Raw genomic sequence first — 114,199 nt, 5'->3', positions numbered from 1 at the left:
GCCCATCAACGCGTGCTCAGTAGCACTCGTGCGAACCAGTCTGCAGCGACATGTGCAGTCCGCTGAGCTTGAAGGTTCCGGCCGTGGTCGCCCAGGCCGTCTGCTTCACGTCGGTCAGCGTGGCCGAGTCGGCCTGCTGGGCGAACCCGTAGGGGTTGGCCTGCTCGCTGCCGCCCTTCATGCCCGGACCCTTGTCGGCGTCCTTGCCGGCAACACCGATGTCGATGTTGTTGAAGGTGGCGTCGGCGTTGAGGTCGGAGACGTCGATGTAGAGGTTGTCAGCCTCGACCGGCTTGTCGGCGCCCGCCTTCAGGACCAGGCTCACCGAGCCGAACACCGGGATGTCCGGCGTGACGACGGACTGGCACATGTTGTTGATCGTGGCCTTCTTGAAGGCCGAGACCGCAACCGGGTGCGCCGTCTTCTGTCCGCTGAGGGTGTACCCGCTGTCGATCGCGCCGTACTGCTCAAAGCCCTGACCGACCAGCTTGTCCGCCGTCACCTTGAACGACTGACCCGACACACTGAACGACGCGGCGAGAGCGCCCTGCGCGAGGGCGACACCTATGCACGCCGTGGCGGCCACGCTGGGCACCATGACCACAGCGAACCGCTTCCATCTGGTCCCGCCACGCACCTGGGACTCCATATTTCCTCCTTCTCGGACGTACATCTCCTGGCCCGGACTCGCCGCCGTCGGCGGCTCAGCCAGGCAGGGATGGGAGAAGTGCTACGTCCTCGGGAAGGAGAGCGCCCGCGCTCGGTGGCGCGAACCGCGCCCGAATCACCGGCGATCACCCCCGAGCGACAACCACTGGTCGCGCCTGACACGCATCACGCACAACCTTGCTGGACAGGCTTCGCCGGGTGGGCGAAGACCCCCCTGCCCTAGAGCCGGCGCCACTGCCGCCGGCTCTGCTCGGTGGGGACCCAGATTCTCCCGTGACCCAACCGGCTGTCGGGGTACGGGAATGGACCGAGCGTCGCCGATCGTGGTGCATTCTCGGCCCGGACACAAGGGGGTTCGTTACTGGCTAGTAACGGCCGGATAACCGGAGGACGACCGACCGGTCTCGGAGCGCGACGCTGGGTGGCAACCAAGGGCAGAGCAAAGCCGTTGATCTCTGGACGAAACCAGACAGATCAACGGCCTCGACTTACTCCGAGTAACAGATTGTGGGATTACCAAGATTTGGTAAAGCACTGCCACCGTGACGACTCGTCGGCAAACCTTTCACCCCGGCATCACAAGCCGTGGCGTTTAGCGACTGGTCAGAACAGGGCGCGCGCGAGGGCCCTTCGAGCGCCCACCACACGCGGATCCTCGGGTCCCACGACCTCGAACAGTTCGAGCAGCCGGCGCCGCACGGTGTCCCGGTCGTCACCCACCGTACGCTGCACGGTCTCGATCAGCCGACCGAAGGCGTCCTCGACGTGCCCGCCCACGAGGTCCAGATCGGCGGCGGCGATCTGCGCGGCGGCGTCCTTCGGGTTCTCGGCGGCCTCCTGGCGGACCTTCTGCGGGTCGAAGCCCTGCACCCGCTGCAGCAACTCGGCCTGCGCGAGGCCCAGTTTGGCCTCGGGGTGACCAGGGTCGTCGGCCAGCACGTTCTGGTAGGCCCGGACGGCACCGGCCAGGTCGCCCGCGTCCAGCGCGTCGGCGGCGGCGTTCAGCGCCGCGTCGTAGGGCCCCGCATACTCCTGTACGGCCGCACCGCCCGGCTGCGCGTCCGCGTCGACGGTCAGGCCGGTGATGCCGAACCGCTGCTCGGCGACCTGCACCAGCTGGTCCAGGGTCTGCCGGATCTGCTGCTCGCCGGCCGCCCCCTGGAACAGCGGCAGTGCCTGTCCGGCCACGACGGCGAACACGGCCGGGATGCCCTGCACCCCGAACTGCTGCATCAGCATCTGGTTGGCGTCGACGTCGATCTTGGCGAGGAGGATGCGCCCGTCGTACTCGACGGCCAGCCGCTCCAGGACCGGGCTCAGCTGCTTGCAGGGCTGACACCACTCGGCCCAGAAGTCGATGACGACGGGAACTTCGGCGGACCGCTGGAGGACGTCCCTCTCGAAGCCCGCCTCATCGACGTCGATGACGAGATCGGCCGGGGCGACGGCACCCGTACCACCCTGACGGGCGGCCTCGGCGCGCGTCTGCTCGGCCTTGGCCTTGGCCTCCTGGGCCGCCTTCACCGCGGCGAGGTCGACGACGCCGCTCATGGACATGTTCCGTGGCTGCATGCGTCTATCCTCCCCCGTTGCCGCGTCGAAATGAAAAAAGCGGTGTGCGTGGACGCCGGGTCCCCACCCCACGCCCTCGTGATCACCGCTCGTGCACGCCTCGCGAACGTCCATCACGAGCCCGCACGAGCTTTCGCTACGACTCGTAGCGTAATGCCATGCGGACCCCTCGCGACACCACTCGCCGGTGATCTCCCTCACGACCGCACAGATCCCGCCGGTTATGGTCAAGGGATGCAGAGCCGCACTCCCGCCAGCCGTACGGGGCGCCCGCGCAGCGCCGCCGCGGACACCGCGATCCTGGCCGCGACCCGGGAGGCGCTGGTGGAGCTGGGCTGGTCCAAGCTCACGCTCGGAGACGTGGCGACGCGGGCCGGGGTCGCGAAGACGACGCTGTACCGCCGCTGGGCGGGCAAGCCGGAGCTGGTGTGCGACGCGGTGGCGGAACTCTTCGACGAGCTGGAGCTTCCCGACCGCGGCAGCCTCGCCGCCGACATCGAGGGCGTGGTGCTGCAGTTCGCGGCCATCCTGGCCCGCCCCGAGGCCAAGAGTGGCTTGATGGCGGTGGTCGCCGAGTCCACCCGCGACGACGCCCTGCGCGAGCGCATCCGCACCTCCATCGTGGAGCGCCAGATGCGCCTGGTCCTCCAGGGCCGCGCCCGCGCGCAGAGCCGGGGCGAACTCCCCCCGGAACCCGACCCGGAGGAGTCCGCCCGCACGGTGGACCTGATCTTCGACGTGGTCGCGGGCGCGGTCGTCCACCGCACCCTGGTGAGCGGCAAGCCGGCGGACGAGGAGTGGGTGCGCGACTTCACGCGCGTGCTGCTCCTGGGCCTGACCTCGTCCGCCTGAGCCCGCTCAGAAGCCGGCAGGCTCGGTGTACACCCCCCACTCGTCCCGCAGCACCCCGCAGATCTCGCCCAGGGTGGCCTCCGCCCGCACCGCGTCCAGCATCGGCTCGATCATGTTGGACCCGTCCCGGGCCGCGCCCAGCATCGCGTCCAGCGCGGACCGCACCGCGGCCTCGTCCCGCCCGCCCTTCCGCTCGGCGAGCACCCGCACCTGCTCCCGCTCCACCTCGTGGCTGACCCGCAGGATCTCCAGATCACCGGTGACGGACCCGGTGTTGACGTTGACGCCGACGACCTTCTTGTCGCCCTTCTCCAGCGCCTGCTGGTACCGGAAGGCGGACTCGGCGATCTCCCCGGTGAACCAGCCGTCCTCGATCCCGCGCAGGATCCCGGAGGTGATCGGCCCGATCGGGTGACGCCCGTCCGGGTGGGCCCGAAGGCCGCGCTCCTTGATCTGCTCGAAGATCTTCTCCGCGTCGGCCTCGATCCGGTCCGTCAGCTGCTCGACGTACCACGAACCGCCCAGCGGATCGGCCACGTTGGCGACCCCGGTCTCCTCCATCAGTACCTGCTGGGTGCGCAGCGCGATCTCCGCGGCCTGCTCGCTGGGCAGCGCGAGGGTCTCGTCGAGCGCGTTGGTGTGCAGCGAGTTGGTCCCGCCGAGCACCGCCGCCAGCGCCTCCACGGCCGTACGGACGACGTTGTTGTACGGCTGCTGGGCCGTCAGCGACACACCGGCGGTCTGCGTGTGGAACCGCAGCCACTGCGCCTTGTCGCTCTTCGCGCCGTACACGTCCCGCATCCAGCGAGCCCAGATCCGGCGTGCCGCACGGAACTTGGCGATCTCCTCGAAGAAGTCGACGTGCGCGTCGAAGAAGAAGGACAGGCCGGGCGCGAACACGTCCACGTCCAGGCCGCGGCTGAGCCCCAGCTCGACGTACCCGAAGCCGTCCGCCAGGGTGTACGCGAGCTCCTGCGCGGCCGTCGACCCCGCCTCACGGATGTGGTAGCCGGACACGGACAGCGGCTTGTAGGCGGGAATACCGGCCGCGCAGTACTCCATGAGGTCGCCGATCAGGCGCAGATGCGGCTCGGGCTGGAAGAGCCACTCCTTCTGCGCGATGTACTCCTTGAAGATGTCGGTCTGCAGCGTGCCGTTGAGCACCGACGGGTCCACGCCCTGCCGCTCCGCGGCGACCAGGTACATGCAGAAGACGGGCACGGCCGGCCCGCTGATGGTCATCGACGTCGTCACATCGCCCAGCGGGATGTCCTTGAACAGGACCTCCATGTCGGCGGCCGAGTCGATGGCGACCCCGCAGTGCCCGACCTCGCCGAGCGAGCGGGGGTCGTCGGAGTCGCGGCCCATGAGCGTCGGCATGTCGAAGGCCACGGACAGGCCGCCGCCGCCGGCGGCCAGGATCATCTTGTACCGCTCGTTGGTCTGCTCGGCGTTGCCGAACCCGGCGAACTGCCGGATCGTCCAGGTACGCCCGCGGTAGCCGGTCGGATGGAGCCCGCGCGTGAAGGGGTACTCCCCGGGCCAGCCGATCCGCTCGAATCCCTCGTACGTGTCGCCCGGTCGGGGCCCGTACACCGGCTCCACGGGATCGCCGGAGAGCGTGGTGAAGTCTGCGTCGCGCTTGCGTGCGGCGTCGTAGCGGGCCTGCCAGCGTCGGCGGCCCTCCTCGATGGCGTGAGCGTCCATACCATCGAATTTACTTGGACGTCCTAGTAAATGTCGATGGCTGACCGCCGTACGGTGTCCGTACGGCGGTGTGACGCCGGTCGCCCTACGCCTTGGCGACGGCCGGGGCCTGGTCGGCGACCTCGGCCTCCAGCTCGCGGCTGATCCTCCGCTCGACGAAGAAGGCGGCCGTCGGGATCGTCCCCGCGAGCAGTACCCACAGCTGCTTGCCGATCGGCATCTTCGTCTTGGAGCCCAGGTCGAAGGCGACGACCAGGTAGACGACGTACAGCCAGCCGTGGGCGATGGCGACGACCCGGGTGACGTCGGCGGCACCGCTGATGTCCAGCCCGTACTTCGCGATCATGCTCAGGCACAGCAGGACCAGCAGGACACCGGTGGTGTAGGCCATGACGCGGTAGCGGGTCAGCACGCTCTTCTTCATGCCAATGAGCGTAACCACCCGTTCCGGGAGATCTTGTCCGGGGTCACTCGTCCTCGAAGTCGTGCGCCGCGATGCGCAGCGGGCGGAGCATCGCGAAGATCTCCGCGCACTCCTCCGCGTCGTACACGCCGAGCCCGAAGTCCATCGCCATCAGGTCGCGGGTGGCCGCGTCGACCACCTCGCGGCCCTTGTCGGTGATGACGGCGAGGGTGCCGCGGCCGTCGTTGGGATTGGGACGCTTGGCGACCAGCCCGGACTTCACCAGCCGGTCGACGGTGTTCGTCACGGACGTGGGATGCACCATCAGGCGCTCACCGATCTTGGACATGGGCAGCTCGCCGGCCTTGGAGAAGGTGAGCAGCACCAGTGCCTCGTACCGCGCGAACGTCAGGCCGTACGGCTTGACCACCGCGTCCACCTCGGCGAGCAGGATCTGCTGGGCCCGCATGATCGAGGTGATCGCGGCCATGGACGGCACGTTTCCCCACCGCTGCTTCCAGAGCTCGTCGGCGCGGGCGATGGGGTCGAAGGGGAGGCTGAGTGGCTTCGGCACGTCATCAGACCCTACCGGCCGGTCATATTCCGGGCAGCCCTGTCTCGGGTTTCGGTCCCCCGTCGTTCCCGGTCGCCCGCGCCGCCACGGCCAGCGCGCAGCAGCACAGCACACCGGCCACACCGGCACCGGCCACCGCCGTACGCACCCCCGACGTCTGCGCCGCCACGCCGGCCAGCGCCATGCCGACGCCCTGGACGGTCATCAGCCCGGCGTGCAGCACGGTCATGGCCCGCCCGCGCAACTCCTGCGGCACGGCCCGCACGAACCACTGGTCCAGGCCCAGGGTGTAGGCCGACCCGGCCCCGGACAGCAGCAGGAGCACCAGGGAGGCGGCAAGGCCCGGGCGCAGGGCGTAGCCGAGGTACGGCAGCAGGGTCAGACAGAGCAGAGGCAGCGCGACGCGCTCACGGGCCACGGGGCCGAGCCTGGCCCCGGCGAACAGTTCGCCGGCCACCGTGCCGACGGGCAGCGCGCACATCAGCAGGCCGAGGCCCGCGGATCCGCTGCCCAGTTCGTCGGCGTACGGCGCCGCCAGCGCCTCGGGTACGACCGAGAACGCCGCCGGGATCCAGAACATGAGCAGCAGCACGCGCACCCGGCGGTCGGCCCACAGCGGGCGCGGGCCCGGCGCGGTGTCCGTGCTCCGGCGCTTGCGGGCGGGGCGGTGCCGGGTGCCGCAGCGCAGCAGCGCGGCGGAGGCGAGGAAGGTGGCGACGGTGACCAGCAGGGCGTGGCGCGGGCTGACGGCGGTCAGCAGCAGACCGCCGAGGCCGTAGCCGACGAGCAGGGCGCTCTGGGCGACGATCCGCAGCAGGGAGCGGCCGAGGACGAACAGGTCGCCGTCGCCGAGGACGTCGGCCAGGGTGGCCATGCGGGTGCCGGAGAACACCGGCGCAACGACGGCGAGCGCGCAGCGCAGCGCGAGCAGCAGCCCGATGCCGCTGCCCGGGACCGTCATCAGGGCCACGCAGCCCGCGCACACCAGGTCGCAGCCGACCAGCACGCGCCGGGCCGGGAAGCGGTCGGCGAAGGGTGCGAGCAGGGCGCCGCCGACGGCGTACGGCAGGAAGCCCAGCGCGAAGGTGAGCGCGCTCAGCAGGGGCGAGCGCGTGAGGTCGTAGACGAGGACGGAGAGCGCGATCTCGCTGACGATCACGCCGAGCATGGACAGCACGTGCGCGGCGAAGACGGCCCGGAACTCGGGCACGGCGAGGACACGGCCGTAGCCGGCGGACGCCGGGGCGGCCTGGGTGGGTGCGGACATGCCGGGCAGCGTGCCCGGGGACGGGCCGGACGCCGTAGAGTTTCGGCCCCAGCCGAATCTCCGAGGGGGTGCCCATGGCGTCGCGGCTGCACTTCGGCGACGACGACTTCCTGCGCTGCCGGTTCGCGATCTCCCCGCTGTGGGAGACGCAGGAGGCGGTGCGCACCCTGAGGCGGCCCGACCGGCACGCCTATCAGGCGCCCTGGCTGCGGCGGATCAGGCAGGCGGCGGCCGGTCTCGAGCTGGCTCCGCTGTGGCTGCTGATGCCCCGGCGGGGGCACTCGCCGGACTGGCTGGGCGCGCCACCGATCGGCCCGGCCGCCACCTTCGACGAGTCGCGGCCGTACGGGCGTCGGACCCGGAGTCGGCCCGTGAGGACACCGCCCGCTCGCTGGCCTGCACACCGGGCGCGCTCCGTTCACCGCAGGGCCGGGCCTGGCTGGCGGATCCGGTGCGGATGATCCAGGAGCTCGCGGACGCCATGGAGGAGGCCTGGCGGGTGCTGATCGCCCCGGACTGGCCCCGGCTGCAGGCCCTGCTGGAGGCGGACGTGGCCTTCCACTCCCGCCGCCTGGCCGAGGTGGGCCTCGGCACGCTGCTGCCGGAACTGGACAGCCGTCTGGCCTGGGACGGCCGTACGCTCACGCTCGCGGGACACGACGAGTACACCCGCGCCCTGGACGGCCAGGGCCTGATCCTGATGCCGAGCGTCTTCTCCTGGCCCGACGTGATCACCGGCTTCGAGCCGCCGTGGCAGCCGACGCTGGTCTACCCGGCCCGGGGAATCGCGGGATTGTGGACGGAGCCGGGCGGACGGACGCCGGAGGCCTTGGTACGGCTGCTGGGCCGAAACCGTGCCGAGGTGCTGGCCGCGCTGGACGAACCGGCGACGACCACAGCACTGGCCCACCGGCTGCGACTGGCCCCCTCCTCGGTGTCGGCCCACCTGACGGTACTGCGCGACGCCGGTCTGCTGACCTCACGGCGGTACGGACATCAGGTGCTGTACGAGAGGACACCGCTGGGGGTGGCACTGACGAGCTCCGGGGCCCGGCAGGTCACCCGGACTCTCACCCGTACGCCTCGAGCCGGCGCAGCACCCTCGGCGCACGCGCCCGGGTGACCGGCGCCCGCAGGCATCGCCGGGCGGCGGGCGTCCCGGCCAGCGGCGCCTTGAAGACCGCGAGGGAGCCGCCGACGACCAGGAGCAGCGGGCACAGATAGGCGACGGTGTCGGCGAAGGTCCCGAAGAGCCGCAGCAGCGACTCCAGCCCGAGCCCGGTCAGGCACACCGTGAGGACGACCGCACGCACCGCCAGCTCGACGATCCAGTTGACCAGGGCACGCTCGGGAGTGATCCCCCGCTCCAGCCAGAGCCGGAGCCGGTCGAAGGACCACCCCGTCGCCCAGCCGGTCAGCGGCCGCAGCACCAGGCGGTCCGCGACCGCCCCGAACGCGCCCCCGCGGGCGCGGTACTCGTACCCGGTGAGCAGGCGCACGCCGTGCGCGTCGGGCAGGTAACGCCAGTAGGCGCTCGCCTCGGTGACCGGGGAGAGCGGGTGCGAGGAGGAGAAACGCAGGGCGCACACGCGCGTGCCGTCGGGGCGGTCCTTCTCGCCGGCGGCGACGCCGGTGCCGGGCACGGTGAGCAGTGGCAGCACACGCCAGGTGCAGGTGAAGCGGCGCGGCTCGCCGGCCACGGCAGGGAGGGGGGCGATCGACGTGAAACGGAGGTCCCAGCGCAGGCGCGTGACGGGGTCCTGGGTGCGCGCCCACAGCTCGTCGAGGTCGGCGCGTATGTGTGTCTCTCTGTAGAGACGACCCATGGTGTGTTCCCCCAGGCCAGAACGGTGAAGTCGAGCGATCGCTCGGGTGATCAGGAGGGGAACGTACACCTCCGCATGCGACCGCTCAAAAGGGGGCCGACTACTGCGCCAGGTGCCGTTCGACGGTCTCGACCTTGGAGGTGAGTGCGTCGGTCACGCCGGGGCGGATGTCGGCCTTGAGGACGAGCGACACGCGCGGGGCGCGCTCCTGCACGGTGGCGACGGCACGCTTGACGACGTCCATGACCTCGTCCCACGACTCGCCCTCGATGGAGGTGAACATGGCGTCGGTGCGGTTGGGCAGCCCCGACTCGCGGACGACGCGCACGGCGTCGGCGACGTACTCCCCCACGTCCTCGCCGACGCCGAGGGGCGTCACGGAGAAGGCGACGATCATGCGTTCACGATTCCTTCCTTGCGGGCGCGGGCCGCGATGACGGCGTCCTCGGCCTCGCGGCGCAGCTTGCGCTCGGCGAAGAAGCCGCCGGTGGGCAGCACCGAGAGGACGAAGTAGAGGGCCGCGGTCTTCAGCGGCCACTTGGCGCGGTTCCAGGCGTCCGCCCAGAAGACCACGTACAGCACGAACAGGACGCCGTGGACCGCGCCCATGACGGGGACCGCGTTGAAGTCCGTGGTCCGCTTCAGCACCGAGCAGACGAGGAGGATCAGGAAGGACACGGCCTCCGGGGCCGAGACCAGGCGGAGGCGGCGGAGGGCGGTGGCGGTCTTGATGTCCACGGGTCACCTTCGGTGGGAGGGGTCGCGACGGTCTGCGGTTACGGTCCGTCGGCGGCGGGCTGCAGTTTGTGAACGCACGCACAAGCGTCCCCCATTGTGGCAAACGACGGCCCTAGGGGTCCGCTCAGGGTCCGTGTCCACCCGCGGGCTCTGTTCCGTCCACCCGCGTCGCCGCTACTTTCACTGCGTGGCGATGTTCCGACTGCAAGGCAGCAAGGTGCTCGCCGTCGACATGACCGGGGACGCCGTGAAGGCGAAGAACGGCTCGATGGTCGCGTACGACGGGCAGATGAGTTTCAAGAAGCTCACCGGTGGGGGCGAGGGACTGCGCGGGATGGTGACCCGGCGGCTCACCGGCGAGCAGATGACGGTGATGGAGGTGAAAGGGCACGGCACCTGCTGGTTCGCGGACCGGGCGACCGAGATCAACCTGGTGAGCCTCCAGGGCGACAAGCTGTACGTGGAGTCGAGCAACCTGCTCGTGACGGACGCGGGGCTGCGCACGGGCACGACGTTCACCGGGCTGCGCGGCGCCTCGCAGGGCAACGGCCTGTTCACGACGACCGTCGAGGGACACGGGCAGGCGGCGATCATGTCCGACGGGCCGGCGGTGGTGCTCCGGGTCAGTCCGCAGTACCCGCTGATCGTCGATCCGGGTGCCTACATCGCCCACCAGGGCAATGTCCGGCAGTCCTTCCAGTCCGGCGTGACGTTCCGCACGTTCTTCGGGGAGGGCGGCGGCGAGGCCTTCCAGATCCGCTTCGAGGGCGACGGACTGGTGTACGTGCAGCCGAGCGAGCGGAACACGATCGCGGGGGATCTGTAGCCATGGCGTTCCGGGAGATCAACTCCAAGATGGTCGAGGCGAGCGTGCTGCCCGGGCAGCGGCTGTTCAGTCAGCGCGGGGCGATGCTCGCCTACAAGGGGGACGTGTCCTTCACGCCGAACATCCAGGGCGGCCAGGGCGGGCTGATGTCCATGATCGGGCGGCGGGTGACCGGCGAGGCGACCCCGCTGATGACCGTCGAGGGCAGCGGCACGGTCTTCTTCGGGCACGGCGGCCACCACGTCCACGTCATCAACCTCTCCGGCGACACCCTCTACGTCGAGGCCGACCGCCTGCTCGCCTTCGAGGGCACGCTGCGGCAGGGCACGATGTTCATGGGCTCGCAGGGCGGGGTCATGGGCCTGGTCCGCGGCCAGGTCACCGGGCAGGGCCTGTTCACCACCACCCTCCAGGGGCAGGGCTCGGTCGCCGTGATGGCGCACGGCGGCGTCTTCGAGATCCCGATCACCCCCCAGCGCCCGGTCCACGTCGACCCGCAGGCGTACGTCGCCCATCACGGCGAGGTCCGCAACAAGCTGTCGGCCGCGCTGGGCTGGCGCGACATGGTGGGCCGCGGCTCCGGCGAGGCCTTCCAGCTGGAGCTGAGCGGCAACGGCACGGTGTACGTCCAGGCGTCGGAGGAGAAGCTGTGAGCGCGTACGGAGGCACGTACGGCACCCCCGGCGGCCCGGTGGTGCACGACCCGATGACCCTGCCCGCCGACGACAACGTCAACAAGTACACGTTCTGCGTCGAGCTCAAGAGCGGGCAGTGGTTCCTGCAGAAGGGGAAGATGATCGCCTACTACGGGGCGATCGAGTTCAACGGCATCGGGCACGGCCGACTCGACCGAATTGTCCGTACCTCGTTCCATTCGCCACTGCACGCGAGCGACTGGGTCGTGGCGGAGGGTTCGGGCAAGATGCTGCTCGCCGACCGGGCCTTCGACGTCAACTCCTACGACCTGGACGACGGGAACTTGACCATTCGCGCGGGCAACCTGCTCGCTTTTCAGCCAAGTCTCGCGCTCAAGCAATCGATCGTGCCGGGTTTTCTGACCCTTATCGGAACCGGAAAGTTTGTCGCCGCATCTAACGGGCCGGTGGTGTTCGTGGAACCTCCGATCCGGGTCGACCCGCAGGCGCTCGTCGGGTGGGCCGACTGCCCGTCACCGTGTCATCACTACGACCACGGGTATCTGACGGGTGTACTGGGCGGTCTACGTGCGATGACGGGCCTGGGCGGGGTATCCGGGGAGGAGCACCAGTTCGAGTTCGTGGGCGCCGGGACGGTCCTGTTGCAGTCGACGGAGACCCTCATGGAGGAGGCGGCGACGGGGGTCGTTCCGTCCGAACCGGGGGTTCCCGGCGGTGGCGGAGCGGCACCGGGCGGACACGGTCAGCAACCATCGGGTGTACCGCGTCTTCCCGGACAGCTGGGAGACCTCCAGCGCCGCTTCGGGCTGTGAGCGGTAGTCTGCGGAGGGTGACATCGAACGCGTGCGCACTGTCACACCATCCAATGTAGTTCGGAATTCAACTTCTTAGGTAGACTTCATTCATGGAGACCGAGACGGCCACGCGCTGGCTGACCGATGCGGAGCAGTGCGCCTGGCGCACCCACCTGGAGGTCAACAGGCTGTTGACGTACCAGCTGGAGAAGGATCTGCAGCCGTTCGGCCTGACTATGAACGACTACGAGATCCTCGTGAACCTGTCCGAGTCGGAGGACCACCGGATGCGGATGAGCGACCTCGCCTCCGCGACCCTCCAGTCCAAGAGCCGGCTGTCGCACCAGATCACACGCATGGAGAACGCGAACCTGGTGCGCCGTGAGAACTGCGAGTCCGATCGGCGGGGACTGTACGCCGTACTGACCGAGCATGGCATGGACACGATGAAGAAGGTGGCGCCACATCATGTCGCCTCCGTGCGGCGGCATTTCATCGATCTGCTGTCGGCGGAGGCCTTGACGGAACTGGACAAGGCGCTGAAGCCGATCGCCGAGCATCTGAGAGGGCAGCGGGGGCGTCCCTGAGCTCGGCCGACAAGCTCCGGGTGCTGTGGCCGGGCAGGGGTCGGTGCGCCTGCCCGCGCCCCGTAGGGGGCGCGGGGCCGTATCGATCTGCGGCCGCCCAGCGTGGGCGCGATCAGCCCACCACGGCCGGCACCCTGCGACGACGGAACGCCCCCACGGCGGGCAGCACGGCCGCCCCGCCCGCCAGCAGGAAGCACACCCCGAGCGGCACCCGCCCGATCAGCAGTCCCACGGCAAGCGCTCCGCCGGAGCTCCCGGCGTTCACCCCGGTGTTCACCCACGCCCCGGCATGCGTGCGCGAGCCTTCGTCCGCCGTCTCCGCGGCCAGCAGATACGCCGTGGTCAGCGCGGGAGCGACCACCGCTCCGGCGCAGGCCATGGCCGCCGTGAGCGTCCACAGGCCGGGGGCCAGGCCCGCCGCCGCGAGCACCAGGCCGAGAGCCACGGCGAACCGGCGCAGGCGGACCCGGGCCGGCGCCCGCCACCGGACCGCACCGTTGACCAGCCCGCCCACCGCGCTGCCCGCCGAGAGCGCACCCAGCACCCAGGGCACCACGGAGGTGTCGTACGAACGCTGCGCGGCGAAGGCCATCAGCAGCAGGTCCACGCCGCTGAGAGCCAGTCCCACGCCCGTGGCCACGGCGACCGGAGCCAGCAGACCGGAGAGGGCGCCGCGGCCCGGCCCGGGGGCGACGGCGCGGGGGCCGCACATCACCGGGGAGGTGACGAAGACGGACGTGCCGCCCACGATCAGCAGTGCGCTCAGCAGGATCCCGGCAGCCGGCGGGGCGAAGCCGGTCAGCACGCCGACCAAGGCCGGGCCGGAGACGTACAGCAGTTCCTCGGCGATGCCGTCCAGGCCGTAGGCGCGGGCCAGCATGCCCGGTTCCGGTGCCAGTTCCGCCCACAGTGCGCGCATGGTCGGGCCCAGCGGAGGGGCACACGCGCCCGCGAGGGCCGCCGCGGCGCCGACGGCCGGCGGCGGTGCGCCGGGGCGCCAGGTCAGCGCGGCCAGCACGCACAGCAGGGCGCCGTAGAGCACCGCCATGGGCAGCAGGGCCCGGCGGGCGCCATGCCGGTCGATCAAGGCCGCCCTGAACGGCATCAGGAAGACCGACGTGGCGCCGAACAGCGACAGCACGGCGCCGGAGACGGCGTAGGAGCCGGTGGCCCGGGTGACGGACAGCAGCACCGCCAGGGAGACCGTGCCGTAGGACAGGCGGGCGGTGAGGGCGGAGGCGAAGGTGCGGCGCGCGTGCGGGAGGCGCAGCACGGCGGCGTAGGAGGGCCGCGAAGGGGCATGCGTGGACATGCTGATGTTCCTCAGGTGGAGGCGGAAGAGGGGACACCGAGGGAGGCGAGGGCCTTGTCGTCGGCCTCGCGGTCCGGTGTGCGCTCTACGCCAGGAGGAGGAACATGCCCCTCAAACTAGCAGTGCCGCCGCGGAGTTGGCGACCCGTTCACCCCTGCGTCAGGCCCGCCACCAGCTCGTCCGCCGCGCGGTAGGGATCCAGTTCGCCGGCGACGATGCGTTCCGCGAGCGCGCTGAGGCGGCGGTCGCCGTGGAGGTCGCCGATGCGTTCGCGCAGGGCCGTCACCGCGATGGTCTCCACCTCGCGGGCCGCCCTGGCCTTGCGCCGCTCGGCGAGGACACCGCGCTCCTCCATCCACGCGCGGTGCTTCTCCAGGGCCTCCACGACCTCGTCGACGCCCTCGGCGCGGGCGGCGACCGTCTTCACGATCGGCGGGCGCCAGTCGCCGGGGCCGCGGGACTCGCCGAGACCCAGCATGTGGTTCAGCTCGCGGGCGGTGGCATCCGCGCCGTCCCGGTCCGCCTTGTTGACGACGTAGACGTCGCCGATCTCCAGGATGCCCGCCTTGGCCGCCTGGATGCCGTCGCCCATGCCCGGGGCCAGCAGCACCACGCTCGTATCGGCCTGGGAGGCGATCTCGACCTCCGACTGGCCGACGCCCACCGTCTCCACCAGGATCACGTCGCAGCCCGCCGCGTCCAGCACCCGGATCGCCTGCGGGGCGGCCCAGGCCAGGCCGCCCAGGTGACCGCGGGTCGCCATCGAGCGGATGTAGACGCCCGGGTCGGAGGCGTGGTCCGACATGCGGACCCGGTCACCGAGCAGGGCGCCGCCGGAGAACGGCGAGGACGGGTCGACGGCCAGGACGCCGACCCGCCTGCCCTGCTTGCGGTACGCCGTGACCAGCGCGGAGGTGGAGGTCGACTTGCCGACACCCGGGGAGCCCGTCAGACCGACGACATAGGCGTTGCCGGTCAGCGGGGCCAAGGCCGCCATGACCTCCCTGAGCTGCGGGGACGCCCCCTCCACGAGGGAGATCAGCCGGGCCACGGCCCGCGGCCGGCCTTCCCTGGCCAGGGCCACCAGAGAGGAGACGTCCTGCATCAAACAGCTCCGTTCGGTTCACAGACGTACAGATGCGTACAACGGGGATGACTACGCCTTCGGTACCCGCACGATCAGCGCGTCACCCTGGCCGCCGCCACCGCACAGCGCGGCCGCGCCGACACCGCCGCCGCGCCGCTTGAGCTCCAGCGCGAGGTGGAGGACGAGACGGGCGCCGGACATGCCGATCGGGTGGCCCAGGGCGATCGCGCCGCCGTTGACGTTCACCTTTTCCGTGGACACGCCGAGGTCCTTCATTGACTGCACGGCGACGGCGGCGAAGGCCTCGTTGATCTCGATGAGGTCGAGGTCGGAGACCTCCAGGCCCTCCTTCTTCAGGGCGTGCTGGATGGCGTTGGACGGCTGGGACTGCAGGCTGTTGTCCGGTCCGGCCACATTGCCGTGCGCGCCGATCTCGGCGAGCCAGGTCAGGCCCAGCTCCTCCGCCTTGGCCCTGCTCATCACGACCACGGCGGCCGCACCGTCCGAGATCTGGGAGCTCGACCCCGCGGTGATCGTGCCCTCCTTGCTGAAGGCCGGGCGCAGCTTGCCCAGGGACTCCGTGGTGGTGTCGCCACGGATGCCCTCGTCCTTGCTGAACAGGACCGGGTCGCCCTTGCGCTGCGGGATCTCCACCGGGGTGATCTCGGCCTCGAACAGGCCGTTCTTCTGCGCGGCGGCGGCCCGCTGGTGGGACAGGGCGGCGATCTCGTCCTGCTCGGCGCGGCCGATGCCGAGGCGGGTGTTGTGCTTCTCCGTGGACTCGCCCATGGCGACGCCCTCGAAAGAGTCTGTCAGGCCGTCGTAGGCCATGGCGTCGATCATCTGGACCGCGCCGTACTTGAAGCCCTCGCGGGACTTCGGCAGCAGGTGCGGGGCGTTGGTCATGGACTCCTGGCCGCCCGCCACGACGATGTCGAACTCGCCGGCGCGGATCAGCTGGTCGGCCAGCGCGATGGCGTCGAGGCCGGAGAGGCACACCTTGTTGATGGTGAGTGCCGGGACGTTCATCGGGATGCCGGCCTTCACGGCTGCCTGGCGGGCCGGGATCTGGCCGGCGCCGGCCTGGAGCACCTGGCCCATGATCACGTACTGCACCTGGTCGCCACCGATCCCCGCACGGTCGAGGGCGGCCTTGATCGCGAAGCCGCCGAGGTCGGCTCCGGAGAAGGACTTGAGAGAGCCGAGCAGTCGTCCCATGGGGGTGCGCGCACCCGCGACGATCACCGAGCTGGTCGTTCCAGAAGGCATGAGCTGCGATCCCCTTACCGGCTGCACAGCCGAGGAGTGAACGAGGGTTTACTTCGAATGTACTGATGGCACTCCGTGCCGTCATCGGGCCGTCGGTGTGATCGCGCGCACGTTGCGTAACCATGCGCGGCGCGCTGCACTGAATCCATGCTGACGCGAATCGACCACATCGGGATCGCCTGCCACGACCTCGACGCGACCGTCGAGTTCTACAGGACCACGTACGGCTTCGAGGTGTTCCACACCGAGGTCAACGAGGAGCAGGGCGTGCGCGAGGCCATGCTCAAGATCAACGAGACCTCGGACGGCGGCGCCTCCTACCTCCAGCTGCTGGAGCCGACCCGCGAGGACTCCGCGGTCGGCAAGTGGCTCGCGAAGAACGGGGAGGGCGTCCACCACATCGCCTTCGGTACGGCGGACGTGGACGGGGACGCCGCGGACATCCGCGGCAAGGGCGTACGCGTCCTGTACGACGAGCCACGGCGCGGTTCCATGGGGTCGCGGATCACCTTCCTGCACCCCAAGGATTGCCACGGCGTGCTCACAGAACTGGTCACTTCGGCCCCGGTTGAGTCGCCCGAGCACTGACCCCCGTACATAAGGGCCGGTAGGGTTGGGGGCGGTCGTCCCTGAAAGCGGGGGACGGCCGTGCCGGGGTCCGGGTTTCGGGGGACGAGCGTCGGGGCAGCAGCCCGTGCTCCGCCGTTGATCTGACACCATTCCCCGGGGGCCCCGTTCGGCGGATGGACGGAGCTCGTTGGAGAAGCTGACCAGGGGACGGATGGGACCGCGCAGTGCGGGGCTACGAGAGCCAGGAGCGAGAGCCGGCGGCTGACGTCGACCACCTCTCTCGGTTCGAGGCCGAGATGAAGCGGCTGAAGACCGAGCGGGAAAAGGCGATCCAGCACGCCGAGGACCTCGGCTACCAGGTCGAGGTGCTGCGCGCCAAGCTGCACGAGGCGCGCCGCACCCTGATGACCCGGCCCGCCTTCGACGGCGGTGACATCGGCTATCAGGCCGAGCAGTTGCTCCGCAATGCCCAGATGCAGGCCGACCAGCTGCGTCAGGACGCCGAGCGGGAGCTGAGCCAGGCCCGCGCGCAGACCCAGCGGATCCTGCAGGAGCACGCCGAACAGGCCGCCCGGCTCCAGGCGGAGCTGCACCAGGAGGCGGTGACCCGACGCCAGCAGCTCGACCAGGAGCTGGCCGAGCGGCGCGCCACCGTCGAGTCGCACGTCAACGAGAACGTGGCCTGGGCCGAGCAGCTGCGCGCCCGCACCGAACAGCAGGCCCGCCGCCTCCTCGACGAGTCCCGCGCCGAGGCCGAGCAGGCGCTCGCCGCCGCCCGCGCGGAGGCCGAGCGGCTGACCCGGGAGGCCCGCGAGCGGCTCCAGAGCGACGCCGAGACGGCCCGCGCGGAGGCCCAGGAGATCCTGCGCCGCGCCCGCACGGACGCCGAGCGGCTGCTGAACGCCGCCTCCACCCAGGCCCAGGAGGCCACCGACCACGCCGAGCAGCTGCGCACCAGCACCGTCAGCGAGTCGGACGCCGCCCGCCGGCAGGCCGCCGAGCTGACCCGGGCCGCCGAGGAGCGGATGGCGGCGGCCGAGGAGGCGCTGCGCAAGGCGCAGGCGGAGGCCGAGAAGCTGCAGACGGAGGCCGAGCAGGCCGCCACCAAGGCCCTGGCGAGCGCCGAGGCCGCGGGCGAGGCGCGTACGCGCACCGCGAAGGAGCAGGTCGCCCGGCTGGTCGAGGAGGCCACCAAGGAGGCCGAGACCACCAGGTCCGAGGCCGAGCAGCTGGTCGCGGACGCCCGTGCCGAGGCCGAGAAGATCGTCGCCGAGGCCGCCGAGAAGGCCCGCTCGATCACCGCCGAGGAGACGGCGACCCAGCTTTCCAAGGCGGCCAGGACCGCCGAGGACGTGCTGAACAAGGCGTCCGAGGAGGCCAAGCGGACCACCAAGGCCGCCGCCGAGGAGGCCGAGCGGATCCGCACCGAGGCCGAGGCCGAGGCGGACCGGCTGCGCGCCGAGGCGCACGACATCGCCGAGCAGCTCAAGGGCGCGGCGAAGGACGACACCAAGGAGTACCGCGCCAAGACGGTCGAGCTGCAGGAGGAGGCCCGCCGGCTGCGCGGCGAGGCCGAGCAGCTGCGCGCCGACGCGGTCGCCGAGGGCGAGTCGATCCGCGCGGAGGCCCGCCGGGAGGCGGTCGCGCAGATCGAGGAGGCGGCCAAGTCCGCCGAGGAGCTGCTGGCCAAGGCCAAGGCGGACGCCGACGAGCTGCGGCAGAAGGCGACCACCGACAGCGAGAAGGTCCGCACCGAGGCCATCGAGCGGGCCACCAGCCTGCGCCGGCAGGCCGAGGAGACCCTGGACCGGGCCCGCAAGGAGGCCGAACGGCTGCGGGCCGAGGCGGACGAGCAGGCCGAGGCGGTCAAGGCGGACGCCGAGACCGCCGCGCGCGAGCTGCGCGAGGAGACCGAGCGCGCCGTCGAGGCCCGCCGCGCCGAGGCCGCCGAGGAGCTCACGCGGCTGCAGACCGACGCGCAGGACCGGCTGGAGTCGGCCGAGCAGGCGCTCACGGACGCCCGCGGGGAGGCCGCCCGGATCCGCCGCGAGGCCGCCGAGGAGACCGAGCGGCTGCGCGCCGAGGCCGCCGAACGCATCCGCGCCCTCCAGCAGCAGGCCGAGGCCGAGGCCGACCGGCTGCGCAACGAGGCCGCGTCCGACGCGTCCGCCTTCCGCGCCGAGGGCGAGGCCGTCGCCGTACGGCTGCGCTCCGAGGCCGCCGCCGAGGCCGAGCGGCTGAAGGCGGAGGCCCAGGACACCGCGGACCGGGTGCGTGCGGAGGCGCAGGCCGCCGCCGAGCGGCTCGGCACGGAGGCGTCCGAGACGCTGGCCGCCGCCCAGGAGGAGGCCGTCCGGCGGCGCCGCGAGGCCGAGGAGACCCTCGGGTCCGCACGCGAAGAGGCCGACCAGGAGCGGCTTCGGGCCCGTGAGCAGAGCGAGGAGCTGCTGGCCTCGGCGCGCAAGCGGGTCGAGGAGGCGCAGACCGAGGCGGTCCGGCTGGTCGAGGAGGCCGACCGGCGGGCCACCGAGATGGTGTCCGCCGCCGAGCAGCACGCCCAGCAGGTGCGGGACTCCGTCGCCGGGCTGCACGAGCAGGCGCAGGAGGAGATCACCGGGCTGCGCTCGGCCGCGGAGCACGCGGCGGACCGCACCCGGCGGGAGGCCGAGGAGGAGGCGGACCGGGTCCGCGCCGACGCCTACGCCGAGCGGGAGCGGGCGAGCGAGGACGCGAGCCGCGTCCGGCGCGAGGCGAACGAGGAGGCGGAGGCCGCCAGGGCGCTGGCCGAGCGTACGGTCGCGGAGGCGATGGCGGAGGCCGAACGGCAGCGCGCGGACGCCGGCGACTACGCCCAGCGGGTGCGCACCGAGGCCTCGGACGCGCTCGCCGAGGCCGACCAGGCGGCCGCCCGGACCCGTGCGGACGCCCGCGAGGACGCCAACCGGATCCGCTCCGACGCGGCGACCCAGGCGGACACGCTCATCACCGAGGCCCGTAACGAGGCCGAGCGCCTGCAGAACGAGACGGTCGCCGAGGCGGACCGGCTCCAGACGGAGACCGCCGCCGAGGCCGAGCGGGTGCGCACGGAGGCACTCGCCGAGGCGGACCGGGTGCGCGCGGAGGCCCTGGCGGCCGCCGAGCAGCTCATCGGGGACGCCACCGGCGAGGCCGAGCGGCTGCGCGCGGAGGCCGCGGAGACGGTCGGCTCGGCGCAGGCGCACGCCGAGCGGGTGCGGGCGGAGGCCGAGCAGCTCAGGGCGGACGCGGAGGACACGGCCGAACGGCTCGTCAACTCCGCCCGCGAGGAGGCGGAGCGGACCCTGGACGAGGCCCGCAAGGAATCCAACAAGCGGCGTTCGGAGGCGGCCGAGCAGGTCGACACGCTCATCACCGAGACCACGGCCGAGGTCGACAAGCTGCTCAGCGAGGCGCAGGAGCAGGCGCTGAAGACCACCGCGGACGCCGAGTCGCAGGCCGACACGATGGTCGGCGCGGCCCGCAGCGAGGCCGAGCGGATCGTCTCCGAGGCCACGATCGAGGGCAACTCGATGGTGGAGAAGTCGCGCACGGACGCCGACGAGCTGCTGGTCGGGGCCCGCCGGGACGCGACCGCGATCCGGGAGCGCGCGGAGGAGCTGCGCGACCGCATCACCACCGAGATCGAGGAGCTGCACGAGCGGGCCCGCCGCGAGGCCGCCGAGACGATGAAGTCCACGGGCGACCGCTGCGACGCCCTCATCAAGGCCGCCGAGGAGCAGCTGGCCAAGGCGGAGGCGAAGGCCAAGGAACTGGTCTCGGACGCCAACTCCGAGGCGGGCAAGGTGCGCATCGCCGCCGTCAAGAAGGCGGAGGGGCTGCTCAAGGAGGCCGAGCAGAAGAAGGCCAGCCTCATCAAGGAGGCCGAGGAGCTCAAGGCCGAGGCGATCCGCGAGGCCCGGCGTACGGTCGAGGAGGGCAAGCGCGAGCTGGAGATCCTGGTGCGCCGGCGCGAGGACATCAACGCCGAGATCTCCCGGGTCCAGGACGTCCTGGAGGCGCTGGAGTCCTTCGAGACGCCGACGTCCGGCAAGGAGGGCTCGGTCAAGGCCGGCGCGACGGTCGGCGCCCCCCGATCGGGTGGCAAGTCGTCAGACGGCTAATGTGAGCGGTCCGTTCCGGTAACGTCTGGGGGCTTTGCCCGAGTCGTTGGCAAGCCCTCCGGCGGTCAGCCACCCAAAAGAGGTGCCATTCTCCAGATCAAAACCGTATCCGCTCGATGACACACCGCTTCGGCCCCTAGGATTCCCCTTATCACCTCACCGGTCTCATTGACAGGAACCCCATGAGCGACACTTCCCCCTACGGCTTCGAGCTTGTGCGGCGTGGGTACGACCGCGCTCAGGTGGACGAACGTATCTCCAAGCTCGTCTCCGACCGTGACAGTGCTCTCGCCCGCATCACCGCCCTGGAGAAGCGCATCGAGGAGCTCCACCTCGAGACGCAGAACGCCCAGGCCCAGGTCACCGACGCCGAGCCGTCGTACGCGGGTCTCGGTGCCCGGGTCGAGAAGATCCTGCGCCTGGCCGAGGAAGAGGCCAAGGAGCTGCGTGAGGAGGCCCGCCGGGCGGCCGAACAGCACCGCGACCTCGCCGAGTCCGCGGCCCAGCAGGTCCGCAACGACGCGGAGTCCTACGCCGCCGAGCGCAAGGCCAAGGCCGAGGACGAGGGCGTCCGGATCGTCGAGAAGGCGAAGGGCGACGCCGCCCAGCTGCGTACCGAGGCGCAGAAGGACGCGCAGTCCAAGCGCGAGGAGGCGGACGCCCTCTTCGAGGAGACCCGCGCCAAGGCCGCGCAGGCCGCCGCCGACTTCGAGACGAACCTCGCCAAGCGCCGCGAGCAGTCCGAGCGCGACCTGGCCTCGCGTCAGCAGAAGGCCGAGAAGCGGCTGGCGGAGATCGAGCACCGCGCCGAGCAGCTGCGTCTGGAGGCGGAGAAGCTGCGCACCGACGCCGAGCGCCGCGCCCGCCAGACGGTGGAGACGGCCCAGCGCCAGGCCGAGGACATCGTGGCCGACGCCAACGCCAAGGCCGACCGCATCCGCTCGGAATCCGAGCGCGAGCTGGCCGCGCTGACCAACCGCCGCGACTCGATCAACGCCCAGCTGACCAACGTCCGCGAGATGCTGGCGACGCTGACGGGCGCCGCTGTCGCCGCCGCGGGCACGCCGGGCGACGACGAGCCCATCTCCCGTGGGGTGCCGGCGCAGCAGTCCCGGTAACGCTCCGGCGTGCGCCGTCGGCACGCCCAGGTTCACTGAACATGGGGAAGCCCCCTGTCACTTCCGGTGGCAGGGGGCTTCGGCTCGTCCTAGCGTGGCCGCATGATCGAGCTGGAGGGGCTGACCAAGCGGTACGGCGAGAAGGTGGCGGTCGACGGGCTCACCTTCGCCGTGCGGCCCGGGATGGTGACCGGGTTCCTCGGGCCCAACGGGGCCGGGAAGTCCACGACCATGCGGATGGTCCTCGGGCTCGATCACCCCACCGCCGGCGACGTGCGTATCGACGGCCGGCACTACCGGCAGCTGAAGGACCCGCTGACGTACGTCGGCGCGCTGCTGGACGCCAAGGCCGTGCACGGTGGGCGCAGTGCCTACAACCATCTGCTGTGTCTCGCGCAGAGCAACGGGATCCCGCGGGCCCGGGTGGCGCAGGTGCTGGACACCGTCGGGCTCACCGCCGTGGCGCGGAAGAAGGCCAAGGGGTTCTCGTACGGCATGGGGCAGCGGCTGGGGATCGCCGCGGCGCTGCTCGGGGACCCGCGGATCCTGATGTTCGACGAGCCGGTCAACGGGCTGGACCCGGAGGGCATCCACTGGATCCGGAACCTGATGAAATCGCTGGCCGCGCAGGGGCGGACGGTGTTCGTGTCGAGCCACCTGATGAGCGAGATGGCGCTGACCGCCGATCACCTCGTCGTCATCGGGCAGGGACGGCTGCTCGCGGACACGTCCATGGCCGACTTCATCCGGGAGAACTCGCGGTCGTGCGTCCGGATCCGCTCTCCGCAGCGCGAGCGGCTGCTCGATGTGCTCCACGATGACGGGATCACCGTCGTGGAGGCCGGCGGGGGTGCGCTGGAGGTGGCGGGCGGCAAGGCCGAGCGGATCGGTGAGCTCGCGGCGCGCAACGGGATCGTGCTGCACGAGCTGAGCCCCCGGCACGCCTCGCTCGAGGAGGCGTTCATGCAGCTGACGGCCCAGGCGGTGGAGTACCACGCGCACGCCGGGCCGGAGCCCGCCCCGCGGGACTGGGGCGCCGGCTGGAAGGGGGCTTGACGCCCATGGCGGCCGCACAGGTCATCCGGTCGGAATGGACCAAGATCAGGTCGGTGGCGTCCACGGTGTGGACACTGTCGCTGGCCGTGGTGGTCACGATCGCTCTCGGGATGCTCATCTCCGCTCTCTCGCGGAACCAGTTCGACTCGATGCCGGTGCAGGACCGGCTGTCCTTCGATCCGACCTACGTCAGCTTCGCGGGCATGAGCCTGGGCCAGCTCGCCATGATCGTGTTCGGTGTGCTGGTGGTCTCGAACGAGTACAGCACCGGCATGATCCGGGTCTCGCTGGCCGCCGTACCGCAGCGTGCGGCCTTCCTCTTCGGCAAGATCGCGGTGGCCGGCGCGCTCGCGCTCGCGGTCGGCATGGCCACGAGCTTCGCCGCGTTCTTCCTCGGCCAGGCGATGCTCGGCCCGCACGGGGCGCGGATCGGCGACCCCGGTGTGCTGCGCGCGGTGCTCGGCGGCGGGCTCTACATGACGCTGATCGCGATGTTCTCCATGGGCGTCGCCGCGATGCTGCGCTCGCCGATGCTGTCGCTCGGCATCCTGATGCCGTTCTTCTTCCTGATCTCCAACATCCTCGGCAACGTCGACGCCACGAAGAAGCTCGGCCGGTTCCTGCCGGACCAGGCGGGCAGCCGGATCATGCAGGTGGTCCCGAGGGCCGACGGCACGCCGTACGGGCCCTGGGGCGGGCTCGGGATCATGGTGCTCTGGGTGATCGCCGCGCTCGCCGGCGGTTACGCAGTGCTCAAGAACCGGGACGCATAGCTTTACTTCCTCTTGGGCGGAACCGTCAGCGCCCCGATATCCTCCTAACCCTTACGGGGGCGGGTCCCCGCTGTCCTGAACCTTTCGATGGGTGCGGAGCATGATCGAGGCTGTCGGCCTGACCAAGCGCTACGGCGACAAGACCGCCGTGTACAACCTTTCCTTCCAGGTGCGGCCGGGTGCCGTCACCGGCTTCCTCGGGCCGAACGGCTCGGGCAAGTCGACGACGATGCGGATGATCCTCGGGCTGGACAATCCGACGTCCGGGGCGGTGACGATCGGCGGCTACCCGTACCGCAAGCTGCCCAACGCCCCCCGCCAGGTCGGCGCGCTGCTGGACGCCAAGGCGGTGCACGGCGGCCGGACCGCCCGCAACCACCTGCTGAGCCTCGCCCAGCTGTCGGGGATCCCGGCCCGGCGCGTGGACGAGGTGCTCGGCGTCGTCGGCCTTCAGGACGTGGCACGCAAGCGCTCCAAGGGCTTCTCGCTCGGCATGGGCCAGCGTCTCGGCATCGCCGCCGCGCTGCTCGGCGACCCGCAGGTGCTGCTGTTCGACGAGCCGGTCAACGGCCTCGACCCCGAGGGCATCCTCTGGGTCCGCAACCTGATGAGGGCCCTGGCCGCCGAGGGCCGTACGGTCTTCGTCTCCTCGCACCTGATGAGCGAGATGGCGCTGACCGCCGACCACCTGATCGTGATCGGGCGCGGCCAGCTGCTCGCCGACATGAGTGTGAAGGACTTCATCTCGGCCAACTCCGCCGACTTCGCCCGGGTGCGGACCCCGGACACCGAGCCTCAGCTGCGCGAGAAGCTCGGTACCACGCTCGCCGAGGCGGGCGGTCATGTGCTGCCGGAGCCGGACGGCGCGCTGCGCGTGACCGGGCTGCCGCTGCCCCGGATCAGCGACCTCGCGCACGAGGCGGGCGTCCGGCTGTGGGAGCTGTCGCCGCACCAGGCCTCGCTGGAGGAGGCGTACATGCGGATGACGCAGGCCGCGGTCGACTACCGCTCGACCGTCGACCAGAAGGCGGGCCTGCAGCAGCCGCTGCCGCCGGGCGCCCAGCCGCCCATGCCGGTGCCCGGCCAGGGCCAGCCCGGCTGGTACGCCCCACCGCCGCCCCAGCAGGGCGGCCGGCCCTTCGCGATGCCCCAGCCGCCCGCGGGCCCGTACGGCGCCCCGCAGCCGCCCGGCTACGGCACCCCGGCCGCCCCGGGCACCGAGTCCGCCAACCCGTACGCCCAGCAGGCCCAGCAGCCCGGCTCCGCCCAGCCGACACAGCAGCCCGTTTCCGCCCCGCAGGGCGTCCCGGCGCCGCAGACGCTGGCGCTGGGCGCGGCCCCGGCCGCCCCGGCCGCCCCGCAGGCTCCGCAGGCACAGCCGTCGGCTCCCGCCGCCCAGCAGACCCAGACGCCCGGCCCGGCCTCGCAGGGCGTCCCGGCGCCGCAGACGCTGGCGCTGGGCGCGGCCTCGGCCGCCCCGCAGGCCCCTGCCCCTCAGGCACAGCCGCCGGCCCCCGCCGCCCCGCAGGCCGCTCCGGCCCCGCAGGACCAGCCGCCGGTCCCGGTGCCGCCGCAGCAGGCGCCCGCCGCTGCTGCCCCGGCCCCGGCCACCGCCCCCGCCGACCTGACCAAGCCCGAGGACGCCCGATGAGCACCCACCAGCCCCCGATGCCGCAGGCCCCGGCCGCCGCGCCCGACTGGCAGGCGGCGCCCGGCGGGCCGTACCCCGGTTACACCTCGCCGATCCCGGTCGTGCGCACCCACCTCGGGCATGCGCTGGCCTCCGAGTGGACCAAGATCAAGTCGGTGCGGTCGACGATGTGGACGCTCGGCGTGTTCGTGGTCCTCGTCCTCGGTATCGGCCTGCTGTCCGCCTCGCTGGTCAAGTCCAACTCCGGCGCGGAGAGCATGTCGGACCAGAACCCGCTGCAGTTCGGGTTCTTCGGCCTGCTCCTCGGCAGCATGTGCATCATCACGCTGGGCGTGCTGACCACGGCCTCGGAGTACGGCACCGGCATGATCCGTACGACGATGGTCGCGTGCCCGAGCCGGGGCCGGGTGCTCGCCGCCAAGGCGACCGTGTTCTTCGTCGTCGCCTTCGTCGTCACCCTCGCCACGTCCGGCTTCGTGGCCATGATCCACGCGTCGATGCTGAAGGACGTCGGCGGTGCGCGCACCCCCTCCACCGGCGACTGGCTCAAGGCGACCGTCGGCATCAGCCTCTACGTCGCGCTGCTCGGCCTGTTCTCGCTGCTCGTCGGTTCGATCATCCGGCACTCCGCGGGCGCCATCACCATCATGATCGGCGCGGTGCTGGCCCCGCTGGTGATCGCGCTGTTCATGGCCTCGCAGTCCCTGGAGAAGGTGCGGCAGTGGCTGCTGGAGTACTCCATCCCGAGCCAGATGAGCTGCTTCTACGACAACTCCCTGAGCAGGTCCGGCCCCACGGGCTGGGACCCGCTGTGGATCATGCTGGGCCTGTCGGCGGTCGCGTTCGCCGGCGCCTTCGCGCTGCTGCAGAAGCGGGACGTGTGAGGCCGCTGCCGGACGGCCGCTAGAACTTCGGCGCGTTACGGGACCGCTGCACCCGCGTGGTGCGGCGGTCCTTCGCGTTCCAGCACGCCTTGTGCCAGTGGCGGCGGTCGTCCACGCCCGCGTACTCCGGCCAGGCCACCACGTGCGGGACCCCGGCGGCGATCAGCTGGTCGCAGCCCGGGCAGCGGTAGGTCTTGCCCTCCGCGCTCGCCCCGGCGACATGTCGCACGCTCCAGTCCTCGCCCTGCCAGTTCTCGGTCGACTGCCAGCCGCCGTACCGGCCGGTCCGGTCGTCCTCGGCGCTCCGGCCCGACGATCCGGCTGCCTTCGGTCGATTGCGACGCGGGGACACGGGACACCTCTCGGGGCTATACAGGAAGCACGGGCTGTATCCAGCCTACGCGCCGCCGTGTGGGGTACGCGTACGGAACCAAAGCGCACAAGTCCCCCTCCAGGACGACCCATTCTGCAGACAATCCGCAAATCCCTCCGCGAGGCCGTGTCCTGGGCACGTGTCAGACGGTTATGCCGGGTGGGGGAGCTCCGGGTCGGAGCCAAGGAAGCAGGAAATGCGATGTACGTAGGAAGTTTTGTGCTGGGCGCCCAGTTCCCGGGCCAGGGCCCCGGGGAGGCCCTGCACCGGGCGGTCCGCTCGGCGGAGGTCACCGAGGAGGCCGGGCTGGACGCCGTGTGGCTGGCCGAGCACCACTTCGTGCCGTACGGCACATGCCCGTCCGCCGTCACGCTGGCCGCGCTGCTGCTCGGCCGCACCCGCCGCATCCGGGTCAGCACGGCGGTCAGCGTACTGCCCACCGCCCACCCCGTCGCCCTCGGCGAACAGGCCGCGCTGCTGCACCTGACGAGCGGCGGACGGTTCACCCTCGGCGTGGGCCGCGGCGGGCCCTGGGTGGACCTGGAGGTCTTCGGCGCGGGCCTGGAGGCGTACGAACACGGGTTCCCGGAGTCACTCGATCTGCTGCTGCGCTGGCTGCGCGAGCCACGGGTGTCGGCGTCCGGCGAAAGGTTCAGCTTCCGCGAGGTGCCGGTCGTACCCCGCCCGTCGGAGGCGCTCACGGAGACCCCGGGCCCCGAGGTCGTCGTCGCCTGCACCTCGCCGGCGAGCGTACGCCTGGCCGCCGAGCGCGGGCTGCCGATGCTGCTCGGGATGCACGTCGGGGACGAGGAAAAGGCCGAGATGGTGGCCCTCTGGCAGCGCTGTGCCCGCGCGGCCGGCCGGCCGGGCGAGGAGATCGCGGGCGCCGCACATGTCTCGGCCGGGGTGTGCCAGCTCGCCGACCGGCGCACGGACGCGGCGGAGACGCTGCTGAAGGCCATGCCGGGCTGGCTGAAGCAGGGGCTGGAGGCGCATGTGACGGTGGACGGCCGGGCGCGCGCGATGCGCGACCCCTACGCCTACACCGAACTGCTCTGCGGACTGCACCCGGTCGGCACCCCGCGGCTGGCCGCCGACCGGCTCGCGGCCACCTCGGAGCGCACCGGCATCTCCCGCTTCGCCCTCCTGGTGGAGGGCTCGGGCGACCTCGCCGCGACGGAGGAGAACCTGCGGCGGCTGGGCGCCGAGGTGCTGCCCCAGCTGCGCTGACCCGCCGCAACTCACCGGCCGTCATGAGGGCTTGCCGCCCCAGCACTGAATGCACCTCCCCCGGATGGAGCGGCAAGCAAGCGGCTCACAACGTCTGCCGTGCCGGGACCGCCCCGTCAGCAGTCCCGAAGCTCCGGCGACTGGTTCAGCAACTGGCTGCGTACCGATGTGAAGCGGGCCAACGTCTCGTCCACCGAGGCGTCCAGTGGGAACACCGCCACCCGGTGGCAGTTCTGGAAGGCCAGCCGCACACCGAAGTGCCGCTGCAGGGCGCCGCGGATGGCGTCACTCGCGAGCGCACGCAGCAGCTGACCGCGTGCCTGCTCGTCCGGCGGGGGCGTCTGGTTGTCGGCGAACGGTCCGCCGTCGACCTTCAGCTGGGCCACCAGGGAGCTGATCATCTCCCATGCGTAGGGCAGGGAGGTCCGGACGCAGTCGACGAATTCTGCTTCGTCGACCTCGCCTCGCTCGGCCTGTTCGAGTAGGGCCGGTGAGACGTCGAGCGACATGGGTACTCCTCTCGCACCCCCGAAGAGCAGGGGTTGCCGGACAGGTAAGGGAGTTCGCGATTTCGAACACGCTCAGTACACATGCGGCGACCTCCCGTTCACTACGGTAGGCAACCGTCGGTGACCACACCAGCAGAATGCGTATATGGAACGGTCCCGTTACGGGCACAATCGGCCACGGATGAACAAGAGTTTCCAGGGACAATTGGGACGATCGATCGGGAGCGGGGCGGGCGAATCGCGCGCACCGAGGGGCGTCGAGTAGCGTTGCCGACCATGCGTCTCGTCATTGCCCGATGCTCGGTCGACTACGCCGGCCGGCTCACCGCCCACCTGCCCTCGGCGCCCCGCCTGATCCTGGTCAAGGCGGACGGCAGCGTCTCCATCCACGCCGACGACCGGGCCTACAAGCCCCTCAACTGGATGTCGCCGCCCTGCACGCTGAAGGAGGGCGCGGGTGAGGACGAGGGCGTGTGGACCGTCGTCAACAAAGCGGGCGAGAAACTGATCATCACGATGGAGGAGATCCTCCACGACTCCTCGCACGAACTCGGCGTGGATCCGGGTCTGATCAAGGACGGCGTGGAAGCGCACCTGCAGGAGCTGCTCGCCGACCGCATCGAGACGCTCGGCGACGGTTACACCCTCATCCGCCGCGAGTACATGACGGCGATCGGCCCGGTGGACATCCTGTGCCGGGACGCGGACGGCGGGACGGTCGCGGTGGAGATCAAGCGCCGGGGCGAGATCGACGGCGTCGAGCAACTCACCCGTTACCTGGACCTGTTGAACCGCGACCCGCACCTGGCGCCGGTCCGTGGCGTCTTCGCCGCCCAGGAGATCAAACCCCAGGCGCGCGTCCTCGCCACCGACCGCGGCATCGACTGCCGGATCCTCGACTACGACGCCATGCGCGGCATCGAGGACGACAAGCTCCGCCTGTTCTGAGCGGCGATCGTTGATCCGTGTCCCGCCGCGCCGTCCGGCGGCGGGCGGGACGTGACCTAGATCACCGAGCCGGAGGACTGCGAGGCGCTCCCCGAGCTGTCCGGCGTCGTCGGGCCGCTCGCGGTGTTCGTCGTGGCGGGGCTCGTGGCCGTCGGGCTGGTCGGCGGCGGTGAGGTGGGCGAGCTGGACGTCGGCGGGGTCGAGGTCGGTGTGCCCGTGGGTGTCGTCCTCGTCGGCGTCGGTGAACCCGGCCTGGTCGTCCGGGACTTGGACGGCGTCGGCGTAGTGCCTCCGCCGCCCGTGCCCTTGGTGTGGCTCGGGTCGGCCGAAGGCGAGGTGGCCGGCTGGGACGGCGTCGGGTCGTCCGTCGTGCCGTAGGTGCCGTCGGGGCCCGGGTTCGTGGGGCTGCCGGTGGGCCGGTGGGATCCGGTGCCCGCGGGCGGGGTCTGGTTCGGGTCGGCGCCCAGGGTGCCGTCGTCCGTGCCCTGGCTCGCCGAGGGGTTGACGTCGACCTTGCCGGCCGGGTTCTTGTCGGCGTTCTCGTTGGACGTCATGCCCAGCGTGACGACCGTACCCAGCACGGCGGCGAGCAGCGCCCCGGAGCCGACCGCGACGAGGTTGCGGCGGGCCAGCTGCAGGAAGCCCCCGCCCCGTCCCGTGGCGGCCGGGAGCCGGGTCGTGACCAGGGGGTCGCCGAGGGGCACGTACGGCGGCGGCGCCGACTCCTCGTGCCGTACCTCCGGCAGCTCCTCCCCCGCGGTCACGGCGATCCCGGGTACGTCGCCCGCGCGGTCGGCGACCAGTGCGAGCGCCCGGCGCCCGGCGGTCGTGCCCCGCTTGTCGGCGAGCGCCCCGCGCAGCCCGATGGACGCCTCCAACTCGGCGCGCGCCCGGTCGAGCTGGCCGAAGCACAGCGCGAGGACACCCAACTCATGGTGGAAGTAAGCCTGTTCGGACACCTCACCGGCCAGCCGGGAGGCCTCCGCGCCGGAGCGCAGGGCCCGTTCCCAGGCGTTCCAGTGCAGCCCGGCGGCGAACGCGGGCGCGGCCGTACGGGCGAGCCGTACCGCGCAGCTCTCCTCCCCCTCGGCGGACGGAGCCGGGAGCGGGACGATCGCGGCGAGCGCGGCCAGGACCGCGTCCGCCTCCGCGCACACCCGCTCGGGAGTGACCGACGGATGCCCGGCCCACCAGGCGTAGTGCTCGGCGGCGGCCAGCGCCTGGACCGGGGCGTCGTCGGCGTACCCGGCGGCCTCCAGCTGGGTCTGCACACCGGCCGCGAGCCGGAAGCGGCCGCCGACCGGCGAGACCAGTCCGCAGGCGGCCAGCTCACCGAGGGCGGCGTCGGCGTGGGTGTCGCCGATCAGCGCCGGCAGATGCGCCTGGTGCGGCACCTCGCCGCCGAGGGCGACGGCGAAGCGCAGGGCGGCGCGCGCGGAGGCACTGAGCCGGGAGGCGAGCAGCGGGGCGGGCGCGGCGGCCTCGCCGAGGGACGGCAAGGGCACCTCGTCCGCCGTCTCCAGCGACAACTCGGCCGGTTCGCGTACGTCCTCGAAGACGCCGTACTCGTCCACGGCTCCCGTGCTGGCCCGCAGTTCGTCGCGCTGCCGGAGCAGGGCGCCGGCCTGGACGAACCGCAGCGGCAGTCCCTCGGACTCGAACCACAGGTCGCCGGCCCAGTTGGCCTCCTCCTCGGTGAGGACGCGGCCGACGGTCCGCTCCAGGATCTCCACGCCGGCGGCGCGGTCGAGACCGCCGAGGAAGACCTCCTCGACCTCGGAGGTGTCGGAGGGCGCGGGCACGTCGGGAGTGGCGCCGATCAGGAACGCGCACTCGGGGGTGGCGTCGAGGAACTCGTCGAGGGCGGCGCCGCCGAACTCGATGTCGTCCAGGACGACGACCGCGCCGATCTCGCGCACCAGGGCGCGCAGTTCGTCCGGATCGGGACGGTGGCGCGGGGCGTCGTACACGGCATGGCAGAGGTCGTACAGGAGGTCGCTCGCCGTGCGGTGGAAGCCGTTCAGGCGCACCACGCCGTCGGGGGCGAGGTCCAGGCAGTCCTCGGCGACCAGGTCCAGCAGGGAGGTACGTCCGGAGCCGCCGGGCCCGGTGAGCCGTACGGAACGGCCGCGGGCCAGCAGCCGGACCAGGCGCTCGCGCTCGTCCTGGCGTTCCAGCAGGGAGCGTGCCGGCTGGGCGGGGCCGGGCGGCACGGGGGGCCGGGCGGCACGCTCGGCCTCGGCGCGCTCGGCGGCGGTGCGCTTGCGGGGCCGCTCCGGCCGCTCGACCGGCGGGCAGGGTTCTATCTCGCTGCCGTCGACGGGGTTCACGGTCAGCAACAGGTCGCCGGCCACGACGTGCGCCGTACGCGCGAGCGCGGGCGAGCTGTGACCGAAGTCGGAGGTGAGGGACTCCCGGGGTGGACGGCGGCTCGCCGCCTGACCGTGCTCCTCGGGTCCCCGGTTGATCGGGTCCATGGGATCCATGGGTTCCATGGGTTCAAACCCCCCAAAAGCGTCGTGTGCCCGGATTCCGGCCCCTCCCGGCCTCGTCGCACACCGCGCTGTCGCTTCTGGTCCGGGCCCGCTCGGTCGAGGGTTGCGAGGCGGCGGGCGACCGAACCCTAAACCTTCGCTCAGTATCTCCGACAGGGCGGGGTGCCGTGCGGTCCGAGACATCACAGTCCGGTGAGGATTGCCCCGTCGGGCGCTTCGACGGCTGCGCCCGTCTCTCGCCGGCCGCAGGAGTCCCGCCCGGCTCACACCCGTACGTGCCTCACACGCGCACGAACCTCACACGCGTGGCAGCGACTCCACCCCGATGCCGCCCTCGATGGCGAGGATGCGGTGCAGCCGGGTGGCCACCAGCAGGCGCTGCATCTGCGGCGGTACGCCGCGCAGCACCAGACGGCGGCCGCGGCGGCCGGCCCGCCGGTGGGCCCCCATGATCACCCCGAGTCCGGTGGCGTCCCAGGAGTCCAGTTCGGACAGGTCGAGGACGAGGTCGCCGACGCCGTCGTCGACAGCCGAGTGCAGGGCCGTACGGGCGTCCGCCGCGCTGCGGACGTCGAGGCGGCCCCCGACGACCAGCTCGGCATGGTCGCCCCTGATATGCATATGCGCTCCCCGTTGAGTGCGGTTGGCGTACTCCGTGACGTTGCAACGTCTGACTGTGCGAGTGGTGGTGCGGTTGCTGCTTGTAAGCGAACCGATACCGAATTCACCCCGGGGAGTGATACTCCCGGGGGTGAGATCCGGCGAATGTCCGTACAGATGGTGCTCAGTACTTGTAGAAGCCCTGCCCGCTCTTGCGGCCGATGTCACCGGCGTCCACCATCCGGCGCATCAGCTCCGGCGGGGCGAACTTCTCGTCCTGGGACTCGGTGTAGATGTTGCCGGTGGCGTGCAGCAGGATGTCCACGCCGGTGAGGTCGGCCGTGGCGAGCGGGCCCATGGCGTGGCCGAAGCCCAGCTTGCAGGCGAGGTCGATGTCCTCGGCGGTGGCGACGCCGGACTCGTAGAGCTTGGTCGCCTCCACCACGAGGGCGGAGATGAGCCGGGTCGTCACGAAACCCGCGACGTCCCGGTTGACGACGATGCAGGTCTTGCCGACGGACTCGGCGAACTCCCGTGCGGTGGCGAGGGTTTCGTCGCTGGTCTTGTAGCCGCGGACCAGCTCGACGAGCTGCATCATCGGCACCGGCGAGAAGAAGTGGACGCCGACGACCCGCTCGGGGCGCTCGGTGGCCGCCGCGATCTTGGTGATCGGGATGGCGGAGGTGTTGGAGGCCAGCACGGCGTCCTCGCGCACGAGCTTGTCGAGCGCGCGGAAGATCTCGTGCTTGACCTCCAGCTTCTCGAAGACGGCCTCGACCACGATGTCGGCGTCGGCGGCGGCGTCCAGGTCGGTGGTCGGGGTGATGCGGGCCAGGGAGGCTTCGGCGGCCTGCGCCTCCATCTTCCCCTTGCTCACGAACTTGTCGTACGAGGCCTTGATGCCGTCGGTGCCACGCTTCAGTGCCTCGTCGGTGACGTCCCGCAGAACGACGTCCCAGCCCGCCTGCGCGGCGACCTGAGCGATCCCGGACCCCATGAGACCGGCCCCGATGACGGCGAGCTTCCGTGCCACTCCGACTCCCTTGAACGCGCTCCAAGTCTGCTTCTCCGGCGGACCATAGCGCTACGGCGGCGCTGAGTGAGCGGTTAGTAACGCGTGTCACGGTCTCAGACGGTGAGACACCCGTCACGTTCCGGTCGGCCCACTCGGCGATGCTCCCACCGGGTCGTCCGGCGGGATTCCGGGCGCTGTTGCCGATGTGCCAATCCCTTGCGCCCCGGCGCCGGTTGGCGCTTCGGAAAGGGCGCTCAGGCCGCTTCCCGCACGGCGTAGTTCAGAACCCGTTCGCTCAACAGGTCCTCGATGTCGTCGAGGAGGGTGAGCACCTCTCGGGACACTTCGCGTGGTTCGCGACCCTTGACCATTTCGCGGCCGATGACCGCGATGACCGTGCCGTGGATCCAGCCGATCTGACCTGCCATCAGGTGCGGGAGTTCGTCGTCGGCGGGTGCGCCGGTCTCCTCGCGGAGGACCTCTTCCAGGTTGGCCTGGACCTCCTGGGCGAGGGCCCAGAGGCGGGAGCGCAGGGCGGGGGCCTCCTCGATGACCTTCATGAAGGCGGCGTAGCCGGAGAGCAGGCCGACCCGCGGGGAGACGGCCTCGACCTCCTCGCGCAGCTCGCGCAGGACGGCGGCGGCGGCCGACTCGCCCTCGGGGCGGCCGCGGACCCAGCGGGCCAGCCGGTCGACCATGCCGGCGGAGCGGTCGAAGAAGAGGTCCTCCTTGGTGGGGAAGTAGTTGTAGACGGTGTTGACGGAGACGTTGGCCGCCTCGGCGATCTCCGCGACCGTGACCGCGTCGAAGCCGCGCTCGACGAACAGACCCGTGGCGACATCCGAGATGTACTGCCTGGTCTGCCGCTTCTTCCGCTCCCTGAGCCCCTCTGCCATGCCCGCATCCTAACTTCGCTGGGGCCCATGAAAACTTGGCGATGCTAGAAACTTAGGTCTGATGAAAACTTGGAGTCGTTGCAAATTTTCAGGAACTCTGTTTTTCTGGTCGCATGGCAGCAGTCATCAGCGCGGCGGGACTCGCCCGCACCTTCCAGACCAAGGCCGGCCCCGTGGCGGCCGTACGCGGCATCGACCTCGCCGTCCGCGAGGGCGAGATCCTCGGCTTCCTCGGGCCCAACGGCGCCGGAAAGACGACCACCCTGCGGATGCTCACCACCCTGCTGAAACCGACCGGCGGGGCCGCCACCGTCGCCGGGCACGACCTGGCGACCGACCCGGCCGGGGTGCGCGCGGCGAGCGGGTACGTCGCCCAGTCCGGCGGGGTCGACCCGCAGATCACCGTGCGGGAGGAACTGGTCACCCAGGGGCGGATGTACCGCCTGCCGAAGACCGAGGCCGTCGCACGGGCCGAGGAGCTGGCCCGCGAGCTCGGCCTCGCCGGCCTCCTCGACCGCAGGACCGCCGCGCTCTCCGGCGGCCAGCGTCGGCGTCTGGACATCGCGATGGCACTCACCCACCGCCCGAAGGTGCTGTTCCTGGACGAACCGACGACGGGCCTGGACCCGGGCAGCCGCGCCGACCTGTGGGACCTGGTCCGCCGACTGCGCGACGAGCACGGCACGACCGTCTTCCTGACCACCCACTACCTGGACGAGGCCGACGCCCTCGCCGACCGCCTGGTGATCGTCGACCGGGGAACGGTCGCCGCCGAGGGCACGCCGAGCGCGCTGAAGCTCCGGTACGGCGGCTCGATCGACGCCACCCTCCAGGACACCTTCCTCGCCGTCACCGGCCGCGGGCCCGCCCCGGCCGACACCGCCTCCGTAGCCGTATAGGGATCCAGCATGCTCCTGAACGACACCGCCCTCGTCTACGGGCGTTATCTGCGCCAGTCCCTTCGCTCCCGGTTCGCCCTGCTCTTCGGCGTGCTCACGCCGCTGCTCTACCTCCTCTTCTTCGGCCCGCTGCTCACCGGTCTGCCGCTGGGCGGCGGGGGCACCTCCTGGCAGGTGCTCGTGCCGGGGCTGCTGCTCCAACTCGGCCTGTTCGGGGCCCTGTTCGCCGGTTTCACGATCATCGTGGAGAAGGGGCAGGGGGTGGTGGAGCGGATGCGGGTGACCCCGGTCAGCCGGCTCGCCCTGCTGCTCGGCAGGGTGCTGCGCGACGCCACGGTCTTCGTCTTCCAGGCGGTGCTTCTGGTGCTGGCCGCGCTGGCGATGGGCCTGCGCGCGCCCTTCGCGGGCATCCTGATCGGCTTCGCCTTCGTGGCGGTGCTCACCCTCGCCCTGGCCGCGCTGTCGTACGCGCTCGGCATGAAGGTCCGCACCCCGCAGGAGTTCGGCCCGCTGATCAACATGGTGTCGATGCCGTCGATGCTGCTGTCCGGCCTGATGCTCCCGATGTCCCTCGCGCCCGCCTGGCTGAACGTGCTGTCGCACTTCGTGCCGTTCCGCTACCTGGTGGACGCGGTGCGCGACGCCTACGTCGGGCACTACGCGAGTGCGCACATGGTCTACGGCGTCCTCGTCGCCGTCGGCTTCGCCGCGCTCGCCGTGACGGTGGGCACACGAGTGTTCCGGACGGCCGGGGCATAACTACGCTGGCCACATGGTCAATCTGACGCGCATCTACACCAGGACCGGCGACAAGGGCACCACCGCGCTCGGTGACATGAGCCGGGTCGCCAAGACGGACCTCCGGATCTCCGCGTACGCGGACGCCAACGAGGCCAACGCGGTGATCGGCACCGCCATCGCGCTGGGCGGCCTGGACGCGGAGGTCGTCAAGGTCCTCACCCGCGTGCAGAACGACCTGTTCGACGTGGGTGCGGACCTGTCGACGCCGGTGGTGGACAACCCCGAGTTCCCGCCGCTGCGGGTCGAGCAGTTCTACATCGACCGGCTGGAGGCGGACTGCGACCGGTTCAACGCCGAGCTGGAGAAACTGCGCTCCTTCATCCTGCCCGGCGGCACGCCCGGCGCGGCCCTGCTGCACCAGGCGTGCACCGTCGTACGCCGGGCCGAGCGGTCCACCTGGGCGGCCCTGGAGGTGCACGGCGAGGCCATGAACCCGCTCACCGCGACCTACCTCAACCGCCTGTCCGACCTGCTGTTCATCCTGGCCCGCACCGCCAACAAGGACACGGGCGACGTCCTCTGGGTACCGGGCGGGGAACGCCACTGAACCCCCGACAGCCGGGGGCCCGGAGGACGCCCCCCGGAAGACACAGCACCCCGGCCCGCACCCCCCCAACGACACGAGCGACGTCCTCCGGGTACCGGGCGGAGAACGCTGTCTCAGTTGCCGTCGCGGGCCGCGTCCCGGTCGGCGGCGGCCGCCGCGGACTCGGCCGCGTCCGCCTTCTTCTGCATCTCGGCGTAGCCCGAGGGCGTGCCGGAGGCGGACGGCGTCTTCGGGGACGCCCCGTCGTGGTGCGCGCAGCCCGCGGTGAGCGCCACGAGCAGCGCCACCACCGGCAACGCCGCCCGGCGTGCCCGCATCAGCTCGCCGCCTTCCCGCCGCCGCTCGCCCGGCACCAGGACTTCACGTCGTTCAGGTCCTTCTGCCGCTGCTGCAGGTTCGTGACCAGCGACTTGCGGAAGTCCAGCCGGTCCTGGAGGAAGGTGGCGACCTGGGTGTGGCCCGCCTTCTTCGCGTTGTCCACGCGCTGCTGCAGGCGGGCGACCGAGCCACGGGTGCCGGGCCCGGCGTCCAGCCGCTTCAGGGCCCGCTCGATCCGGCGGTCGATCCTGGGCACCCGCTTGCACAGCGCCTTCGCGCCGTCGCCGGTGGGGCCGGGCGCGGGGGTGCTGCTGGGTGTGCTGCTGGGCGTGCTGCTGTCGGCCGAGGCCACTCCGGCGGTGCCCGCCAGTACGGCCGCCACCGCGCACCCGGCGAGCAGGGTGCGCGTACGTCGACGTGCGTTCATCTGTCTCTCCGTTCGTTCTCCGGACGGGCCGGTCGTCCGTCCACGCAACGGAGGCTAGGAAGGGTCTTTGGGGAAACTCTGTGACCGGTTTGCCCCGACTGTATCGATCAGCCAGTCCCGGCGGCCGGGCAGGACCGGGCCGCCCGACGGCAGCCGCACCTCGAAGCGCGCCCCGGCTCCGTCCGGCCCCTCGCCCACGGTGACGCTCCCCCGGTGCAGTGCCGCCTGCTGGGCGACCAGGGTGAGGCCGAGCCCGGAGCCCGCGCTGTCCGGGCCCCGCTGGAACCGCTCGAAGATCCGGGCGCGGGCGCCGGGCGGTACGCCGGGCCCGCGGTCGTCCACGGTGATGCGGACGTGACCGGCAGCGCCGCACACGCCGACCCGCACCCGTGCCCGGCCCCGGGTGTCCCGGCCGTGGGCGAGGGCGTTGCCGAGCAGGTTGTCGAGCAGCAGCCTGAGGCCCGGTTCCCAGCCGTGCACGGTGAGCCCGGGCGCCGCGTCCAGGGCGATGTCGGCGTCCGGGGCACGGCGGCGGGCCTCGGCCACGGCCGCGTCGGCGACGTCGGACAGGTCGACGTCCCCGAACGCCTCCGCCTCCACCAGGTCCCCGCGCCCCAGCTCGCGCAGCATCACCAGCAGGCCCAGCAGCCGGGCGTGTTCGCGCCGCAGGTCGGCGAGCACCTCGGTGCGGTCGGGGTCCGGCAGGCCGGGGTGGTCGGTGAGGATGTCGAGGTTGGTGCCCATGCTCATGAGCGGCGTGCGCAGTTCGTGCGCGGCGGCGGCGGAGAAGGACCGGGCGGTGTCGAGGGCCTCGCCGGTGCGGGCGGCCTGCTCGTCGTAGCGGGCGAGCACGGTCCGTACCGTGGCGGCCAGCTCGTCCACCTCGCGCACCCCGGTCCGCTCCTCGGGGAGCCGGGCCGTGCTGGTGCGCGGGTCGAGGCCGGCGGTGCGGCGGGTGAGGCGGCGCAGCGGCGTGCTCGCACCGGTCGCCAGGCCCCAGGCGAGCAGCCCGGACAGAGGGGCGGCGAGTACGGCGGTGAGGAGCACCCGGCGCCGGACCAGTTGGAGTTGGGTGCGGTCGGCGGTGTCGGGCGAGAAGACCCACAGTGTGCCGGCGACGGCGGGGCTCTTCAGGGGCCGGGCCAGGGCGCGCCAACTGCGCCCGCCGTCGCGGACGGTGACGAAGCCGGAGGACTGCTCGGGCAGGGCCACGGCGGGGCCGGGCTGGGGTCCGCCGCTGAAGTCCGCGCCGGGTCCGACGACGCGTACGCCGACGTCGAGCGCGGCGCTGAACAATTGCCGTTCCCGGGTGTCCGCCGCCTTGGGCCGGCCGTTCGCCGTGGCCCGCAGCAGTGCCCTGGCCTGCGGGGCGACGGCCACCGCGCGCTGGCGCAGATGCTGGTCCTCGGTGCGGTGCAGATCGCGGGCGACCAGGTGCAGCAGCAGCCAGCCGCAGGCCAGTACCAGCAGGGGGACGGTGCAGCCGACGGCGAGGCCGATGCGGGTGGAGAGTCTCACGGCGCGTCCCGCGCTTCCCTGAGCACGAAGCCGACGCCCCGCACCGTGTGGATCAGCCTGCCGCCCCCGTCCGCCTCCAGTTTGCGCCGCAGATAGCTGACGAAGGTGTCGACGGCGTCGGTGCGCACGTCGAAGTCGTAGCCCCAGACCCTCTCCAGGAGCTGGTCGCGGGTGAGGACCAGTCCGGCGTTGCGGGCGAGTACCTCCAGCAGCTCGAACTCGCGCCGGGTGAGGTCGAGTGGCCTGCCGTCCCGCTCGGCGGTGCGGGCGGCCGGGTCGATCACCAGGCCCGCGACCCGCAGCCGGGCCCGGCCCGTCGGCGGGCGGCGGCGCAGCAGGGCACGCAGCCGCAGCACCAGTTCCTGCAGGGCGAACGGCTTGACCAGGTAGTCGTCGCCGCCCGCCTGCAGCCCGGCGATCCGGTCGGCGGTCTCGTCCAGCGCGGAGAGCATCAGGACGGGCAGGTCCCGGCCCTCGTCGCGCAGCCGGGTGCACACCTCGATGCCGCTCATGCCGGGCATCGACACGTCCAGCACCAGCACGTCGGGCGCCGCCTCCCCGATCGCCGCCAGTGCCTCCGGCCCGTCGGCGGCGGTCCGCACCGCGAACCCGCTCAGTCTCAGGCCACGCTCCAAAGAGCGCCGGATCGCCGCGTCGTCGTCGACGACCAGCACCGCACCGGAGCCCGCCGTGTCCGTCATGCGCCCCTCCTCGTCGCCGGTCAGCGTACGACCCCGCACCGGGCGCGCGGCAGTGTGGTGGGCGGGGGCCGGCTCCGCCGGGTCAGGGGCGGCGCCGGGCTGCGCAGCCTGGTCCAAGCGGCCGTACTGGCACAGGAGTTGGGGATAGAGGGGCAATCGCTGGGAAATTGGTCCAGACCTATTGACCCGTGGTCCAGACCTTTCTACTCTCGCAGCACCGTGGGCGTGAAGGCTCAGTCATGCCCCTGAACCCCCAATCCCACAACCCCACAACGAGGAGGCGCAGCATGCGCTTCAGACACAGAGCCGCGGCAGGGTTCGCGACCCTGTTGCTCCCCCTGGCCGGACTCGTCGGTCTCGCGGGCCCCGCCCAGGCCGCGACCAACGCGACGGCGAGCTTCACCAAGACCAGCGACTGGGGAACCGGCTTCGGCGGCCAGTGGACCATCAAGAACACCGGCACCACCAGCATCAGTTCCTGGACCGTCGAGTGGGACTTCCCCTCGGGGACGTCCGTCACCTCCGCCTGGGACGCGGACGTCACCAGCTCCGGCACCCACTGGACCGCCAAGAACAAGTCCTACGACGGCACCATCGCCCCCGGTGCCTCGGTCTCCTTCGGCTTCAACGGCGCGGGCCCCGGCTCCCCGTCCAACTGCAGGCTGAACGGCGACAGCTGCGACGGTACGACGGTCCCCGGTGACGCGGCGCCCTCCGCGCCCGGCACCCCGACCGCCTCGAACGTCACCGACACCTCGGTCAACCTCTCCTGGGGCGCGGCCACCGACGACAAGGGCGTGAAGAACTACGACGTCCTGCGCGACGGCAAGGTCGTCGGCACGGTGACGACGACCTCGTACACCGACAGCGGTCTGAGCGCCGGCACCGACTACTCCTACACCGTGCAGGCCCGTGACACCGCCGACCAGACCGGACCGGTCAGCGGCGCGGTCAAGGTGCACACCACCGGCGGCACCACCACTCCCCCGACCACCGGCGACAAGGTCAAGCTCGGCTACTTCACCGAGTGGGGCATCTACGGCCGCAACTACAACGTCAAGAACCTGGTGACGTCCGGCTCCGCGTCGAAGATCACGCACATCAACTACGCCTTCGGCAACGTGACCAACGGCCAGTGCGCGATCGGTGACTCCTACGCCGACTACGACAAGGCGTTCACCGCCGACCAGTCGGTCAGCGGCGTCGCCGACACCTGGGACCAGCCGCTGCGCGGCAACTTCAACCAGCTGCGCGAGCTGAAGGCCAAGTACCCGAACATCAAGGTGCTGTGGTCCTTCGGCGGCTGGACCTGGTCCGGCGGTTTCGCCCAGGCGGCGGCCAACCCGACCGCCTTCGCCAACTCCTGCTACAACCTGGTGAAGGACTCCCGCTGGGCCGACGTCTTCGACGGCATCGACATCGACTGGGAGTACCCGAACGCCTGCGGGCTGTCCTGCGACACCAGCGGGGCCGCGGCCTTCAAGAACGTCATGGCCGCGCTGCGCGCCAAGTTCGGCTCCAGCGCCCTGGTCACCGCGGCCGTCACCGCGGACGGCTCCTCCGGCGGCAAGATCGAGGCCGCCGACTACGCGGGCGCCTCGAGTTACGTCAACTGGTACAACGTGATGTCGTACGACTTCTTCGGTGCCTGGGACGCGCAGGGCCCGACCGCCCCGCACTCCCCGCTCACCTCGTACAACGGTATCCCGAAGGCCGGGTTCGACACGGCCGACGCGATCGCCAAGTACAAGTCCGTCGGCGTCCCCGCGTCCAAGCTGCTCATCGGCATCGGCCTCTACGGCCGCGGCTGGACCGGCGTCACCCAGGACGCCCCGGGCGGCACGGCCACGGGACCCGCGGCCGGCACCTACGAGCAGGGCATCGAGGACTACAAGGTGCTCAAGACGTCCTGCCCGGTAACCGGCACCGTCGCGGGCACGGCGTACGCCCACTGCGGCAGCAACTGGTGGTCGTACGACACCCCGTCCACCATCGCCGGGAAGATGAGCTGGGCCAAGTCCCAGGGTCTTGGCGGTGCGTTCTTCTGGGAGTTCAGCGGCGACACCAGCAACGGTGAGCTGGTGAACGCCATCAGCAGCAACCTGTAGTACCCGTAAGTGTCCTAAGCGACGTTGACGCGCTGACCGGGCGGGGCTGCTTCCAGCCACGCGAGGAATCCGGTCAGCGCGTCTTCGCTCATGGCGAGTTCGAGGCGCGTGCCCCGGTGGGTACAGGCGAGGACCACCGCGTCGGAGAGCAGCGCCAGTTCCTCCTCGCCCTCGGGCAGCCGGCGGCCGGCCACCTCGATCTGCGCGCGCTCCAGGGTGCGGCGGGGGCGGAAGGCGTAGGAGAAGACGCGGTACCACTCGATGCGGTCGCCGTTGTAGCGGGCGACGCCGTAGGACCAGCCCTTGCCGTTGGCGTCGGGTTTCTCGGTCACGGCCCAGCGCAGGGAACAGTCGAAGGTGCCGCCGGAGCGCTGGATGAGCCTGCGCCGCAGCCCGAACAGGAACAGTCCCATCACCACGAGCGCGACCACGATCCCGCACACAGTCAGAGCGAGGACCATCGGCACCGACCTCCTCGTCTCCTAGGAACTGCTTCTGTTACTGAGTAATGAAACGGAAAAAACACCCACATCTGCCTCAGCCGCGACCGGCACCGGATTGCTCCGGGCCGGCCGCGGCTGAGTGACGTCATACCGCGCGCTGGACTCAGCGCGCCGCCGCCGCGCGGAGGCGGACGTCTGCGCGGCGCTCGGCGGCGGCGTCGCCCTCCGCCTTCGCGCGCTCCAGCTCCCGCTCCGTGCGCTGGACATCGATCTCGTCCGACAGCTCGGCGATCTCGGCCAGCAGGGACAGCTTGTTGTCCGCGAACGAGATGAAACCGCCGTGCACCGCGGCGACGACCGTTCCATCGTCACTCGTACGGATGGTCACCGGGCCCGACTCCAGCACACCGAGCAGCGGCTGGTGACCGGGCATGACGCCGATGTCGCCGGACGTGGTGCGCGCGACGACCAGGGTGGCCTCGCCGGACCAGACCTGGCGGTCGGCGGCGACCAGCTCGACGTGCAGCTCAGCAGCCAAGGGTGGCTCCTCGGGTCACCACCCGGCAGGGGCGCCGGGTGTTGGGGTCAATTCTAGTGGGCGTGAGAGAGGGGGCGGGACGCACCCCGCCCCCTCCGTCGGAGCACGAGGCTCAGGAGACGCCCAGCTCCTTGGCGTTGGCCTTGAGGTCCTCCAGGCCACCGCACATGAAGAACGCCTGCTCCGGGAAGTGGTCGTACTCACCGTCGATGATCGCGTTGAACGCGGCGATCGACTCGTCCAGCGGAACGTCCGACCCGTCGACGCCGGTGAACTGCTTGGCGACGTGGGTGTTCTGGGACAGGAAGCGCTCCACGCGACGGGCACGGTGGACGACGAGCTTGTCCTCCTCGCCGAGCTCGTCGATACCGAGGATCGCGATGATGTCCTGGAGGTCCTTGTACTTCTGCAGGACCGTCTTCACGCGCATGGCGGCGTTGTAGTGGTCCGCGGAGATGTAACGCGGGTCCAGGATCCGGGACGTGGAGTCCAGCGGGTCCACGGCCGGGTAGATGCCCTTCTCGGAGATCGGACGGGACAGAACCGTCGTCGCGTCGAGGTGGGCGAAGGTGGTGGCCGGGGCCGGGTCGGTCAGGTCGTCCGCGGGGACGTAGATCGCCTGCATCGAGGTGATCGAGTGACCGCGGGTCGAGGTGATGCGCTCCTGGAGGAGACCCATCTCGTCGGCCAGGTTCGGCTGGTAACCCACCGCGGACGGCATACGGCCGAGCAGCGTGGAGACCTCGGAACCGGCCTGCGTGAAGCGGAAGATGTTGTCGATGAAGAACAGCACGTCCTGCTTCTGGACGTCACGGAAGTACTCGGCCATGGTCAGGCCGGCCAGCGCGACGCGCAGACGGGTGCCCGGGGGCTCGTCCATCTGACCGAAGACAAGGGCGGTCTTGTCGATGACGCCCGAGTCGGACATCTCCTCGATCAGGTCGTTGCCCTCACGGGTGCGCTCACCGACACCGGCGAACACGGAGACACCGTCGTGGTTGTTGGCGACGCGGTAGATCATCTCCTGGATGAGCACCGTCTTGCCGACGCCGGCGCCGCCGAACAGACCGATCTTGCCGCCCTTGACGTACGGGGTGAGCAGGTCGATGACCTTGACGCCCGTCTCGAACATCTCGGTCTTGGACTCGAGCTCGTCGAAGTTCGGGGCCTTGCGGTGGATCGGCCAGCGCTCGCCGTCGTAGGACTCGTCGACGTTCAGCACCTCACCGAGGGTGTTGAACACCTTGCCCTTGGTGAAGTCGCCGACGGGGACGGAGATGGCCGCGCCCGTGTCGGTCACCGGGGCCTGGCGGACCAGACCGTCGGTGGGCTGCATGGAGATGGTGCGGACCAGGCCGTCACCCAGGTGCTGGGCGACCTCCAGGGTCAGCGTCTTCTTCTCGCCCGCGTTCGCCGGGTCGGAGACCTCGACGTGAAGGGCGTTGTAGATGTCCGGCATCGCGTCGACGGGGAACTCCACGTCGACGACCGGGCCGATGACCCGGGCGACGCGGCCCGTAGCCGTCGCGGTCTCAACAGTGGTGGTCATTTATCGGTCACTCCCCGCGGTCGCGTCGGCCAGGGCGCTCGCGCCACCGACGATCTCGCTGATTTCCTGGGTGATTTCGGCCTGGCGGGCCGCGTTGGCAAGCCGGGAGAGCGTCTCGATGAGCTCACCGGCGTTGTCGGTGGCCGACTTCATCGCGCGCCGCGTGGCGGCGTGCTTCGAAGCGGCCGACTGGAGCAGCGCGTTGTAGATACGGCTCTCCACGTAGCGCGGCAGCAGGGCGTCGAGGACGTCCTCCGCCGAGGGCTCGAAGTCGTACAGCGGGAGGATCTCCCCCTTGGGGTGAGCCTCCTCGGCAACCTCTTCGAGGCGCAGCGGAAGCAGCCGGGCGTCCAGCGCCGTCTGCGTCATCATCGAGACGAACTCGGTGAAGACGATGTGGAGTTCGTCCACACCACCCTCGGCCGTGTCCTTCTCGATGGCCTCGATCAGGGGCGCCGCGACCTTCTTGGCGTCCGCGTACGTCGGCTCGTCCGTGAAGCCCGTCCACGACTCCGAGACCTTGCGCTCACGGAAGTTGTAGTGGGCGACACCGCGCCGGCCGACGATGTACGTGTCGACCTGCTTGCCCTCGCGCTCCAGGCGCGCGGTCAGCTGCTCCGCCGTCTTGATGGCGTTGGAGTTGAAGGCGCCGGCCAGGCCGCGGTCGCTCGTGAGGAGCAGGACCGCGGCACGGGTCGGGTTCTCCGCCTCCGTGGTGAGCGGGTGCTTGGTGTTCGAGCCGGTGCCGACCGCCGTGACCGCGCGCGTCAGCTCGGTCGCGTACGGCGTGGAGGCCGCCACCTTGCGCTGCGCCTTGACGACACGCGAGGCGGCGATCATCTCCATCGCCTTGGTGATCTTCTTGGTCGCGCTGACGGATCGGATGCGACGCTTGTAGACCCGGAGCTGGGCTCCCATGAGTCAGGTCCCTTCCTTACGTCACTTGGCGGCAGCGGCAGGGGTGTCCTCGCCGAGCAGCTTGCCGTCGCTCGTCTCGAACTGCTTCTTGAACTCCGCCACCGCGTCGTCGATCGCCTGGATCGTGTCGTCCGACATCTTCGCGCCCTCCTTGATGGAGGTCATCAGGCCCTGGTGCTTCCGGTGCAGGAAGTCGATCAGTTCCTTCTCGAAGCGGCGGATGTCGCCGACCGGCACGTCGTCCATACGGCCGTTGGTGCCGGCCCAGACGGAGACGACCTGGTCCTCGGTGGCCATCGGCTGGTACTGGTCCTGCTTCAGCAGCTCGACCATGCGCGAACCGCGCTCCAGCTGGGCCTTCGAGGCCGCGTCCAGGTCGGAACCGAAGGCGGCGAAGGCCTCCAGCTCACGGAACTGGGCGAGGTCCACGCGCAGACGGCCGGAGACCTGGCGCATCGCCTTGTGCTGGGCGGAACCACCGACTCGGGAGACGGAGATACCGACGTTCAGCGCGGGACGCTGACCGGCGTTGAACAGGTCCGACTCCAGGAAGCACTGGCCGTCGGTGATGGAGATGACGTTGGTCGGGATGAACGCCGAGACGTCGTTGGCCTTGGTCTCGACGATCGGCAGACCGGTCATCGAACCGGCACCCATGTCGTCGGAGAGCTTGGCGCAGCGCTCCAGCAGCCGGGAGTGCAGGTAGAAGACGTCACCCGGGTAGGCCTCACGGCCCGGCGGGCGGCGCAGCAGCAGGGACACGGCGCGGTAGGCGTCGGCCTGCTTCGAGAGGTCGTCGAAGATGATGAGGACGTGCTTGCCCTCGTACATCCACTGCTGGCCGATGGCCGAACCGGTGTACGGCGCCAGGTACTTGAAGCCGGCCGGGTCGGACGCCGGGGCGGCGACGATGGTCGTGTACTCCAGGGCGCCGTTCTCCTCCAGCGCGCGGCGCACGCCGGCGATGGTGGAGCCCTTCTGGCCGATGGCGACGTAGATGCAGCGGACCTGCTTCTTGGGGTCGCCCGAGCGCCAGTTGTCGCGCTGGTTGATGATCGTGTCGACGGCCAGGGCGGTCTTGCCGGTCTGGCGGTCACCGATGATCAGCTGACGCTGACCACGGCCGATCGGGGTCATCGCGTCGACGGCCTTGTAGCCGGTCTCCATCGGCTCGTGCACCGACTTGCGCTGCATGACCGTGGGGGCCTGCAGCTCGAGGGCGCGGCGGCCGGACGTCTCGATCTCGCCGAGGCCGTCGATCGGGTTGCCGAGCGGGTCGACAACGCGGCCGAGGTAGCCCTCGCCGACCGCGACGGAGAGGACCTCGCCGGTGCGGGTGACCGGCTGACCCTCCTCGATGCCGCTGAACTCACCGAGGACGATGGCACCGATCTCGCGCTCCTCGAGGTTGAGGGCGAGGCCGAGGGTGCCGTCCTCGAACTTCAGCAGTTCGTTGGCCATGGCCGAGGGAAGACCCTCGATCTTCGCGATGCCGTCGCCGGCAAGGGTGACCGTACCGACCTCCTCGCGCGAGGCCGCGTCCGGCTTGTACGACTGGACGAAGTTCTCCAGCGCGTCCCGGATCTCCTCCGGCCGGATCGTGAGCTCCGCCATCTGGGTTCCCTGCTCTCCTTGTTGGGCCCGAAGTTTCACTTGGGGGGTCTGGGGGCGACCCCCAGGAATCCTCTGCACGGCCCAACCAGGGCCGTAAGTACGTACTGCTTTTCCCGAAATATCGAGTTGTCTCGAAATATCGAGTTGCTGCTAGCTCGCCATGCGGCGGGCGGCGTCGTCCAGGCGGTCCGCGATCGAGCCGTTGATGACCTCGTCACCGACCTGCACCCGGATACCGCCGACGACCTCGGGGTCCACGTCCAGGTTGAGGTGCATCCGGCGACCGTAGAGCTTGGCGAGGGCGGCGCCGAGGCGCTGCTTCTGGCCGTCGCTCAGCGGCACCGCCGAGGTGACGACGGCGACCATCCGGTCCCGGCGCTCGGCGGCGAGCTTGGACAGGGACTCCAGTCCCGCTTCCAGGCTACGTCCACGCGGCGCGGTCACAAGGCGCGTCACCAGACGCTCCGTGATCGGCTTGGCCCGTCCGCCGAGCAGCCGGTGCAGCAGCTCGGTCTTGGCCGCCGCCGAGGCGGCGCGGTCGGTCAGCGCGGCGCGCAGCTCGGTGCTGGAGGAGACGATCCGGCCGAACCGGAACAGCTCGTCCTCGACGTCGTCGAGGGTGCCCGTCTTCTCCCCGGCCGTGAGGTCGGCGATGCTCGCCAGCTCCTCCAGCGCGTCCACCAGGTCGCGGGGCTGCGACCAGCGGGAGCGCGCCGTCCCGGCCACCAGGTCGGCGGTCGCGCCGCTGACCTGGCCACCGATCAGACGCTGGACCAGCTCCGCCTTGGCCTCTGCGGGCTGCGCCGGGTCGGTGAGGACCCGGCGCAGGCCGGCCTCGCGGTCGAGCAGCGCGGTGACGGCCGCCAGCTCGTCGGCGAGCGAAGCGGCGTCGACGGACGTGGAGTCCGTCAGCGCGTCGAGACGCTCACGTGCGGCTGCCAGGGCCTCGCGGCTCGCTCCGTTCATCGCGTGGCCTCGGCCTTCTCCTCGAGCTCGTCGAGGAAGCGGTCGATCACACGGCTCTGGCGGGCGTGGTCCTCGAGGGACTCGCCGACGAGCTTGCCAGCCAGTTCGGTGGCGAGCTTGCCGACGTCCTGGCGCAGCGTCTGCGCGGCGGACTTGCGGTCGGCCTCGATCTGGGCGTGACCGGCGGTGACGATCTCCTCGCGCTGCCGCTGGCCCTCGGCCCGCATCTCGGCGATGAGCGCGGCACCCTGCTCCTGCGCCTCCTGGCGCAGGCGCGCGGCCTCGTGCCGGGCCTCGGCGAGCTGGGCCTTGTACTGCTCAAGGACGCTCTGGGCCTCGGTCTGCGCGGCCTCGGCCTTTTCGATACCGCCCTCGATGGCCTCGCGACGCTCTTCCAGAACCTTGTTGATGTTCGGGAGGAGCTTCTTGGCGAGGAAGCCGAAGACGATGACGAAGGCGATCAGGCCGATGACGAGCTCCGGCCACGGCGGAACGAGGGGATTCTCCTTCTCCGCCGCAAACTGAACCCATGAGTGGGTCATCTCAGTGCCTTTCGTCGAATGGGCTGTCGCTGACGTCCGTCTTAGTAGACGAACGGCATGACGAGGCCGATCAGGGCCAGCGCCTCACAGAACGCGAAGCCGAGGATCTGGTTGGCGCGGATCAGACCGGCCGCCTCGGGCTGGCGGGCGAGGGCCTGCGTGCCGTTGCCGAAGATGATGCCGACGCCGACGCCGGGGCCGATGGCGGCCAGGCCGTAACCGACGGAGCTGAGCGAGCCAGTGACAGCGGCAAGGGTCTGGGACATGCCAGTTCTTCCTTTTCTTTACGGACCGGTGGGGGTTGGCCACCGGACGACCAGGGGGATGCGGAGCGGGGCAGCTCAGTGGTGCTCGGCGAGCGCGCCCTGAATGTAGGAGCAGGTCAGCAGGACGAACACGTACGCCTGGACGGCCTGGATGAAGAGCTCGAAGGCGGTCATGACGAGCGTCATCGAGAACGAGACCGCGGAGTAGGCGATGCCGATGCCGTTCAGCATGTACCAGCTGGCGACCGTGAAGAGCACGAGCAGCGTGTGACCGGCGAACATGTTCGCGAAGAGTCGGACGGCGTGCGTGAACGGGCGGACCAGCAGGTTCGAGAACAGCTCGATGGTCATGGCCAGCGGGAGCACCGCGCCCAGCGACTTGTCGTAGCCGGTGAAGTTCTTGAAGGCGCCGACGAAACCGTGCCGCTTGAAGGTGAGCGGGACCCAGACGAGGTAGACGATCAGGGCCAGGACCATCGGGTAGGCGATGATCGACGTGACCGGGAACTGGGCGACCGGGACGATCGACCAGAGGTTCATCATCCAGACGAAGAAGAACAGCGAGACGACCAGCGGGACGTACTTCTCGCCTTCCTTCTTGCCGATGGTCTCGTAGACCACGCCGCGGCGGATGAAGTCGTAACCGGCCTCGGCGACCAGCTGGAGCTTGCCCGGGACGACCTTGGGCCTGGCGAAGGCGGCCCAGAAGAAGCCCACCACGACGATGGAGCCCAGCAGGGCGAGCAGCATCGGCTTGTTGAAGTAGATGCCGTTCGTGTCGCCCCAGAGCGGCTTGAAGAGGAACGAGTGCAGGCCCGGAGCGACGGTGTCGAAACCGCACCCGGAGAACAGGTGGCAGCTCGAGTCGAAAGCGAGCGTCTGCGTCGGGTCAGCACTCACCGCGGGCTCCTTCAGCGTGGCGCATAGGTACGGCAACCTCGTTGTGTCGGCGCGGCGCATGGCCGCGGTTCGGCACGGGACTGGTGTTACGGATGTGGGGGCGGCTGGGGGGCATCTCGCCTCGCGATTGAGCAGGCGTCAGCTCGGATGCCCGCGCCCGCGATGCCGCAGTTGGCACCGGACGATAGCAGGCTCTCTCCAGCGTCTTTATCCCGGCCCTACCTCTCACGACGAGTGCCCCGACTTGTGGGACTTTTCGTTGTTCGAGGAGGAGGTCGAATCGGGTTCGACGTAGAGAATCTTGGACTTCATGTGCGCCCGCGTCTGCGCGGCGATCCAGGTGAGGGTGCCGGCGACGAGCGTGAGCGCGAAGGCCCTGGGGTTGAACAGCGTGGTGTGCTTGAACGCGGCCACGAAGACGAACAGCAGCAGGATCTGGGCCGCGTACAGCATCAGTCCCATGGCCTGGAAGAGGTGCGGAAGCGATGTGGCGGTGCGCTGGAGCACGTACAGGCCCAGCCCCATGAAGAGAATCACGATCAGCGTCGCGACGACGGCCCCGATCGCCCCCTTGCCGCCCGCGACCACACCGCTGACGACGGCGGCAATCGCGCCGACGGCAGCCGTGGGCACGGCAGCCTGGGCCAGAATCCGGACGTCATTGGACGGCATGGCGGCAACTCCGCTTTCACAGGGGGCAGGGTGTCGTCATGGACGAGCGTAGTCCCGGGCTGAGTGATCGAATCCTCAGGTCGAGGGGCCCACGCACTTGGGTCCTTCGACGCTCTCCGGGTTCTCGTGAACCGTATCACAAACTATTTGATGAGGTCTTTACCTGGTGGGTGTGCTTGCTGTCACACATGAGAATGACAGTGCGCGTCTGTGCAGAGACGGCGCCCACTTGTCTGGTATTAGGGGCCTTTGCTCCCCCATGAGTCGGCAATGCTCTAGTCAGATTCTTACCTTGGACTGTCTCAGCGTCGGTCAAGGAAACGCGAACGAGCGCCGATCGCGGTCGCTCCATTGACGCCCGAGATCCCGGCGGTGACGGGCGAGCGTTCCCCGGCCTCCTGCGTCTCCGGCATCTCCTGCGGCTCGTCGGCCTCCCTGGCCACAGCGGCCTCGGCCGCACGGCGGCGCAGGCGGTAGCGCGGCGGAACGAACCGCTGGGCCCACACCGGCACCCGCGGCGTGAAGCGCGGGAGCAGCAGCAGGACCAGGCCTACCGCGCTGAGGAAGACCACGCCCAGCACGATCCACATCGAGGCCGAGTTGACCGAGTAGGCCAGCGCGCCGAAGGCGATCAGCGCCGACCAGAAGTACATGATCAGCACCGCCCGGCTGTGCGAGTGGCCGATCTCCAGCAGGCGGTGGTGCAGATGGCCGCGGTCGGCCGCGAACGGGGACTGGCCGCGCCAGGTGCGCCGTACGATCGCGAGGACCAGGTCCGCCGCCGGCACCGCGATGATCGTCAGCGGCAGCAGCAGCGGGATGTAGACCGGCACCGTCTGGTGCACCGCCGCCTTCTCCGACCCCGTGAACAGCGCGAGCGCGTCCGGGTCCAGCTGGCCGGTGATCGAGATCGCGCCGGCCGCCAGCACCAGGCCGATCAGCATCGAGCCGGAGTCGCCCATGAAGATCCGCGCCGGGTGCATGTTGTGCGGCAGGAAGCCCAGGCACATGCCCATCAGGATCGCCGCGAACAGCGTCGCCGGGGCGGCGGCCTCGATGCCGTACGAGTACCAGATCCGGTACGAGTACAGGAAGAACGCGGCCGCCGCGATGCAGACCATGCCGGCCGCGAGGCCGTCCAGGCCGTCCACGAAGTTCACCGCGTTGATCGTGATGACGACGAGCGCCACGGTCAGCAGCGTGCCCTGCCACTGGGTCAGCGCCACGTTGCCGACGCCGGGGATGGGCAGCCACAGGATCGTCAGACCCTGGACCACCATCACGCCCGCGGCGATCATCTGGCCGCCCAGCTTGATCAGCGCGTCGATCTCGAACTTGTCGTCCAGGACGCCGATCAGCCAGATCAGGGCCGCGCCGGAGAGCAGGGCCCGCGGCTCGTTCGACTTCGCGAAGACCTCGTTGAGGTTGGTCAGGTGGTCCGCGACCAGCAGCCCCGCGCACAGGCCGAAGAACATGGCGATACCGCCGAGGCGCGGAGTGGGTTCCCGGTGCACGTCACGCGCCCGGATCTCCGGCATCGCCCCGGCCACGATCGCGAACTTCCGTACCGGCCCTGTCAGCAGGTACGTCACCGCGGCCGTGATGCAGAGCGTCAGCAGGTATTCACGCACAGGCTTCCCCACGGGTCTCGCTGGCCATCACAGCCCCACACCCTAGCGATGGACGTATACGGATGGGGACTTCCGGGTAGCCACGATGGTTGCACGCCTGGCTGTGGGTCATGGCGCACAACGGGATGTACGGGACAACGCCTACCCCCGTTCAGCCCGGATACGGCGGAAAAGCTCCTGTGAGAACGCGCACCTCGTCCCGGGCCCCGGCAGGATCCCGCTCGCCGCGCAGCACGGCCGCCATCAGCGCGGCGATCCGCACCATCTCCGGCTCCCCCATGCCCTGCGTGGTCACCGCGGCCGTGCCCAGGCGCAGGCCCCGGCCGTCGCCGTGCGGCAGCGCGCAGCAGTCCAGGACGATTCCGGCGGCGGCCAGCCGGCCGCGCGCGGTACGGCCGTCCACCCCGAGCGGGGCGGGGTCGGCGGTGATCAGGTGGGTGTCCGTGCCGCCGGTGGTGACCGTCAGGCCCTCGGCGGCCAGGTGACCGGCGAGAACCCGTGCGTTGGCGACCACCTGATGGGCGTACGCGGCGAAGGCCGGTGTTGCCGCCTCGCCGAACGCGACGGCCTTCGCGGCGATCGTGTGCATCTGCGCGCCGCCCTGGGTGAACGGGAACACCGCCCGGTCGACGCGCTCGGCCAGTTCGCTGCCGCACAGGATCATCCCGCCGCGCGGACCGCGCAGCACCTTGTGGGTGGTCGCGCACACGATGTCGGCGTACGGCACCGGGTTCGGCGCCGCGCCGCCGGCGACCAGCCCGATCGGGTGCGCGGCGTCGGCGATCAGATAGGCCCCGACCTCGTCGGCGACCTCGCGGAAGAAGGCGTAGTCGATGTGCCGGGGATAGGCGATCGAGCCGCACACGATCGCCTTGGGACGGTGGCCCAGGGCCAGGTGACGCACCTGGTCGTGGTCGATGAGCCCGGTCTCCGCGTCCACCCCGTACCCGACGAAGTCGAACCAGCGGCCGGAGAAGTTCGCGGGAGAGCCGTGGGTGAGATGGCCGCCGTAGTGCAGTCCGAGGGCGAGGACGGTGTCGCCGGGGCGCAGCAGGGCGGCGTAGGCGGCCAGGACGGCCGAGGATCCGGAGTGGGACTGGACGTTGGCGTGTTCGGCGCCGAACAGCTCCTTGGCGCGGTCGATGGCGGCGCGTTCGGCGAGGTCGACGATCTCGCAGCCGCCGTGGTGCCGGGCGCCGGGATAGCCCTCGGCGTACTTGTTGGCGAGCGCGGAGCCGAGCGCGGCGAGCACGGCCGGCGAGCAGAAGTTCTCGGCTGCGATCAGCTGCAGGGTGGTGGACTGCCGGTCCAGCTCCGCGAGGAGGATCTCGGCCATCGCCGGGTCCTGCCGCCGCAGGACGTCGGTCTCGAGGGTAGGGGTGACCGACATGGCGGGCTCCCGGGCGGTCGACGGTGACGTATCACCAATGTAGGCCGGGGATGTGCGATATGCCCGGTATCGACGTCCAGCGTCTACGTACGCGCCGGTACCCCGGTCAGCGCCGTCACCACCGGATCCAGCGCCTGGTGTATCTCGTCCCCGATCGACCGGAAGAACGTCAGGGGCGCCCCGTACGGGTCGTGGACCTCGTCCGCCTCCGCCGTGGGCGCGAGCAGCCACCCGCGCAGCGCCGCCGCCGCCCGGACCAGGGCGCGGGCGCGCATGACCACGCCGTCCTCCAGGGGCGGCAGCGTGGCCGTGTCTATCGCGCGGACCAGGCGGGTGAACTCCTTCAGGGTGAAGGTGCGCAGGCCCGCCGAATGGCCCATGGAGATGACCTGGGCGCGGTGGTCGCGGGTCGCGGTGAGGACCAGGTCGGCCATGATGACGTGCTCGTCGAGCAGTTCCCTGCCGGTGAAGCCGGAGGCGTCCGCGCCGAAGTCGGCCAGCACGGCTTCTGCGTTGGCCTCCATCGGCGCGCCCTCGTGACCCCAGGTGCCCGCGCTCTCCACGATCAGCCCGCCGCCGAGCACGCCGAGCCGCTCGGCCACGAAATGGCGGGTCAGCCGCTCGGTGATGGGCGAGCGGCACACATTGCCGGTGCTGACGTGGAGGATGCGGAAGGTGTCGCGCGGAAAGCCGAACGTCGTCGTCTGCTCCGCCGCACGTTCCCCGATGCCTATGCCACGCCCCGCTTCAGGGGCCGTCAATTCGCCACCTCGAGGTCGGGTACGACCTTGCGCAGCTCCTCCGGCGAGATCGCGCCCTCGCGCAGCAGCACCGGCACCCGGCCGGTGACGTCCACGATGGACGACGGCACGTTGCCCGGGGTGGGGCCGCCGTCGAGGTAGACGGAGACGGAGTCGGCGAGCATGTCCTGGGCGGCGTCGCAGTTCTCCGGGGCCGGGTGGCCGGTGAGGTTGGCGGAGGACACGGCCATCGGGCCGACCTCGGTGAGCAGTTCGATGGCGACCGGGTGCAGCGGCATGCGGACGGCCACCGTGCCCCGCGTGTCGCCCAGGTCCCACTGCAGGGACGGCTGGTGCTTGGCGACGAGGGTGAGGGCGCCCGGCCAGAACGCGTCGACCAGTTCCCAGGCCAGCTCGGAGAAGTCCGTGACGAGGCCGTGCAGCGTGTTCGGGGAGCCGATGAGGACGGGGGTGGGCATACTGCGGCCCCGGCCCTTGGCGGCGAGCAGGTCGGCGACCGCCTCCGAGGAGAACGCGTCGGCTCCGATGCCGTACACGGTGTCGGTCGGCAGGACCACCAGCTCGCCCCGGCGGACGGCGGACGCGGCCTCGCGCAGACCCGTCGCGCGGTCGGTCGCGTCGTTGGTGTCGTATCGCCGTGCCATGTCTAGCGGGCCTCCTCGTACACGTACTGCGGGATGAGAGTGGTCGGGGTGCTCACGGCAGCGCCTTGCGGGCGGTCGCGAACCGGGGGCGGTTGTTGAGGTCCGGGTGGTCGGCCGCGTCGGCCCAGCCCCGCTCCTCGGTGAAGATCCACGGCACCTGGCCGCCCTGGGTGTCGGCGTGCTCGATCACGACGACACCGCCCGGGCGCAGCAGCCGGTGAGCGGTGCGCTCGATGCCCCGGATCAGGTCGAGGCCGTCCTCGCCGGAGAACAACGCCATCTCGGGGTCGTAGTCACGGGCCTCCGGAGCCACGTACTCCCATTCCGTGAGCGGGATGTACGGCGGGTTGGAGATCACCAGGTCGACCTGTCCGTCGAGGTCGGGAAAGGCCGTCAGGGCGTCGCCCTGGCGCAGGTCGACCCTGGACCCCGCCACGTTCTTCCGCGTCCACACCAGGGCGTCCTCGGACAGCTCCACGGCGTGCACACGCGAGCGCGGGACCTCCTGGGCGAGGGCGAGCGCGATGGCGCCGGAGCCGGTGCACAGGTCGACGATGCACGGCTCGACGACGTCCATGGCGCGTACGGCGTCTATGGCCCAGCCCACCACGGACTCGGTCTCGGGCCGGGGCACGAACACGCCCGGACCCACCTGGAGTTCCAGGTAGCGGAAGTAGGCCCGCCCGGTGATGTGCTGCAGCGGCTCGCGCTGTTCGCGCCGGGCGATGACCTCCCAGTACCGGGCGTCGAAGTCCGAGTCCTTCACGGAGTGCAGTCCGCCGCGCTTCACACCGTGCACGAACGCGGCGAGCTCCTCCGCGTCGGTACGCGGCGAGGGCACGCCGGCGTCGGCCAGCCGCTGGGTGGCCTGGGCCACCTCCGCGAGCAGCAGGTTCACGCAAGTCCTCCGTGTCGTGCTCGTACGTGCGTAGGTGTCTTACGCGGCCGCCAGCTTCGCCGCCGAGTCGGCGTCGACGCAGGCCTGGATGACCGCGTCGAGGTCGCCGTCCAGGACCTGGTCCAGGTTGTACGCCTTGAAGCCGACGCGGTGGTCGGAAATGCGGTTCTCCGGGAAGTTGTAGGTGCGGATCTTCTCGGAGCGGTCGACCGTGCGGACCTGGCTGCGGCGGGCGTCGGCGGCCTCCCGCTCGGCCTCCTCCTGCGCCGCGGCGAGCAGCCTGGAGCGCAGGATACGCAGCGCCTGCTCCTTGTTCTGCAGCTGGCTCTTCTCGTTCTGGCAGGAGGCGACGACGCCGGTCGGCAGGTGCGTGATGCGCACCGCGGAGTCGGTCGTGTTGACCGACTGGCCGCCCGGGCCGGAGGACCGGTAGACGTCGATGCGGAGGTCGTTGGGGTTGATCTCCACGTCCACCTCCTCGGCCTCCGGGGTCACGAGGACACCGGCGGCGGAGGTGTGGATACGGCCCTGCGACTCGGTCGCCGGCACGCGCTGCACGCGGTGCACACCGCCCTCGTACTTCAGCCGGGCCCACACGCCCTGTCCGGGTTCGAGCTGGCCGCGGGCCTTGACCGCGACCTGGACGTCCTTGTAGCCGCCCAGCTCGGACTCGGTGGCGTCGATGATCTCGGTCTTCCAGCCGACGCGCTCGGCGTAGCGCAGGTACATGCGCAGCAGGTCGCCGGCGAAGAGGGCCGACTCGTCGCCGCCCGCGCCCGCCTTGATCTCCAGAATGACGTCCTTGTCGTCACTCGGGTCGCGCGGGATCAGCAGGAAGCGCAGGCGCTCGGTGAGCTCCTCGCGCTGCCTCTCCAGGTCCTTGACCTCGGCGGCGAAGTCGGGGTCGTCGGCCGCCAGCTCGCGCGCGGTCTCGCTGTCGTCGCCGGCCTGCTTCCAGGAGCGGTACGTGGCGACGATCGGGGTGAGCTCGGCGTAGCGCTTGTTCAGCTTGCGCGCGTTCTGCTGGTCGGAGTGGACCGACGGGTCGGCGAGCTTCTTCTCCAGATCGGCGTGCTCGGCGACGAGTTCCTCGACGGCCTCGAACATCTTGGGCTCCTGTACTGCGGGTGAGGGAAGGGCGGGCGACCAAAAACGCCGGTCCCGGGCACACCCCCACGAGGGCGTGACCGTGGACCGGCGAAATGGGGCTCGCTACTTCTTGGAGCCGGCGGCAGCCTTGCCGAAGCGGGCCTCGAAGCGGGCCACACGGCCACCGGTGTCGAGGATCTTCTGCTTGCCCGTGTAGAACGGGTGGCACTCGGAGCAGACCTCGGCCCGGATGGTGCCGGACTCGATGGTGCTACGAGTGGTGAACGACGCGCCACAGGTGCAGCTGACCTGCGTCTCGACGTACGCGGGGTGGATGTCGCGCTTCAAGGTGTCTCCTAGGTTTCGGGAGGGCGCCGGGTCGCTGCCGCGGGGTGCGGGAGCGTGAACCGGAGCCGACGTACCAGTCTGCCAGGACTGGGGCCATCCACCCAAACCGGGGGTGCGGTTGTTCTATTCCCGCGGGTGAGCGGGTGTACCGCCGGCTACCTCACCACGCCGTTGGCCTCACCCGTGGCCGTACCCGCCGTGGCCGACCTGGGGATCGGGCGGTCGTTCTTCAGCGCGTCCCAGACCAACTGGGCCTTCTGCTTCTCCATGAGCACGCGGTTGGGGTTCGCCGGGTCGTACCGGACCGGCATGGTGATCATGGTCATGTCCTTGGCGCCGATGCCCTTGAGGCCGTCCGCGAAGTCGATGAGGGAGTTGACCGAGCCGAGGTCGGAGTCGGTGGTGACCGTCTTGGTGGCGGTGTCGGCGAGGTCGTACAGCTTCTTGGGGCTGGTGAGCACGCCGACGTGCTTGACCTGGTTGAGCAGCGCCTTGACGAAGGCCTGCTGGAGCTGGATGCGGCCCAGGTCGGAGCCGTCGCCCACGCCGTGCCGGGTTCGGACCAGGCCGAGGGCCTGCCGGCCGTTCAGGGTGTGGGTGCCGGCCTTGAGGCTCAGGTGGCTCTGCGGGTCGTCGATGCTCTTGGCCGTGGTGACCGGGACGCCGCCGAGGTCGTCGATGAGCTTCTGGAAGCCCGCGAAGTCGACCTCGAGGTAGTGGTCCATGCGGATGCCGGTGAGGGACTCCACGGTCTTCACCGCGCAGGCCGCGCCGCCGGTGGAGTAGGCCTCGTTGAACATCGTGCCGTTCGCGGCCGGGTGCGTGGTGCCCTTGGTGTCGGTGCAGGCCGGGCGGTCGATCAGGGTGTCCCGGGGGACGGAGACCACGCCGGCCTTCTTGTGGCCCTCGTAGACGTGGACGATCATCGCCGTGTCGGAGCGGGCGCTGCCGTCGTCGGTGCCGCCGCCGAGCTTCTTGTTGGAGCCGGAGCGGGTGTCCGAGCCGAGGACCAGGATGTTCTCGGAGCCGTTGTCGATCTTCGAGGGCCGGTCGTTGCCGAGGGCCTGGTCGATGTCGACGCTCCGGATGTTGCCGTTGAGCCTGAAGTACAGGTAGCCCGCGCCCGTCCCCGCCAGCACCACCACTCCGGCGGCCGTCCACGCCGCGACGCGTACGCCCTTGCGGCCCTTGCCGCGGGCCTTGCGGCGGCGGCCCTTGCCGCTGCGGTGGGGGCCGGTCTCACCCGGCGTGGTTATGCCGGGCTCCGGCGTGCTCTCGGCGGACACGACACTCCTAGGTCTCGTCGCTCGGTTACCCCCTGCTTTCAGGGTCAGGCGCGGTCGGTACCGCTCCATCGTCGCTCCGTAAGGGCAGACGGAGAAACTCGGGCAAGGGTTGCACAACGCACGGTGCCCATCGCGTGGGGCGATGGGCACCGTGCGTCATCGGGTTACGGGCGGTGAGCCTCGCTCACCTGGGGTTTCAGCCCCAGATGTCGTACGCCTGGAAACCGGTGCCGACCGAGATCCTTGTGGCAAAGATCTCGCTGGTCGCCTTGCCGGTGCCCGGGTACAGGTAGAGCGTGCCGCCGGTGTTGCGGGCCAGGAAGTCGGCCTTGCCGTCACCGGTGATGTCGCCGACCGCGTCGAAGGCGTTGTAGCCGGTCCAGGCGCTGCGCACCTTGATCCGGGCGGCGAAGGCGCCCGAGCCGGACGTGCCGGTGCCCCGGTACAGGTACACGTCGCCGGTGCTGCTCTGGCGGGCGATCAGGTCGGCCTTGCCATCGCCGTCGAAGTCGCCGTGGCCGCGCAGGGAGTTGTACTGGCCCCAGCCGGAGCCCACCTTGACGGGGGAGGCGAAGGAGCCGTCGCCCTTGCCCGGGTAGATCCACAGGTTGCCGGAGGAGTCGACCGAGAGCAGGTCGGGCAGGTAGTCGCCGGTGACGTCACCGGGGGCGACGGTGAACTTCCGGGTGGACCAGTTGCTGAAGATCTCCTTCTTGCTCCAGCTCTGGGTGGCCGGGATGTAGTGCAGCCAGAAGACCGCGCCGTCGCTGCTGCGGCGCAGGACGAAGTCCTGGTAGCCGTCCCGGTCCAGGTCCGTCTGCAGGATCGTGTTGTAGCCCGAGAAGCTGCCCCAGGAGATGCGGGCCCCGAACGAGGTGCCCTGGGAGTCCTTCTCGTAGCCGGTGGACGTGGACTGGCTGCGGACGAACAGATCGGCCCTGTGGTCGCCGCTGAGGTTGGTGTCGTCGATGCGCGGGTAGGCGGCGCCGACGTACGTCCTCACCTTGCTGAACACGCTGTAGGAACCCTTGGCGACGCAGTTCTCCACGCCCCAGGAGACGATGCCGACGACGCGGTTGTTCACGACCAGCGGGCCGCCGGAGTCGCCGTTGCAGGTGGCCGTGGTGCCGGAGTCGCTGCCGGACGCGGGGTTGCCCGCGCAGACCATGTGGCCCGCGATGAACGGGTCGCTGCCGTCGGGCTGCTTGTAGGCGGTCGCGCACGTGCTGTCGGACTGGATCGGCAGGGTCGCCGTCTTGAGCGTCTGCGAGATGTCCTGGCTGGTGGAGCTGGTGCGGCCCCAGCCGTAGACCTTGGCGCTCGTGCCGGCCGCGTAGGACGCCGTGTCGGTCGACGTCGTCATGCGGATCGGCGTGGCCTTGACCGGGCTCGGCAGGGTCAGTACGGCGATGTCGTTGTCGATGGCCGTCGCGTTGTACGACGGGTGGTTCCACTGCCGCCAGACACCGGAGACCGTGCCGCCGTGCAGGTCGGTGTTGCCGGAGGTGTCGGTGGTGGGCAGCTGGTCGGTGCCGGTGACGATGGCGCCGTTGGCGTGCCAGTCGAAGCCCTTGACGCAGTGCGCGGCGGTCAGGATCTTCGTCGGCGCCACCACGGCACCGCCGCAGAAGAAGCCGACGTCGTCGCCGGTGGCCGTGGTGCCCTTGTCGTCGTAGTACCAGAGCTGGGCCATCCACGGGGCCGAGGTGATGGTCGTGGTGGTACCGCCGATGATCATCGGGCTGACGGTGCCGGTGCCGGACGCCGTGGACGAGGAAGACGAAGAAGACGAAGAAGACGAGGACGACGAGGACGACGTCCCGGCGCCGCTCGTGTCCTTGGTCCGCGAGGCCTTCTTGAAGTCCTTGTCGGTGGTGAGCGCGCCCGCGACGCGGTCCGTCAGCTCGCTGAGCGACGCGGAGCTGGTGGCCGGCTTGACGGTCGGCGAGGCCGAGGCCGTCGTGGCACCGGCGGAGGTGGTCAGCAGCGCGGCGGCGACGGCCGCGGCGACACCGGCGGCGGCGACGGGCAGGCCGATGCGTATGCGACGTCTGTGCCGGCCGGCGCGGGGCAGAGGTGTGGACAAAAGAGTCCCCCCATGAGGCGATGAGTCAGAAGGGGCGCGTGACACGCACCCGTACCTCTCAGCGCCAAAGAGCCGCCCCCCGTCACCGATTGACGGGGGGCGGCTCTCTTTCTTACCCAGTCTCTACCGACTAGTCGCCGTTGCCGGGCGTCGGCGTCGTCTTCTGAATCTGCATCAGGAACTCGACGTTCGACTTGGTCTGCTTCATCTTGTCGAGCAGCAGCTCGATCGCCTGCTGCTGGTCCAGCGCGTGCAGCACTCGGCGCAGCTTCCAGACGATGCCCAGCTCCTCGGCCCCGAGCAGGATCTCTTCCTTACGCGTACCGGAGGCGTCGACGTCCACGGCGGGGAAGATCCGCTTGTCCGCGAGCTTGCGGTCGAGCTTGAGCTCCATGTTGCCCGTGCCCTTGAACTCCTCGAAGATCACCTCGTCCATGCGGGACCCGGTGTCCACGAGAGCCGTGGCCAGGATGGTCAGCGAACCGCCGTCCTCGATGTTGCGCGCCGCACCGAAGAACCGCTTCGGCGGGTACAGCGCGGTCGAGTCGACACCACCGGACAGGATGCGTCCGGAGGCCGGAGCCGCCAGGTTGTAGGCGCGGCCCAGACGCGTGATCGAGTCGAGCAGCACGACGACGTCGTGACCCAGCTCCACCAGGCGCTTGGCACGCTCGATGGCGAGCTCGGCGACCGTGGTGTGGTCCTCGGCCGGGCGGTCGAAGGTCGAGGAGATGACCTCGCCCTTCACCGACCGCTGCATGTCGGTGACCTCTTCCGGACGCTCGTCGACGAGGACGACCATCAGGTGGCACTCGGGGTTGTTGTGCGTGATCGCGTTGGCGATCGCCTGCATGATCATGGTCTTACCGGTCTTCGGCGGGGCCACGATCAGACCGCGCTGGCCCTTGCCGATCGGCGAGACCAGGTCGATGATGCGGGTCGTCAGCACACCCGGGTCGGTCTCCAGGCGGAGCCGGTCCTGCGGGTAGAGCGGGGTCAGCTTGTTGAACTCCGGGCGGCCACGGCCGTGTTCGGGCGCCATGCCGTTGACGGAGTCGAGGCGGACCAGCGCGTTGAACTTCTCGCGGCGCTCGCCCTCCTTCGGCTGACGGACCGCACCCGTGACGTGGTCGCCCTTGCGCAGGCCGTTCTTGCGGACCTGGGCGAGGGAGACGTACACGTCGTTCGGGCCCGGCAGGTAGCCGGAGGTCCGGATGAAGGCGTAGTTGTCGAGGATGTCCAGGATGCCCGCGACGGGGATCAGGACGTCGTCCTCGGCGAGCTGCGGCTCGGCGATCTCGTCGCGGCCACGGCGGCCACGGCGGTCCCGGTAACGGCCGCGCCGGCCCCGGCGGCCGCCCTCGAAGTCGTCGTCGTCCTGCTGGCGGTCCTGGCGGCCGCCCTGCTGCTGGCCCTGCGGCTGACGCTGCTGGCCGCCCTGCTGGTCGTCGCCCTTGCCGCGGCGGTCGCGGTCACGGTCGCGGTCGCGCTCGCGGTCCCGGCCGCGCTCCCGGCGGTCGCGGCGGCCACGGCCGTCGCCGTCACCGGCGTCGCCCTTGGCGGCCTCGCCCTGCGCCTGCGGCTGCTGGGCCGGCGTCTCGGCCTTGGGCTCCGCCTTGGCCTCGGCGGCGACGGTCTCGGCACTGCTCGGGGCGGGGCTGCCGGCCTCGGCGGTGGCACGGCGGCGACGGCGCTCGGTCGGGGCGTCGTCGGAGGCCGGCTGGCCCGGGATCTCGATCTGCTGCTGGGCCACGGCCTTCTCGGCGGGGGCCTCGGCCTTGGCCTCCGCCTTCTTCTCGGCGTCGTCGCCGGTACGGGCCTTGGAGGTGGCGCGGCGCTTCGGCTTGGTCTCGGTGGCGGTCTCGGCCTTGGGGGCAGCTCCCCCGGCGGCCTGCGCCTCCTTGATGACCTCGATCAGCTGGCTCTTGCGCATCCGCGCGGTGCCCCTGATGCCGAGGCCCGAGGCGACCTGCTGCAGCTCGGCCAGCACCATGCCCTCGAGGCCGGTACCGCGGCGCCGCCGGGAGCCGGCACCGGTGGCAGGCGCGGAGGCGTCCGTGGCGGGCGCGGCAGCGGTCTCCTCGACACGTGCGCCCATCAGATCGGTGGTGTCGCTCACGAAGGGTCCTTCCCTGGAGCGGACGTCGGCCTGTCTGGCTCGGCGACCGGTTGTGCTGTCCGGCTACGGTCCTGTCTTCCGTGAACCGTGCCGGGGCGGTGGTCCGCCAAAGCGGCGGAGGAAATGTGCGTTGATTGGCGCTTCCGCGAGCCGTGGCACCGAGTGTCACGTGGCGTGGTAGCACCGATTCCGGAGCGTGCCCGGCGGCCCGCTCAGTGCCCGCATACGACGTACTGCCCAGGTACGGCGTACGGAACACGGAGTGGCGTGGGGGGCTCCCGGAAGAATGTCTGTCCCGGACTGGGACACGAGGCACCTCGCCATGGTGGGGTCGGGTGCAGACTTGAGGTTAACACTACCGGATCCAACAAACATTCCCCCTCTCCAAATCCGGCAACCGTGTGTCAGGTCGCAAGCGGCAGCACGCTCGCTCCCTGGACATCGAGGTCCAGCCGGTTCGCGGCCCAGCCCACGCCCGCGAGGTGGGCCACCTTGTCGGCGCTCTCGGCGTCGGCCAGCGCCATGACGGTGGGTCCGGCGCCCGAGATGACGGCCGGGATGCCGTCGGCGCGCAGCCGCTCCACCAGCGCGGCGCTCTCCGGCATGGCCGGGGCGCGGTACTCCTGGTGGAGGCGGTCCTCGGTGGCGGGCAGCAGCAGCTCGGGGCGCCGGGTGAGGGCCTCGACGAGCAGGGCGGCACGGCCCGCGTTGACGGCGGCGTCGACGTGCGGCACGGTGCGCGGCAGCAGGCCGCGCGCGGTCTCGGTCAGGACCGGCTTTCCGGGCACGAAAACCACCGGAACGATGGAATCGCCGGGCTCCATCCTGATCGCCCGGGCGGCGCCGGCCTCCATCCAGGACAGGGTGAAGCCGCCGAGCAGACACGCGGCCACGTTGTCCGGGTGGCCCTCGATCTCGGTGGCCAGCTCCAGCAGCGCCGCGTCGTCCAGACGGGCCTCGCCGCCTATGGTCACCGCGCGGGCGGCGACGATGCCGGCGCAGATGGCGGCGGAGGAGGAGCCGAGACCGCGGCCGTGCGGGATGCGGTTGGCGCAGACGATCTCCAGGCCCCGGGGCTGCCCGCCCAGCAGATCGAAGGCGGTGCGCAGGGAACGGACGAGAAGGTGAGACTCGTCACGCGGAAGGGTCTCGCTGCCCTCCCCCGCGATGTCGATGTGCAGCCCGGAGTCGGCCACCCGGACGACCACGTCGTCGTAGAGCCCCAGCGCGAGGCCGAGGGCGTCGAAGCCCGGGCCGAGGTTGGCGCTGGTGGCGGGAACGCGCACCCGGACGGCGGCGGCGCGGAACGCTGGACCGGCCATCGCTCGTTGACTCTCCTTGAGCTGCGTGACTGTCGAAGACATTCGATACGTACGTGGAGACCCTCCGGCCGCGCAGACGGCGCGGCGTCGCCCATATGCGCAGCCATGTGCCAGGCATATGCAACGGGCGGGTTCAGTACAGCCTATCGAAGGAAGGTTCTGTGGCGACATAGGGCGCACAGGAGGCGCACGATGCGTGTCGCAAGCCCCCTGTGCACCCTGTCAGGGTTTTCCCGGATTCAGGCCAGGCCGAGGCGCTCGGCGGCGGCGACCGCGTCGACCGGGACGGTGACCGGCTGAGGGGCGCCGGCGACGGCCCAGTCGGGGTCCTTCAGGCCGTTGCCGGTGACCGTGCACACGATCTTCTGGCCCGGGTCGACCTTGCCCTGCTCGGCGGCCTTCAGCAGACCGGCCACGGAGGCGGCGGAGGCGGGCTCCACGAAGACGCCCTCCTGCGCGGCCAACAACCGGTAGGCGCGCAGGATTTCACGGTCCGTCACCTCGTCGATGGCGCCGCCCGACTCGTCGCGCGCGGCGAGGGCGTACTGCCAGGAGGCGGGGTTGCCGATGCGGATGGCGGTGGCGATGGTCGACGGGTCCTTGACGACCTCCCCGCGCACGATCGGAGCGCTGCCGGAGGCCTGGAAGCCCCACATGCGCGGGGTCCTCGTGGCGATGCCGTCGGCGGCGTACTCCTTGTAGCCCTTCCAGTAGGCGGTGATGTTGCCCGCGTTGCCCACCGGCAGGACGTGGATGTCGGGGGCGTCGCCGAGCATGTCCACGATCTCGAAGGCAGCCGTCTTCTGGCCCTCGATACGCACCGGGTTGACCGAATTGACCAGCGCCACCGGGTAGTTCTCGCTCAGCGAGCGCGCGAGGGTGAGGCAGTCGTCGAAGTTTCCGTCGACCTGGAGGATCTTCGCGCCGTGCACGAGGGCCTGGCCCATCTTGCCGAGGGCGATCTTGCCCTGCGGGACGAGAACGGCCGAAACCATGCCGGCCCGCACGGCGTAAGCGGCGGCGGAGGCCGAGGTGTTGCCGGTGGAGGCGCAGATGACGGCCTTGGCCCCCTCCTCCTTCGCCTTGGAGATGGCCATGGTCATGCCGCGGTCCTTGAAGGACCCGGTGGGGTTGGCCCCCTCCACCTTCAGGTGGACCTCGCAGCCCGTGCGCTCGGAGAGCACCTGCGCGGGCACGAGGGGCGTGCCGCCCTCGCGGAGCGTCACGACCGGCGTGGTGTCGGATACCGGCAGCCGGTCCCGGTACTCCTCGATGATTCCGCGCCACTGGTGGGTCATTGTTGGTTACTCTCCTTCAACCCGCATGATGCTGGCGACACCCCGCACGGTGTCGAGCTTGCGCAGCGCCTCGACGGTCCCGGACAGGGAGGCGTCGGACGCGCGATGGGTGACGACGACGAGGGCGGCCTCGCCGTCCTTGCCCTGCTGGCGCACCGTATCGATCGACACCCCGTGCTCGGCGAACACGGTCGCGACCTGGGCGAGAACACCCGGTTTGTCGGCGACGTCGAGGCTGATGTGGTAGCGCGTGACGACCTCGCCCATGGGCGAGACGGGCAGGGCGGCGTACGCCGACTCACCGGGCCCCGTTGCGCCGTTGAGTCGGTTGCGGCACACGGCGACGAGGTCACCGAGCACGGCGGAGGCGGTCGGGGCACCGCCGGCGCCCGGGCCGTAGAACATCAGCTGCCCGGCGGCGTCGCTCTCCACGAAGACGGCGTTGTACGCGCCGCGCACGGAGGCGAGCGGATGGGTCAGCGGAATCATGGCGGGGTGCACGCGCGCGGTGACAGACGCCCCGTCCTTCGAGCGCTCACAGATGGCGAGCAGCTTGATGGTGCAGCCCATCTCCTTCGCCGAGCGGAAGTCGGCGGCGGTGACCTCGGCCATGCCCTCGCGGTAGACGTCGTCGAGGCGCACGCGCGTGTGGAAGGCGATGCCGGCGAGGATGGCGGCCTTGGCGGCGGCGTCGAAGCCCTCGACGTCGGCGGTCGGGTCGGCCTCCGCGTACCCGAGGGCGGTGGCCTCGTCGAGCGCCTCCTGGTAGCCCGCGCCCGTGGAGTCCATCTTGTCGAGGATGAAGTTGGTCGTGCCGTTGACGATCCCCATCACCCGGTTGATCTTGTCGCCGGCGAGGGACTCGCGCAGCGGGCGGATCAGCGGGATGGCGCCGGCCACGGCGGCCTCGTAGTAGAGGTCCTTGCCGTTCTCGTCCGCCGCGGCGTGCAGCGCGGCGCCGTCCTGGGCGAGCAGGGCCTTGTTGGCGGAGACGACGGACGCCCCGTGCTCGAAGGCGGTGGTGATGAGGGTCCGGGCGGGCTCGATACCGCCGATGACCTCCACCACCACGTCGATGTCGCCGCGTTTGACGAGGGCGGTGGCGTCGGTGGTGACGAGGGCCGGGTCGATGCCCTCGCGCACCTTGCTCGGGCGCCGTACGGCCACGCCCGCGAGCTCCACGGGCGCCCCGATCCGGGCCGCGAGGTCGTCGGCGTGCGTCGTCATGATGCGCGCCACCTCTGAGCCGACAACCCCACAGCCCAGCAGCGCCACCTTCAGCGGACGCGTACGCATCATCCGACCTCGTTTCCTCATACCGTCTACGGTTGGACCAGTCTCACTCACCGGACGGGAGTTTCTACCCTTGGTCCGGATCGTGAGACATGTATTTCATGGGTTCGGGGCTGAAAGACCGGAGATCTTCCAGCCCTCCAGTCAGGGGCTAGCCGCGGGCTAGCCGACGTCGAGACGCAGGAGGTCCTCCTCCGTCTCACGCCGTACGATCACCCGGGCCTCGCCGTCCTTCACCGCGACGACGGGCGGCCGCAGCACATGGTTGTAGTTGCTGGCCATGGACCGGCAGTACGCACCGGTGGCCGGTACGGCGATGAGATCCCCCGGCGCCAGGTCGGCCGGCAGGAACGCGTCCTTCACCACGATGTCCCCGCTCTCGCAGTGCTTGCCGACCACGCGGGCGAGCATGGGCTCGGCGACGGAGGTCCGGGACACCAGGGCGACGCTGTACTCGGCGTCGTACAGGGCGGTGCGGATGTTGTCGGACATGCCGCCGTCGACGGACACGTACGTCCGCAGCCCGTCCAGCGGCTTGACGGTGCCGACCTCGTAGAGCGTGAAGGCGGTCGGCCCGACGATGGCGCGCCCGGGCTCGACGGAGATGCGAGGGGTGCGCAGCCGGGCGGCCTCGCACTCGCGCGTGACGATCTCGGTGAGCGCCTTGGCGATCTCGTGGGGCTCGCGGGGGTCGTCGTCGCTGGTGTAGGCGATACCGAGCCCACCGCCGAGGTCGATCTCGGGCAGCTCGACGCCATGCTCGTCACGAACGTCCTTGAGCAGCCCGACGACACGGTGCGCGGCGACCTCGAAGCCGGACATGTCGAAGATCTGCGACCCGATGTGGGAGTGGATCCCGATCAGCTCGAGCCCGTCGAGCTGCAACGCCCGCCGCACGGCCTCCGCGGCCTGCCCGCCGGCCAGCGGAATCCCGAACTTCTGGTCCTCATGGGCGGTGGCGATGAACTCGTGCGTGTGCGCCTCGACGCCCACGGTGATCCGGATCTGGACCTTCTGCCGCTTGCCCAGGGACTGCGCGACATGGGCGACGCGCACGATCTCCTGGAAGGAGTCGAGCACGATCCGCCCGACCCCGGCACGGATGGCCCTGTCGATCTCCTCCACGGACTTGTTGTTGCCGTGGAAGGCGATGCGCTCGGCCGGCATGCCGGCGGACAGGGCGGTGGCCAGCTCGCCCCCGGAGCACACGTCGAGGTTGAGCCCCTCCTCGTCGAGCCACCGCACGACGGCACGGGACAGGAACGCCTTCCCGGCGTAGAACACGTCGGCGTCGGCCCCGAAGGCGGTGCGCCACGCACGCGCGCGTGCGCGGAAGTCGGCCTCGTCGAGGATGTAGGCGGGGGTGCCGTACTCCTCGGCGAGGGTCTTCACATCGACGCCGCCGACGGTGACGACCCCGTCGGCGTCCCGCCCGACGGTCTGGGCCCACACCTTGTGGTCGAGGGCGTTGAGGTCGGCGGGCGGCGCGGAGTAGTGCCCCTCGGGCAGGACGTCGGCGTGACGGGGCCCGGCGGGATGGGCGGAACGGCTCATGACGGTGGCTCTCAGACTCTCTGTCTCTCTCCGGGCATCTCTCGCGAAAGGCCTCAGAGGTGTTCGGGTGCGTCGATGCCGAGCAGGGACAGGCCGCCGGCCAGCACCGTCCCGGCGGCTTCGGCGAGGGCGAGCCGGGCGCGGTGGGCGGCCGAGGGTTTCTCCTCCCCGCAGGGAAGCACGCAGGGCAGGAAGGGCAGCACGGCATCGGCGACGGTGACGAGATGCCGGGCAACCCGATCCGGGGCACGGTGGGTGGCGGCCGCGGCGAGGATGCGGGGGTGGTCGGCGAGGGGGGTGAGGAGGGGGGTGGCGGTGGCGGTGGCGCGGTTGGTGGTGGGGGCGGTGGCGGTGGCACCGGTGGCGGTGACGCGGCTGGTGGTGGGATCGGTGGTGGCGGTGGCGCGGCTGGTGGGGGCGTTGGCGGTGGCACCGGTGGCGGTGGTGGCGGGGCTGCTGGTGGGGGCGTTGACAGCAGTGGCGCGGCTGCTGGTGGGGCCGTTGACGGTGACACCGTTGGTGGCGGTGGCCGGGGTGGTGTGGGGCGGGCGGGCGTCGACGGAGGGGCCGGGGTCGAGGAGGGCGGCCCCAGGCGCGCCGGTATCGATCGGGCTGGTATCGACCGGGTCGGCCTCGAGCCGGGCGGTGTCCAGCAGGCCGGACTCGAGGGGGCGGGAATCGAGGGGACGGGAATCGACCGGGCCGGCACCAGGCGTGCCGGGATCGACCGGACCGGAATCGACGGGGCCGGAATCAACGGGGCCGGAATCAACCGGGCCGGAACCGACGGGGTCGGCGTCGAGCGGGCCGGGCTCGGCGGCGAAGCCCAGGCGGGCGGCGTTGCGGCTGAGGGACCGGATACGGGCATGGGCGTACCGCACCCGGAACAGCGGATTGCTCTCCCGCTGGACCAGATGGTCGGCGGTGATCCGGGGCCGGTCGTGCGGGGCGGGATGCAGCAGGGCCCACTGGGAGGCGTCGGGGCCCAGCGGCGCGGGATCCTCCGGCGCGGGCACGGGCCGCAGATTGACGGGCTCACCGTGCTCGACGGTGGCCCGCCCGCCCTGCGTGGCCACGATCCGTACGACTGCGTCCGCGACGACCTCGGCCCGCACCTCGTACGGCACCCGCAGCGCGACGACATGCCCGGCGAGGGCGTCGCCGTGCCCGTATGCGGCACCGCGGTCCCGGATCTCCCGGACGAGCCCGGCGACGAGATCGCCCCGCTCATCGAGGCTGATGTTGAGAAACCCCGGCCCGGTCACGACGACGTCCCGGATGCCGGCGGCAGCGACGAGCCGGGGCCGCAGAATCTCGGCGACCCGCCGCGGGGGCTGCCCGGCGGGCCGGGCGAGCTGCAGAGCGACGTTGGTGGCGAAGTCCCCGCACCCCCCGGGCCCCGGCTCGGTCACCACGACCCGCTCGGGCACAGCCACGCTCAGCTCCCCGTCGTCGACAGCACAACGCACCGCGTGCAGCACGGTGCGGGACAACTCGACGGGGGTCACGGGACAAGCGTAGGGGAGGAAGGGGGTGGGTAGGCGAAGCGGTTCTTACTGTGGGACGGCCCTACGACCGCACCGCACTCCCAACCGCACCATGGCCGGCTCGGCGGACGGCCCCCTCAACCACCGGACGAGATCCCGCCCGGCACGCCATCGGAGATCCCGTCGGCGACACCCCCGGGAACCTCGCCGTCACCCCCGCCGTCGTCCCCGTCCCCATCACCTTCTCCGCCACTGCTCCCACCCCCGCCACGATGTCCTCCCCCGTGGCCCCCGCCCCCGCGCTCGCGCTCGATCAGCTGCTTGACGAGTCGTACGAGCTCGGCGGGCTCGAAGGGCTTGGCGAGGAAGGCGTCCACGCCGACGTCGAGGCCGGTGTCGACCTCGTACTGCGTGCATGCGCTGATGATGGCGAGGGGTAGATCATGCGTACGGGGATCGGCGCGGAGCCGGGCGGCGGTGCGCAAGCCGTCCAGCCGGGGCATGACGACGTCGAGCGTCACGACATCGGGCCGCACCTGGTGCACCACGTCCAGACACTCGGCACCGTCGGCCGCGGTCACGACCTCGAGCCCTTCCAGTTCGAGGTTGACCCTGATCAGCTGCCGGATGACCTTGTTGTCGTCCACAACAAGCACCCGTCCCGAGGCGCCTGGCACAAGTCGAGAGTAGGTCCGGACCGGCCACCGCGTCCGGGTTTTCCCCACTTCCACCCCGTACAGGGGACCCGCCCGGCACACAGTGGGCTCACCCAGTCCGGCACCCGCGGAAACGGGTTCCTGATCACCCCGCCCGACCTGATAGTGTTCTACCCGTCGCCGCGAGCGAAGAGCTCCGCAGCCGACACGCCCCCGTAGCTCAGGGGATAGAGCAACGGCCTCCGGAGCCGTGTGCGCAGGTTCGAATCCTGCCGGGGGCACTTCGCTTCAACCAGCACGATGATGCGGTTGACCAGCGCAGATGCCATACACGAAGAGCGGGATCCAGTCTCACTGGGTCCCGCTCTTTGTCGCTGCTGCGTGCTGATCGCGATAGACCTGCGATAGACCCCTCTGCGGGCGAGATCCGCATTACGGGATCAGATGTGAACGACGTACGCCAAGATGTTGCCTCATGGAGAACGGTGGGGACTCCGGCCAGAGACAGGCACGCGCCGGTCTGACGTACCTGGCGTTGGCGCTGATAGGCGCGAGTGCTGCGATTGGCCTCGCCCTGATCTTGCACTTGGCAGCAGCAGCAGTTGCGGTGACCGTTGCCTCAGGTCTGGCGCCAGCCTACTTAGCCTGGACGTCATACCGTGCCGACCGGAGCGAAGCGTCTGAGATAGCAGACAGCCGACTGCGCGTTCGGCAAGCAGAACAGGGCCTGGAGCGCGCTCTGCGTCCGTCAGGTTCCGTCACTCTGACATACGGCGACGCAGAGATCACTGTTCGCGGTAGCGAGAATGCCTCCGACCTGGTCCAGCAACTGCAACAGTTCCTAGACCGAGGTGAGGGTAGTTCGACCGGAAACGGAAGCCCCGAACCTACAGAAGAAAACGGGCGTGAAGACTCCGTTTCAAGGGATCCAAGCACGATAGCGGAAGCCACCCCACCCAATGGACGAAACCTACTTACGCTATCGGAGCTATGGACGCTGACGCACGCCAGGCTGGATCACTATCACGGCATCGCACTGAGTCAGGCCAAACGGTCGTTCCGCAATGCCCAGATAGCCATGGGGATCGGCTTCGCTCTTCTATTTGCCTTCGTCATCGTTGCGCTGACAGCCAGCACGACGACGGGCAGCGTTGTGGCTGGGGCCTTGGGCGGAGTGTCGGCTGCCTTGGCCGGCTACGTCAGCGGGACGTTCGTCCGGTCTCAAGAAGCCTCGGCTGGACACCTGCGGGCCTACTTTGAGCAGCCACTTGAGTTCGCACGCTACCTGGCTGCCGAACGCCTAGCGGCTGACGCCAAGCTGAGCGACGTGCAACGGGCGGAAATTGTTACCTCTCTCGTCCAAGCCATGGTATCGGGTACAGCGGCCTCGCCGCCGAATGCCAACGCAGATACTCCACCCAGCACTGCATAGAGCAGATGGCCACCCGAGAGAGCGCAACCCGACGCCAATGGATCCCGCCCTCTCGTTGTTTGGCGCTGTTCACAATAGATCCGCTTTAGGCGTCGACCTCATCCTCCCCTCCCCACCCCATCACCTTTTCGATCTTCTTGTTGTCCTCCGCTTCACTGTTGTCGAGACAGCCGGCGTAGTGGCGGTCGATGACCTCCGGGGACGTACCAGCACGGCGGGCCACCTCCGCCACCGGAAGGCCGGAGCGGAGCCAGTCCGTGATGCACGTGGCTCGCCCGTCGTAGGGCTTCCGGGCCAGCGGGGACGTGACCTTGTGCGGCGGGAAGGCGAAGGGCCGGGCCTCCTGCCAGACACGCCAGTAGCTCGATGTACCCACCAGGCCGCCCCGCTCGTTCTGGAAGAGTCGGCCGTCGGCCGCAGTGCCGAACTCCTTCACGTGCGCCCGAAGCATCGCCACCAGGACCGGCGGAATCGGCACCGGCCGGTCCGCCTCGGGGTCCCGCATCTTTAGTCCCCGCTTGTCGTGCCGGTCACCGGAATCGGTCCATTTCTTACCCGATACGGGACGCGTTTCCCGCAAAGTGAGCACGCCCCATCCCTTTTCCGGGAAGTGGCAGTCATCCAGTCGCAGCCCCACGACTTCCGCCGGACGCATCGCGGCGTACAGGATGCAGCCGAAAAAGGCGACCAGACGCCTTCCTCGGTTTCGGTGCACTGACCCCACATAGGAGACGGCCGTCAGGAACTCTCGCCCCTGCACTGCGTTCATGAGCACTCGCGGGTCGATTGGACCACTGGCAGCAGTGGCGGGCCGCTCCAGTCCGGCAATCGGGCTTTCGTCCAGATACCCCTTTTGGATCGCGTACGCCATGGCTGCGTTGAAGCCGCGCCGACGACGCTTGTACGTGTCCTTGGCAGCCAACTTGCCGTCCAGCCTGTAAGCCAGCCGGTAATGGACATCCTCAGCGATGCCAGTTTCCATCAGAGCCGACAGAGGCAGAGAGTTCTCCGCGAGCCACGTGCAGACCTTCTCCAGGTCCGGTGGGGGCTCCTCATTCTCGTGAGCAGGCACGACGGACCACCTCACGGCCCGCCGCACCTCAGGGAGTTCTGGAGCATCGGGCCCATCCCCAATCATCCCCAGAGCTGCCGAGGCAAGGCTGTCCGCGAAGCCCTCTCTCGTCTTTGCCGCTGCGGTGCGCCAACGGCGCTTCATGAACTCACGCGTGAATTCCCACCAAGTGGGGTCCAGCTTGGCCTTAGCTTGTGCGGCTGCTTCTGCTTCCGCCTGCCGTACCTCAGACTCGGGGAGTCCGTCCTTGATTCGGAAAGCCTCTCCCCTACGCATGGCTTGCCAAAGTTCGGATCGGCGACTCTCTGCAAGTGCCGATGTAGCGAATGTGGCGCTGCTGACCTTTCCGCCCACTTTCCAACGGAGTTGGTGAGGACGGGTTTTGCTCTGCGCTTTGGTCACCTTCCATAGACGTACGTCGAAGGAGAACCCTTCCGGGGCTGGGGTGATGTTCTTCCCAACCCCCGGGGTAGTGCCATTCGTCACGCGCTCTCCTCCAGCGATTCAAGCCAACGGTTCAGCTCGGACCGGCGGATGCGAACAGCGCCGTTCGGGAGCTTGATGGATTTGGGCCCCTTTTTGCAGGAGCGCCAGCGGTAGAACGTCGCTCGGGGTACGCCGATCTCTTCTATGACGTCGGGGATGGTCAACATCTCGTCGCGGGGCTTGGCCAAGACTCCTCCTTGGGCGAGAGGGCAAGGGAAGGTGGTGGGACCAGCCGAGAGCCGCCACAGAAACCACGAAAACCACAGAAACCCTGGATTTGGGGGCTGACCTGCGGTGATGCCCCGCGGCGGGGGTTGCCACAGAAATCGCGGAAAGTTCCACAGAAATAGGCGGCCGGACCGGTGGGGGTCGATGCCGAGTTATTTCTGTGGCTTCTCGGTTCGTTTCTGTGGCAGCACCCCGCAAGCCCCTGACCGGGATGTTTGTGCTGGTCAGGGGCTTGCCAGGGTTATTTCTGTGATTCTGTGGTTTCTGTTGCGGGGGTCAGGCGGTCGGGTCGGTCAGGCGGGGGTGGATGAGGTAGCGGGGGGAGGGCGGCCGGCCGCGTCCTCCGGTGCGCTGGACGGCTTGGGCGCGCACGTATCCGTGGTCTTCCAGCAGGGCCAGGACCGGATCGAGGTCGTTGGCGGTGCGGAACTCGGAGCGGGAGAGCTTGACCATGAGGTCGCGCTTGCTGACCTCGCGCCACCCGTGGGAGTGGAGGACTTCCAGCACGGTGCGGGCGCGCTCGACGATGCGGTCGGCGCCCATGGAGTCGAACGCGGCCAGGCTGTGGCTGATGAAGTACTCGGCCAGCGCGATTGCGTCGCGCATGGTTGCTTCCGCCACGGGCACCGTGTGCCCTTTGGTGAGGTGTTCGGCGAGGTGGAGCAGGGCGGCCATGCGGGCGGTGGCGCCGACCAGCTTGCCGCCCCAGTCGCCGATCTGGCCCATGATGCCGCCGCGGGCTTCCAGCATGGGTTCCACCCGTGCCTGAAAGGCTTTGAGGGCGGCGACCGCCTCGGGGGTGAGCTGGATGAGGGCCGGATCGGTCCATTCGGCGAGGAACAGCGTCAGGTCGAGGACGTGGCGCCGGTAGGTCTCCATCACCTGCTCGGGGATGGGGTCCGGCTCGATCTTGCGGCGGCCGACCAGCGATTCAGGTACCGAATAGAGGAACCTGCCGAGCAGGCCGCGGCCCTTGAACCCGTCCTGGCGTCCGATGTCGTCCAAGACCTGTGGCTGCACGCACAGCCCCATGGTGAGGGCGGGGTGTTCGATGTATTCCTCTCGGGTCTGCCGGTCGACCTTGAGGCGGTCTCCGGCGTGGCCTTTGAGGAAGACGCCCATGTTGGGCTTGCCGGAGTAGCGTCCGGCGATGATGTCGAAGATGTCGCCCTCGGCGGACATGACGGAGATCCGGCCGCCCTGCTCGGCCATGCGGGAGGTGACCGTCTCGGCGGTGGTGTCGTCGGCGAGCAACTGCGGTTTGGCCGGCACGCTGACGCTCTCCGCGGTCTGCGCCAGTGCGATCGCCGTGGAGACCAGTTCATCCCGCTCGTCCGCGCTCGCGGATGCCGCCTTGGCGGTGGCCTTGTCGGCTGCCTCCTTGGCGAGGCGGGCGGTCATCTCGGCTTCCACGATGGCCGGTTGGGTCAGCGTGCGGAGTTGCTGTTCGGCCTCGTACAGCGGGTCGGTGAGCAGGCCGAACACTGCGGACTTGCGGTTGGCGGGCGGCAGCGAGACGACGACATAAAGGTTTGTGGGCTCGCGCCAGTGTCCGCGCACCTGCACCACTGCCCTACCGCCCGCCGCGGTGGCGAGCACGGACAGAGAGATGCATCCGGCGAGGTCGACGGGGGTCTGTGTCTCCTCGGCGACCGCGGCCACGAACTCCCGCAGCCACCCCGGTAGGGAGGCAGTGGGGAAGGGGGCGAGCTTGCGGGGTCCGGCGAGGGGGACGGGGTCCTCCCACACGGGTGCGGGCGGCTGGTCGAGGGTGGGCAGTCCGGCCCACAGGTCGGCGTGGTCCACAGGCTGTGCGGTCATGAGGCTGCCCTCCCTCCAGTGGGATCGCCGACGTGCGGGTCAGGACCAAGTGCAGTGCGGACGCCTTCGGCGACGTTCCTTCGGTCGCCTACGGCGGCCCGTGGTGCGGCCTGTGTGGCGTTCTGAGGGCGTTTCGGGGGGTTGACGGGCTTATAGGTCATGCGGCGCCCCTCTCGGCCGCGCTGAGGCCGTTGGCGACCGCGCGGCGGGCGTAGGGCTCGGGGACACCGACCGAGACGGCCGCGGCCACGATCTCTGCCCCGATCACGTCCAGTCCGCACGGACCGGGGCAGGCGGTGTGCTGTGCGGCGAGGAACCGGGCCACGCCGAACGCCTGTGATCCGGCGCCGGATTCGACGCGGGAACGCACGAGGGTGAGGCCACGTGCCAGGCCGGTGCGGAGGTAGCCGTCGGTGTGGCGGCAGCCGGTGGCCACCGTCCAGTCCCAGGTGGCGCGCTCGGGGAGGGAAGAGACCACCTCCCCGCGGGCGGGGGTGGTCTCTTCCTTCACCACCAGGGCGCGGACGGCCGACGGCAGATCGGCCATGCTGCCGGTGCCCGGACCGAGCCAACGGGCGTACGACATAAGGGACTTGATGTCGACGCCCGCCCGGACCGCGTTGTGTGAGCCCATGACGCCCCGGTAGATCCAGTGTTCACCGCGCGTCGTCGCCACGGTTCGGGTGGCGGGCAGGGCCTCGCGGGCCCAGGCGACGGCCGCCGCGTTGTCGAGGTCGACCACGGTCAACCCCGCCCCGCCAGGGTGGTAGCCGACGCACACGGCCCGCTCCCATGCCGCCCCCCACAGAGGGGAAACGATGACGTTCCGGTCGGTCGTGGCAGCGGCCCACGCGTGGCAGGGGGCGTGGCAGTTGCAGGTGCCCGCGCGCTTCATGTTCGGCCGCCCGCCGCACGCGTTCTTGGCGCACGCACGGCAGTTGCCGAACGGCACCTTCCCGTCCCGCAGCGGCAGCACCGGCACACCGGCCGCCGCGAGGTAGAGCGCGGTGCGCAGATGGTTGCTGTCCTGGTGATCCACGCCGCGGGGGCGCGGGGTCTTGCGGGCAGGTGTCATGCTGGAGGTCTCCTGTTTCTGTCGAAGGGACGGAGAACCGGGGCGGTCGCGGTCTTTGGCGAGAGGCGACCGCCCCAGCCACAGCTACTGCTCGGCGGTGAGCGAGTGGGCGTACTGCTGGCGGACGTAAGCGCGCGGGTCGTAGAACGGGCCCACCTGGTCCATGTCCAGCAAGAACACGGCCGCCGCGTCGGCGGTCTCGGTGGCGTCACTGAACAGATCGTGGGGTTCATCCAGGAGCGCGATGCGGTCCAGCAGCGCGGCCTTGCGCAGATAGAACTCCCGATCCAGCTCGGTGAAGCACTCGGCGTCAGCGAGAGTGCGCGCCACCCAGCCGATCTCGCTGTTGATGCTGGGGGCGCTGGCGTACGCCTCCTCGGGGGTGGGCCAGGATGCGGCGGGCTCTGCGTCGGCGGGCTTGTACTCGGCGCGGGCGTAGAGGCGGTTCCGCTTGCGGTCACGGGAGGGGTAGACACTCACGGTGCCGGTCGTGAACGTGCGGTCCAGCGCGGCGACGATCGGTTCGGTGTCGGCGGGGTCGCAGATGATGCGGATCTCGAACATGGCCTACTGCTCCTTGCTGGTCTCAATGGCGGGCAGGTGCGGCAGACCCGCGGACTCGACGGCCCGAGGGTCGAAGCCGGGCAGCGTGGCGCGGGTGACAAGCGCCTGTGCGAGCTGTTCGGCGTAGGCAGCGCCGGTCCGGGCCACCTCGATCTGTGTCGTGGCGCGCAGGGTCTCGACGCGCTCGATGTGGGCGTATTCCTCGCGCCGCTCGGTCATGTCCCGCTCATGGGCGACGCGCTCGCGGCGGTCGGTGCGCCAGTAGCGGGCGGCGAGTCCGTAGGCGCCGGCGGTGGCCAGGGACCACAGCAGCAGGGGCAGCGGCAGTCCGTCGGCGTATCCGGCCACGCCCGCGAAGGCGAGCGCGCCGGAGGCGGCGAACGCGGTCCCGACGAGGGTGCTGTCTCCGGTGTGGCTGCCCGCGGCCACGCCCGCGGCGGCGGCCCCGGCGGACAGGACGGTCATCAGCGCGGCGTTGCCGACGGAGTGTTCGGCGCCGTTGGCGTTCCAGATGCGGGCCAGCGCGAGCACGGTCGTGGTGGCGATGGCGGGTGCGGCCTTGGGCGCAGCGATGGCCAGCCAGTGCCGCGCAACGATGGGTTCGTTCATGGCTGGTCTCCTAGATCTTGCTAAGGGCGTGGACGACGGCGGCGGTCAGCTCGTTCACCGGCTCGGAGGCGCCGGTGGAAGCGAGGTAGAAGCCGAACATCACGGCGACGAACGCGGAGCCGTAGCCGAGGCTGTTGGAGCGCAGCAGGAAGAACAGGACCAGGCCGAACAGGGCGACCAGGGAGACAGTGACGGCCATCGGTTATCCCTTCGCAGGAGGCGTCTTGGCGGGGGTGTCGCTGCCGTCGCGGTAGACGTGCAGCCAGAGGTTGTAGAGGTGGCGGCCGACGCGTATGCGCTTGCCGAGGCCCTTGCAGCGGCGGCAGTCCTTGCCGCGCTTTATGCGGCCCTTGCGGTCGGTCTTCATCGCGAAGCCGAAGCCGCGGCACTTGCGGCAGTCGCCATACGGGCTCGCCCGACACAGACTCACGTAACCGAGAGTGACGACGAGCAGGCAGGCGCCAGCAGGGAGAAGGAGGGTCATGGGGTGCCTTCCAGGCGGGATTTCCGGCGTTCTCGCAGGTCGGATGCTAGGTGCGAGGTTGCTGATCAGAGCCGGTATGGGGTGCTAGTGGGGGTGCTAGGTCTAGCAGCGCAGGCTGCTAGACCTAGCACCCAATACAGGGTCAGTCCCCGGACCGCTTTCCGTCACGCTGGGTGATAGCGGTGGTGATGTCGGCGCGGGCGATGCCGCGGCGGGTGGTGCCCTTGCCCTTGTCGGTGGTGCCCCACACGTCCTGCGCGCTGATGCCGTGCGGGCGCAGGTTCGTGGTCACCGTCTCGGCTTTCCAGCCGCCGTAGATCTCCGGCCGCAGCGCGGCGAGGCGGGCGGCCACCTTCTCGTTCCACACCTTGTCCTCGTCAGCCGCCACGACCTTGAGGATGTCGGCGAGCAGGTCGAACGACGGTTCGCCGCTCTCGGGCGTCTCGCCGATGGCGTGGCCGGTGATGTTGCCGTAGGCCTCGCGCATCTGGCGGGCTCGGGCGACCACCTGTTCGGCGCCGACCGCGTCCACGAACGCGGACGCGACGATGCGCGGGTCGTCGCCCTCACCAGCCATCCAGCAAATCCCGCGGTCGGAGCGGGAGAACATGGTCGCCCGGTATCCCGCCTTGTACATCGAGGTGCCGAGCACCATGTCGTTGGCGGGCTGGCCCATGACCTTCAGGCAGAACCGCAGCACGGCGTTGGCTGAGATGCCGGTGGGCAGCGACTTGGCGTCCGGCCGCTGCGTGCCGAACAGCGTCACCATCCCCAGCGCCGGACCGCGCTTGCCCAGGTCAGTGGCAATCTCCTCGATCTCCGCGCCGTACTTCTCGTGCTCGAAGGGGACCTGGCACTCATCGAACCCGGCGACGATCGGGTGCAGCCCAAGCGCCTTGTCGTTCGCCAGCTCCGGAGTCACCTTCGACTCGGGGCAGCGCGAGCGAGGCAGGGACTTGATGACCTTCGCCCGCCGGCGCAGCTCCGCCCGCAGCTCCCGCAGCGATTCCAGGACGTAGAGGATGTCCTCGTCCTCGTCTCCGGCCCGGTAGCGGTGGCAGACCGGTTCCAGGGCGCCGAAGTCGCCGGTGCCCTTGAAGTCGAACGCGTAGAGCGCGGCGCGCGGGTCGAGGGCGGCGATGAGCAGGAACAGCCGCATCAGGAACGTCTTGCCCATGCGCGGGATGGACCCGACGACCACGGATGCGAACATGAGGGTCACGGCCACGTCGCCCATGCGCTGGTCGTTGCCGAACACGACCGGCTTGAACAGGTCCACGCTGCCCGACTTCAGCAGCGGCCAGGCGGGCTTGGTGGTCTCGTTCATGGGCTTGTCGCCCACCCACAGGATCAGCCGACCCTCGTGCTCGGTCGGGTCGGCCGATGGCCACACGCAGCCGACCTTGCGGCGCAGCCCGGAAGCCAGCGGCTTGCGGGCCTCCATGATGTCCTCCGGGGTCACCCCCCAGGGAAGGTCCAAGTCGGCGCGGTAGCCGGGGCCGTCTCGGGTGATCTCGGAGGTGAAGCGCATCCCGTTCATGTCGCCGCCCTTCTTGATGGCGGCCGTCAGCTTCGGGTTGCCGATGTTGTCCAGGGCGCGCAGCACGATCGGCCCGGTGAGCTTCTGGATCTCGGTCTTCAGCACCGCGGGACCGATCACGGGATGATCCTGCGGGGAACCCCAGAACCCGCACGCCAGCACCGCAGCCGCAGCCAGCACCCCCAGCCATCCCGGGGCCATGACGTACAGGGTCAGGGCGAACGCGGCGCCGAAGACGAGCGCCACCGTGGTGACCAGCACCCGCAGCCGTACCCGCCCATCCCGCTGCCGCGACAGCTTCAGGTACTCGGCCGTGTTCTCCCTGCGCACCTCGTACTCGCGCAGCGGAGCACCCTCCGCATCCCACACCCACCGGTTGGTGTCCCGCACGAAACGGGCCCCGCCGCGCGGCGCGTTCAGCGTGAGCTGGAGGGCGTACCAGGGGGTGCGTATGCCGTGGAAGGCGGTGGCGTAGAAGGCGTTGCTTGCCGCCCTCTGCGTGGTCGACACGAACCCCGGCTTGGAGGTCAGCCACGTCGGCAGGATCGGCCGACGCTTGTAGGTGGTGATACCCGGCGCCGGAAGGTCGGGCCGGTCGACCGGTCGGGCAACCGAGTCGGCCGACTCCTCATCGTCCAAGTCGGCCGACTGGTTGCCCGACTCGGTCGGGCGGGAGTCGGGTACCGGGTCGGGAGTCGGGGCGGCCGACCCAGTGCGGGCGGATCGGGCCTTGTCGAGGTCGACTACCTCGCCCCCCAAGTCGGGGCGGGAGTCGGCGTTCTTCTCGGCTTCGAGCCGGTTGAACAGTTCGTTGTCGTCGGGCTGGTTCACTTGAGCAGTTCCTTCCTCAGGAGGGGATGCGTAGGGGCCCGGCCGCTGTCTTGGCGGGCAAGGCCGGGCCCCGTGATTGGGTGCAAGATGAGCGTTTCGCGTGGCACAACTCGGAACCAGGGACAAAGCCCATTACTCGTCGACGAGTAGTCGGGGCCAAGTAGTGGGTTACGTCCTAGTTCAGAGGCGAGGAAGCGTTCAGGCAGCACGGTCGTGCCGGGTCACCACCAACTCGACTTCGGCTTGGGCACGATGTAGGGGCAGCCGTTGTGCATGTGGTCCAGGCACGGCTTGCAGTCCTCGCGGGGGCGGAGCTTGCGGTGGATGCTCCGGTCGTGGGCGTGCTGCCAGCACTGCGGGCACTCGCCCGGAGGCGTGATCACAGGGGCCATGGTCACCACCACCCCGAGGACTTCTTGGCGGCCTTGGCAGTGGCGGCCTCGTTCACGATCCGCTGCCGCTCGGTCTGCAACGCGGTCAGCTCCGCGGTGAGTCGGGACTGCACCGACTGCCACAGCGTCTCCAGCTTCCGTTCCGCGCGGCCAGCGCTCTTGCCTCGGGCGACCTTGTACGAGCCGCCGGCGAGCGCCCGGAGCACCGCCCGCCGCTCCTGGCCGGTGAGCGGCCACATCTCGTTCTTGCGGACCGCTTCGAGCTTGCGTTCCGTCTGCCGGATCTCGCGGTCCAGGCGGCCGGTGTTGGGCTTGGCCATGGTCAGCCCCTCCTCGGGGTGTCGTGGACGGGAGCGGGGGTGGAGGTGTCGGGGAAGGCACAGGGCACGCACATGCCGATCGAGGTCGGGATGACGTATCCCGCGTCGTTGCGGCACCGCGGGCAGGTGCGGCGGCTGCACATCGCTTTGGCGAGCGCGGCTCGCTTGCCGGGCGTCATCGGCCGCACGGGCTTGGCGCGGTCGATGCGGTAGAGGTACGCGACCAGCGGGCCGCGTCGGTGGCGCGGGCGCAGCACCTGAGCCGCGATCGGCTGACCGCCCGGACGTAAGCCGCGGGCGCGCAGCTGACGGCGCGTGGCGAGCCCGTCGGGGGCGTAGCGCCACGGGTAGGTAGGGATGCGGTACTGGCTGCCGGCCGGGTCGTAGCACTTGCTGATTGCCGCGGGCATCAGGCGGCCTCAACCTCGGACTCCTCGCCCTCCGCATCGTCCACGGAGTGCAGCGGGCTACCGTCGGCGCGCTCGCTCTTCAGGGTGTCGCGCAGCGTGCGGGCGTTGGCCTGCGAGACGTGCAGCGTGGTGCGGAGCCGGTCGGCGGTCAGCTCCGCCTCGGTCCATTCCCTGGTGACCGTGCGCGCCTCGGTCAGCAGCTCTTCGAAGGTGCGTTGTGCCTTGGCCTTGGCGGGGGTCCGCCGTCGCGGGCGCGGCCTGGCGTCGACCGAGGGTGCTGGCGGAGTCTCCGCCGGGGGCTGTGCGGGGGTCTCCTGCTCGGTTGCGGGGGCCAGGTCGCCCATGCGCAGCAGCACGCGTTCGCGCCGAGGGGTGCTCCTCCGCCACTTGCGGCCGTAGCGCTCGCGCAGGTCCGCGCGCGCCAACTGCCGCTCCTTCTCCCTCGCCAGCGCCTCGGAGTAGGAGGTGACCTCCCACAACGTCATACGGCGCCACAGCGCGAACGTGGAGGGGAACGCGAGCAGCCAACGGGAGAACCGGATCTTCTCCATGCGGCGGCCGGTGACCGCACCGATCCGCACGGCGTAGACGTGCGCACCGATCTCGGAGAACACCACCCACAGCAGCGGCATCGTGCCGTGCGCGACCTGTGCCGACAGGGAGTGTCCGGCCGCGATGTTCAGCCCACACGTGATGAGGGTGAGGACCCAGGGCACGAACCGCACCCAGGCGAGCGCCATGTCCATCCGGATCAGGAGCAGGTTGGCGACGGTGAACACCGGGATAGCCACGTCGATACCGACAGGCAACATCCACGGAGCGGAGAATCCCCAGCTCGCCGCGGCGGCCGACACCGCGTCAAAGGAGGAGACCAGACCGAGCGCGCCGACGCCGGCCGCGGCGAGCGCGCCGATACCGGCAAGCCCCATCTCGGGCATCGTCAGCGGGGGCACCCCGGAGGCGGGGGGCGGGGTGGTGGTCACGCCGCGGCCTCCGTCCCACCGTGCGTACCTGAGCGGCCGGCGCGGCGGCCGTGGACCGTCGGGCACTGCTTCTCCAGGCTCAGCGCGTTCGACCATGGCACCGCACAGCGCTTCGCCCGGTACATCTGCTCATCCGCGAGCCGCAGCAGCTCGGACAACTCCACCCGCTTGGTACGCGGATTGGCGCCGACGGCACCGATGGAGGCACTGACCTCCAGGACTTGACCGGCCGCCTCTACGGGCTGTTCCAGCGAATCGGAGAGCCGGTGGAGGGTCTCGCTCAGATGGCCGTGGCTGTAGACGGGAGCGATGGCGGCGAACTCATCCCCGCCCAGCCGTCCCACTACTGCAGAGTGGTCGACGGCCCACGCCGCGAGCCGCTCACCGGTGGCGCGGATGACCGCGTCCCCCGCGGCATGCCCGTGGGTGTCATTGATCTCCTTGAACCTGTTGAGGTCGACCAGGTAGACCGCGACCGGCCGGAACCGGCTGAGTATGCGGCGTTCAGCGCGCTCGGTGAACGGATCCCGCGTCCACAGACCGGTCAGAGGGTCACGGCGCGCGGCCTCGATACGGTGGCGCAGGCGCAACGCGTGCAGCGACCAACCGGCCGCCATCGGCAGTCCGGCCGCAGCGGCAAACAGCAGCTCACTCATGCCGCAGCCCCCTTGCGTGCCGCGCGTCGGCGGGCGGGGCGGACCAAGGGGACGACGTCGAACAGGTCCGGGTTTTCCTCGATGACCTGCGCCGCGATGCGGACCAGGTCATCGGGAAAGTTCGGGTTGTCGGCGAGGATGTCGCGCGCCGCGTCCTCGCGGGCCGCGCGATCTTCGTCGCTCTCGCCCTCGACTCCGAGCCACAGCTCAACCGGGGTACCGAGTGCGAGTTCCGCGAAGTCCTCGGCAGAGATGGCCTGTTGCTGGCCGATGTACGTACGCATGGCGGTTCTCCTGGCATCGAAGGGATGCCGGGGCGGTCGTGGTCTTTGGCGAGAGACGACCGCCCCGGATGAGCACCCCGGGCCGCGCGTGCGGCGGGGTAGTGCCCCGGGCCGGATTCGATCCGACGCCCTCACGGCTCGATGCCGGGGCGATGGTGCTACTGACCGTTGACCTCACGGATCTTGACGTTCTTGCCGTATCCGTCGCGGAGGCGGACGAGGGTGAAGTAGCTGCCACCGACGTCCGTGATCCGGTGCGGCTCACCCTCGTACTGGACGTCCGTTCCAACCTGGTGGACGTTGGGGTGCTTGGGGTTCGTGATCCGGCGCATGGCTTCTCCAAGGAAGTAGTGGAGGGGGTGTTCCGGCTCCCCTCAGCCCCGCTCGTACGAGACGAGCGGAGGAGGCAACCGGCCGCAGGCAACTGCGGCGGATGAGTGGTCTCGTTCGGGGACGCGGCTGCCGGATCAAGGAACAGCTCGCTAGGGCCCCGTTGTAGGCAGAGACCTGACCTTTCGGTCTGCCATCCGGACTGCCAAGGGATCGCCTGAAACAGGCGACTGTCCGGTGCCCTCCCCCCGTCCAACGCGGGGCTCCTGATCGTGCGCTCGTTCGGTTCGCTGACGCGACCGACGAGAGGAACATGTATTACGTGTTCCTCATCTTGCAGAGAAGGGTTCGCATCGTCAAGCCCTTCGGCTGTTTGAGTGCTGCGAGCCCCTCGCGCTCGATGTACCTACAGACTGGCGTCGGCGGCGGCGACGCTCGACTTCGCGGATGTACGGCTCAGGTCGTCCTTGGCTACCGTGAAGTCGAACCAAGTCGTCCTAGGAAGTCGGAGGTTGGTGTGGCGAACGAGCGACTGCGCGGCGCGATAGTGGACTTGGGCCTGACGCTCGATGAGGTCGCCCAACGGCTCGGAGTCGCGGCCAAGACGGTCGAACGATGGATCAACGAACCTGAGCGCAAGCCATATCGCCGGTTCCAGTTCGCAACAGCCTCGCTGTTGAAGTGCGAAGTGTCGTACCTGTGGCCGGACGAACGCACGTCAGCTGAGGTCGCGGCCGCCGGCAACGCGGAGTTGGTCAGGCTCTATCCACACCGGTCCGTCGTGATGCAGACCCTCTGGACGAACCTCTACTCCAAGGCGACTCGTCAGTTTGACCTGCTGGTGTACTCCGGGTTCTGGCTCACGGAAGACGCGTCGTTCCACCGTATCGTGAAAGAGAAGTCAGCCGACGGAGTGCCTATCCGCTTCATCCTGGGAGAGCCCACGTCGCCAGCCGTGGCGGTGCGCGGCGAGGACGAAGGCATCGGCGCAGCGATGGCAGGCAAGATCCGGAACGCCCTCATCAACTACGGCCCGCTCTTCGGCCTGCCCGGGGTGGAATTCCGGTTGCACGGGACGACCCTCTACAACTCGATCTACAGGGCCGATGACGAGATGCTGGCAAACGGGCACCTCTACGGTGTGGGCGCCTACATGGCCCCCGTGCTGCACCTGCGGCGCGTGCCCGGCGGTGAACTCTTCGACGCATACGCTGAGAGCGTTGAGAAGGTCTGGGAATCGGCCCGTCCGATCTCTTCACCCGCCAATTGGGAAGGCACTGCCTGATGAGCCGCATCGACTACTTCCGCGACCCGAACGCCCCTCAGGCCAACTCGGTGGTGCCCTCGGTTACCGCGGTCGTCCGAGACGACGCGGGGCGGTTGCTGCTCATCCACAAGACGGACAACGATCTGTGGGCACTACCCGGCGGTGGCCACGACATCGGCGAGCACATCGGTGACACCGTCGTCCGCGAGGTCGCGGAAGAGACCGGCATTGACGTTGAGGTAGACAGCATCGTGGGCCTCTACACCGACCCTGAACACGTGCTGGCGTATGACGACGGGGAAGTCCGGCAACAGTTCTCCATCTGCTTCCGAGCCCACCCCATCGGCGGTTCCCTGCGTACGAGCAGCGAGTCAAAGGAGGTCCGCTGGGTTGACCCAGCGGACCTCGACGGACTGGATATCCACCCGTCGATGATGCTGCGCATCCGGCATGGTCTCGACGAATCGCGACGCGAGCCCTACATCGGCTGACCCTCGGCAGAAACCTGCGCCAACCGGCCCTCAACACGCTTCGCCGCTGCGTGGATCTCGGGGGCCGCGCGCTGAATGAACCGCCCGACGATCGTGTCCGGACCGTACCGCTGCACGATCTCGTCCAGCCGCTCGGCCGGCGTTGTCTGCGTCCCGTCGGGCGTCGTGGTCATGTCGCAGAACAGCAGGGCGTCGACCAGGTCCGGACGCTCTAGCTCGAACTCCCCCTCCAGCTCCTGCCTCAGCCCACGTTCCTCGGCTTCCAACAGGGCGCACGAGTGGTGAGCCACGAGACGAACGACCCGCTCGTCTGCCTTTTCCTGCTCTCGGAGGAAGCGTGCGCCGTCCAGCGGGTGAAAGCCGGTCGTGGCGATGGCCGGCGAGTACCCGATGTCATGCAGTACCGCGGCAGCTTCCAGCAACTCGGCATCGTCGCCCAGGACCGAGCCCAAAGAGCGGGCTCGTTTGGCGACCCCCAGCGAGTGCGCCCACCGGCGCGGGAGCGGATCGGACAGCAGCGATTCGGAGAGCGAGTACGCCCACTCAGTCAGTCCCATGGCGGCCAAGACTACGGCTGGACGGTTGACGTCGGGAGAGCGCGCACGGTTCGTCCCTTGCCGTGAACAGTGGCGAGCAGGCCGTTCCCCTCCATCTGAGCCAGGACACGACGTACGGCAGTACGGGATGCGCCGAAGCGCTCGCACAGCTTTGCCTCGGACGGGTACGCGGCGCCCGCCGTGAGCGAATCCTCGGCGATAAGGTCTGTCATCTTCTCTGCGAGGGAGCGCCGGTCGCCTCCCCGGACAACCCGCCATCCGATGCCGGGAGCCGAGGAAACAACCCCGTCGGCTTCAAGCACTTTGAGAGCACGGCGGACGGTGTTGCGGGAGACCCCGTGGGAGCTCATCAGAGCGGCCTCTGACGGCAAGGCATCGCCAATGTCCCCCGACTCGATCTGCTGGCGCAGCGACTCAGAGACCTGCAAGTACGTACCCCGCGGGCTTGCCTGCGGCACGTGGGCTCCCCTTCCTCAGCCTTCCGACGTCTCCCATGATGGGCGAATGACTCCAGCATCCCACGGCGGCTCGACGGTCGTTGAGGCTCGTACCACGCGTTTAGTGCGTCCCCATACGACGCTACTCAACAGGCAAGAGGATCTCATCGATGGGTCGACAACTAATTGGGGTCTCAACGGCAAGGCGTCGCCCCGACCCCAGTGTGACCTCACCCTCAATGATGACGACCCTTTGAGCCCGATGCCAAGCAACCGCCTCCAAGTACTGGTCAAATGGAAGACGAATCCTAATCTCAGATCGTCGCCCGCGCCGAATAGTCGAAACAACAATATACCCAAAAGGATCACCGGAGACGTGGCGAAGCTCCACGATGTCTCCAGAGAAGGTGGAGCGCGTATCAATGCGACCACGCTTCAACCTCTCGGCGGCTTGAGTAATCTTTTCCTGAGCATCACTCTCAATTGCCACCGATTGCGGCATAGTGGCTGCTACAGGGACCGCTTCAGCCCACTCGAATCGTGTTTCAAATTCACCAACCGCTGGCTCGGCCAGAATATTAGCCAAAGCGGTGCAGAACTCCCGACTAACTCCCCGCTGAACAACGTCATGCAAGTCCCGCATTGTCGGCGAGCGCTCAGGCTGAACGATGATCTCACGGACGGCAAGTATGGCTTGCGCCAGAGTCCGCGTCACACGCCGCTCAAACGGTTCAGGTGCAGACGTGAAGAGCTCAAGGTTCTCTGAACGAGGTTCCGGAACAGCCCTCTCCGTCGGCTCGGTTAGCGGGATCAGGACCGGAATAACAAAGGACCCTTCCAACGTGTGATCCATTCGCGCACTCTTTAAAACTTGATCACCGCGCCGAGTGTAATTGCCGCCAATTTCGCTCTGCTCTCGCCAAGCCGTAGTACCCGAAGCTCGTAGCAGCTTCCGAGTCGACCCGATTACTGTGGCTGCAGCCTCAAACGGAATGGTGTCCGTAATTCTATAATCTTTCGCGGCACGCAAGAAAGCGACATCCATGAGGTGATGCCGGATGCGCAACGCCAACTTCTCTTCCGACTCCTGCTCGATATAGGCGAGTCGCTTGAGAACCCCGTGAGCTATCTCCCGGTCATTCACTGCAACGTTAGGAATCCCGACTTTCGACTGATCGCGCAGCCACAGTGTGCCTGCACTTCCGGGCGTCTGGGCGACCCAGCCCATATGCCGCATGTAAGCCCGAATTTGCCGAAGAGAAGGCACACGCACTTGTGACGGATTCAGAAGCATTCCTCCACCTCCCGCGCCCAAACCTGGAGCGAATCCACCGTTAGTCGCTGTGATTTTGGAATATGAATCTTTTGATCAGAACCGAGCCGATTGACCCTCACCCAAAAAGCGGCCGCCTTCTGGTGGGTTCCAGATAATTGGTGGTCAATCCAGTCCACCCTGTCGTCAAAGTCGAGGATGACGAGAATGAAGTAAACCGGCAGGGCGCATGCGGACCACCTTTCACGCCAATGGAACTCAGAGTGCCATGTAGCAGTGGTGCCAGCTATCGAGAACCTCGAAGAGCACTTGATCTGGATACGCGCCGGAGCAATGGCGAAGTCGACACTACCATCCACGGCAAGCACGTCTTCGTCCGGAGATGTCTCCGTAAAACCCACCCCAGCCTGACTGACTATCGACCGCACGTATGCCACACCGAAACGCCCTTTAGCGCCATTAGGGCTCAACGTGGCAATCGAAGGACTCTCAGAACCTTCGCGCTGGAGAGGCACAGTCATGCCGTACATGATGAGGCTCGGCTCGCGATCTGTCAGGGCATCAGATCGACCAACCTGACACTCCGCGATCTAAACATGCCTTTTTGCCCTTAAATGCTCCATTTCATCCGCCATTGTGAAGTCGTAGAACCGGCGGTCTTGCGCCGGCAGCGGCTCAACCGAGCCAACGTCGCGGATCTTTGCTCTCACGACGGGCAGCCGCTGAGGTTCCTCAAATCCACCGAGCGACCCTGGGAAGTTAGGCACACTCATCTCATGTCGCTCGCCGCCGTCGCGATCATCGTCTCCAGCGCCAGTGCCGCCTTCACGATGATCAACATGTTCGTCTCTGCCGCTACTTACCGACGTGGGGGTCCTCGCCTAAAGCTAAGTTTCGAGCTTCAGCCGTACCAGCCCCGTGAAGCCCTCTTGGCGGAAGACCGGAACAGGTGGCGCAGTTATCTGCACGTACATGTACGAAATCGCAGTTCAGCAAGCGTCGAAGTAGAGACGGTACAGATTTACCCGGTCATGGTCTTCATGGCTCTGTTGGGGTCGCTCCTCTGGAAGGAGGACATGTTTGCAAACTTCCTCAACTTCGCCTATCACAGCCGGGTTTCTTTCCTTGACGGCGAAGACAAGAAGAAGATCGCCCCCTTTAGCGGATCGAGATGGGTACTTGACGAGAGCTTCACTACCATGGCGCGGCCCAATAAGTGGGTAGCGAGAGCGCTCTTGTTCCGAGTTCGCGTGACTCTAACCAATGGGCAAGAAGTGCAAAGTCGCCCAATGTTCTACTTGAAGGCCCGCAAACACCAGGCTGCGATGTACAAAGAATTTGAGGCAACCCTCGATAATCGCAAGCGGGCAGAAACTCCCACCCTGGATGACGCCTTGAAGGAGCAGGAAAGCGAAGCGAAGTGATGAGGCCGCTGCGTGGGACACGGACCGGCGGCTTCTCGGCGGTGGGAGAGCTCAGCTGGTCTCAGAGCCTGCGGCATGGGCCGTGCGCACGGTACGCGATAGACCTCTACCTCAACAGGGCTGCCGTGGCGCGAATTGGCAGGTCAGAGGCGATGCGGAAGTGCACCTAGGCATGCCCTCCGGAGCCGTGTGCGCAGGTTCGAATCCTGCCGGGGGCACTCGCCTAGGAACAGCAGAAATCAAGCGCTGACCAGGGCGGATGCCGAGAGAAGAGGGCGGGAGTCAGTCTCACTGACTCCCGCCCTTTCTCACTCTCTCTCACTGGTTGTGCGTGAGGAGTGCGTGGGCCGCTTCCGCTCCCCCGTACATCCCGGCGGCCCCTATCGCAAGTGCTCCCCCTGGCGGTACCAGGCCGTCCTACACTCCCGAAAGTCGTCAAAGCGGGAGGGGCCGTGGCGGATCGAGTCAGGTTCAGGAAGATCGAACGGATGCCGGGCGGCGGGTACGGGGCCGTCTGGCGAGCCGCCAACCTCGAAACCGGCGACGAGGTTGTGATGAAGTTTCCGCTCGACACCCTCGACATGTCACCCGGGTCCGAGGATCGCAGACGCTTCGAGCGAGAAGCCCGCTACCAATCCATGCTGAAGCACCCCGGCATTATGCCCATCATTGCGATGAACTTGAGGCGGGAAAAACCGTTCTTCGCCATGCCTCTAGCTGAAGGATCACTTCAGGATCAGCTGGAGTACGGGCCCATTCACGAAGAGGAATCCATAGGCATCATCACAGACGTCTTGTACGCCCTTGAGTACGCTCACCAGCAGGGCGTCCTACATCGCGACCTGAAGCCAGCTAATCTGCTCTTTCTGGATGGGCGATGGGTTATCTCCGACTTCGGGCTGTGCCGACTCGTCACCTCAGAAAGCACAACCATCACCCGGGCAAACAGTGCGGTCGGTTCAATCGCCTACATGGCTCCGGAACAGTTCGACAACGCCCACGACGTGGCAGAGACGGCCGGCATCTATTCAATTGGCCAGATCCTGTATCACTGCCTAACAGGCGAAGTGCCTTTTCCTCGCGCACGAATGAGCCGGCTCGACGTCAAGTTTCGCTACGTGATCAGTAGATGCATCGCTGAGGAGCCAGACGAGCGATATCAATCGGTAGCCGAGCTCCGGCGTGAGCTGGAACTAATCACAGCACCGCAAGCTGAGCTTGCTTCTCCTACTGCACAAGCGAATGAGCTGAAGGCGAAGGCACTCGACGGCGACACGAAGGCCGTTGACGCTCTCCTCGGGCTACTGCTCGATTCAGCAGATGATGAGATCTTCATCAAGGAATTCACGCCATCGCTGCCACAAGAACTCCTCGCACAGATGGCAGCCGATTATCCTCTTGAGTTCGAACGCATGGTGCGCACTTACGACGAATATTGTGAGGGCGGGCACCCATTTGCTTACACCGATGACATCGCCGACTTCTTCGCTCGCGTCTTGGTGGCAGCCGAACATAACAAGACGGTTCGATATCTGAGCCTGGAACGCATCATGATCGTAGGCACCACCCACAACCGATTTTACGTGGGTGAGGTATTTTCTCGCGAGGTTTCACGCCTCACCGCACCTGAAGAGATCTCTTACGTAGTGGAGATGCTTCGCAACAATCCAGCGTGCGCCATTTTTATGGCGTCATATCTGCGGCGCTATTCACTGCACCGCTCAATCCTTAGGGCTTTGGACTAGGAACAGGGCTCTGGCCAGGCCAGAGCCCCGCGGCGCTAAGGGTCAGGTTGTTGCCGCACCCCATCCCATAGTTTTTTCGATTTTCCTGTTGTTCTCCTCCTCGCTGTTGTCGACCAGGCCCGCGTAGTGGCGGTCGATGACCTCCGGGGAGGTGCCGGCGCGCCGCGCCACCTCCGCCACCGGGAGGCCGGAGCGGAGCCAGTCCGTGATGCAGGTGGCACGCCCGTCGTACGGCTTCCGAGCGAGTGGCGACGCGACCTTGTGCGGTGGGAACGCGATGGGGCGAGGACGCACAGCGGATGAACATCTAGCTCGATCGCTCGCACCTGTCCGGTCGGCTGACCGTGAAGCGCGCGCTGAGCAAGTCTCTCGTAGAATTGAACAATTGCTTCCTATTCTCGGAGAGCATCACCCGAGTGTCCTATTTTTGCGTGCCGAATCCGCTCAACTACTGATGTCGGAAGAAAAGCTGCGTTCGGTACTCTCCGACCAGCAGCGATTCCTAGGCATCGATAGTCCAGATGTGATTGGGACCAAGGCCGCGTTGGCGAACGTTCTTCGCGATCAAGGTTCCACCTCTGAGGCTGTGGAGCTGTATCAGCAGGCGTCGCAACAGGCCCGCGAAAGCTTTGGATTTGCCGACCCCAAGACTCTCAGCTTGCAGGACAACGTCGCTTCTACTTACGTGCAAGCCGGGAGAATGCGTGAAGCCGTCGAACTCCTAGAGCATGTAGTCGCGGATCGGGAACTCGCCCTAGGCCCTCAGGATGCCGCCACGCTCACTAGCCTTAATAACCTTGCCTACACCTATGCGCAAGTAGATCGACCGCTAGAAGCAATTAATGTGTGGGAACGTACTATTTTCGACCAGGCTCGTACTCTAGGAGACGACCACCCATCCACGCTGGCCAGCCGGAATAACCTGGCAAACACATACCGCGAGGCGGGCCGGCTGCAGGAGGCGATCGATCTGTTGGAAAGGGTGGTCGCCGACCGGGAGCGCATCCTGGGACCCGACCACCCCGCCACCCTCACCAGCCGCAACAACCTGGCCTATGCATACCGCGAGGCGGGCCGATTCCAAGTGGCGATCGCCCTCCTGGAACGGGTGGCCGCCGACCGAGAGCGCATCCAGGGCCCCGACCACCCCGCCACCCTCACCAGCCGCAACAACCTGGCAAACACATTCCGCGAGGCGGGCCGGCTGCAGGAGGCGATCGATCTGTTGGAAAGGGTGGTCGCCGACCGGGAGCGCATCCTGGGACCCGACCACCCCGCCACCCTCACCAGCCGCAACCACCTGGCAAACGCGTATGGCGAGGCGGGCCGGCTTCAGGAGGCGATCGCCCTCCTGGAACGGGTGGTCGCCGACCGAGAGCGCATCCTGGGAGCCGACCACCCCGCCACCCTCACCAGCCGCAACCACCTGGCAAACGCATACCGCGAGGCGGGCCGGCTTCAAGAGGCAATCGCCCTCCTGGAACGGGTGGTCGCCGACCGAAAGCGCATCTTCGGTACGACGCACAAGGCGACCCTCACGAGCCGCAACGACCTGGCAGTCGCGTACCGCGAGGCGGGCCGGCTGCAGGAGGCGATCGCCCTCCTGGAACGGGTGGTCGCCGACCGAGAGCGCAACCTGGGATCCATCCCCCCAGCCACCCTCATCAGTCGCAACAACCTGGCAATGGCGTACCGCGAGGCGGGCCGGCTGCAGGAGGCGATCGCCCTCCTGGAACGGGTGGTCGCCGATCACGAGCGCATCCTGGGACCCGACCACCCCGCCACCCTCACCAGCCGCAACAACCTGGCAAACACATACCGCGAAGTGGGCCGGCTTCAAGAGGCAATCGCCCTCCTGGAACGGGTGGTCGCCGACCGAAAGCGCATCTTCGGTACGACGCACAAGGCGACCCTCACGAGCCGCAACGACCTGGCAAACGCGTATGACGAGGCGGGCCGGCTTCAGGAGGCGATCGCCCTCCTGGAACGGGTGGTCGCCGATCACGAGCGCATCCTGGGACCCGACCACCCCGCCACCCTCACCAGCCGCAACAGCCTGGCAAACGCATACCGCGAGGCGGGCCGAGTTCAAGAGGCAATCGATCAGCTGGAACACGTGGTCGCCGACCGAGAGCGCATCCAGGGCCCCCACCACCCCGCCACCCTCACCAGCCGCAACGACCTGGCAAACGCATACCGCGAGGCGGGCCGAGTTCAAGAGGCAATCGATCAGCTGGAACACGTGGTCGCCGACCGAGAGCGCATCCAGGGCCCCCACCACCCCGCCACCCTCACCAGCCGCAACCACCTGGCAAACGCGTATGGCGAGGCGGGCCGGCTTCAAGATGCGATCGCCCTCCTGGAACGGGTGGCCGCCGACCGAGAGCGCATCCAGGGCCCCGACCACCCCGCCACCCTCACCAGCCGCAACAGCCTGGCAAACGCGTATGGCGAGGCGGGCCGGCTTCAAGAGGCGATCGCCCTCCTGGAACGGGTGGCCGCCGACCGAGAGCGCATCCAGGGCCCCGACCACCCCGCCACCCTCACCAGCCGCAACAGCCTGGCAAACGCATACCGCGAGGCGGGCCGAGTTCAGGAAGCGATCGATCTGTTGGAACGGGTGGTCGCCGACCGAGAACGCATCCTGGGACCCAATCACCCCACTACCTTCACCGGCCGAGTAGGCCTTGCAACCGCTCACGCGGAAGCGGGTCGTCCCCAGGCGGCGATCGTCCTCCTGGAACGGGTGGCCACCAACCAAGAGCGCCTCCTCGGCAGGGAACACAAGAACACTCTTAACGGCCTCAACGGTCTGGCCTACGCGTATCGCGAGGCGGGCCGATACCAAGAGGCGATCGCCCTCCTGGAACGGGTGGTCGCCGACCGAGAGCGCACCCTCGGCACGGAGCACAAAGCCACCCTCACCAGCCGCAACAATCTGGCTTATGTCTACCGCGAGGCGGGCCGAGCGCAGGAGGCGATCAACCTATTGGAACGGGTGGTCGCCGACCGAGAGCGCAGCCTGGGCACGGAGCACAAGGCCACCCTCATCAGCCGCCACAACTTGGCCCACGCGTACCGCGAGGCGGGCCGAGTTCAGGAAGCGATCGATCTGTTGGAACGGGTGGTCGCCGACCGGGAACGCATCCTGGGTGCCGACCACCCCGCCACCCTCACCAGCCGCAACAACCTGGCAGAGACGTACCGCGAGGCGGGCCGAGTTCAGGAAGCGATCGATCTGTTGGAACGGGTGGTCGCCGACCGAGAACGCATCCTGGGTGCCGACCACCCCGCCACCCTCACCAGCCGCAACAGCCTCGCAGGTGCCCGCCAAGCCGCAGGTGACCTTTCACGAGCTATCGAACTCTATGAAGAGAACCTCGCTGAAGCGCAACGCATCTTGGAGCCCGAGCATCCGAAGATCGCTGAGTATCGAACTACGCTGATGCAAGCGCGAGATCAATGAGGGGCACTGCCATCTGCCCAGTGACTTGCCGCTTCGCCGGGCGAGCGGGCGGCCACGTGATCAGGCGCTCTCCTAATGCACGCCACAGGTTCGGGATCGGGCCCGAACCCACGTGCCGATGTTAGCTCGGTACGCCACCCACATCAGCTGGCCGAGACTCCGCAGTCACTTCTTTACGCCAGTCACCAGCGCTGCCTTAACTGTTCACGGAGGACGGCATACATCGAGGGGCCGTTGAACGTCTGGCCAGAAGGCCAGCCGAGGCCGTAGTACCGGTCGATGAACCAGGAGATGCGATCAGCGTCGTTGACCTCGGCTGTCACCGTATCGAGGTGATCAAGCCACCCAAGGACAGCCGTATGCGCAGTAAGGGACAGGTCCCTCAGGCTCAAATCCTGGCTTCCGCCACCGGCGCGTAGCGACCCGTCGCCGGACCAGTTGCCCTTCATCATCACGCCGAGATACCAGTTCACCGGGTTACGGCCTTGCTTCCGGCTGTTGCAGTCGTAGCAGGCTGGCACCAGGTTCGAGATGTCGTCTGCCCCACCATCAGCGGACGGGAGGAGGTGGTCCATCGTCTGAGCGTCTCGCATGTCGCAGTACACGCTGAAGTGCTTTGTCCACCCGCTGCGTGCGGCCTCCTCGCAATAGAACGAGACGCCGCGCCGTACTGGGGCCGTCCGAGATGGGCGGATCTGGACGGTGCTCACAGAAGCTGAGGCCAACGGCAGTGACGGCAGTGCTGACGGCAACGACGGCGGACGGCAACGGCACTGAACAGCTCAACTCGGTACTGCCAGGGCGCCGACGAGCCACGCCCCCAAGGTCCGCCCGCATCTTCTAAGCAGTTGGTCAACGACCGCGCGGCCGCAACCGACCGAGGCCGTGCTAGATCGTGCGGGGAACCACGGGGAATGGCGGGGACCAAGCCGGCCGTCAGCCAGGCCGCTTCGCCACTTCGCCGCAGCTCAGTGCAGCAACTTCCGCCAGAAGACCTTAGCTTCCCAAGCTGAGGCGTTGAGCGGTGATAGGCGATCGCTACTGGAGGAACGCCGGCAGAGGGAGCGACGAGGGCCGCGGCGATAGAAGGTGGGCGATCACCCTCGGTTCGGCAGCCAGAACCGCCACCGCCTCGCGCTTCACTCCCGGCCCCGTCCCCCGCAGGCTCACTGCCGAGAGTTGCGCTCCCTCGGCGATCACTCGGGACCAAGCACGAGCTTTCTGCTTATTGATGTACCCGATCGGGCCGTTGCCCTGGCTTGGGTAGACCGCTACAGCATAGGCGTCGTGGGGGTTGTCAGGCTCAGGCACCAAGCGCAACGGCTGGCCCGGGCGCAGGTCAGCCTGTCTTGCCGCCGCTTGGTAGTACGTCAGACCACGTAGGTTCGTGACGTAGAGTCCGGCGCGCTGCAGCCGTCGATCGGTTGGACCGACGAGGAGGCCCGTAGCGTCCTCGCAGAGACGCAATCCACCTTGGTACTCAACGAGGTGGAGTCGGTGCAGGCCCCCGGGCGGTGGTACAAAGCGGTCTGCGGGCCCCTCTGATGGCACATACATGAGTCCCCCTTGTTCACGGAATCACCGTAGCCTTCCACGGAGCCGGGCGGGGGTGAGCCTTTCGCATGAAGACTGTTGGAACGCAGAACCGTTGCCCTCGCTGAGTGTCTAACTGCGTGACAACGCCGACGAACACCCGCGAACAAGCGCGGACGCCTGCGGACCATCCGCCGAGGTGCGAGGCACCCCGTCCCAAGGCAGAGGCCGAGCGCAAGTTGCTTCGGGACGAAGAGGTCGCGCAGCCACGTCCCAACGCGTCCTCTGCTCCATGCTCGGGCCGGGGGTGGCCCCAAAGCCCGCAGGGCATGCCTGGCTCCGGTCAGTGCGATGGTTGAAGCGGGTGGTCGTGGACCATGAAGGCGAAACTCATCTCCTCGTTCAAGGTAGCCGCGTATCGTCCCTATCATGAGTACTGACCTTTTGGTTGCTGTGGTCTCGGGTGCTGTGGCCTTAGCGAGCATCGCCATGAGCGCGCGGGCCAGTCGGCGGCAGACACTTTTCGCTGCAGAATTAGAACGTCAGACTGCGGCGCTCTCTCGGAAAGTAGCCCGCCAGGACGTCATGGGTCGCGTCCGCGATCCGCTCTTGTGGGCCGCCTTCGAACTCCAATCTCGGATATACAATATCGCCCGCAGCGAGTCCGGGTTTCTCACTTTTTACTACAAGGAGGGAACCCCGAGGGAGCGTAAATACGCCCTACGCAACACACTTTATGTGTTCGCGCAGTATTTTGGCTGGGTGGAAATACTCAGGCAGCGAATTCAATTCCTAGACTTGGGAGAGCAAGAGTACAACCGCAAGGTTATGGAACTTCTTCACGAAGTCTCCGGCCATTTCAGTTCGGACACCAACCGCGGTAACGGATTTCGCCTTTTTCGTGGAGAACAACGAGCGCTCGGCGAGTTGGTTATATGGGCCGACGGGGAAAAACAAGGCTGCATCGGCTACGTTGATTTTTGCCGCCGCCTTGATGCCGACCGGGATTTTGCCGACTGGTTCACCTCTCTGGAGGAGTCCATTCGACACCTAGGTGACGAGTACTACAGTGAGTCGAGGCTGATCAGGGTCCAGCACGCACTGGTCCAACTGATCAATTTTCTTGACCCTGACGGGGAAAGATTCCCTCAGCACGGCACGCGCGCGCTTCCCGAGCAGCGCGCCGAGGCACCTACTTGGCTCAATGGTCATCAGACGGATCTGTCAGATCTCGACCGCTGAGCGGCTCCGACGCATCCTTGGGAGGAAGAGCCCGGTCCGTGCCACAGGCGTGCCAGATGCAGGAGTCAGTCACGGTCACCAGCGGAAACGAGAGGGTACATCCATGCCCCCTAGCTCAGCCGCTGAAATCGCAGGTCACCGATGAGATTCCCCAGCCTCTCTCCTAATGCGGTGCTCACGCACGAGCGCCCTCCCGCGCCGTCCGCGGGCCGTGGAAGGGCGCTCAATGGTGACCAACGTCGACAACCGACGACAGCTCGACAGCAGGTCAGGACGGTGATCGTTTAGGCGGCCGCAGGTCCCGGCCGCGCGTGATCAGTTGTGGCTGAGCTGAGCTACAGGCCATCGCGCTCGATCAACGAGCCGTCAGGCCCCAGCGTGTAGACGCGCGGCGCCGGCATCGCTTCAACCGCCCTCCGTAGTGCCGCTTCCTGCTCGGCACGATCGGGCCCATGTGGGTCTTGCACATGGAATCCGTACAACTCGACGGCCTCCGCGTCGACATCATCGGGTTGCGGACGGCCTTCCTGGATGAAGCCGCAGAGCGCACGCAACGCGTCCTCGCCCAGGTCCAGGGGGTGAAAGGGCAGGGGGTAGGGCTCTTCCTCTTCGTCGGGCCAGGGGACGATGTCGGCCGGGCGGTCTCCGGCCCAGTAGGGCAGCTCGAAGGGGAGCGGTTCGCCGATGTTCTCGATGATGCCGCTGTCCGGGGACAGGCTCACGGAGCGGACGAGGCGCCCGTCCTCCCAGACGGCGAACGCCAGCCAGTCGACGACGCTGTGCATCGCGTGCAGGACGAGTCGTCGGCCGGCGCTTGCCGCCACGAGGTGTTCCGGGAGCTGGGAGGGTGCGTCGATCATCACCCTCTGGTCGCCGATGACGTCCACGCCCGGCCAGCTGGCCGCGTACGCCGTTCCCTTCGGGGGGTAGACGCCGTCCCAGAGATCTGAGCCCCCACGCTCCTCGATCTCGCAGCCCGGATAGAGCCGCCGCATCATGGCGGTCGTCCGGTCAAGGTCCGCCACACCCACCTGTCGGAGCAGCTCCGGCACGTCGCCGTCCGCGTACACCAGCAATCCCGTCTTGGCTCCCAAAGCCCCTCCCCAGAGCGTCGCCCTCGATGGCGAACGCACCATAGCCGCACGCACTGACAACGGAGGAGGCTTACTCAGCCCGGCTGCCGAGCTGGGCCGTCCCCGGGCCGTGCGAGGTTGCCCGACGCCGACCGACAACGACAGAAGCCCACGGCATCTGAGCATTTCAGAGCCGTGGGCTTCGTCAGTCCCGCTGGTCAGCGAGACCCTTGATCAGTAGACCGGCAAGTCAGGTAGAACGGCTGACGAAGCCCCCGTCGCCGGCCCCGTTACCAAACCTCTTCGTGGCCGTCGTCGTGCCAGTTCGGTCAACTCCGGAGCGGGAGGACGAGCCTCTGTACCAAGATGCTCCCGTGGACGCAGGGGTGTGGATAGGGGCTGCCGCGGGGCTCGCCGGTGCGCTGGTAGGTGCAGGGGGATCGATCGCCACGACGCTTGTCACCCAGCGGCATCAGAAGGCCGAGGCTCGCAGAGAAGAGCGGGCAAAGCTTGCGAGGGAAACAGTCGACGCGATTACCCAAGAGCTCATCGCCCTCAGAGAACTTGCCTGGGCGTACCCGGCAGAGGACACCTCGGAAAGAGCTATGCGGCACTTTCGTTTGACAGCCAACAAACATCACCAGCGCATCGAGGTCACCCTCGTGAGGGTTCCAGACCGTGCCCTCGGAGAACGCCTTGGAGACATCCTGATGGCCAGCCGGATGGCCTTTCAAGGCCATGAGGGATCTCACACGGATCGCAAGCAAAGCGCATTTAGCGTCACCTACGAGGGTCTGAGTTGCCTTGGCGCATTTCTGCGGGAAGAGCCGTTGCCGCCGCTCACGGTCTATACGCGGGATGCCAAAGCACGCCGCCTGGCGGGTCAAGACGCGGTTCGAAGTCACGCGGGTCCCGCTATAGGGCCCCCGGAAGGGACGGATGCTTAGACGGTTGGAGCTGGCAGTCTGACATCAGAGGTTGACATCAACACCGCCGTATCTGGCGGATCGAGCCAACCACGGTCAGAGCAGAGTCGGCTCGTGGGGAGGCATCTACACAGATCGGCGACCACGGAGATCGAACTCCTGAAGCGTATGTCACTTCCCCACCCGGCCCGGCTCGAACGGTCTGGGACCCTCCACGACGGGCCGGCACTGGGGGAAGCAGTCACCGACCGACGCGGGCCACGCAAATCGTAGATGTCGTGCCGGGTGTCCACGGGCGGGATGCAGTTGCGGTACAGCAGCGAAGTACAGCAACCACCGCAACCGTAGGTGGCGATCAATGCCCGTCAATGTCCTCACGACCAGCGTCCTGGACAGCAGTGACCATCCGGCCGATAGTTCGGGACGAAGAGGCACGCGGCCGGTGCTGACAGGTCTCGCTCTTGGCCATCGATGAAGTCCGGCCGTCGGTTAGGTCCCGGACTGTTTCCGGGCGCCCCCAGACAGACCTGGGGACTCGTCGCGACTGCCGCCAGAAGGACGACGGCGTCCCGATGCTCGGCATCGCCCGCCTGCACAGCTCACACCTGGCCGCGTAGCACACCCACGCGGCCAAATCACAGTCGCAGCAAAGCTCCATTGCGGGACACCTCAGGTAGTCCTCATGACCGGCATGACAGTCGGCTTCGACTGGGCAACTGTCACACTCCGTGCACAGTGCGCAGCAAACCATGTACCGCGGCGCGCATGAGAGAGGCTGAGCCGCTCCCGTCCGCGTAGTCGATGACGGCTGCTTTCGCGTGCTGGGTAATGAAGCCCGTTGCGGCATGTTTGGCGCAACGGGTGGCCAATACGACCACATCGGCCTGTCGGGCCTTTTGACGTAGTGGCGGGCTGCCGACGCTGTCGTGCGCACAGGCGACTTTGACCCCAGGCGCAAGTTGCTGCAGGGCTTCGCTGACGCGGTCCAGCACTCGCTGGTCAAGGGAGTAGAGCAGAACGTTGCGGCCAGCGGCCTTCTGTAGGCTGGCGTCGGTATTCTGCGCTAGGTCATCGTCAGGCTGCTCGTGCCAATCGAGTTCGATGCCGAGTTCCAAGGACAGACGCCGGGCCATGGCGATGTCTGCGAGGTCCAGACGTCCCTGGTGCACACTGAGCGGCAGGAGCAGTGCCAACGCGAGGGACTCTCGGGCGTCCGGGTCGGGACAAGCCTCCAAGATCAACCGGTCTGCGAAGTCCAGTGCGATAGCAGCCCGTTCGGGAGCGACCCAGCGCTCGCACGTATCGGCGAGTTCTCCCAATAGCTGCCCGTAGACCACGGCGGAAGGGCTCGAACGCAGCACGATCTCGGTCAGTGCCTGCACAGCCAGCAAGTCACCGGGCCCTAGCCAGTCGTAGGCCAGCGCACACGTGATGAGAGCGCGCGCGCTGAGCGGTGCGGGCTGGTCGTATCCGACGCTTTCGATGAAGGCCCCAAGACAGCGCCAGACCTTCCTTTGGCCCTCGTCGTGCAGTTCTTCCAGCAGGGCAGCGACTCCCCGGTCGTCAGCGGCGGGTGAGGGCCACGCGGTCCAGACCTCATGCTCCAGGATGGCGTTCAGGCCGGTGTATCCGTCGGCGATCGCGCTGATCAAATCCGCCCACGAGGTGGGTATTGGTTCGACCGTGGCCGGGTCAGTGCCCTGCATCAGGGACGGCGGGGTTGACGGCTTCGGCGAATCAACCGGGGTACCTGCCGCCTCATGGGCGGGCTTGTTCTGGGGAGCGTTCTGCGGACTGAGAAGAGTCGTTACGGCTTCCCTGAGGACAGGCGGCAGAACGTCGCGCGACCCAGTGTGCTCGATGGTGGCGAGTATGCGCTGGCTGCTGTGAAGGGCGCCACGCGTCACCGCTGCCAGGAGCAGGACGACCAGTGCGTCGGCGGAGTAGGACTGCATGTCGTTCTCGAAGGGAGCCAGCGCAAGGAAGCCTCTATCGTGGAGGGCCTGTTGGGCGTCAGGCAGATCGCCGCGGCTCAGGGGCTCCTGCACGTCGCAGGAAAACACGGCATCCAGCACCGCTGCTTTCACTGGGGCGGGCGGGTCTTGCCGCAGCACGTCGCCCAGGCCGGGGTAGTCGAGCAGTTCTCGGTCGAGTCCGAGCCGGGTGAGTCGCTTGATGTGCAGGTGGGCAAGGTTGGCGGCGGTGATGCCTCCTTGGCCGACCAGTTGATCGAGTACCGCTTGGGAGGCGGCTTGACCGCCAGCCGCCAGGGCGGCGTCGAATTCGGCCAGCAGCCGTCCTGTCGGCTTCACTGCCCGCCAGAGTCGCGGTGGACGATGAGCCAACGTGTGCTGCATGAGCAGGGCCACGTCTGTCAGCCTCTGGCGGAAGCGGCGGTTGGGGTGGGTCTCGAGCCGGAAGGTGGTCGTCGCCGTTCCGGCGAACTCCTGCACCGCTGCTTCGATCGGATCGTTGGAGTCCAGGGTGCAGGGGTGCACGCCGGCGCCGCTGAGGTAGGTGGCGCCGGCGAAGGCAGTGATGATGTTGCCGACGAGAGTCGCGTGCGCATCGTCGCGGGCGATGACATAGATCGCGAAGCGGTCCTGGGCCTGCTGGTAGCGCGGCAGCACGATCGGGATGTCTCTGCCGCTGCGCAGCAGATCCACGAAAGGTCGAGCTCGATCGCCCTTGCCCGGGTCGGGATCCATGTCCGGCCAGGCGTCGTTTCCCCGGCCGAAGAAGCGCTGCAGGAAGGCTTCCAGGTCTTGGGTACTTGGGGCGGGGGCAGCCGGGCGCTGGGCGGTCACTGGTGTTCCTTCCATCGCTGGGCGAGTTCGAGGCGTGCCTGGCCCGCGTCACTGCCTCCCACCTTGTAGCTCACCGCCTCGTCGTTCTCCAGCAGGCCCCGCACCGTGAAGTTCATGGACCCGGTGAGCATCCAGTCCCGGCCGCAGATGGTCTTCTCGTGCACGGCGGGGCTCTGGACGACGCGCACGGTGTGACGAGGGGCCAGGCGATGTAGTCGTCCCAGGAATTGGACGTTGTGCGTATCGGGGCGCGTGACCACGGTCAGGGAGGTACCGGCCACCGTGATCCGTGCCAGTAGGTCGGCCAACGAGCAACTGCTGGGAGGGTTGTCGTCGAACAGGTCGTCGTATGTTCCCTGGCTGTTGTCGAGGATCTTCACATCGCTGATCCATGGTGAGACCAGCCACATCACCGGTCCGGGAGACATGAGTTCTCCGACGAGGGCCATGGCCAAGATGGCGTCGGCGCGCACGCCGGTATGCCCGCCGGTGCGTACGGGGCGCTCGATGCCGCTCACTGCGTGGCCTCCCGGATGTCCACTCGGACTCGCCACTGCTGACCGTCGCGTCGCATTCCTTGCATCTCTCCGTACAGGCGTAGCACGTCCCAGTCCACGGTCAGTACGGGCACACGGACGATGGCGTCGGACAGGGCCGTTGCGGCGTTCGTGTCGGCGGTCAATTCCACGGCGGCATGCTGGGTTATGGCGGCCTGATAGCGCTGTTCCCAGCCGTCTTCGGTGACGTCGATGCAGGGCAGTTGCTCGTCGTGTGCTGCGGCAGCAAGGAGACGGTCCAGCACGGGTGGCCGATCGAGGTAGGGCTGGTAGTGCTGAAGATGGTGGGTTCGGGCGTCCCGGCCCCGCGGCCAGAGCAGACTGAATGCCTGGTCGGCCGACAGGCCTGGGCCTGGGCCGGTGGGCAGGCGCCCGGAGCCGACGGCGTAGGCGATGACGCGGGCGTCGACTTCCACGCCCAGCCGGTGCTCCAGGGCCTGCCATGCGTCGATCAGGGCCAGTGCGCTGGCATCGGTGGTGGGGCTACTGCCCGGGCGGAGCAGTCGGGTGGACAGGGCTGCCACGGCACTGTGGCGTGGCGGTCCGTCGAGTGTGCTCCACGCCTTGCGAAGGTCGGTGAGTGCTTGGCGGGAGTCGGCTGCGGAGGTGCGGGCCCGCAGACCTGCCATGGCCTGTGCTGCTGGGCCGGTCGGTGCTGTGGTCACGTGGCGCAGGAGTCGGGTCACGGTGGTGTCGACGTATTCGTAGTCGTTGGGGGTCAAGGCTGTCTCGACCAGGCGCCAAAAGCGCCGTGGGTCCTCGGCGTAGTAGCGGGAGAGCTGTTCGATCACTCCCAGGCCGCCGATCGAGGTCTCACTGAGCCATACGGTGGCCGGATGGCCGTCCTGGGGGGCAGGGACTACGTCGACGATCAGATCGCCGTCCTGTGCGTCCGGGCACGCACGCAGTGCTGCAGCGAGGACGGCAGCGGCCACGGTGTCGGTGTAGGCCCGCCGTGCCAGGTCGGTGGTGCGTACGGCGATGTCGGGTGTCACCAGGAGGTGTCCAGCCCGGTCCAAGGCGTCCATGACGGCGGGGACGTCGCTCAGTTCCGTAAGTGTGGCGATGAGCCGTTCGTTGGTGTGGGCGGGCTGGCCGGTGGGCTCGTCGCGGTAGAGCACACTGAGGATTTCTGCCAGATCCTCCCGCCAACTGCCATCCGCCAGGGCGGCACGGATCGATGACGGATCGGGGCCGTCGTCGCTCATGCCTCGTAGGGAGAACGACGTCAGGTAAACCAGGGCGAGCCAACCGCGCTGGAACTGGTTGGTCACCTCTGCCAGTGCCCGATCGTCGTTCACCGCCTGAAAGAAGGCCAGGGTCCGCCATTGGGGAGAGGCGAGGTAGTGGGAGATCTCGGGGCGGGTGGTGTCCAGCGGGGCGAGGGTGAACGACGCGGCGTCCACGCTGAGCCGGAATCCGAGGGCTGCAGGTTCCCCGTTGCAGGTGTAGTGCACGGTTCGGGCATCTGTCGTGCCCGAGTCGTAGCTCACCTCGAAGCGGGCTCCGGCAGTCATCCGGCGCACTTCGACGGGGTTGCCTGCTGCATGCAGGGAGAAGCCGACGGCAGTGATGCGGTCCTGCCACGAGGACGGGCGTGGAACGTCCCCGGGCAGGGGCGAGGTGTTGGTGTCGACGACGATCTGCGAGCCCCACAACGGAAAGCCTTGTGACCGGTCGGCGACCGGTCTGGGCGGCTGACTCAGGTGCAGGCGATGGGGGCGCAGTACGACCAGACCCGTCTGGTCATGTCCCGGAGGGAACCATCGGCCTTCGGGTGTGGGGTCCGGGACGAGGCTTTCGTCGAGTTCCAGGGTGTCCTGGCCAAGTGGGGGGACGGGCAGCCAGGTGCGGTGGTCGTTTCGCTGGTAGCCGTAACGGCGGCTGACGCGGCCGGGTACGGCTTCTCTGAGAGCCCTGGCGATCGGCAGCAGTTCGTCGGTGTTGTCCTGCACGGCGTCGCCGGCGGCCTGGCGCGCAGCGAAGGGCAGGGTCAGTGCGACCTCGGGCACGTTGAGCGGGTCGAACAGGGCGCGGGTCACGAACTCCGGCAACATGGTCCCGGGTTCGGCTCCGGGGTCCTTGTCCTGGAGGGTCTGCCAGTTGCTCTTCAGTCGGCGGGTCGCGGTAGGTACCACGCTGAGCAGCAGTGATCGCGGCTCCTCCCACAGCAGGGCCTGCACCTCGTCGGCGCTCAACTGGAGTGCCGTTTTGAGGTGACGCGCCAGATCGTCCTGGAGGGTGGCATTGGTCAGCAGACTCCCCAGCAGATGCGCGAACTGCTGGCGGGCGCCGTCGTCCTGAGTCTTGATGCCGTTTCGTGGCGCGGTCAGCAGTTGCCTGGGGTCGTTCCAGATTTGGCGGGAGCGCAGTTTCCGCCCGGCCCAGTCCAGTAGCGACTGCGCTCCCTGGATCTTGATTACAAAACGGTTGTTGACCGGGAGGTGGCGTGCGGCCACTTCCGGCTGGAACAGCGTCTCGTATGCCTGGTAGGCGAGCCGATCCCGGCCGTAGTCGGAGAGGGTGATGACCGTGATGGGGCGCATGGCGCGCTGACGGCCGGCGCGGCCGCGTCGCTGGATGAAGGCCGCTGCGTCGTGGGGTGCCTTGTGCTGGAGGACCAGTCCGACGCGCGGGTCGTTGAAACCGACTTCGAGGGAGGCGGTCGCCACCGTCAGGTCGGCGTGCAGATCGACTCCGACGTCCTGCGACGACGTGCGAGCCACGCGCAGGGCATGGCTGCCCGCCCCGGGGGCGAGTACATGGCCGATCTTCTCCATGAGGTCCCATGACTGGCCGTCGCGGTAACGGGCGCGGTGCTGGGGGCTGGCCGGAGCGCGGAGGGCGGCGAGCGCGGGATGGCGGCCGCTTGGCCGGCCGTAGCGGTCTTGCTTTCCCTCGGCGTCGCGCAGGTCGTCGTAGAAGCGGTTGGTGACGTCCAGGTCGTCGGTGAAGAGGAATCCGGTGGACCCGTACAGGGCGGCGTCTTCCTCGGGATCGAGCATGCGCCCGAAGAGCATGGCCGTTTGGATGGAGGTGGACAGCAAACTGCTGCCGGCGATCGGATCGCCGCGCAGTGCTAGGGCGTATTCGCGGCCTTCCTCGTCCATGCTGTCGTCGACAGGCTGGATGTACTCGACGTCGTTGTCGCGCAGACCCACCAGGCGGGCGAAGAACGCACTGGCGTCGCGCAGCGTGGCGCTCAGTCCGACGAAAGTGACCGGTTTACGGACTGCCTGCTGCCATCGGCGCAGCAGGAGGGCCGTCTGTGCTCCGTGAAGCCCAGCGTAGGTGTGCACCTCGTCGAGCAGGACCAGCGAGGGGACCGCGCCTGCCTGCCAGCCCAGCAGTCGGCCGATGCCTCCTGCGGCGCTGTAGAGGTTGAGCATCTCGGTGGTGGTGAACAGCAGGTCCGGTGGCTGCTCGCGCTGGCTTTGGCGGGTGAGAGCCAGGCGCCCCTCCTGGATGACACTCTGGCAGGTGGGGTTTAGGCATGTCAGTCGTTCTTTGTTGTTGCGGCGGTCGGTGTCGTGCCACAGGAGTTCACCGCGCTCGCATTGCGGGCACGTCAGGTAGGGGCAAATGGCGCCTTGCTGGGTCCGCTTCCAGGCTGTGCGGCCGTTGGCGCCGGATTCAAGGCGTCTGTCCTGGGGGTCGTAGGGCGTGTCTCCGTAGAGAGCGCCCAAGCGAAGCGGTCGGCGCTCGCAGCTTTGTAGGGTGGGTTCCAGTGCGTGGGCCGTACTCAGTGCCTCCCGCAGTTGGTCACGCAGCAGTTCCTTGCGTGGATACAGCGCCAGGGTATGCAGTCGGAAACTGTTCGGGCGGGCGTGTTCGGCCATGGCCGCGAAGGCGGGCAGGTAGAAGGACAGTGTTTTGCCGCTGCCGGTGCCGGCGCCCACGATCACACCGCTGGATTGCGGGCGCTTGAGGGCATTAGTCACCGCCGCGGCGGCATCGATCTGGAACCGGGCGAGGTCGCGGGAACCGATCTGCCCCTGGGCTACGCGCTGCTGGAGGTGACTCCACCCCGGCAGGTTGGCGAGTTCCTTCAGTGCGGTCGCCGCAGGGATGTTGCGCTGAGGGTAGCGGCGCGGCGCGATGTGCAGGCGGTAGTCGGCGACGAGTCGTTTGCCGCTCTGCCACCACGGCGTGGCCTCGTCGCGGACCTGCCAGGGGAAGAGTTGCCGCAGTTGGGCTGCCAGACGGACGGTCTCGGCCAGTCGCGTGCGATATTGCGGGGGCGAGGTGTCCGGCACCTTAAACAGCCAGGCGCGGTCGCGGAATTCGTACAGCAGGTCTTCACTCGATATGCCTGCCGCTTCCTGCGGGGCGTCGGGCAGGCAGAGATCGATGGCCTCGAGGACTTCACTCTCGGTCAGCGCGCCGTCGGTGATGCCCCAGGACACGAGGGGCAACTCGCGGTCCTCGAGGGTATTGAGGACGTGGTTGTAGAAACGAGCGCGGGACGGTGTGATCACGTGCGCCTCCTGCGGACTTCCAGGTCAGCGTCGAGATCGACGCGACGCAGCAGCGCGATCTCCTCGTCCGTGATGTCGCTGAGCAGCAGGGCGGTGCCGGAGGCCAGGCGATCCAGGAGCGTCTGCAGTCCTTCCGGCGGCGGTGGCGCGGTCTCGAGCAGTTCAGCCAGTTCCGCGTGGGCGTTGGCGAACAGAGTGATCACAGTTGCGTCGACGTCGGCGCGAGCAGTCTTGATGAGGTCCTGGTGCAGTGCTTTGGCCCGTGCCTGGTCCTGCAACGAGAGCATGGCTTGCCGCGCCATCTGCAAGGCCGCCAGTTGGGCTTGTGTCCACTGCCGCCATGCTTCCTGACTGTCCTGTGCTATGCGGTCGGCGACCTTTTGTACGGCTGTCGAAGCCCTGGTGAAGGCGAGGTTGGGAGGCAGTCCGCCGCCTTCGCAGTGGCGAGTGAACGCTGCCAGGCCCGTGTCGAGCCCGGAGAGGTCGATGTCGCCCGCCGCTGGCTGGGCCATCAAGGAGCGGGCGATACGCTGGCGGCGCTGCAAGGACATCAACTGGTTGTGCAGTACGCTGATGCGTTCGCTGATGCGCCTCGCTTCCTCCTCTCCCTTCTCTCCCTCGTTGAGCCGGCGTGCCTCCGCCTGCAGGCGCTCGGCCTTTTGCAACACGGACAGGGGCGCGCTCATCGATCCTCCTCCGGTGCGCTCAGCGACCGCCACTCGGTCAAAAGTTCCTGGACACCCCTGGCCGCCTCATCGCCATGGGTGTTGGTGCGGGATGCAGCGTGCTCCAAAGCGGTGGTCAGCCATGCATCACTGGCCTGCAGGAGGCCGCTGACCACTTGGATGGTGACCCCTCGGTCACGCACGGCCGCCGTGATGCGCGCCGCGTCGGGGGCCTCGGGCTCTTCCGCCCGCAGGAGATCGTCTTCGAGTTGGTTCAGGATCTTCCAGTCGGCATCTTGCGCCCGTGCGAGACGTTCGGTGATATCCGCCCTGGTGGCCAGCGGAACCGGGATGCTGGCATCCTCGGCCGCAAGGAGCGCATCGCGCACGGCGGCCAGGACCTGCGCCCCGGTCGTACCCCGCGGATGGTGCCGGCGTATGCCGTCCAACTTCCGGCGCAACGACGCATTCTGCGCCTCTACCATGTCCGTCCAGTCGGCGAAGTTCCTGACGGCCTTCTTCACCCACTCCGGTATGTCCGATCCCGTCACCTGCCAGTCCCACTGTGCTGCCGCTCGGCGCAGCAACGGGAGCGCCCTCGCCGCGTCGATCATCCGTGCCTTCCCATCGCCCTGGGCCACGCCCAAGGCGTCGCGCAACCGCTCGACGAGGGGGATCCGGTACTGGAGGTGGCCCTCCAGGGCCCGACTCCATGCGCTTTCGCGGCCCGCGGCGTCCTGGCGCGCCCAGGAGCGTCCGTCGGCGAATGCGATCGCCAGCAGTTCGGCCTCGTCCATGCCGGGCCACGCCAGCCCGGCCAGAGCGGCCCCGATCAGGGCTGCCCGCAATCCGAGGACCAAGTCGTCATCGGTGATCTGCAAGTTCTTCTGCAGGGCGGTGGTCAGCGACGCGGTGTAGCGGTCGGCGTCTGTGCTCAGCCGGCGTACGTGTTCGGCACGCTGGGCGTGCTGGCCGTTCTTGAGCAACAGCACGCTGCGCAGGTAACGGCTGTTTCGTGCCGTCCGCTTGAACTTGATCGGGGCTGTGTCCGCGCCCTGGATGTTCTCCGTTGCGCCTTCGATCGAGACCACACGGGCATTGAGAGGCCAGGCTGAGCGAATCGTCGCCTGTGTCTGTTCCCGCATCAGCGGATTGACCCAGCGGTAGCGCTGCGCAACGGCGGTCGCGATGACGGTGCGCAAGTCGCTGGCCACGGCCTGCGGCAGTACTTGTTCGCGGGTAAGCCAGTCCTCCACGGCATTGACCTTGGCCTGGAGAGAGCGAGGCAGCTTTTCAGTGGTGGTCTCCGTCTCGGTCTGCTGCTTTTCCCGCTCCGCCGGTTGGACTCTGATCGGCTGCCGAGGAGTGGCGCTTGCCCCCGAGAAGGTGCGGTCTTCAAGAGCAAAGGCTTCTATGACCGCGGACGGCAGCGCGCCAGCGTGGTCGGGGGCCCCGCCCCAGAACTCCAGGACAATCTTCCGGCGGTCGGCGTCGAGATGGTCCTCTGCCTCGACGACTTCCTGTACATCGGTGGACAGCGGCTCGTCGATGTCCGCGGTGGGGAACTGAGTACGGAAACGAGTGTCCGGGAAGGTGCCTTCCTTGAGTGCGCCGGCGTGGTCGACCAGGACGGGGCGAATCACGCTGCCGAGCACGGTGCGCGGGACGAAGGCGTAGGGGTCGTTGCGCGGAGCCGTCGCGTGGATGGTGCGGACCAGGGCGGAGGAGTTGAACGGATACAGGCCAAAGCCCTCGGAGGTCACTCCGAACTGCTCATGGCATCGGGAGACCAGGTCGCAGGTCTCACAGGGATTGCGCACCTGTGGCCCGCCCTCGTTCTCCAGGGCGTCCCGCCCGACCCGGGCGGCGTTGAGATACCGTCCGACGAACGAGGTGATCTCGGATTCACCGCGGTCGTCCCTGGTGAAGGGGACGTTGAGGTTGTAGACGTAGCCAGCGGTGGCCCGGACACGGGTGAGCGCTGTCTCCGGGAGATCGCTGAAGTAGCCCGTGGTTACCGCCATAAGGGTACGAATCGGGGCCAGGGTGGTGCCGCCGTAGCGGTTGGCGGCCTCGATGACCGCATCGAGGAGGTCCTTCTGCACGCCTTGGATCAGCGCGAAGTCCTCGATGAGCAGGATGATCTCCTTGCCCTTGCGGGCGTACTCCCGCCGCACCTGCAGCATGGCGTCCTGCAGGCGGCCCGCTCCCAGGCTCGCCACCCGTTTGACGGCCGCTTCCAAATGCTGGTTCAGCAGGTCGACGGCGGCCTGCTGCAGCTGCGTGTTGCCCGAGATCACATTGATCAGCTTGATCGTGACCTGAGCGGCACGGTGGAGGTCCAGCAGGTCAGTGGGGAGATCATCCATGGTGAACGCCATCGGGCGGTCCGGCTCGCCGTCCATGCGATCCTGCAGCAGTTGTTCCGCCAGCCTGGAAATGAACTTGCCCTGTCCGAGCATGAAGGCGCTCACGTGCGGGTCCTGTAGGACGACCGTGAGACCGCGGGGACCGGCGAGCGGACGAGCGTGCTGAGGTACGTCCCGGGCCGTCGTAGCGGCCAGGGACTCGCTGAGGGCGTTCACCAGACGCCTGCTCAACGTGGCCGCGTCCACGCCATCGGTGAACCGGTGGATGTCAGCGCGCAACTGAGCCAGCGCGCCGCTGTCCGCATCGGCAAGCAGGGCGTCGATCACAGCGCGGAGGCTGGTCTTGGCCTTCTCCAGATAGATGACCTTGTATTTGCCCGAGGGGGGCAGGTTCTCGCCCACCCAGCGCACCAGGTGCGACTTTCCGGTCCCGGAGTCACCGACGATCGGCAACAGGAGCGCGCCGGTGTCGGACTGCAGCGACAGGAAGTCCTTCAGGACGGTGTTCTCGTCGATGAGCGGGCCGTCCGAGACGATGGCACGTCCGTCCAGACCAGCCCGGCGGATGCGCAGCGGCGCATGCGTGGCCAGGAAGACCGCACGAGAGGGGCTGACCGCCTCGGTATTGATCGTCGCGGCCGCAGTTTCGGGCGTCCAGCACAGGAAGCCGCGGAAATCAGCCATGCTGGTCCTCCGAGATGACGATGTCGGACACGTAGTGCGACGGACGGTCGGGATCATGAAGCGTCAAGACGCGCTGGGCGTCGGCGTCCTGCTGCAAGACGAGCCAGCCCTCGTCTTCGCCGCGCAGCAGGGCGTAGGACAAGGCGGCCCCTGCTGACTGGGCACCCGGGTTGGAAACTCCCATGGCATTGGCGTAATCCCCGCCCGGCAGGACCGGCAGGGCGGTGCGCAAGGCTCGGGCAGCGTCGACGGCGTTGACGCGTTCCCCGACAGGCCACAGCCTTTGCACCGTCTGCTTGACGGCCTCTGTGCAGTCCGGCAGCAGGGGGCCCACGCCGCTGGTGGGCAACAAGGGGGCTGCGGCCAGGCCCAGAGCCGGCGCCCAGTGCACGAAACGGTTCCAGCGCGTGTCGTTTCGCGACGCAGTGCCCGCGTCGGGATTGAGGTCGATGGACTGCTCGCGTTGGACGATTGCCCAGGTGGCCGGTCCGTCGAGCGGATCGCAGGAGAGGAACCACACGAGGATGCGGGTGAGGTCGCGCGAACCGGTCTGTCCTGCGTCGTCAGCCAGTCCGACATTGAGCTCACCGGCCAGGACAGCCTGGCGCAGGGCGCTGCTGAAGGACGGGAAGTCCGTGCCGTCGAGGTCGCCAGCGTGTCCGGCGAGCGAGAGGGGGTCTTTCTCTTCGGCGATCAACTGCAACTCGCGCAGAGTACGCAGGGCTTGGTCGAAGGCCTTGTTCTCCTTGCCCTCGGTCAGGGAGGGCGGAGTTAGAAGAGCCCGCGCGCGATCGGTCGCCAGCGGCTTTCCCTCTGCGGCAAGAAGGCGAACGACGGCCCACATAAAGGGTGGTATCGAGGACTCGGCGAGAAGCAGGGCCACTAGAACGACTCCAAGGCAGTACGCACCCACAAATGGGCGCGGTGAATTGCAACAAGTGGGGCGTCGGGGCGATCCGGGTGCGCCAAAGACCGTGGATGCAGCAGGTAGGTTACATCCTGGGAATCGAAGCGCATCGCCAGATCGTCTCCCACGTGGGAGGCGGAAGAGTCGAGCAGCCAGACCATCGGGTTGGTATAGCGGCCCAGGAGGTCCTCATCCCTGTCAACGATGAGGGGGTGGGGGCGCACGTCGCGTTGCAGCCGTCGGGTGGCCAAGCGGGCAAGCCCCGGACCGCCGAGCACCGACATCCCCCGCACGGCCAGGTGCTCGAGCAGTTCGGGCATCAGGTCGATGAATTCCTGCTCGGTCTCCCAGTAGATGGAAAGGCATGGCAGGTCACCGCGGAACCGCTTCAGGGGGTCCTCGCGTCGGTTCGGCCACGACGGCACGGCGGGCCAGGGCTCGACCGCGAGTCGGTAGTAGCCCTCCGGGGCGGTGCGCGGCGGACCCTGCTTCCGGCAGGGCGGGCATCCGCGGCAGGTGACTCCGGTGGTCAGGACGCCTTGGCGGTAAGGCACCCGGTAGTGGTCGGCGAGCGCCTCGCCCCAGCAGCGGTCGCCGCGCAGAATCCTTCGCAGCCGGCCGGCGGCATCACGTTGGTCGTTGATGATCAGCCGACGGACGTCGTTGAATCGCTGCAGGAAGTAGGTGCGGTCGTTGGTCTGCCCGTCCACGAGGAAGACGTCGAACTGCTTGCCCAAGGACGTGTAGAACGCGTCGAGGCGTCCTTGCCAAGTCGTGTCGGTTTCCCTCTCGCCGCGCTGCGGGGGTTCGGGGATGGTCACCTTGATGAGACCAGCTCTGACCATGAAGTTGAGAATGCGTTCGTTCCAACTGCGGTGACGGCCGAAGCCTTCGGGCATGTCGGCAGGCAGGGCTTCGAGGCTGAGCCGGTGAGCGCCGTTGTCGGTGGCGGTGCGCCCCACCCACATGGCACGCCACCGGGCCCAGGCCCGTTCGGCGGTCAATTGCGGGCTGCGATTGATGCTTTCGGCCAGCGCCTCGTCACCGGGGGCGGTGGCCATGTAGGCAATGCAGGGGTTCCCGTCCCGCCCGGCGCGGCCGACCTCCTGGTAGTAGCGGTCCGTCGTTTCCGGGAGGCAGGCGTGGACCACGGTGCGCACGTCGGGGAGGTCGACTCCCAGACCGAAGGCCGAGGTGCCCACGACCACGTCGAAGCGTGTGCGCTCGGCTCCGACTGGAGTCGATCCCGCCCAGCCCTCGAGAGCCTGCCGCCGCTGGTCGTCGGTGGACTTTCCGGTGACCTCAGTCACGCGGCGAAAGCCCGCCTGGCGAAGCCGTTCAGCCCAGTCAACGGCGTCCTTGACCCGGGTGGTGTAGAGCGCCAGAGGCCGAGGCAGCATGGCGACTGCGTCGATGACGGCTTGGTCCCGACTCTGGTCGTCGGGACAGGTGTCGACGTAGTAGCTGGGCTCGTGGCGGAGTTGAGACGCCCATACCACCTGGGCCTGCCCCTCCTCGGCGAACAACTGCTCTAGAAGGCTCACTTGCTGGTGGGTGAGAGTGGCGCTCATCGCAACGGTCACCGGCGCCTGGTCCTGGGGGGCCTTGCGCAGCCAGGTACGCCGGTGGCTGGCCATGGTCTGGAACTCGGGCCGAAAACCGGTGCCCCACTGTTCGACCAGGTGCGCCTCGTCGATGACGAAGTACTGCAGCAGTCCGGCTTCGGCGGCGTCCTCCAGCGGCTTCTTCAGCGCTGTCACCACCGCTTCGGGGGAGGTGAACAGCACGCGCTGTCGGCCGGTTCGGACGTCATCGCAGATCTGTCGCTTGGTCTCCTGCGGCATGCCGCCGGTGTAGGCGTAGCGGCCGGTCGGACTCTGCCTGCCCTGGCGTGCGAGGGCTGCTTGTGTTCTGGCCTCCATGTCCAGGGCGAGAATGACGGTAGGGACGACTACGACGGACACTCCCCCGCGGGCGCCTGCCAGCAGGGCGGCGGCTTGCGCCACTGCGGTCTTGCCGTGGCCAGTGGGCAGGCACACGATCGTAGTGCTGCCCGCGGGAGCCAGCGCGACGGCCCGTGCGGCCTGCTGCTGTCCGACGGAGACGTACTCCTGGTAGCCGAGCGCCTCTGTCCAATAGGGGTCGGCCGACTGGGATTCGAGGTGCCGTCGGTGCGGTGAGTCCTCCCCCAGGTGGATCTGCTTCAGATCTTCCCGTGCGCTCTGCTGTGCTTGAGGGGTAAGGGCTCGTGGGTGCCACTCGAGGGCAAAGACGCGCAGTCCGCCTCCGGTGGGCAGCGTCCTGCACGCCATCTGCTCCCACTGCTCTCGGCTGGGCAGGGCCGCGTCCAACGGCACCTTGAGGCCGGCATGGTTGCCCCTGACCGCGGCCTCCAGCAGGACTTGGCGAGTCAGGGCGGCGATGTCGCGCCAGCCGACCGCGTCCGTGCGGTGGGCCGCTCGGTCGGCCAGGGCGTCCCTCAGCCGCCGCAGCGTCCCTGTCGCAGTCGTCGCGGGAACCGCAGGCCAGGCCGAAAACAACTCCTGTGCGTGCGCCCACAGATCACCCATGGTGGTTCACCGTCCGGTATCCACCGCGCACGATGCAGGTGGCGGCCACCACGCGCACCGACGGGCGGCTCAGTCCTTCTGTCAGATCCAGGGACACGGCGACGTCCAGCAGGTAGCTTTCAGTGTCGCCCAGCAGGTGGCCGGCCGCACGTCGCGCCTGCGCCTGCGCGCTCATCACGGCAAGTTGCTGTCGTGCCTGTTCCTGGGCCTGGACGCACTTGCTGAC

103 protein-coding genes, 1 tRNA gene and 2 pseudogenes (1 of these 106 running past the window's edge) are annotated in these 114,199 nt (G+C 68.9%); 27 read left to right on the top strand and 79 right to left on the bottom strand.

The window, feature by feature from the left end:
• Positions 1–16: 16 nt before the first annotated feature.
• Positions 17–649 carry a DUF6230 family protein gene (locus LMU33_RS29285; RefSeq protein ID WP_228623627.1) on the bottom strand — a complete coding sequence of 211 codons (633 nt, stop codon included), beginning with the start codon at positions 647–649 and terminating at the stop codon, positions 17–19.
• Between the two features lie 623 nt (positions 650–1,272).
• Positions 1,273–2,241 carry a tetratricopeptide repeat protein gene (locus tag LMU33_RS29280; RefSeq protein WP_228623626.1) on the bottom strand — a complete coding sequence of 323 codons (969 nt, stop codon included), beginning with the start codon at positions 2,239–2,241 and terminating at the stop codon, positions 1,273–1,275.
• A 234-nt stretch (positions 2,242–2,475) separates the two neighbouring features.
• Here LMU33_RS29280 and LMU33_RS29275 point away from each other — a divergent pair, with 234 nt between their 5' ends.
• Positions 2,476–3,093, top strand: coding sequence for a TetR/AcrR family transcriptional regulator (locus LMU33_RS29275; RefSeq protein ID WP_228623625.1), 618 nt, complete (start codon positions 2,476–2,478; stop codon positions 3,091–3,093).
• Between the two features lie 6 nt (positions 3,094–3,099).
• On the opposite strand, the gene icmA is transcribed toward LMU33_RS29275, so the two are convergent.
• The 4 genes from icmA to LMU33_RS29255 all read right to left on the bottom strand — a co-directional run bounded on the left by icmA (position 3,100) and on the right by LMU33_RS29255 (position 7,044).
• Complete coding sequence (icmA, locus tag LMU33_RS29270; protein WP_228623624.1) at positions 3,100–4,800, bottom strand: coenzyme B12-dependent isobutyryl-CoA mutase large subunit; 1,701 nt, start codon at positions 4,798–4,800, stop codon at positions 3,100–3,102.
• A gap of 85 nt (positions 4,801–4,885) precedes the next feature.
• Entirely contained in the window at positions 4,886–5,224 is a 339-nt protein-coding gene (locus LMU33_RS29265) for a DUF3817 domain-containing protein (protein ID WP_228623623.1), read from the bottom strand.
• 43 nt (positions 5,225–5,267) lie between these two features.
• The gene (locus tag LMU33_RS29260; RefSeq protein ID WP_228623622.1) at positions 5,268–5,777 is read right to left on the bottom strand and encodes a MarR family winged helix-turn-helix transcriptional regulator; all 510 of its coding nucleotides are present in this window, start codon (positions 5,775–5,777) and stop codon (positions 5,268–5,270) included.
• 22 nt (positions 5,778–5,799) lie between these two features.
• Positions 5,800–7,044, bottom strand: coding sequence for an MFS transporter (locus LMU33_RS29255; RefSeq protein WP_228623621.1), 1,245 nt, complete (start codon positions 7,042–7,044; stop codon positions 5,800–5,802).
• Positions 7,045–7,118: 74 nt separating this feature from the next.
• Here LMU33_RS29255 and LMU33_RS29250 point away from each other — a divergent pair.
• Positions 7,119–8,167 (top strand): annotated as a pseudogene (locus LMU33_RS29250) (ArsR/SmtB family transcription factor).
• Here LMU33_RS29250 and LMU33_RS29245 read toward each other — a convergent pair.
• The 3 genes from LMU33_RS29245 to LMU33_RS29235 all read right to left on the bottom strand — a co-directional run bounded on the left by LMU33_RS29245 (position 8,115) and on the right by LMU33_RS29235 (position 9,608).
• Entirely contained in the window at positions 8,115–8,870 is a 756-nt protein-coding gene (locus LMU33_RS29245; protein ID WP_228623620.1) for a hypothetical protein, read from the bottom strand. The pseudogene LMU33_RS29250 and the gene LMU33_RS29245 sit on opposite strands and share 53 nt — an antisense overlap.
• A gap of 100 nt (positions 8,871–8,970) precedes the next feature.
• Positions 8,971–9,267 (bottom strand): MTH1187 family thiamine-binding protein, encoded by a 297-nt coding sequence (locus LMU33_RS29240; protein ID WP_228623619.1) that lies wholly within the window; start codon positions 9,265–9,267, stop codon positions 8,971–8,973.
• On the bottom strand, positions 9,264–9,608 hold the full coding sequence (locus tag LMU33_RS29235) for a DUF3817 domain-containing protein (RefSeq protein ID WP_228623618.1): 345 nt from the start codon (positions 9,606–9,608) through the stop codon (positions 9,264–9,266). Before LMU33_RS29235 ends, LMU33_RS29240 begins: the two co-directional genes overlap by 4 nt.
• A 193-nt stretch (positions 9,609–9,801) precedes the next feature.
• Here LMU33_RS29235 and LMU33_RS29230 point away from each other — a divergent pair, with 193 nt between their 5' ends.
• The 4 genes from LMU33_RS29230 to LMU33_RS29215 all read left to right on the top strand — a co-directional run bounded on the left by LMU33_RS29230 (position 9,802) and on the right by LMU33_RS29215 (position 12,471).
• The gene (locus LMU33_RS29230; RefSeq protein ID WP_228623656.1) at positions 9,802–10,434 is read left to right on the top strand and encodes an AIM24 family protein; all 633 of its coding nucleotides are present in this window, start codon (positions 9,802–9,804) and stop codon (positions 10,432–10,434) included.
• A 2-nt stretch (positions 10,435–10,436) separates the two neighbouring features.
• The gene (locus LMU33_RS29225; RefSeq protein ID WP_228623617.1) at positions 10,437–11,087 is read left to right on the top strand and encodes an AIM24 family protein; all 651 of its coding nucleotides are present in this window, start codon (positions 10,437–10,439) and stop codon (positions 11,085–11,087) included.
• Positions 11,088–11,140: 53 nt separating this feature from the next.
• A complete protein-coding gene (locus LMU33_RS29220; protein ID WP_228623616.1) occupies positions 11,141–11,902 on the top strand; it encodes an AIM24 family protein in 762 nt (253 codons plus the stop codon).
• Positions 11,903–11,994: 92 nt separating this feature from the next.
• Positions 11,995–12,471, top strand: a complete 477-nt coding sequence (locus LMU33_RS29215) for a MarR family winged helix-turn-helix transcriptional regulator (RefSeq protein ID WP_228623615.1) — start codon at positions 11,995–11,997, stop codon at positions 12,469–12,471.
• Positions 12,472–12,583: 112 nt separating this feature from the next.
• On the opposite strand, the gene LMU33_RS29210 is transcribed toward LMU33_RS29215, so the two are convergent.
• The 3 genes from LMU33_RS29210 to LMU33_RS29200 all read right to left on the bottom strand — a co-directional run bounded on the left by LMU33_RS29210 (position 12,584) and on the right by LMU33_RS29200 (position 16,139).
• The gene (locus LMU33_RS29210) at positions 12,584–13,783 is read right to left on the bottom strand and encodes an MFS transporter (protein WP_228623614.1); all 1,200 of its coding nucleotides are present in this window, start codon (positions 13,781–13,783) and stop codon (positions 12,584–12,586) included.
• Positions 13,784–13,931: 148 nt separating this feature from the next.
• Positions 13,932–14,888 carry a methylmalonyl Co-A mutase-associated GTPase MeaB gene (gene meaB, locus LMU33_RS29205; RefSeq protein WP_228623613.1) on the bottom strand — a complete coding sequence of 319 codons (957 nt, stop codon included), beginning with the start codon at positions 14,886–14,888 and terminating at the stop codon, positions 13,932–13,934.
• A gap of 51 nt (positions 14,889–14,939) precedes the next feature.
• Entirely contained in the window at positions 14,940–16,139 is a 1,200-nt protein-coding gene (locus tag LMU33_RS29200; protein ID WP_228623612.1) for an acetyl-CoA C-acetyltransferase, read from the bottom strand.
• 147 nt (positions 16,140–16,286) lie between these two features.
• On the opposite strand from LMU33_RS29200, the gene mce reads away from it, so the two are divergent.
• The 7 genes and pseudogenes from mce (at position 16,287) to LMU33_RS29165 (ending at position 26,330) form a co-directional block, all read left to right on the top strand.
• Positions 16,287–16,727 (top strand): methylmalonyl-CoA epimerase, encoded by a 441-nt coding sequence (gene mce / locus LMU33_RS29195; protein WP_228623611.1) that lies wholly within the window; start codon positions 16,287–16,289, stop codon positions 16,725–16,727.
• Between the two features lie 206 nt (positions 16,728–16,933).
• Positions 16,934–20,848: a polarized growth protein Scy gene (gene scy, locus LMU33_RS29190; protein WP_228623610.1), complete on the top strand. Its 3,915-nt coding sequence runs from the start codon at positions 16,934–16,936 to the stop codon at positions 20,846–20,848.
• 182 nt (positions 20,849–21,030) lie between these two features.
• Entirely contained in the window at positions 21,031–21,966 is a 936-nt protein-coding gene (locus LMU33_RS29185) for a coiled-coil domain-containing protein (protein ID WP_228623609.1), read from the top strand.
• Positions 21,967–22,068: 102 nt separating this feature from the next.
• Positions 22,069–23,022: an ABC transporter ATP-binding protein gene (locus LMU33_RS29180; protein ID WP_228623608.1), complete on the top strand. Its 954-nt coding sequence runs from the start codon at positions 22,069–22,071 to the stop codon at positions 23,020–23,022.
• Positions 23,023–23,027: 5 nt separating this feature from the next.
• Positions 23,028–23,795 (top strand): ABC transporter permease, encoded by a 768-nt coding sequence (locus LMU33_RS29175; protein WP_228623607.1) that lies wholly within the window; start codon positions 23,028–23,030, stop codon positions 23,793–23,795.
• Between the two features lie 100 nt (positions 23,796–23,895).
• A pseudogene (locus LMU33_RS29170) lies at positions 23,896–25,176 on the top strand (ABC transporter ATP-binding protein); the annotation flags it as partial.
• A gap of 266 nt (positions 25,177–25,442) precedes the next feature.
• Positions 25,443–26,330 carry an ABC transporter permease gene (locus LMU33_RS29165; RefSeq protein WP_228623605.1) on the top strand — a complete coding sequence of 296 codons (888 nt, stop codon included), beginning with the start codon at positions 25,443–25,445 and terminating at the stop codon, positions 26,328–26,330.
• A gap of 19 nt (positions 26,331–26,349) precedes the next feature.
• Here the strand turns inward: LMU33_RS29165 and LMU33_RS29160 are convergent, their stop codons facing one another.
• Positions 26,350–26,682, bottom strand: a complete 333-nt coding sequence (locus LMU33_RS29160; RefSeq protein WP_228623604.1) for an Rv1322 family protein — start codon at positions 26,680–26,682, stop codon at positions 26,350–26,352.
• A gap of 222 nt (positions 26,683–26,904) precedes the next feature.
• Here LMU33_RS29160 and LMU33_RS29155 point away from each other — a divergent pair, with 222 nt between their 5' ends.
• On the top strand, positions 26,905–27,933 hold the full coding sequence (locus LMU33_RS29155; RefSeq protein ID WP_228623603.1) for an LLM class flavin-dependent oxidoreductase: 1,029 nt from the start codon (positions 26,905–26,907) through the stop codon (positions 27,931–27,933).
• A 116-nt stretch (positions 27,934–28,049) separates the two neighbouring features.
• Here LMU33_RS29155 and LMU33_RS29150 read toward each other — a convergent pair whose 3' ends face one another.
• Complete coding sequence (locus LMU33_RS29150) at positions 28,050–28,442, bottom strand: SCO5389 family protein (protein ID WP_055704181.1); 393 nt, start codon at positions 28,440–28,442, stop codon at positions 28,050–28,052.
• A 276-nt stretch (positions 28,443–28,718) separates the two neighbouring features.
• Between LMU33_RS29150 and nucS the strand changes: the two genes are divergently transcribed.
• Positions 28,719–29,390 carry an endonuclease NucS gene (nucS, locus tag LMU33_RS29145; protein ID WP_228623602.1) on the top strand — a complete coding sequence of 224 codons (672 nt, stop codon included), beginning with the start codon at positions 28,719–28,721 and terminating at the stop codon, positions 29,388–29,390.
• A gap of 56 nt (positions 29,391–29,446) precedes the next feature.
• Here the strand turns inward: nucS and LMU33_RS29140 are convergent, their stop codons facing one another.
• From LMU33_RS29140 to LMU33_RS29125, 4 genes are all read right to left on the bottom strand, one after another.
• A complete protein-coding gene (locus tag LMU33_RS29140) occupies positions 29,447–31,867 on the bottom strand; it encodes an ATP-binding protein (protein ID WP_228623655.1) in 2,421 nt (806 codons plus the stop codon).
• Between the two features lie 315 nt (positions 31,868–32,182).
• Positions 32,183–32,506 (bottom strand): STAS domain-containing protein, encoded by a 324-nt coding sequence (locus LMU33_RS29135; RefSeq protein WP_228623601.1) that lies wholly within the window; start codon positions 32,504–32,506, stop codon positions 32,183–32,185.
• Positions 32,507–32,669: 163 nt separating this feature from the next.
• Complete coding sequence (locus LMU33_RS29130) at positions 32,670–33,518, bottom strand: 3-hydroxyacyl-CoA dehydrogenase family protein (RefSeq protein WP_228623600.1); 849 nt, start codon at positions 33,516–33,518, stop codon at positions 32,670–32,672.
• Between the two features lie 236 nt (positions 33,519–33,754).
• Positions 33,755–34,396 (bottom strand): TetR/AcrR family transcriptional regulator, encoded by a 642-nt coding sequence (locus LMU33_RS29125; protein ID WP_228623599.1) that lies wholly within the window; start codon positions 34,394–34,396, stop codon positions 33,755–33,757.
• Between the two features lie 113 nt (positions 34,397–34,509).
• Between LMU33_RS29125 and LMU33_RS29120 the strand changes: the two genes are divergently transcribed.
• Genes LMU33_RS29120 through LMU33_RS29110 form a run of 3 tightly spaced genes read left to right on the top strand, consistent with a single transcriptional unit; the run spans position 34,510 to position 36,643 of the window.
• Positions 34,510–35,295: an ABC transporter ATP-binding protein gene (locus tag LMU33_RS29120; RefSeq protein WP_228623598.1), complete on the top strand. Its 786-nt coding sequence runs from the start codon at positions 34,510–34,512 to the stop codon at positions 35,293–35,295.
• Between the two features lie 9 nt (positions 35,296–35,304).
• On the top strand, positions 35,305–36,054 hold the full coding sequence (locus LMU33_RS29115; protein ID WP_228623597.1) for an ABC transporter permease: 750 nt from the start codon (positions 35,305–35,307) through the stop codon (positions 36,052–36,054).
• A gap of 13 nt (positions 36,055–36,067) precedes the next feature.
• Positions 36,068–36,643 (top strand): cob(I)yrinic acid a,c-diamide adenosyltransferase, encoded by a 576-nt coding sequence (locus LMU33_RS29110; protein WP_228623596.1) that lies wholly within the window; start codon positions 36,068–36,070, stop codon positions 36,641–36,643.
• A gap of 113 nt (positions 36,644–36,756) precedes the next feature.
• On the opposite strand, the gene LMU33_RS29105 is transcribed toward LMU33_RS29110, so the two are convergent.
• Genes LMU33_RS29105 through LMU33_RS29090 form a run of 4 tightly spaced genes read right to left on the bottom strand, consistent with a single transcriptional unit; the run spans position 36,757 to position 39,607 of the window.
• Positions 36,757–36,960, bottom strand: coding sequence for a hypothetical protein (locus LMU33_RS29105; protein WP_228623595.1), 204 nt, complete (start codon positions 36,958–36,960; stop codon positions 36,757–36,759).
• Entirely contained in the window at positions 36,960–37,388 is a 429-nt protein-coding gene (locus tag LMU33_RS29100) for a hypothetical protein (RefSeq protein WP_228623594.1), read from the bottom strand. Before LMU33_RS29100 ends, LMU33_RS29105 begins: the two co-directional genes overlap by 1 nt.
• A 54-nt stretch (positions 37,389–37,442) precedes the next feature.
• Positions 37,443–38,906: a sensor histidine kinase gene (locus LMU33_RS29095; RefSeq protein WP_228623593.1), complete on the bottom strand. Its 1,464-nt coding sequence runs from the start codon at positions 38,904–38,906 to the stop codon at positions 37,443–37,445.
• Positions 38,903–39,607, bottom strand: a complete 705-nt coding sequence (locus tag LMU33_RS29090; RefSeq protein WP_228623592.1) for a response regulator transcription factor — start codon at positions 39,605–39,607, stop codon at positions 38,903–38,905. Before LMU33_RS29090 ends, LMU33_RS29095 begins: the two co-directional genes overlap by 4 nt.
• A gap of 287 nt (positions 39,608–39,894) precedes the next feature.
• On the opposite strand from LMU33_RS29090, the gene LMU33_RS29085 reads away from it, so the two are divergent.
• The gene (locus LMU33_RS29085; RefSeq protein ID WP_228623591.1) at positions 39,895–41,715 is read left to right on the top strand and encodes a glycoside hydrolase family 18 chitinase; all 1,821 of its coding nucleotides are present in this window, start codon (positions 39,895–39,897) and stop codon (positions 41,713–41,715) included.
• 14 nt (positions 41,716–41,729) lie between these two features.
• On the opposite strand, the gene LMU33_RS29080 is transcribed toward LMU33_RS29085, so the two are convergent.
• The 26 genes from LMU33_RS29080 to LMU33_RS28955 all read right to left on the bottom strand — a co-directional run bounded on the left by LMU33_RS29080 (position 41,730) and on the right by LMU33_RS28955 (position 70,054).
• The gene (locus LMU33_RS29080) at positions 41,730–42,176 is read right to left on the bottom strand and encodes a DUF2550 domain-containing protein (protein WP_228623590.1); all 447 of its coding nucleotides are present in this window, start codon (positions 42,174–42,176) and stop codon (positions 41,730–41,732) included.
• 145 nt (positions 42,177–42,321) lie between these two features.
• On the bottom strand, positions 42,322–42,696 hold the full coding sequence (locus LMU33_RS29075; protein WP_228623589.1) for a F0F1 ATP synthase subunit epsilon: 375 nt from the start codon (positions 42,694–42,696) through the stop codon (positions 42,322–42,324).
• A gap of 112 nt (positions 42,697–42,808) precedes the next feature.
• On the bottom strand, positions 42,809–44,245 hold the full coding sequence (gene atpD, locus LMU33_RS29070) for a F0F1 ATP synthase subunit beta (RefSeq protein WP_228623588.1): 1,437 nt from the start codon (positions 44,243–44,245) through the stop codon (positions 42,809–42,811).
• Positions 44,246–45,163 carry a F0F1 ATP synthase subunit gamma gene (locus LMU33_RS29065; RefSeq protein ID WP_228623587.1) on the bottom strand — a complete coding sequence of 306 codons (918 nt, stop codon included), beginning with the start codon at positions 45,161–45,163 and terminating at the stop codon, positions 44,246–44,248. It lies immediately after the preceding gene.
• A gap of 21 nt (positions 45,164–45,184) precedes the next feature.
• Positions 45,185–46,777 carry a F0F1 ATP synthase subunit alpha gene (gene atpA / locus LMU33_RS29060; protein WP_228623586.1) on the bottom strand — a complete coding sequence of 531 codons (1,593 nt, stop codon included), beginning with the start codon at positions 46,775–46,777 and terminating at the stop codon, positions 45,185–45,187.
• A gap of 150 nt (positions 46,778–46,927) precedes the next feature.
• Positions 46,928–47,743, bottom strand: a complete 816-nt coding sequence (locus tag LMU33_RS29055) for a F0F1 ATP synthase subunit delta (protein ID WP_228623585.1) — start codon at positions 47,741–47,743, stop codon at positions 46,928–46,930.
• Positions 47,740–48,285 carry a F0F1 ATP synthase subunit B gene (locus LMU33_RS29050; protein ID WP_228623584.1) on the bottom strand — a complete coding sequence of 182 codons (546 nt, stop codon included), beginning with the start codon at positions 48,283–48,285 and terminating at the stop codon, positions 47,740–47,742. Before LMU33_RS29050 ends, LMU33_RS29055 begins: the two co-directional genes overlap by 4 nt.
• A 41-nt stretch (positions 48,286–48,326) precedes the next feature.
• A complete protein-coding gene (atpE, locus tag LMU33_RS29045; protein WP_228623583.1) occupies positions 48,327–48,551 on the bottom strand; it encodes an ATP synthase F0 subunit C in 225 nt (74 codons plus the stop codon).
• Positions 48,552–48,626: 75 nt separating this feature from the next.
• On the bottom strand, positions 48,627–49,451 hold the full coding sequence (gene atpB / locus LMU33_RS29040; protein ID WP_228623582.1) for a F0F1 ATP synthase subunit A: 825 nt from the start codon (positions 49,449–49,451) through the stop codon (positions 48,627–48,629).
• Positions 49,452–49,676: 225 nt separating this feature from the next.
• On the bottom strand, positions 49,677–50,123 hold the full coding sequence (locus tag LMU33_RS29035; RefSeq protein WP_228623581.1) for a Cg1360 family ATP-synthase-associated protein: 447 nt from the start codon (positions 50,121–50,123) through the stop codon (positions 49,677–49,679).
• Positions 50,124–50,425: 302 nt separating this feature from the next.
• Positions 50,426–51,754, bottom strand: coding sequence for an MraY family glycosyltransferase (locus LMU33_RS29030; RefSeq protein ID WP_228623580.1), 1,329 nt, complete (start codon positions 51,752–51,754; stop codon positions 50,426–50,428).
• A gap of 151 nt (positions 51,755–51,905) precedes the next feature.
• Positions 51,906–53,144: a serine hydroxymethyltransferase gene (gene glyA / locus LMU33_RS29025; RefSeq protein WP_228623579.1), complete on the bottom strand. Its 1,239-nt coding sequence runs from the start codon at positions 53,142–53,144 to the stop codon at positions 51,906–51,908.
• A gap of 83 nt (positions 53,145–53,227) precedes the next feature.
• A complete protein-coding gene (locus tag LMU33_RS29020) occupies positions 53,228–53,905 on the bottom strand; it encodes an arsenate reductase/protein-tyrosine-phosphatase family protein (RefSeq protein WP_228623578.1) in 678 nt (225 codons plus the stop codon).
• Positions 53,902–54,549 carry an L-threonylcarbamoyladenylate synthase gene (locus LMU33_RS29015; protein WP_228623577.1) on the bottom strand — a complete coding sequence of 216 codons (648 nt, stop codon included), beginning with the start codon at positions 54,547–54,549 and terminating at the stop codon, positions 53,902–53,904. Before LMU33_RS29015 ends, LMU33_RS29020 begins: the two co-directional genes overlap by 4 nt.
• Before the next feature lie 52 nt (positions 54,550–54,601).
• Positions 54,602–55,447 (bottom strand): peptide chain release factor N(5)-glutamine methyltransferase, encoded by an 846-nt coding sequence (gene prmC, locus LMU33_RS29010; protein WP_228623576.1) that lies wholly within the window; start codon positions 55,445–55,447, stop codon positions 54,602–54,604.
• A gap of 39 nt (positions 55,448–55,486) precedes the next feature.
• A complete protein-coding gene (gene prfA, locus LMU33_RS29005; RefSeq protein ID WP_228623575.1) occupies positions 55,487–56,554 on the bottom strand; it encodes a peptide chain release factor 1 in 1,068 nt (355 codons plus the stop codon).
• Between the two features lie 105 nt (positions 56,555–56,659).
• Positions 56,660–56,884, bottom strand: a complete 225-nt coding sequence (gene rpmE / locus LMU33_RS29000) for a 50S ribosomal protein L31 (protein ID WP_014675000.1) — start codon at positions 56,882–56,884, stop codon at positions 56,660–56,662.
• Positions 56,885–57,039: 155 nt separating this feature from the next.
• Positions 57,040–58,170, bottom strand: a complete 1,131-nt coding sequence (locus tag LMU33_RS28995) for an LCP family protein (RefSeq protein WP_228623574.1) — start codon at positions 58,168–58,170, stop codon at positions 57,040–57,042.
• 196 nt (positions 58,171–58,366) lie between these two features.
• A complete protein-coding gene (locus tag LMU33_RS28990; RefSeq protein WP_249814398.1) occupies positions 58,367–60,256 on the bottom strand; it encodes a trypsin-like serine protease in 1,890 nt (629 codons plus the stop codon).
• A gap of 130 nt (positions 60,257–60,386) precedes the next feature.
• Positions 60,387–62,375 (bottom strand): transcription termination factor Rho, encoded by a 1,989-nt coding sequence (gene rho, locus LMU33_RS28985; RefSeq protein ID WP_228623573.1) that lies wholly within the window; start codon positions 62,373–62,375, stop codon positions 60,387–60,389.
• A 404-nt stretch (positions 62,376–62,779) separates the two neighbouring features.
• The gene (thrB, locus tag LMU33_RS28980; protein WP_228623572.1) at positions 62,780–63,697 is read right to left on the bottom strand and encodes a homoserine kinase; all 918 of its coding nucleotides are present in this window, start codon (positions 63,695–63,697) and stop codon (positions 62,780–62,782) included.
• Between the two features lie 239 nt (positions 63,698–63,936).
• Positions 63,937–64,995: a threonine synthase gene (gene thrC, locus LMU33_RS28975; RefSeq protein WP_228623571.1), complete on the bottom strand. Its 1,059-nt coding sequence runs from the start codon at positions 64,993–64,995 to the stop codon at positions 63,937–63,939.
• A 6-nt stretch (positions 64,996–65,001) separates the two neighbouring features.
• Positions 65,002–66,294, bottom strand: coding sequence for a homoserine dehydrogenase (locus LMU33_RS28970; protein WP_228623570.1), 1,293 nt, complete (start codon positions 66,292–66,294; stop codon positions 65,002–65,004).
• A 156-nt stretch (positions 66,295–66,450) separates the two neighbouring features.
• Positions 66,451–67,842: a diaminopimelate decarboxylase gene (lysA, locus tag LMU33_RS28965; RefSeq protein WP_228623569.1), complete on the bottom strand. Its 1,392-nt coding sequence runs from the start codon at positions 67,840–67,842 to the stop codon at positions 66,451–66,453.
• Positions 67,843–67,895: 53 nt separating this feature from the next.
• Positions 67,896–69,350, bottom strand: a complete 1,455-nt coding sequence (gene nrtL, locus LMU33_RS28960; protein WP_228623568.1) for an ArgS-related anticodon-binding protein NrtL — start codon at positions 69,348–69,350, stop codon at positions 67,896–67,898.
• Between the two features lie 116 nt (positions 69,351–69,466).
• Positions 69,467–70,054: a response regulator gene (locus LMU33_RS28955; protein WP_372478074.1), complete on the bottom strand. Its 588-nt coding sequence runs from the start codon at positions 70,052–70,054 to the stop codon at positions 69,467–69,469.
• Between the two features lie 140 nt (positions 70,055–70,194).
• Here LMU33_RS28955 and LMU33_RS28950 point away from each other — a divergent pair.
• Together LMU33_RS28950 and LMU33_RS28945 are read left to right on the top strand one after the other, a co-directional pair.
• Positions 70,195–70,266: transfer RNA gene (locus LMU33_RS28950), tRNA-Arg, on the top strand.
• Positions 70,267–70,460: 194 nt separating this feature from the next.
• Positions 70,461–71,417, top strand: coding sequence for a TRADD-N-associated membrane domain-containing protein (locus tag LMU33_RS28945; RefSeq protein ID WP_228623566.1), 957 nt, complete (start codon positions 70,461–70,463; stop codon positions 71,415–71,417).
• A gap of 85 nt (positions 71,418–71,502) precedes the next feature.
• On the opposite strand, the gene LMU33_RS28940 is transcribed toward LMU33_RS28945, so the two are convergent.
• From LMU33_RS28940 to LMU33_RS28865, 16 genes are all read right to left on the bottom strand, one after another.
• Positions 71,503–72,489, bottom strand: coding sequence for a tyrosine-type recombinase/integrase (locus LMU33_RS28940; protein WP_283844216.1), 987 nt, complete (start codon positions 72,487–72,489; stop codon positions 71,503–71,505).
• Positions 72,490–72,971: 482 nt separating this feature from the next.
• Positions 72,972–73,163 carry a helix-turn-helix transcriptional regulator gene (locus tag LMU33_RS28935; RefSeq protein ID WP_228623564.1) on the bottom strand — a complete coding sequence of 64 codons (192 nt, stop codon included), beginning with the start codon at positions 73,161–73,163 and terminating at the stop codon, positions 72,972–72,974.
• A gap of 316 nt (positions 73,164–73,479) precedes the next feature.
• Positions 73,480–75,024, bottom strand: a complete 1,545-nt coding sequence (locus tag LMU33_RS28930) for a YfjI family protein (protein WP_228623563.1) — start codon at positions 75,022–75,024, stop codon at positions 73,480–73,482.
• Between the two features lie 157 nt (positions 75,025–75,181).
• On the bottom strand, positions 75,182–76,099 hold the full coding sequence (locus LMU33_RS28925) for a bifunctional DNA primase/polymerase (protein WP_228623562.1): 918 nt from the start codon (positions 76,097–76,099) through the stop codon (positions 75,182–75,184).
• 84 nt (positions 76,100–76,183) lie between these two features.
• Positions 76,184–76,663, bottom strand: a complete 480-nt coding sequence (locus LMU33_RS28920; protein WP_228623561.1) for a hypothetical protein — start codon at positions 76,661–76,663, stop codon at positions 76,184–76,186.
• 3 nt (positions 76,664–76,666) lie between these two features.
• On the bottom strand, positions 76,667–77,272 hold the full coding sequence (locus LMU33_RS28915) for a hypothetical protein (RefSeq protein WP_228623560.1): 606 nt from the start codon (positions 77,270–77,272) through the stop codon (positions 76,667–76,669).
• Positions 77,273–77,282: 10 nt separating this feature from the next.
• On the bottom strand, positions 77,283–77,471 hold the full coding sequence (locus LMU33_RS28910) for a hypothetical protein (protein ID WP_228623559.1): 189 nt from the start codon (positions 77,469–77,471) through the stop codon (positions 77,283–77,285).
• Positions 77,472–77,474: 3 nt separating this feature from the next.
• A complete protein-coding gene (locus tag LMU33_RS28905; RefSeq protein ID WP_372478073.1) occupies positions 77,475–77,702 on the bottom strand; it encodes a hypothetical protein in 228 nt (75 codons plus the stop codon).
• A gap of 196 nt (positions 77,703–77,898) precedes the next feature.
• The gene (locus tag LMU33_RS28900; RefSeq protein WP_372478072.1) at positions 77,899–80,127 is read right to left on the bottom strand and encodes a cell division protein FtsK; all 2,229 of its coding nucleotides are present in this window, start codon (positions 80,125–80,127) and stop codon (positions 77,899–77,901) included.
• Positions 80,128–80,348: 221 nt separating this feature from the next.
• Entirely contained in the window at positions 80,349–80,519 is a 171-nt protein-coding gene (locus LMU33_RS28895; protein WP_228623557.1) for a pRL2-8, read from the bottom strand.
• A 2-nt stretch (positions 80,520–80,521) separates the two neighbouring features.
• Positions 80,522–80,839, bottom strand: coding sequence for a hypothetical protein (locus LMU33_RS28890; RefSeq protein ID WP_228623556.1), 318 nt, complete (start codon positions 80,837–80,839; stop codon positions 80,522–80,524).
• 2 nt (positions 80,840–80,841) lie between these two features.
• Positions 80,842–81,249, bottom strand: coding sequence for an RRQRL motif-containing zinc-binding protein (locus LMU33_RS28885; RefSeq protein WP_228623555.1), 408 nt, complete (start codon positions 81,247–81,249; stop codon positions 80,842–80,844).
• The gene (locus LMU33_RS28880; RefSeq protein ID WP_228623652.1) at positions 81,249–82,178 is read right to left on the bottom strand and encodes a DUF2637 domain-containing protein; all 930 of its coding nucleotides are present in this window, start codon (positions 82,176–82,178) and stop codon (positions 81,249–81,251) included. Before LMU33_RS28880 ends, LMU33_RS28885 begins: the two co-directional genes overlap by 1 nt.
• Positions 82,179–82,228: 50 nt before the next feature.
• Positions 82,229–82,888: a GGDEF domain-containing protein gene (locus LMU33_RS28875; RefSeq protein WP_228623554.1), complete on the bottom strand. Its 660-nt coding sequence runs from the start codon at positions 82,886–82,888 to the stop codon at positions 82,229–82,231.
• Entirely contained in the window at positions 82,885–83,172 is a 288-nt protein-coding gene (locus tag LMU33_RS28870; protein ID WP_228623553.1) for a hypothetical protein, read from the bottom strand. Before LMU33_RS28870 ends, LMU33_RS28875 begins: the two co-directional genes overlap by 4 nt.
• A gap of 158 nt (positions 83,173–83,330) precedes the next feature.
• Entirely contained in the window at positions 83,331–83,504 is a 174-nt protein-coding gene (locus LMU33_RS28865) for a hypothetical protein (RefSeq protein WP_228623552.1), read from the bottom strand.
• A 515-nt stretch (positions 83,505–84,019) separates the two neighbouring features.
• On the opposite strand from LMU33_RS28865, the gene LMU33_RS28860 reads away from it, so the two are divergent.
• The gene (locus LMU33_RS28860; RefSeq protein WP_228623551.1) at positions 84,020–84,787 is read left to right on the top strand and encodes a helix-turn-helix domain-containing protein; all 768 of its coding nucleotides are present in this window, start codon (positions 84,020–84,022) and stop codon (positions 84,785–84,787) included.
• Positions 84,787–85,260, top strand: a complete 474-nt coding sequence (locus LMU33_RS28855; RefSeq protein WP_228623550.1) for an NUDIX domain-containing protein — start codon at positions 84,787–84,789, stop codon at positions 85,258–85,260. Before LMU33_RS28860 ends, LMU33_RS28855 begins: the two co-directional genes overlap by 1 nt.
• Here the strand turns inward: LMU33_RS28855 and LMU33_RS28850 are convergent.
• The 4 genes from LMU33_RS28850 to LMU33_RS28835 form a co-directional block, all read right to left on the bottom strand.
• Positions 85,248–85,817 carry an HD domain-containing protein gene (locus tag LMU33_RS28850; protein WP_228623549.1) on the bottom strand — a complete coding sequence of 190 codons (570 nt, stop codon included), beginning with the start codon at positions 85,815–85,817 and terminating at the stop codon, positions 85,248–85,250. The two genes, LMU33_RS28855 and LMU33_RS28850, sit on opposite strands and share 13 nt — an antisense overlap.
• Positions 85,818–85,828: 11 nt before the next feature.
• Complete coding sequence (locus LMU33_RS28845) at positions 85,829–86,275, bottom strand: winged helix-turn-helix domain-containing protein (RefSeq protein WP_228623548.1); 447 nt, start codon at positions 86,273–86,275, stop codon at positions 85,829–85,831.
• A 121-nt stretch (positions 86,276–86,396) separates the two neighbouring features.
• The gene (locus LMU33_RS28840; RefSeq protein ID WP_228623547.1) at positions 86,397–87,482 is read right to left on the bottom strand and encodes a hypothetical protein; all 1,086 of its coding nucleotides are present in this window, start codon (positions 87,480–87,482) and stop codon (positions 86,397–86,399) included.
• Between the two features lie 56 nt (positions 87,483–87,538).
• Positions 87,539–88,048: a DUF4365 domain-containing protein gene (locus tag LMU33_RS28835; protein ID WP_228623546.1), complete on the bottom strand. Its 510-nt coding sequence runs from the start codon at positions 88,046–88,048 to the stop codon at positions 87,539–87,541.
• A gap of 255 nt (positions 88,049–88,303) precedes the next feature.
• On the opposite strand from LMU33_RS28835, the gene LMU33_RS28830 reads away from it, so the two are divergent.
• The 3 genes from LMU33_RS28830 to LMU33_RS28820 all read left to right on the top strand — a co-directional run bounded on the left by LMU33_RS28830 (position 88,304) and on the right by LMU33_RS28820 (position 94,162).
• The gene (locus LMU33_RS28830) at positions 88,304–88,951 is read left to right on the top strand and encodes a hypothetical protein (RefSeq protein ID WP_228623545.1); all 648 of its coding nucleotides are present in this window, start codon (positions 88,304–88,306) and stop codon (positions 88,949–88,951) included.
• Between the two features lie 452 nt (positions 88,952–89,403).
• On the top strand, positions 89,404–90,696 hold the full coding sequence (locus LMU33_RS28825) for a serine/threonine-protein kinase (protein ID WP_228623544.1): 1,293 nt from the start codon (positions 89,404–89,406) through the stop codon (positions 90,694–90,696).
• A 427-nt stretch (positions 90,697–91,123) separates the two neighbouring features.
• Positions 91,124–94,162, top strand: a complete 3,039-nt coding sequence (locus LMU33_RS28820; RefSeq protein WP_228623543.1) for a tetratricopeptide repeat protein — start codon at positions 91,124–91,126, stop codon at positions 94,160–94,162.
• A gap of 182 nt (positions 94,163–94,344) precedes the next feature.
• On the opposite strand, the gene LMU33_RS28815 is transcribed toward LMU33_RS28820, so the two are convergent.
• A complete protein-coding gene (locus tag LMU33_RS28815; RefSeq protein WP_228623542.1) occupies positions 94,345–94,755 on the bottom strand; it encodes an HNH endonuclease in 411 nt (136 codons plus the stop codon).
• Positions 94,756–95,200: 445 nt separating this feature from the next.
• Positions 95,201–95,719, bottom strand: coding sequence for an HIRAN domain-containing protein (locus LMU33_RS42090; RefSeq protein ID WP_372478071.1), 519 nt, complete (start codon positions 95,717–95,719; stop codon positions 95,201–95,203).
• A 405-nt stretch (positions 95,720–96,124) separates the two neighbouring features.
• On the opposite strand from LMU33_RS42090, the gene LMU33_RS28810 reads away from it, so the two are divergent.
• Positions 96,125–96,937, top strand: coding sequence for a hypothetical protein (locus tag LMU33_RS28810; protein ID WP_228623541.1), 813 nt, complete (start codon positions 96,125–96,127; stop codon positions 96,935–96,937).
• Between the two features lie 335 nt (positions 96,938–97,272).
• Here the strand turns inward: LMU33_RS28810 and LMU33_RS28805 are convergent, their stop codons facing one another.
• From LMU33_RS28805 to dpdE, 9 genes are all read right to left on the bottom strand, one after another.
• A complete protein-coding gene (locus LMU33_RS28805; RefSeq protein WP_228623540.1) occupies positions 97,273–98,031 on the bottom strand; it encodes a DUF6928 family protein in 759 nt (252 codons plus the stop codon).
• A gap of 1,624 nt (positions 98,032–99,655) precedes the next feature.
• The gene (gene dpdD / locus LMU33_RS28800; RefSeq protein WP_228623539.1) at positions 99,656–101,743 is read right to left on the bottom strand and encodes a protein DpdD; all 2,088 of its coding nucleotides are present in this window, start codon (positions 101,741–101,743) and stop codon (positions 99,656–99,658) included.
• Positions 101,740–102,261, bottom strand: coding sequence for a phospholipase D-like domain-containing protein DpdK (dpdK, locus tag LMU33_RS28795; RefSeq protein ID WP_228623538.1), 522 nt, complete (start codon positions 102,259–102,261; stop codon positions 101,740–101,742). The genes dpdD and dpdK overlap by 4 nt, the downstream gene beginning before the upstream one ends.
• Positions 102,258–106,778, bottom strand: a complete 4,521-nt coding sequence (gene dpdJ / locus LMU33_RS28790) for a protein DpdJ (RefSeq protein WP_228623537.1) — start codon at positions 106,776–106,778, stop codon at positions 102,258–102,260. The genes dpdK and dpdJ overlap by 4 nt, the downstream gene beginning before the upstream one ends.
• A complete protein-coding gene (locus tag LMU33_RS28785; RefSeq protein ID WP_228623536.1) occupies positions 106,775–107,464 on the bottom strand; it encodes a hypothetical protein in 690 nt (229 codons plus the stop codon). The genes dpdJ and LMU33_RS28785 overlap by 4 nt, the downstream gene beginning before the upstream one ends.
• Positions 107,461–110,496, bottom strand: coding sequence for a protein DpdH (gene dpdH, locus LMU33_RS28780; RefSeq protein WP_228623535.1), 3,036 nt, complete (start codon positions 110,494–110,496; stop codon positions 107,461–107,463). The genes LMU33_RS28785 and dpdH overlap by 4 nt, the downstream gene beginning before the upstream one ends.
• The gene (gene dpdG, locus LMU33_RS28775; protein ID WP_228623534.1) at positions 110,489–111,379 is read right to left on the bottom strand and encodes a protein DpdG; all 891 of its coding nucleotides are present in this window, start codon (positions 111,377–111,379) and stop codon (positions 110,489–110,491) included. Before dpdG ends, dpdH begins: the two co-directional genes overlap by 8 nt.
• Positions 111,379–113,973, bottom strand: coding sequence for a protein DpdF (gene dpdF / locus LMU33_RS28770; protein ID WP_228623533.1), 2,595 nt, complete (start codon positions 113,971–113,973; stop codon positions 111,379–111,381). Before dpdF ends, dpdG begins: the two co-directional genes overlap by 1 nt.
• On the bottom strand, positions 113,966–114,199 hold the end of the coding sequence (gene dpdE / locus LMU33_RS28765) for a protein DpdE (RefSeq protein ID WP_228623532.1). 3,240 nt of this gene lie beyond the right edge of the window; 234 of the gene's 3,474 nt are visible here — the last part of the coding sequence; its start codon lies beyond the right edge, outside the window; it ends in the stop codon at positions 113,966–113,968. The genes dpdF and dpdE overlap by 8 nt, the downstream gene beginning before the upstream one ends.

Source organism: Streptomyces barringtoniae (genome assembly GCF_020819595.1).
GTDB classification, from domain to species: Bacteria; Actinomycetota; Actinomycetes; order Streptomycetales; family Streptomycetaceae; genus Streptomyces; species Streptomyces barringtoniae.
Note: the sequence above shows the minus strand (reverse complement) of the source record. Positions and strands in the feature narration are given on the sequence as shown.

Coding starts and splice junctions, on each gene's coding strand:
- thrC (WP_228623571.1), bottom strand. CDS start 64,995: ATGACCCACCAGTGGCGCGGAATCATCGAGGAGTACCGGGACCGGCTG.
- meaB (WP_228623613.1), bottom strand. CDS start 14,888: ATGCAGGACGTCTCCTCTCTGGTGGCCCTGGCCAGGGAAGGCCGGCCG.
- LMU33_RS28945 (WP_228623566.1), top strand. CDS start 70,461: ATGGAGAACGGTGGGGACTCCGGCCAGAGACAGGCACGCGCCGGTCTG.
- LMU33_RS28915 (WP_228623560.1), bottom strand. CDS start 77,272: ATGAACGAACCCATCGTTGCGCGGCACTGGCTGGCCATCGCTGCGCCC.
- LMU33_RS29280 (WP_228623626.1), bottom strand. CDS start 2,241: ATGCAGCCACGGAACATGTCCATGAGCGGCGTCGTCGACCTCGCCGCG.
- LMU33_RS28880 (WP_228623652.1), bottom strand. CDS start 82,178: ATGGGGCTTGCCGGTATCGGCGCGCTCGCCGCGGCCGGCGTCGGCGCG.
- LMU33_RS29065 (WP_228623587.1), bottom strand. CDS start 45,163: ATGGGAGCCCAGCTCCGGGTCTACAAGCGTCGCATCCGATCCGTCAGC.
- atpD (WP_228623588.1), bottom strand. CDS start 44,245: ATGACCACCACTGTTGAGACCGCGACGGCTACGGGCCGCGTCGCCCGG.
- LMU33_RS28785 (WP_228623536.1), bottom strand. CDS start 107,464: ATGAGCGCGCCCCTGTCCGTGTTGCAAAAGGCCGAGCGCCTGCAGGCG.
- LMU33_RS28855 (WP_228623550.1), top strand. CDS start 84,787: ATGAGCCGCATCGACTACTTCCGCGACCCGAACGCCCCTCAGGCCAAC.
- LMU33_RS28810 (WP_228623541.1), top strand. CDS start 96,125: ATGAGTACTGACCTTTTGGTTGCTGTGGTCTCGGGTGCTGTGGCCTTA.
- LMU33_RS29215 (WP_228623615.1), top strand. CDS start 11,995: ATGGAGACCGAGACGGCCACGCGCTGGCTGACCGATGCGGAGCAGTGC.
- LMU33_RS28970 (WP_228623570.1), bottom strand. CDS start 66,294: ATGATGCGTACGCGTCCGCTGAAGGTGGCGCTGCTGGGCTGTGGGGTT.
- icmA (WP_228623624.1), bottom strand. CDS start 4,800: ATGGACGCTCACGCCATCGAGGAGGGCCGCCGACGCTGGCAGGCCCGC.
- LMU33_RS29165 (WP_228623605.1), top strand. CDS start 25,443: ATGAGCACCCACCAGCCCCCGATGCCGCAGGCCCCGGCCGCCGCGCCC.
- LMU33_RS29110 (WP_228623596.1), top strand. CDS start 36,068: ATGGTCAATCTGACGCGCATCTACACCAGGACCGGCGACAAGGGCACC.
- LMU33_RS29285 (WP_228623627.1), bottom strand. CDS start 649: ATGGAGTCCCAGGTGCGTGGCGGGACCAGATGGAAGCGGTTCGCTGTG.
- LMU33_RS29125 (WP_228623599.1), bottom strand. CDS start 34,396: ATGGCAGAGGGGCTCAGGGAGCGGAAGAAGCGGCAGACCAGGCAGTAC.
- dpdF (WP_228623533.1), bottom strand. CDS start 113,973: ATGGGTGATCTGTGGGCGCACGCACAGGAGTTGTTTTCGGCCTGGCCT.
- LMU33_RS29155 (WP_228623603.1), top strand. CDS start 26,905: ATGTACGTAGGAAGTTTTGTGCTGGGCGCCCAGTTCCCGGGCCAGGGC.
- LMU33_RS29035 (WP_228623581.1), bottom strand. CDS start 50,123: ATGCCGTCCAATGACGTCCGGATTCTGGCCCAGGCTGCCGTGCCCACG.
- LMU33_RS29015 (WP_228623577.1), bottom strand. CDS start 54,549: ATGGCACGGCGATACGACACCAACGACGCGACCGACCGCGCGACGGGT.
- LMU33_RS29275 (WP_228623625.1), top strand. CDS start 2,476: ATGCAGAGCCGCACTCCCGCCAGCCGTACGGGGCGCCCGCGCAGCGCC.
- LMU33_RS29175 (WP_228623607.1), top strand. CDS start 23,028: ATGGCGGCCGCACAGGTCATCCGGTCGGAATGGACCAAGATCAGGTCG.
- LMU33_RS28870 (WP_228623553.1), bottom strand. CDS start 83,172: ATGCGTACGTACATCGGCCAGCAACAGGCCATCTCTGCCGAGGACTTC.
- LMU33_RS28925 (WP_228623562.1), bottom strand. CDS start 76,099: ATGACACCTGCCCGCAAGACCCCGCGCCCCCGCGGCGTGGATCACCAG.
- LMU33_RS29225 (WP_228623617.1), top strand. CDS start 10,437: ATGGCGTTCCGGGAGATCAACTCCAAGATGGTCGAGGCGAGCGTGCTG.
- LMU33_RS29050 (WP_228623584.1), bottom strand. CDS start 48,285: ATGACCCACTCATGGGTTCAGTTTGCGGCGGAGAAGGAGAATCCCCTC.
- LMU33_RS29185 (WP_228623609.1), top strand. CDS start 21,031: ATGAGCGACACTTCCCCCTACGGCTTCGAGCTTGTGCGGCGTGGGTAC.
- prfA (WP_228623575.1), bottom strand. CDS start 56,554: ATGTTCGAGGCCGTCGAGGAACTCGTCGCCGAGCACGCCGATCTGGAG.
- LMU33_RS28885 (WP_228623555.1), bottom strand. CDS start 81,249: ATGCCCGCGGCAATCAGCAAGTGCTACGACCCGGCCGGCAGCCAGTAC.
- LMU33_RS28815 (WP_228623542.1), bottom strand. CDS start 94,755: ATGCGAGACGCTCAGACGATGGACCACCTCCTCCCGTCCGCTGATGGT.
- nucS (WP_228623602.1), top strand. CDS start 28,719: ATGCGTCTCGTCATTGCCCGATGCTCGGTCGACTACGCCGGCCGGCTC.
- LMU33_RS29150 (WP_055704181.1), bottom strand. CDS start 28,442: ATGTCGCTCGACGTCTCACCGGCCCTACTCGAACAGGCCGAGCGAGGC.
- LMU33_RS29085 (WP_228623591.1), top strand. CDS start 39,895: ATGCGCTTCAGACACAGAGCCGCGGCAGGGTTCGCGACCCTGTTGCTC.
- mce (WP_228623611.1), top strand. CDS start 16,287: ATGCTGACGCGAATCGACCACATCGGGATCGCCTGCCACGACCTCGAC.
- LMU33_RS42090 (WP_372478071.1), bottom strand. CDS start 95,719: ATGTATGTGCCATCAGAGGGGCCCGCAGACCGCTTTGTACCACCGCCC.
- LMU33_RS29220 (WP_228623616.1), top strand. CDS start 11,141: ATGACCCTGCCCGCCGACGACAACGTCAACAAGTACACGTTCTGCGTC.
- atpA (WP_228623586.1), bottom strand. CDS start 46,777: ATGGCGGAGCTCACGATCCGGCCGGAGGAGATCCGGGACGCGCTGGAG.
- LMU33_RS29230 (WP_228623656.1), top strand. CDS start 9,802: ATGTTCCGACTGCAAGGCAGCAAGGTGCTCGCCGTCGACATGACCGGG.
- LMU33_RS29135 (WP_228623601.1), bottom strand. CDS start 32,506: ATGCATATCAGGGGCGACCATGCCGAGCTGGTCGTCGGGGGCCGCCTC.
- LMU33_RS29120 (WP_228623598.1), top strand. CDS start 34,510: ATGGCAGCAGTCATCAGCGCGGCGGGACTCGCCCGCACCTTCCAGACC.
- LMU33_RS29115 (WP_228623597.1), top strand. CDS start 35,305: ATGCTCCTGAACGACACCGCCCTCGTCTACGGGCGTTATCTGCGCCAG.
- LMU33_RS28840 (WP_228623547.1), bottom strand. CDS start 87,482: ATGGGCTGGGTCGCCCAGACGCCCGGAAGTGCAGGCACACTGTGGCTG.
- LMU33_RS29100 (WP_228623594.1), bottom strand. CDS start 37,388: ATGAACGCACGTCGACGTACGCGCACCCTGCTCGCCGGGTGCGCGGTG.
- LMU33_RS28875 (WP_228623554.1), bottom strand. CDS start 82,888: ATGAGTGAGCTGCTGTTTGCCGCTGCGGCCGGACTGCCGATGGCGGCC.
- LMU33_RS29055 (WP_228623585.1), bottom strand. CDS start 47,743: ATGAACGGAGCGAGCCGCGAGGCCCTGGCAGCCGCACGTGAGCGTCTC.
- LMU33_RS29210 (WP_228623614.1), bottom strand. CDS start 13,783: ATGTCCACGCATGCCCCTTCGCGGCCCTCCTACGCCGCCGTGCTGCGC.
- LMU33_RS28865 (WP_228623552.1), bottom strand. CDS start 83,504: ATGCGCCGGATCACGAACCCCAAGCACCCCAACGTCCACCAGGTTGGA.
- glyA (WP_228623579.1), bottom strand. CDS start 53,144: ATGTCGGTCACCCCTACCCTCGAGACCGACGTCCTGCGGCGGCAGGAC.
- LMU33_RS28920 (WP_228623561.1), bottom strand. CDS start 76,663: ATGTTCGAGATCCGCATCATCTGCGACCCCGCCGACACCGAACCGATC.
- LMU33_RS29200 (WP_228623612.1), bottom strand. CDS start 16,139: ATGCCTTCTGGAACGACCAGCTCGGTGATCGTCGCGGGTGCGCGCACC.
- LMU33_RS29265 (WP_228623623.1), bottom strand. CDS start 5,224: ATGAAGAAGAGCGTGCTGACCCGCTACCGCGTCATGGCCTACACCACC.
- LMU33_RS29240 (WP_228623619.1), bottom strand. CDS start 9,267: ATGATCGTCGCCTTCTCCGTGACGCCCCTCGGCGTCGGCGAGGACGTG.
- LMU33_RS28930 (WP_228623563.1), bottom strand. CDS start 75,024: ATGACCGCACAGCCTGTGGACCACGCCGACCTGTGGGCCGGACTGCCC.
- LMU33_RS28895 (WP_228623557.1), bottom strand. CDS start 80,519: ATGGCCCCTGTGATCACGCCTCCGGGCGAGTGCCCGCAGTGCTGGCAG.
- atpE (WP_228623583.1), bottom strand. CDS start 48,551: ATGTCCCAGACCCTTGCCGCTGTCACTGGCTCGCTCAGCTCCGTCGGT.
- LMU33_RS29105 (WP_228623595.1), bottom strand. CDS start 36,960: ATGCGGGCACGCCGGGCGGCGTTGCCGGTGGTGGCGCTGCTCGTGGCG.
- LMU33_RS28910 (WP_228623559.1), bottom strand. CDS start 77,471: ATGGCCGTCACTGTCTCCCTGGTCGCCCTGTTCGGCCTGGTCCTGTTC.
- dpdH (WP_228623535.1), bottom strand. CDS start 110,496: ATGGCTGATTTCCGCGGCTTCCTGTGCTGGACGCCCGAAACTGCGGCC.
- LMU33_RS29255 (WP_228623621.1), bottom strand. CDS start 7,044: ATGTCCGCACCCACCCAGGCCGCCCCGGCGTCCGCCGGCTACGGCCGT.
- LMU33_RS28830 (WP_228623545.1), top strand. CDS start 88,304: ATGTCGCTCGCCGCCGTCGCGATCATCGTCTCCAGCGCCAGTGCCGCC.
- LMU33_RS28835 (WP_228623546.1), bottom strand. CDS start 88,048: ATGACTGTGCCTCTCCAGCGCGAAGGTTCTGAGAGTCCTTCGATTGCC.
- LMU33_RS29140 (WP_228623655.1), bottom strand. CDS start 31,867: ATGGACCCGATCAACCGGGGACCCGAGGAGCACGGTCAGGCGGCGAGC.
- lysA (WP_228623569.1), bottom strand. CDS start 67,842: ATGAGCCGTTCCGCCCATCCCGCCGGGCCCCGTCACGCCGACGTCCTG.
- LMU33_RS29245 (WP_228623620.1), bottom strand. CDS start 8,870: ATGGGTCGTCTCTACAGAGAGACACACATACGCGCCGACCTCGACGAG.
- LMU33_RS28850 (WP_228623549.1), bottom strand. CDS start 85,817: ATGGGACTGACTGAGTGGGCGTACTCGCTCTCCGAATCGCTGCTGTCC.
- LMU33_RS29090 (WP_228623592.1), bottom strand. CDS start 39,607: ATGACGGACACGGCGGGCTCCGGTGCGGTGCTGGTCGTCGACGACGAC.
- LMU33_RS29080 (WP_228623590.1), bottom strand. CDS start 42,176: ATGGTCCTCGCTCTGACTGTGTGCGGGATCGTGGTCGCGCTCGTGGTG.
- LMU33_RS29180 (WP_228623608.1), top strand. CDS start 22,069: ATGATCGAGCTGGAGGGGCTGACCAAGCGGTACGGCGAGAAGGTGGCG.
- LMU33_RS28890 (WP_228623556.1), bottom strand. CDS start 80,839: ATGGCCAAGCCCAACACCGGCCGCCTGGACCGCGAGATCCGGCAGACG.
- thrB (WP_228623572.1), bottom strand. CDS start 63,697: ATGGCCGGTCCAGCGTTCCGCGCCGCCGCCGTCCGGGTGCGCGTTCCC.